The organism is Aeromicrobium sp. WCS2018Hpa-31 (assembly GCF_031843905.1).
GTDB lineage: Bacteria > Actinomycetota > Actinomycetes > Propionibacteriales > Nocardioidaceae > Aeromicrobium.
This window is the reverse complement of record NZ_JAVTJF010000005.1, coordinates 170283-283757: the sequence shown is the minus strand read 5'-3', so window position 1 is coordinate 283757 and position 113475 is coordinate 170283. Positions and strand designations below refer to the sequence as shown.

109 protein-coding genes, 1 tRNA gene and 1 pseudogene (2 of these 111 running past the window's edge) are annotated in these 113475 nt (G+C 72.3%); 50 read left to right on the top strand and 61 right to left on the bottom strand.

Features of this window, described 5'->3' with window-relative positions:
- The 5 genes in view from galK to purU are tightly spaced (at most 54 nt apart) and all read left to right on the top strand, a layout consistent with a single transcriptional unit that may run on beyond the window.
- Positions 1–548, top strand: partial view of a galactokinase gene (gene galK / locus RQG84_RS08610; protein WP_311209701.1) — the 3' portion only. The gene continues 574 nt to the left of window position 1, outside the view; 548 of the gene's 1122 nt are visible here — the last part of the coding sequence; its start codon lies off the left edge, out of view; it ends in the stop codon at positions 546–548.
- Between the two features lie 48 nt (positions 549–596).
- Positions 597–1442, top strand: coding sequence for a prephenate dehydratase (locus RQG84_RS08605; RefSeq protein ID WP_311209700.1), 846 nt, complete (start codon positions 597–599; stop codon positions 1440–1442).
- Between the two features lie 18 nt (positions 1443–1460).
- Complete coding sequence (locus tag RQG84_RS08600; protein ID WP_311209699.1) at positions 1461–2588, top strand: GNAT family N-acetyltransferase; 1128 nt, start codon at positions 1461–1463, stop codon at positions 2586–2588.
- Between the two features lie 54 nt (positions 2589–2642).
- Positions 2643–4196: a DHA2 family efflux MFS transporter permease subunit gene (locus RQG84_RS08595; RefSeq protein ID WP_311209698.1), complete on the top strand. Its 1554-nt coding sequence runs from the start codon at positions 2643–2645 to the stop codon at positions 4194–4196.
- Between the two features lie 9 nt (positions 4197–4205).
- Positions 4206–5084 carry a formyltetrahydrofolate deformylase gene (gene purU, locus RQG84_RS08590; RefSeq protein ID WP_311209697.1) on the top strand — a complete coding sequence of 293 codons (879 nt, stop codon included), beginning with the start codon at positions 4206–4208 and terminating at the stop codon, positions 5082–5084.
- A gap of 12 nt (positions 5085–5096) precedes the next feature.
- Here purU and RQG84_RS08585 read toward each other — a convergent pair whose 3' ends face one another.
- A complete protein-coding gene (locus RQG84_RS08585; protein WP_311209696.1) occupies positions 5097–5984 on the bottom strand; it encodes a hypothetical protein in 888 nt (295 codons plus the stop codon).
- A gap of 351 nt (positions 5985–6335) precedes the next feature.
- Between RQG84_RS08585 and RQG84_RS08580 the strand changes: the two genes are divergently transcribed.
- The 4 genes from RQG84_RS08580 to RQG84_RS08565 are packed head-to-tail and all read left to right on the top strand — an operon-like array spanning position 6336 to position 10116.
- The gene (locus RQG84_RS08580; RefSeq protein WP_311209695.1) at positions 6336–7418 is read left to right on the top strand and encodes a sulfate ABC transporter substrate-binding protein; all 1083 of its coding nucleotides are present in this window, start codon (positions 6336–6338) and stop codon (positions 7416–7418) included.
- Between the two features lie 27 nt (positions 7419–7445).
- The gene (cysT, locus tag RQG84_RS08575; protein ID WP_311209694.1) at positions 7446–8300 is read left to right on the top strand and encodes a sulfate ABC transporter permease subunit CysT; all 855 of its coding nucleotides are present in this window, start codon (positions 7446–7448) and stop codon (positions 8298–8300) included.
- Positions 8293–9123: a sulfate ABC transporter permease gene (locus RQG84_RS08570; RefSeq protein WP_311209693.1), complete on the top strand. Its 831-nt coding sequence runs from the start codon at positions 8293–8295 to the stop codon at positions 9121–9123. The genes cysT and RQG84_RS08570 overlap by 8 nt, the downstream gene beginning before the upstream one ends.
- 36 nt (positions 9124–9159) lie before the next feature.
- Positions 9160–10116, top strand: a complete 957-nt coding sequence (locus tag RQG84_RS08565; RefSeq protein WP_311209692.1) for a sulfate/molybdate ABC transporter ATP-binding protein — start codon at positions 9160–9162, stop codon at positions 10114–10116.
- Here RQG84_RS08565 and RQG84_RS08560 read toward each other — a convergent pair.
- Complete coding sequence (locus tag RQG84_RS08560; protein WP_311209691.1) at positions 10113–11294, bottom strand: MFS transporter; 1182 nt, start codon at positions 11292–11294, stop codon at positions 10113–10115. The two genes, RQG84_RS08565 and RQG84_RS08560, sit on opposite strands and share 4 nt — an antisense overlap.
- Before the next feature lie 23 nt (positions 11295–11317).
- On the opposite strand from RQG84_RS08560, the gene RQG84_RS08555 reads away from it, so the two are divergent.
- Positions 11318–11875 carry a helix-turn-helix domain-containing protein gene (locus RQG84_RS08555; protein WP_311209690.1) on the top strand — a complete coding sequence of 186 codons (558 nt, stop codon included), beginning with the start codon at positions 11318–11320 and terminating at the stop codon, positions 11873–11875.
- On the opposite strand, the gene RQG84_RS08550 is transcribed toward RQG84_RS08555, so the two are convergent.
- The 3 genes from RQG84_RS08550 to RQG84_RS08540 form a co-directional block, all read right to left on the bottom strand.
- Positions 11872–13113 carry an MFS transporter gene (locus RQG84_RS08550; protein ID WP_311209689.1) on the bottom strand — a complete coding sequence of 414 codons (1242 nt, stop codon included), beginning with the start codon at positions 13111–13113 and terminating at the stop codon, positions 11872–11874. The two genes, RQG84_RS08555 and RQG84_RS08550, sit on opposite strands and share 4 nt — an antisense overlap.
- A gap of 303 nt (positions 13114–13416) precedes the next feature.
- Entirely contained in the window at positions 13417–15633 is a 2217-nt protein-coding gene (locus RQG84_RS08545; protein ID WP_311209688.1) for an NADP-dependent isocitrate dehydrogenase, read from the bottom strand.
- 114 nt (positions 15634–15747) lie between these two features.
- Positions 15748–16308, bottom strand: a complete 561-nt coding sequence (locus RQG84_RS08540) for a hypothetical protein (RefSeq protein WP_311209687.1) — start codon at positions 16306–16308, stop codon at positions 15748–15750.
- 122 nt (positions 16309–16430) lie between these two features.
- On the opposite strand from RQG84_RS08540, the gene RQG84_RS08535 reads away from it, so the two are divergent.
- The 3 genes from RQG84_RS08535 (at position 16431) to RQG84_RS08525 (ending at position 20877) form a co-directional block, all read left to right on the top strand.
- Positions 16431–18077 (top strand): LuxR C-terminal-related transcriptional regulator, encoded by a 1647-nt coding sequence (locus RQG84_RS08535; RefSeq protein WP_311209686.1) that lies wholly within the window; start codon positions 16431–16433, stop codon positions 18075–18077.
- A 66-nt stretch (positions 18078–18143) separates the two neighbouring features.
- Positions 18144–19742: a catalase gene (locus RQG84_RS08530; RefSeq protein ID WP_311209685.1), complete on the top strand. Its 1599-nt coding sequence runs from the start codon at positions 18144–18146 to the stop codon at positions 19740–19742.
- Positions 19743–19890: 148 nt separating this feature from the next.
- Positions 19891–20877, top strand: a complete 987-nt coding sequence (locus tag RQG84_RS08525) for a malate dehydrogenase (RefSeq protein ID WP_257729894.1) — start codon at positions 19891–19893, stop codon at positions 20875–20877.
- Between the two features lie 140 nt (positions 20878–21017).
- Here the strand turns inward: RQG84_RS08525 and RQG84_RS08520 are convergent, their stop codons facing one another.
- Complete coding sequence (locus RQG84_RS08520; protein WP_311209684.1) at positions 21018–21302, bottom strand: DUF3017 domain-containing protein; 285 nt, start codon at positions 21300–21302, stop codon at positions 21018–21020.
- A gap of 7 nt (positions 21303–21309) precedes the next feature.
- A complete protein-coding gene (locus RQG84_RS08515) occupies positions 21310–22173 on the bottom strand; it encodes a bifunctional methylenetetrahydrofolate dehydrogenase/methenyltetrahydrofolate cyclohydrolase (protein ID WP_311209683.1) in 864 nt (287 codons plus the stop codon).
- A 159-nt stretch (positions 22174–22332) separates the two neighbouring features.
- Here RQG84_RS08515 and RQG84_RS08510 point away from each other — a divergent pair, with 159 nt between their 5' ends.
- On the top strand, positions 22333–22986 hold the full coding sequence (locus RQG84_RS08510) for a TetR family transcriptional regulator (protein WP_311209682.1): 654 nt from the start codon (positions 22333–22335) through the stop codon (positions 22984–22986).
- 91 nt (positions 22987–23077) lie between these two features.
- Positions 23078–23698 (top strand): TetR family transcriptional regulator, encoded by a 621-nt coding sequence (locus RQG84_RS08505; RefSeq protein WP_311209681.1) that lies wholly within the window; start codon positions 23078–23080, stop codon positions 23696–23698.
- A gap of 18 nt (positions 23699–23716) precedes the next feature.
- Here RQG84_RS08505 and purH read toward each other — a convergent pair whose 3' ends face one another.
- The 3 genes from purH to RQG84_RS08490 are packed head-to-tail and all read right to left on the bottom strand — an operon-like array spanning position 23717 to position 27055.
- Positions 23717–25291, bottom strand: coding sequence for a bifunctional phosphoribosylaminoimidazolecarboxamide formyltransferase/IMP cyclohydrolase (gene purH, locus RQG84_RS08500; RefSeq protein ID WP_311209680.1), 1575 nt, complete (start codon positions 25289–25291; stop codon positions 23717–23719).
- Positions 25288–25923, bottom strand: a complete 636-nt coding sequence (purN, locus tag RQG84_RS08495; protein ID WP_311209679.1) for a phosphoribosylglycinamide formyltransferase — start codon at positions 25921–25923, stop codon at positions 25288–25290. The genes purH and purN overlap by 4 nt, the downstream gene beginning before the upstream one ends.
- Complete coding sequence (locus RQG84_RS08490; protein WP_311209678.1) at positions 25829–27055, bottom strand: DUF6350 family protein; 1227 nt, start codon at positions 27053–27055, stop codon at positions 25829–25831. The genes purN and RQG84_RS08490 overlap by 95 nt, the downstream gene beginning before the upstream one ends.
- A 70-nt stretch (positions 27056–27125) precedes the next feature.
- On the opposite strand from RQG84_RS08490, the gene RQG84_RS08485 reads away from it, so the two are divergent.
- Positions 27126–28946 (top strand): hypothetical protein, encoded by a 1821-nt coding sequence (locus RQG84_RS08485; RefSeq protein WP_311209677.1) that lies wholly within the window; start codon positions 27126–27128, stop codon positions 28944–28946.
- Positions 28947–29164: 218 nt separating this feature from the next.
- Here RQG84_RS08485 and sucD read toward each other — a convergent pair whose 3' ends face one another.
- From sucD to RQG84_RS08470, 3 genes are all read right to left on the bottom strand, one after another.
- Positions 29165–30058 carry a succinate--CoA ligase subunit alpha gene (sucD, locus tag RQG84_RS08480; RefSeq protein ID WP_055969374.1) on the bottom strand — a complete coding sequence of 298 codons (894 nt, stop codon included), beginning with the start codon at positions 30056–30058 and terminating at the stop codon, positions 29165–29167.
- A gap of 10 nt (positions 30059–30068) precedes the next feature.
- Positions 30069–31235 carry an ADP-forming succinate--CoA ligase subunit beta gene (gene sucC / locus RQG84_RS08475; RefSeq protein ID WP_055969377.1) on the bottom strand — a complete coding sequence of 389 codons (1167 nt, stop codon included), beginning with the start codon at positions 31233–31235 and terminating at the stop codon, positions 30069–30071.
- A 142-nt stretch (positions 31236–31377) separates the two neighbouring features.
- Complete coding sequence (locus RQG84_RS08470) at positions 31378–31689, bottom strand: hypothetical protein (RefSeq protein ID WP_311209676.1); 312 nt, start codon at positions 31687–31689, stop codon at positions 31378–31380.
- Positions 31690–31831: 142 nt separating this feature from the next.
- Between RQG84_RS08470 and RQG84_RS08465 the strand changes: the two genes are divergently transcribed.
- Positions 31832–32614 carry a M23 family metallopeptidase gene (locus RQG84_RS08465; protein ID WP_311209675.1) on the top strand — a complete coding sequence of 261 codons (783 nt, stop codon included), beginning with the start codon at positions 31832–31834 and terminating at the stop codon, positions 32612–32614.
- A gap of 350 nt (positions 32615–32964) precedes the next feature.
- Here RQG84_RS08465 and pcrA read toward each other — a convergent pair whose 3' ends face one another.
- The gene (gene pcrA, locus RQG84_RS08460; RefSeq protein ID WP_311209674.1) at positions 32965–35340 is read right to left on the bottom strand and encodes a DNA helicase PcrA; all 2376 of its coding nucleotides are present in this window, start codon (positions 35338–35340) and stop codon (positions 32965–32967) included.
- 165 nt (positions 35341–35505) lie between these two features.
- On the opposite strand from pcrA, the gene RQG84_RS08455 reads away from it, so the two are divergent.
- The 3 genes from RQG84_RS08455 to RQG84_RS08445 are packed head-to-tail and all read left to right on the top strand — an operon-like array spanning position 35506 to position 37120.
- Positions 35506–36327, top strand: a complete 822-nt coding sequence (locus tag RQG84_RS08455; RefSeq protein WP_311209673.1) for a hypothetical protein — start codon at positions 35506–35508, stop codon at positions 36325–36327.
- Entirely contained in the window at positions 36324–36680 is a 357-nt protein-coding gene (locus tag RQG84_RS08450) for a GntR family transcriptional regulator (protein ID WP_311209672.1), read from the top strand. The genes RQG84_RS08455 and RQG84_RS08450 overlap by 4 nt, the downstream gene beginning before the upstream one ends.
- Complete coding sequence (locus RQG84_RS08445; protein WP_311209671.1) at positions 36677–37120, top strand: GNAT family N-acetyltransferase; 444 nt, start codon at positions 36677–36679, stop codon at positions 37118–37120. Before RQG84_RS08450 ends, RQG84_RS08445 begins: the two co-directional genes overlap by 4 nt.
- Positions 37121–37163: 43 nt before the next feature.
- On the opposite strand, the gene zwf is transcribed toward RQG84_RS08445, so the two are convergent.
- Positions 37164–38597 (bottom strand): glucose-6-phosphate dehydrogenase, encoded by a 1434-nt coding sequence (gene zwf / locus RQG84_RS08440; protein WP_311209670.1) that lies wholly within the window; start codon positions 38595–38597, stop codon positions 37164–37166.
- 161 nt (positions 38598–38758) lie between these two features.
- On the opposite strand from zwf, the gene RQG84_RS08435 reads away from it, so the two are divergent.
- A complete protein-coding gene (locus tag RQG84_RS08435; protein ID WP_311209669.1) occupies positions 38759–39688 on the top strand; it encodes an ATP-binding cassette domain-containing protein in 930 nt (309 codons plus the stop codon).
- Complete coding sequence (locus tag RQG84_RS08430) at positions 39685–40494, top strand: ABC transporter permease (RefSeq protein WP_311209668.1); 810 nt, start codon at positions 39685–39687, stop codon at positions 40492–40494. The genes RQG84_RS08435 and RQG84_RS08430 overlap by 4 nt, the downstream gene beginning before the upstream one ends.
- Positions 40495–40500: 6 nt before the next feature.
- Here RQG84_RS08430 and RQG84_RS08425 read toward each other — a convergent pair whose 3' ends face one another.
- From RQG84_RS08425 to RQG84_RS08415, 3 genes are all read right to left on the bottom strand, one after another.
- Positions 40501–40632: a hypothetical protein gene (locus tag RQG84_RS08425; RefSeq protein WP_311209667.1), complete on the bottom strand. Its 132-nt coding sequence runs from the start codon at positions 40630–40632 to the stop codon at positions 40501–40503.
- Between the two features lie 671 nt (positions 40633–41303).
- The gene (locus RQG84_RS08420; RefSeq protein WP_311209666.1) at positions 41304–41990 is read right to left on the bottom strand and encodes a response regulator transcription factor; all 687 of its coding nucleotides are present in this window, start codon (positions 41988–41990) and stop codon (positions 41304–41306) included.
- Positions 41987–43324 (bottom strand): PspC domain-containing protein, encoded by a 1338-nt coding sequence (locus RQG84_RS08415; protein ID WP_311209665.1) that lies wholly within the window; start codon positions 43322–43324, stop codon positions 41987–41989. The genes RQG84_RS08420 and RQG84_RS08415 overlap by 4 nt, the downstream gene beginning before the upstream one ends.
- Before the next feature lie 145 nt (positions 43325–43469).
- On the opposite strand from RQG84_RS08415, the gene RQG84_RS08410 reads away from it, so the two are divergent.
- A complete protein-coding gene (locus RQG84_RS08410) occupies positions 43470–44741 on the top strand; it encodes a PspC domain-containing protein (RefSeq protein ID WP_311209664.1) in 1272 nt (423 codons plus the stop codon).
- Between the two features lie 41 nt (positions 44742–44782).
- A complete protein-coding gene (locus tag RQG84_RS08405) occupies positions 44783–45079 on the top strand; it encodes a hypothetical protein (RefSeq protein ID WP_311209663.1) in 297 nt (98 codons plus the stop codon).
- On the opposite strand, the gene RQG84_RS08400 is transcribed toward RQG84_RS08405, so the two are convergent.
- Positions 45037–46104 (bottom strand): glycerophosphodiester phosphodiesterase, encoded by a 1068-nt coding sequence (locus RQG84_RS08400; RefSeq protein ID WP_311209662.1) that lies wholly within the window; start codon positions 46102–46104, stop codon positions 45037–45039. The genes RQG84_RS08405 and RQG84_RS08400 overlap by 43 nt on opposite strands.
- A gap of 50 nt (positions 46105–46154) precedes the next feature.
- Entirely contained in the window at positions 46155–46796 is a 642-nt protein-coding gene (locus RQG84_RS08395; protein ID WP_311209661.1) for a hypothetical protein, read from the bottom strand.
- A gap of 89 nt (positions 46797–46885) precedes the next feature.
- Between RQG84_RS08395 and RQG84_RS08390 the strand changes: the two genes are divergently transcribed.
- Complete coding sequence (locus RQG84_RS08390; RefSeq protein WP_311209660.1) at positions 46886–47725, top strand: DMT family transporter; 840 nt, start codon at positions 46886–46888, stop codon at positions 47723–47725.
- 867 nt (positions 47726–48592) lie between these two features.
- Here the strand turns inward: RQG84_RS08390 and RQG84_RS08385 are convergent.
- The 3 genes from RQG84_RS08385 to RQG84_RS08375 all read right to left on the bottom strand — a co-directional run bounded on the left by RQG84_RS08385 (position 48593) and on the right by RQG84_RS08375 (position 51872).
- Complete coding sequence (locus RQG84_RS08385; protein WP_311209659.1) at positions 48593–49456, bottom strand: DNA-formamidopyrimidine glycosylase family protein; 864 nt, start codon at positions 49454–49456, stop codon at positions 48593–48595.
- A gap of 52 nt (positions 49457–49508) precedes the next feature.
- Entirely contained in the window at positions 49509–50588 is a 1080-nt protein-coding gene (locus RQG84_RS08380) for an alpha/beta hydrolase (protein ID WP_311209658.1), read from the bottom strand.
- Between the two features lie 66 nt (positions 50589–50654).
- Positions 50655–51872, bottom strand: a complete 1218-nt coding sequence (locus tag RQG84_RS08375; protein ID WP_311209657.1) for an Nramp family divalent metal transporter — start codon at positions 51870–51872, stop codon at positions 50655–50657.
- A gap of 82 nt (positions 51873–51954) precedes the next feature.
- On the opposite strand from RQG84_RS08375, the gene RQG84_RS08370 reads away from it, so the two are divergent.
- Together RQG84_RS08370 and RQG84_RS08365 are read left to right on the top strand one after the other, a co-directional pair.
- The gene (locus tag RQG84_RS08370; protein WP_311209656.1) at positions 51955–52746 is read left to right on the top strand and encodes a M15 family metallopeptidase; all 792 of its coding nucleotides are present in this window, start codon (positions 51955–51957) and stop codon (positions 52744–52746) included.
- An 86-nt stretch (positions 52747–52832) separates the two neighbouring features.
- Positions 52833–53903, top strand: a complete 1071-nt coding sequence (locus tag RQG84_RS08365) for a carboxypeptidase-like regulatory domain-containing protein (RefSeq protein ID WP_311209655.1) — start codon at positions 52833–52835, stop codon at positions 53901–53903.
- A gap of 18 nt (positions 53904–53921) precedes the next feature.
- Here RQG84_RS08365 and RQG84_RS08360 read toward each other — a convergent pair whose 3' ends face one another.
- The 5 genes from RQG84_RS08360 to purS form a co-directional block, all read right to left on the bottom strand.
- Entirely contained in the window at positions 53922–55328 is a 1407-nt protein-coding gene (locus tag RQG84_RS08360; protein WP_311209654.1) for a DEAD/DEAH box helicase, read from the bottom strand.
- Positions 55329–56413: 1085 nt separating this feature from the next.
- The gene (locus RQG84_RS08355; protein WP_055969442.1) at positions 56414–56965 is read right to left on the bottom strand and encodes an NYN domain-containing protein; all 552 of its coding nucleotides are present in this window, start codon (positions 56963–56965) and stop codon (positions 56414–56416) included.
- 36 nt (positions 56966–57001) lie between these two features.
- Entirely contained in the window at positions 57002–57220 is a 219-nt protein-coding gene (locus RQG84_RS08350) for an SCO4848 family membrane protein (protein WP_311209653.1), read from the bottom strand.
- Positions 57217–57888 (bottom strand): phosphoribosylformylglycinamidine synthase subunit PurQ, encoded by a 672-nt coding sequence (gene purQ / locus RQG84_RS08345; protein ID WP_311209652.1) that lies wholly within the window; start codon positions 57886–57888, stop codon positions 57217–57219. Before purQ ends, RQG84_RS08350 begins: the two co-directional genes overlap by 4 nt.
- A 25-nt stretch (positions 57889–57913) precedes the next feature.
- A complete protein-coding gene (gene purS, locus RQG84_RS08340) occupies positions 57914–58156 on the bottom strand; it encodes a phosphoribosylformylglycinamidine synthase subunit PurS (RefSeq protein ID WP_055969451.1) in 243 nt (80 codons plus the stop codon).
- Positions 58157–58230: 74 nt separating this feature from the next.
- Here purS and RQG84_RS08335 point away from each other — a divergent pair, with 74 nt between their 5' ends.
- Together RQG84_RS08335 and RQG84_RS08330 are read left to right on the top strand one after the other, a co-directional pair.
- Positions 58231–59088 (top strand): NAD(P)-dependent oxidoreductase, encoded by an 858-nt coding sequence (locus RQG84_RS08335; protein WP_311209651.1) that lies wholly within the window; start codon positions 58231–58233, stop codon positions 59086–59088.
- 10 nt (positions 59089–59098) lie between these two features.
- Positions 59099–59821, top strand: coding sequence for a CPBP family intramembrane glutamic endopeptidase (locus RQG84_RS08330; protein ID WP_311209650.1), 723 nt, complete (start codon positions 59099–59101; stop codon positions 59819–59821).
- A 72-nt stretch (positions 59822–59893) separates the two neighbouring features.
- Here RQG84_RS08330 and RQG84_RS08325 read toward each other — a convergent pair whose 3' ends face one another.
- From RQG84_RS08325 to RQG84_RS08305, 5 genes and pseudogenes are all read right to left on the bottom strand, one after another.
- Entirely contained in the window at positions 59894–61462 is a 1569-nt protein-coding gene (locus RQG84_RS08325) for a long-chain fatty acid--CoA ligase (RefSeq protein ID WP_311209649.1), read from the bottom strand.
- 116 nt (positions 61463–61578) lie between these two features.
- Positions 61579–62427, bottom strand: a pseudogene (locus tag RQG84_RS08320) (phosphoribosylaminoimidazolesuccinocarboxamide synthase); the annotation flags it as partial.
- 693 nt (positions 62428–63120) lie between these two features.
- On the bottom strand, positions 63121–64551 hold the full coding sequence (purB, locus tag RQG84_RS08315; RefSeq protein WP_311209648.1) for an adenylosuccinate lyase: 1431 nt from the start codon (positions 64549–64551) through the stop codon (positions 63121–63123).
- 66 nt (positions 64552–64617) lie between these two features.
- Positions 64618–65877 carry a phosphoribosylamine--glycine ligase gene (gene purD / locus RQG84_RS08310; protein WP_311209647.1) on the bottom strand — a complete coding sequence of 420 codons (1260 nt, stop codon included), beginning with the start codon at positions 65875–65877 and terminating at the stop codon, positions 64618–64620.
- Positions 65874–67169, bottom strand: coding sequence for an adenylosuccinate synthase (locus RQG84_RS08305; RefSeq protein ID WP_056552695.1), 1296 nt, complete (start codon positions 67167–67169; stop codon positions 65874–65876). Before RQG84_RS08305 ends, purD begins: the two co-directional genes overlap by 4 nt.
- Positions 67170–67378: 209 nt before the next feature.
- On the opposite strand from RQG84_RS08305, the gene RQG84_RS08300 reads away from it, so the two are divergent.
- Positions 67379–68293: a YegS/Rv2252/BmrU family lipid kinase gene (locus RQG84_RS08300; protein ID WP_311209646.1), complete on the top strand. Its 915-nt coding sequence runs from the start codon at positions 67379–67381 to the stop codon at positions 68291–68293.
- A 31-nt stretch (positions 68294–68324) separates the two neighbouring features.
- Here the strand turns inward: RQG84_RS08300 and RQG84_RS08295 are convergent, their stop codons facing one another.
- From RQG84_RS08295 to RQG84_RS08270, 6 genes are all read right to left on the bottom strand, one after another.
- Positions 68325–68729 carry a DUF3151 domain-containing protein gene (locus RQG84_RS08295; RefSeq protein WP_311209645.1) on the bottom strand — a complete coding sequence of 135 codons (405 nt, stop codon included), beginning with the start codon at positions 68727–68729 and terminating at the stop codon, positions 68325–68327.
- Positions 68730–69210: 481 nt separating this feature from the next.
- Entirely contained in the window at positions 69211–70230 is a 1020-nt protein-coding gene (gene fbaA / locus RQG84_RS08290) for a class II fructose-bisphosphate aldolase (RefSeq protein WP_311209644.1), read from the bottom strand.
- A gap of 51 nt (positions 70231–70281) precedes the next feature.
- Positions 70282–71658: an FAD-dependent oxidoreductase gene (locus RQG84_RS08285; RefSeq protein ID WP_311209643.1), complete on the bottom strand. Its 1377-nt coding sequence runs from the start codon at positions 71656–71658 to the stop codon at positions 70282–70284.
- Positions 71659–71713: 55 nt separating this feature from the next.
- Positions 71714–72364, bottom strand: a complete 651-nt coding sequence (locus RQG84_RS08280; RefSeq protein WP_311209719.1) for a TrmH family RNA methyltransferase — start codon at positions 72362–72364, stop codon at positions 71714–71716.
- Between the two features lie 8 nt (positions 72365–72372).
- Positions 72373–73014, bottom strand: a complete 642-nt coding sequence (gene pyrE / locus RQG84_RS08275) for an orotate phosphoribosyltransferase (protein ID WP_311209642.1) — start codon at positions 73012–73014, stop codon at positions 72373–72375.
- 14 nt (positions 73015–73028) lie between these two features.
- Positions 73029–73736, bottom strand: a complete 708-nt coding sequence (locus tag RQG84_RS08270; protein WP_311209641.1) for a class E sortase — start codon at positions 73734–73736, stop codon at positions 73029–73031.
- Between the two features lie 244 nt (positions 73737–73980).
- On the opposite strand from RQG84_RS08270, the gene RQG84_RS08265 reads away from it, so the two are divergent.
- From RQG84_RS08265 to RQG84_RS08255, 3 genes are all read left to right on the top strand, one after another.
- Complete coding sequence (locus RQG84_RS08265) at positions 73981–75144, top strand: pyridoxal phosphate-dependent aminotransferase (protein ID WP_311209640.1); 1164 nt, start codon at positions 73981–73983, stop codon at positions 75142–75144.
- Between the two features lie 126 nt (positions 75145–75270).
- Positions 75271–76464, top strand: a complete 1194-nt coding sequence (locus RQG84_RS08260) for a molybdopterin-dependent oxidoreductase (RefSeq protein ID WP_311209639.1) — start codon at positions 75271–75273, stop codon at positions 76462–76464.
- Entirely contained in the window at positions 76461–76886 is a 426-nt protein-coding gene (locus tag RQG84_RS08255) for a hypothetical protein (RefSeq protein ID WP_311209638.1), read from the top strand. The genes RQG84_RS08260 and RQG84_RS08255 overlap by 4 nt, the downstream gene beginning before the upstream one ends.
- A 13-nt stretch (positions 76887–76899) precedes the next feature.
- On the opposite strand, the gene RQG84_RS08250 is transcribed toward RQG84_RS08255, so the two are convergent.
- Positions 76900–77385, bottom strand: coding sequence for an Lrp/AsnC family transcriptional regulator (locus RQG84_RS08250; protein WP_055969508.1), 486 nt, complete (start codon positions 77383–77385; stop codon positions 76900–76902).
- A gap of 119 nt (positions 77386–77504) precedes the next feature.
- Between RQG84_RS08250 and hppD the strand changes: the two genes are divergently transcribed.
- From hppD to RQG84_RS08210, 8 genes are all read left to right on the top strand, one after another.
- Positions 77505–78737 carry a 4-hydroxyphenylpyruvate dioxygenase gene (gene hppD, locus RQG84_RS08245; protein WP_311209637.1) on the top strand — a complete coding sequence of 411 codons (1233 nt, stop codon included), beginning with the start codon at positions 77505–77507 and terminating at the stop codon, positions 78735–78737.
- Complete coding sequence (locus RQG84_RS08240; RefSeq protein WP_311209636.1) at positions 78737–79945, top strand: cupin domain-containing protein; 1209 nt, start codon at positions 78737–78739, stop codon at positions 79943–79945. The genes hppD and RQG84_RS08240 overlap by 1 nt, the downstream gene beginning before the upstream one ends.
- Complete coding sequence (locus RQG84_RS08235; RefSeq protein ID WP_311209635.1) at positions 79933–80715, top strand: hypothetical protein; 783 nt, start codon at positions 79933–79935, stop codon at positions 80713–80715. The genes RQG84_RS08240 and RQG84_RS08235 overlap by 13 nt, the downstream gene beginning before the upstream one ends.
- Positions 80712–81875: a fumarylacetoacetase gene (fahA, locus tag RQG84_RS08230; protein WP_311209634.1), complete on the top strand. Its 1164-nt coding sequence runs from the start codon at positions 80712–80714 to the stop codon at positions 81873–81875. Before RQG84_RS08235 ends, fahA begins: the two co-directional genes overlap by 4 nt.
- Positions 81876–81969: 94 nt before the next feature.
- Positions 81970–82878 (top strand): acyl-CoA dehydrogenase, encoded by a 909-nt coding sequence (locus tag RQG84_RS08225; RefSeq protein WP_311209633.1) that lies wholly within the window; start codon positions 81970–81972, stop codon positions 82876–82878.
- Positions 82875–83585: a PIG-L family deacetylase gene (locus tag RQG84_RS08220; RefSeq protein WP_311209632.1), complete on the top strand. Its 711-nt coding sequence runs from the start codon at positions 82875–82877 to the stop codon at positions 83583–83585. The genes RQG84_RS08225 and RQG84_RS08220 overlap by 4 nt, the downstream gene beginning before the upstream one ends.
- Positions 83582–84136, top strand: coding sequence for a class I SAM-dependent methyltransferase (locus RQG84_RS08215; RefSeq protein ID WP_311209631.1), 555 nt, complete (start codon positions 83582–83584; stop codon positions 84134–84136). The genes RQG84_RS08220 and RQG84_RS08215 overlap by 4 nt, the downstream gene beginning before the upstream one ends.
- On the top strand, positions 84129–84812 hold the full coding sequence (locus tag RQG84_RS08210; protein ID WP_311209630.1) for a glycosyltransferase: 684 nt from the start codon (positions 84129–84131) through the stop codon (positions 84810–84812). The genes RQG84_RS08215 and RQG84_RS08210 overlap by 8 nt, the downstream gene beginning before the upstream one ends.
- 782 nt (positions 84813–85594) lie before the next feature.
- Here the strand turns inward: RQG84_RS08210 and RQG84_RS08205 are convergent.
- Genes RQG84_RS08205 through RQG84_RS08175 form a run of 7 tightly spaced genes read right to left on the bottom strand, consistent with a single transcriptional unit; the run spans position 85595 to position 88588 of the window.
- Positions 85595–86176: a hypothetical protein gene (locus RQG84_RS08205; protein ID WP_311209629.1), complete on the bottom strand. Its 582-nt coding sequence runs from the start codon at positions 86174–86176 to the stop codon at positions 85595–85597.
- Positions 86177–86181: 5 nt separating this feature from the next.
- The gene (locus RQG84_RS08200) at positions 86182–86820 is read right to left on the bottom strand and encodes a DUF6286 domain-containing protein (protein WP_311209628.1); all 639 of its coding nucleotides are present in this window, start codon (positions 86818–86820) and stop codon (positions 86182–86184) included.
- 32 nt (positions 86821–86852) lie between these two features.
- On the bottom strand, positions 86853–87239 hold the full coding sequence (locus RQG84_RS08195) for an Asp23/Gls24 family envelope stress response protein (protein WP_311209627.1): 387 nt from the start codon (positions 87237–87239) through the stop codon (positions 86853–86855).
- On the bottom strand, positions 87232–87411 hold the full coding sequence (locus RQG84_RS08190) for a hypothetical protein (RefSeq protein WP_055969542.1): 180 nt from the start codon (positions 87409–87411) through the stop codon (positions 87232–87234). Before RQG84_RS08190 ends, RQG84_RS08195 begins: the two co-directional genes overlap by 8 nt.
- Before the next feature lie 54 nt (positions 87412–87465).
- Positions 87466–87792, bottom strand: coding sequence for a hypothetical protein (locus RQG84_RS08185; RefSeq protein ID WP_311209626.1), 327 nt, complete (start codon positions 87790–87792; stop codon positions 87466–87468).
- Positions 87789–88145 carry a hypothetical protein gene (locus RQG84_RS08180; protein ID WP_311209625.1) on the bottom strand — a complete coding sequence of 119 codons (357 nt, stop codon included), beginning with the start codon at positions 88143–88145 and terminating at the stop codon, positions 87789–87791. Before RQG84_RS08180 ends, RQG84_RS08185 begins: the two co-directional genes overlap by 4 nt.
- Entirely contained in the window at positions 88142–88588 is a 447-nt protein-coding gene (locus RQG84_RS08175; protein ID WP_235492876.1) for an Asp23/Gls24 family envelope stress response protein, read from the bottom strand. The genes RQG84_RS08180 and RQG84_RS08175 overlap by 4 nt, the downstream gene beginning before the upstream one ends.
- A 188-nt stretch (positions 88589–88776) precedes the next feature.
- On the opposite strand from RQG84_RS08175, the gene RQG84_RS08170 reads away from it, so the two are divergent.
- From RQG84_RS08170 to RQG84_RS08160, 3 genes are read left to right on the top strand one after another with little or no spacing between them, the layout of a single operon-like run.
- Entirely contained in the window at positions 88777–89430 is a 654-nt protein-coding gene (locus tag RQG84_RS08170; RefSeq protein ID WP_311209624.1) for a sigma-70 family RNA polymerase sigma factor, read from the top strand.
- A 5-nt stretch (positions 89431–89435) separates the two neighbouring features.
- Complete coding sequence (locus tag RQG84_RS08165; RefSeq protein ID WP_311209623.1) at positions 89436–89948, top strand: hypothetical protein; 513 nt, start codon at positions 89436–89438, stop codon at positions 89946–89948.
- A complete protein-coding gene (locus RQG84_RS08160) occupies positions 89945–90319 on the top strand; it encodes an SRPBCC family protein (RefSeq protein ID WP_311209622.1) in 375 nt (124 codons plus the stop codon). The genes RQG84_RS08165 and RQG84_RS08160 overlap by 4 nt, the downstream gene beginning before the upstream one ends.
- Positions 90320–90329: 10 nt before the next feature.
- On the opposite strand, the gene RQG84_RS08155 is transcribed toward RQG84_RS08160, so the two are convergent.
- Positions 90330–90932: an NAD(P)H-dependent oxidoreductase gene (locus RQG84_RS08155; protein WP_311209621.1), complete on the bottom strand. Its 603-nt coding sequence runs from the start codon at positions 90930–90932 to the stop codon at positions 90330–90332.
- Positions 90933–91107: 175 nt separating this feature from the next.
- Between RQG84_RS08155 and RQG84_RS08150 the strand changes: the two genes are divergently transcribed.
- Positions 91108–91923, top strand: a complete 816-nt coding sequence (locus RQG84_RS08150) for a DUF1295 domain-containing protein (protein WP_311209620.1) — start codon at positions 91108–91110, stop codon at positions 91921–91923.
- Here the strand turns inward: RQG84_RS08150 and RQG84_RS08145 are convergent.
- Positions 91904–93205 (bottom strand): hemolysin III family protein, encoded by a 1302-nt coding sequence (locus RQG84_RS08145; protein WP_311209619.1) that lies wholly within the window; start codon positions 93203–93205, stop codon positions 91904–91906. The genes RQG84_RS08150 and RQG84_RS08145 overlap by 20 nt on opposite strands.
- Entirely contained in the window at positions 93135–93773 is a 639-nt protein-coding gene (locus RQG84_RS08140) for a hypothetical protein (RefSeq protein WP_311209618.1), read from the bottom strand. The genes RQG84_RS08145 and RQG84_RS08140 overlap by 71 nt, the downstream gene beginning before the upstream one ends.
- 137 nt (positions 93774–93910) lie before the next feature.
- Here RQG84_RS08140 and RQG84_RS08135 point away from each other — a divergent pair, with 137 nt between their 5' ends.
- The gene (locus RQG84_RS08135; protein ID WP_311209617.1) at positions 93911–96355 is read left to right on the top strand and encodes an excinuclease ABC subunit UvrA; all 2445 of its coding nucleotides are present in this window, start codon (positions 93911–93913) and stop codon (positions 96353–96355) included.
- A 19-nt stretch (positions 96356–96374) separates the two neighbouring features.
- On the opposite strand, the gene RQG84_RS08130 is transcribed toward RQG84_RS08135, so the two are convergent.
- The 4 genes from RQG84_RS08130 to RQG84_RS08115 all read right to left on the bottom strand — a co-directional run bounded on the left by RQG84_RS08130 (position 96375) and on the right by RQG84_RS08115 (position 98484).
- A complete protein-coding gene (locus RQG84_RS08130) occupies positions 96375–97091 on the bottom strand; it encodes a GAF and ANTAR domain-containing protein (RefSeq protein WP_311209616.1) in 717 nt (238 codons plus the stop codon).
- Between the two features lie 93 nt (positions 97092–97184).
- Entirely contained in the window at positions 97185–97949 is a 765-nt protein-coding gene (locus RQG84_RS08125; RefSeq protein ID WP_257728967.1) for a sulfite exporter TauE/SafE family protein, read from the bottom strand.
- 91 nt (positions 97950–98040) lie between these two features.
- Positions 98041–98223: a hypothetical protein gene (locus tag RQG84_RS08120; RefSeq protein WP_311209615.1), complete on the bottom strand. Its 183-nt coding sequence runs from the start codon at positions 98221–98223 to the stop codon at positions 98041–98043.
- Between the two features lie 185 nt (positions 98224–98408).
- Positions 98409–98484 (bottom strand) — tRNA-Thr (locus RQG84_RS08115).
- An 87-nt stretch (positions 98485–98571) separates the two neighbouring features.
- Here RQG84_RS08115 and RQG84_RS08110 point away from each other — a divergent pair.
- On the top strand, positions 98572–98868 hold the full coding sequence (locus tag RQG84_RS08110; RefSeq protein ID WP_055969595.1) for a chorismate mutase: 297 nt from the start codon (positions 98572–98574) through the stop codon (positions 98866–98868).
- 199 nt (positions 98869–99067) lie between these two features.
- Here RQG84_RS08110 and RQG84_RS08105 read toward each other — a convergent pair whose 3' ends face one another.
- The 7 genes from RQG84_RS08105 to RQG84_RS08075 all read right to left on the bottom strand — a co-directional run bounded on the left by RQG84_RS08105 (position 99068) and on the right by RQG84_RS08075 (position 110342).
- On the bottom strand, positions 99068–100606 hold the full coding sequence (locus tag RQG84_RS08105) for an alpha/beta hydrolase (protein WP_055969598.1): 1539 nt from the start codon (positions 100604–100606) through the stop codon (positions 99068–99070).
- Positions 100603–101751, bottom strand: a complete 1149-nt coding sequence (locus RQG84_RS08100; RefSeq protein WP_311209614.1) for a DNA polymerase III subunit delta' — start codon at positions 101749–101751, stop codon at positions 100603–100605. Before RQG84_RS08100 ends, RQG84_RS08105 begins: the two co-directional genes overlap by 4 nt.
- A complete protein-coding gene (tmk, locus tag RQG84_RS08095) occupies positions 101748–102404 on the bottom strand; it encodes a dTMP kinase (RefSeq protein ID WP_311209613.1) in 657 nt (218 codons plus the stop codon). The genes RQG84_RS08100 and tmk overlap by 4 nt, the downstream gene beginning before the upstream one ends.
- 497 nt (positions 102405–102901) lie before the next feature.
- Positions 102902–105661 carry a type I DNA topoisomerase gene (gene topA, locus RQG84_RS08090; RefSeq protein ID WP_311209612.1) on the bottom strand — a complete coding sequence of 920 codons (2760 nt, stop codon included), beginning with the start codon at positions 105659–105661 and terminating at the stop codon, positions 102902–102904.
- Positions 105662–105794: 133 nt separating this feature from the next.
- Positions 105795–107240, bottom strand: a complete 1446-nt coding sequence (locus RQG84_RS08085) for a methyltransferase (protein WP_311209611.1) — start codon at positions 107238–107240, stop codon at positions 105795–105797.
- Positions 107241–107457: 217 nt separating this feature from the next.
- The gene (locus tag RQG84_RS08080; protein WP_311209610.1) at positions 107458–109875 is read right to left on the bottom strand and encodes a sodium-translocating pyrophosphatase; all 2418 of its coding nucleotides are present in this window, start codon (positions 109873–109875) and stop codon (positions 107458–107460) included.
- 110 nt (positions 109876–109985) lie between these two features.
- A complete protein-coding gene (locus tag RQG84_RS08075) occupies positions 109986–110342 on the bottom strand; it encodes an STAS domain-containing protein (RefSeq protein ID WP_055969612.1) in 357 nt (118 codons plus the stop codon).
- A gap of 97 nt (positions 110343–110439) precedes the next feature.
- Here RQG84_RS08075 and RQG84_RS08070 point away from each other — a divergent pair, with 97 nt between their 5' ends.
- From RQG84_RS08070 to RQG84_RS08060, 3 genes are all read left to right on the top strand, one after another.
- Positions 110440–112743 (top strand): DEAD/DEAH box helicase, encoded by a 2304-nt coding sequence (locus RQG84_RS08070; RefSeq protein WP_311209609.1) that lies wholly within the window; start codon positions 110440–110442, stop codon positions 112741–112743.
- A 368-nt stretch (positions 112744–113111) separates the two neighbouring features.
- Positions 113112–113276 (top strand): hypothetical protein, encoded by a 165-nt coding sequence (locus RQG84_RS08065; RefSeq protein ID WP_311209608.1) that lies wholly within the window; start codon positions 113112–113114, stop codon positions 113274–113276.
- 1 nt (position 113277) lies between these two features.
- Positions 113278–113475, top strand: the 5' portion of a protein-coding gene (locus RQG84_RS08060; protein ID WP_311209607.1) for a sigma factor-like helix-turn-helix DNA-binding protein. Its footprint extends 195 nt past the window's final position; 198 of the gene's 393 nt are visible here — the first part of the coding sequence; the start codon lies at positions 113278–113280; the stop codon falls past the right edge of the window.

The window sequence follows — 113475 nt, the reverse complement described above, 5'->3', positions numbered from 1 at the left end:
CCGCGGCCGACCTCTCGCTGCTGGTCGTCTCCACGGGCGTGGACCACTCGCACGTGGCCGCCTCCGGAGGCGGCGGGTACGCCGAGCGGCGCGCCCAGTGCGAGGAGGCCGCGTCGGCCCTGGGTCTCGACCACCTCGCGAAGGCCGGGCTCGACGCGCTCGTCCGGCTCGACGACCCCGTGCTGCGTCGTCGCACGCAGCACGTCTTCACCGAGACGGCTCGCGTCAAGGCCGCCCTGCGCACGCTGCGCGAGCAGGACTGGGAGCAGCTCGGGACCGTCCTCACCGCCTCGCACGCCTCCCTGCGCGACGACTTCGAGGTCAGCTGCGCCGAGCTCGACGTCGCGGTCGAGTCCGCCCTCGAGGCCGGCGCCCTCGGCGCCCGCATGACCGGCGGCGGGTTCGGCGGCTCGGCCATCGCCCTGGTCCCGCAGGCCAAGGCGGGACCGGTGCGCGAGCTCGTGGAGCAGCGCTACGACGCCCTGGGCTGGAAGACGCCCGAGGTGTTCGCGGTCCGCGCCGCCGACGGGGTCCACCGCACCGCCTGAGGTCCCTCCTGGCCGCGTCGTGCGCGCACGTGGTGGAAGACTGTCGGGGTGACCGTCCGCCGCATCGCGTACCAGGGGGAACCCGGCGCGAACTCCCACATCGTCTGCCAGCAGCACCACCCCGACGCCGAGGCCGTGGCCTGCGCGTCGTTCGAGGACGTGTTCGCGGCCGTCACCGGTGGTGACGCCGACCTCGCGATGATCCCGATCGACAACTCGATCGCGGGCCGGGTGGCCGACATCCACCACTTCCTGCCCACGTCGGGCCTGCACATCGTCGGCGAGCACTTCCTGCGGATCCAGTTCATGGTCATGGGCGTCCCGGGCACCACCCTCGACACCGTGCGCACGGTCCACAGCCACGTGCACGCCCTCGGGCAGTGCCGCAAGATCATCCAGCAGCACGGCTGGACGCCTCTCGTCTCCGGCGACACGGCCGGTGCCGCGCGCGAGATCGCCGAGGCCCGCGACGTCACCCAGGCAGCGATCGCCCCGCCGCTCGCCGCGCAGATCTACGGACTCGAGATCCTGGCGCGCGACGTCGAGGACGAGGACCACAACACGACCCGCTTCGTGGAGCTCTCGCGCGAGCCCGCGGTCCCGGCCGCCGGCCAGGACCCGGTCGTCACGACCTTCATCTTCAACGTGCGCAACCTGCCCGCGGCCCTCTACAAGGCCCTGGGCGGCTTCGCCACGAACGGCGTCAACATGACCAAGCTGGAGAGCTACATGGTGGGGGGCGAGTTCACCGCCACCCAGTTCCTCGCCGAGGTCGACGGGCACCCCGACGACCCGCACGTGGCGCGCGCACTCGAGGAGCTCACGTTCTTCACCACCGAGACCCGCGTGCTCGGTGTCTACCCGGCCGACCCGTTCCGGGCCGAGTCCGTCTGAGCGGAGCCGAGCCGACCGATGGACTCCCTGAGCTGGCCGCTGTCCGTGCCCGTCCTCTCCGACGGCGTGGTGACCCTGCGCGCCGCCACGCCGGCCGACGTCGAGCCGATGCACGAGATGACGCAGGACCCCGACATGCAGCGCTGGACCGCGGTCCCGGTGCCCAACACGCCCGAGATGAGCGAGGCGTTCGCCCTGCAGATCGGCGCCGAGGCGTGGGACCAGGGCACGGCGCGGATGTGGGTGGTCGAGGCCGCCGACGACTCCGGACGGGCCCGGTTCGCCGGCAACGTCGACGTCCGGGGCGGGCCGGTCGCCGACCTCGGCTTCTCCCTGCATCCGTGGGCGCGCGGCCGCGGACTGATGGCCCGAGCCGTGCGCCTCGCCGTCGACCACGTGTTCACCGAGTGCGGGGTGGAGTCGGTCCACTGGCGGGCCCACGTCGGCAACGAGGCCTCGCTGCGGGTGGCGCACGCCTGCGGCTTCCAGCTCGTGGGCTCGTCGCCCGCCCTGCTGCACGAGCGGGGACGCACCCTCGACGCCTGGACGGCGGTGCTGCGCTTCGGCGACGCCCCCGTGCCCAGGGGGCGCTGGCTCGACGCTCCCGTGATCGAGACGGACCGGTTGCGGCTGCGACCCTTCGCCGAGTCCGACGCCGCCCGGGTGGCCGAGGCGTGCGGCGACGAGACCACGGGCCACTGGTTGAACACCCTGCCCCGCCCGTACACGCTCGAGGTGGCTCGCGCGTACCTGGCCGACTGCACCTGGCAGGCGGCCGTCGGGTCCAAGCTCACCTGGGCCGTGGCCGACCGCGAGACCGACGCGCTCGTCGCGAACCTCGCCCTCATGCACCTCGACGGCCCGAACCCCGGGACGGCCGAGGTCGGCTACTGGGCCCACCCCGACGTGCGGGGCCGTGGGCTGATGACCGAGGCGGTCCGCGCCGCCGTGCGGCACGCCTTCGCCGCCGACGGACCCGACCTCCACCGACTCAGCCTGAGGGCCGCGGCCGGCAACGGGGCCAGCAACCGGGTGGCCGAGCGGACGGGCTTCCGGCGCATCGGCGTCGAGCGCGAGGCCGAGCTGCTCGGCGACGGCTCGGTCGACGACCTCGTCTCCTACGACCTCCTGCGCGACGAGGTCTGAGACCTTCGCCACGAGGCGGCGGTCTCGTCGGCGTCGACCTGCACACTTGGTTGCGTGACCCAACCGCCCCGTTCCTCCGTCGACGCCGCCTCCCCCGCCGACGCCGCGACCTCCCCCTGGCCGGCACTGTGGGCCATGGTCATCGGGTTCTTCATGATCCTCGTCGACAACACGATCGTCTCGGTCGCGACGCCGGCGATCATCGAGGACCTGCAGACCGACTACAACAGCGGCATCTGGGTCACGAGCGCGTACCTGCTGGCCTACGCCGTGCCCCTGCTCGTCACCGGACGGCTCGGTGACCGGTTCGGGCCCAAGCGGGTCTACCTCGTCGGACTCGCGATCTTCACGCTCGCCTCGCTCTGGTGCGGCCTCACCGACTCGATCGGCGGGCTCATCGCCGCGCGTGTGGTGCAGGGCGTCGGCGCGTCGCTCATCACGCCGCAGACCATGTCGGTCATCACCCGCACCTTCCCCGCCGCCAAGCGCGGCAGCGCCATGGCGCTGTGGGGAGCGACCGCGGGCGTCGCGACGCTGGTCGGCCCGATCCTGGGTGGCGTGCTCGTCGACGCGGCCGGCTGGGAGTGGATCTTCTTCGTCAACGTGCCGGTCGGGATCGTGGGATTCGTGCTCGCGAAGCGGCTCGTGCCCACCCTCGAGACGCACGCGCACAGCTTCGACTGGCTGGGCGTGGGCCTGAGCGCGGCGGGCATGTTCCTGCTCGTGTTCGGCATCCAGGAGGGCGAGCGGTACGACTGGGGCACGATCGCCGGTCCGCTCAGCGTGCCGCTGCTCATCGGCGTCGGCGCCCTCGTGCTCGGGCTCTTCGTGTTCTGGCAGAGCCGGGTGCGCACCGAGCCGCTCGTGCCGCTCTCGCTCTTCCACGACCGCAACTTCTCCGTGGGCAACGTCGGCATCGCCATGGTCTCGCTCGCGATCACCGCGATGAGCCTGCCGTTCATGTTCTACGCCCAGGGCGCGCGCGGCTGGAGCCCCACGGAGGCCGCGCTGTTCATGGCGCCCATGGCCGTGGTGCTGCTCGCGCTCTCGCCCGTCGTGGGCAAGCTGTCCGACCGCGTCCACCCGCGCATCCTCACCCTCGTGGGGTTCGGCACGGCCGCGGTCGCCATGCGCTGGCTCGGCTCGCTCGTCGACCCGTCCACACCGGGTTGGCAGCTGCTGCTGCCGATGGCCCTGTTCGGCGTCTCCAACGCCTTCCTCTGGGCTCCGCTCAGCGCCACCGCGACCCGCAACCTCCCCCTGACCTCCGCCGGCGCGGGCGCGGGCGTCTACAACACGACCCGACAGGTGGCCGCCGCGCTCGGCAGCGCGGCGGTGGCCGCACTGATCGGTGCGCGGCTCTCGGCCAACGGTCTCGACGGCGACGCCGCGGCGTTCCAGTCGGCGGGCGGCGCTGCGATCCCGGCGCAGGTCGCCGACGCGTTCTCGCGCGCCATGTCCGAGGCGTTCTGGCTGCCCACCACCGCGTTCGTCGTCGGGCTGGTGGTCGTGCTCTACTTCGAACGGCCGCGCCACCAGGGCGCCGCTCCGGCCCCCGCTGCCGACGTTCCGGCGACCGTGCAGCCGGCGGCGCCGCCCGCTGCCTAGACTTCGCGGGTGACCAGCACCCACGTCCTGACGCTGTCGTGCCCGGACCGCCCCGGCCTCGTCTTCGCCGTCACCCGGTGGATCCACGAGACCGGCGGCAACATCCTGGACTCCCAGCAGTACACCGACCCCAGTGATGACCCCGCTGACGGCACCCGAGCGAGCGGAGAGTTCTTCCTGCGCCTCCACGTCGACTTCGGCCCCGGTCGCGACGCCGGCGTGCTCACGGAGGGCTTCGCCCCCGTCGCGGCCGAGCTGGCGATGGACTTTCGCCTGGTCGAGGCCGAGCGCCCCGCCCGCACCCTGGTGCTCGTGTCCAAGGAGGGGCACTGCCTCAACGACCTGCTCTACCGGCAGAGCTCGGGCGGCCTGAACATCGAGGTGCCGGCCGTGGTGTCCAACCACCGCGACCTCGAGCGGCTCGCCTCGTCCTACGACGTGCCGTTCCACCACCTGCCCGTCACCCGCGAGACCAAGCCCGACGTCGAGGCCCGCGTGCTGGAGCTGGTCGACGAGCTCGACATCGACCTCGTGGTGCTCGCGCGCTACATGCAGATCCTCAGCGACGACCTCTGCCGCGCGCTCGCCGGTCGGGCGATCAACATCCACCACAGCTTCCTGCCGAGCTTCAAGGGTGCCCGGCCCTACCACCAGGCCCACGACCGCGGGGTCAAGCTCATCGGCGCCACCGCGCACTACGTGACGGCCGACCTCGACGAGGGGCCGATCATCGAGCAGGGCGTGCAGCGGGTGGACCACCGGATGAGCCCAGCCGACCTCGCCCGCGTGGGACGCGACGTCGAGGCCCAGACCCTCTCGCGGGCCGTGCGCCTGCACGCCGAGTCGCGGGTGCTCATGAACGGTCCGCGCACCGTCGTCTTCGCCTGACGGCCGAGCGGGTCACCACTCCCATCGAGCGGTGCACAGCCCGGGACCGAAGTCCGTCTGGCGGTGCAGGAGCCCGGTGCCGCCGTCCAGCGCGACCGGCCACTCGTGCTCGAGGCCGGCCTCCTGGAACCCGACCCAGGCCGCACGCGGCAGCTGGTCGGGGTGGAAGCGCACCCAGACCGTGCAGTGCTCGAGCCGCTGCTCCGCCACGGCACCCCACTCCGCGTCGGTCGCGGCCTCGTCGGTGAGCGGCACCATCACGACCTCGGTGGCCACCGACTCCCCGAGCGCGAGCGGCCGGTCGAAGCTCAGACGTGCGGCACTGATCCCGTCGATGATGTCGACCACGCCGTCGACCGAGCAGCCCGCGACGGCTCGCATGACCGTGTCGGCGGCGAAGTCCGTCAGGCCCTCGAACTCCGTGGTGCCCGTGCCGACGCCCGGTGCCACGAACATCGTGACGCCCGCAGCACCGTCGACGGCGGCCACGAAGACCTGCGTCACCCGCACCTGGCTGACCCGGCGGTCCGCGCCGACGTCCACGACGAGGTCGAACGCGATCCGGTCCACCTCGTCCTCACCGACGAGGCCACGGTCCCGGCCGACCTGGCGCGCCAGGCCCACCAGGTCGTCGAACGGGGCCGGCCCGGTCCGCCCGCGTCGACGCAGGTGGGACGACAGCGCACCCTCGTGGAGCCCGAGCAGCTCCTCGATCACCACGAGCGCCTCCAGGGAGATCTGCCGCTGGGGCTCCCGCTGACCGGAGCGCCAGTAGGAGAGGGAGGCCAGCGACACCGCGTGCCCTCGGTCGGCCAGGTGCGACCGCAGCCACGACAGGCCGACCCCGCGCGCCTCGAGCGCATCGGTGAAGGCGTCGGCGAACCGCCGGCTCTCGGTCATGCAGGGATCGTGGCACGCGCAGCGCGGGGTGTCCGACGGACGGTCAGATGGCGCCGGCTCGCGCATGAGGCGTGATTCACATGGAATCTTCACACCGTTGGGAGCGCCATGTGAAGCGCGGAGTCCTAGGGTTGGTTCCAAGAGCCGCGGCTCCGTCGCATCCAGGGGGTGACGGGCCGCGGTTCTTGTCCGTCTCCGCGCCGCTCCTCCGGCCGCACACTCCACGTGGCACGACGTCTCACCCATCGGCTGCCAAGTCCGGATGCTGAGACCACGAATCCCGGCCCGGACATGTCCGTACGGTCGTCCCGACGCACGCCACCGAGAGACGTGCCCGACCCGAGGACGACCATGACGACCACTTCCCGCCGACGACTCACCGCCACCGCGCTCGCCGCGGCCGCCGCCCTGGCGCTGTCGGCGTGCGGCTCCGGCGGAGGTGGGAGCGAGGAGACGGTCCGCATCGTCGGCTTCGCCGTGCCCGAGGCCGCCAACAAGGCGATCGCCGAGAAGTTCGAGGAGACCCCCGAGGGCAAGGACGTGCGCTTCACGACCTCCTACGGCGCCTCGGGCGATCAGAGCCGCGCGGTCGTCGACGGACTGAAGGCCGACTACGTCCACCTGTCCGTCGCCACCGACGTCGACCGGCTCGTGGACGCCGGTCTGGTCGACGACAGCTGGGACGACGGCCCCAACAAGGGCATCGTGTCGACCTCGGTCGTGGTGCTGGGCGTCCGCGAGGGCAACCCGAAGAACATCCAGGGCTGGGACGACCTCGTGAAGCCCGGCGTCGAGATCGTGACCGCCAACCCGGCCTCGTCCGGTGCCGCCCGCTGGAACGCCCTCGCGGCCTGGGGCAGCGTCACCGAGAACGGCGGGAGCAAGGCCGAGGCCACCGAGTACGTCGACCAGCTGTTCAAGAACGTCGTGTCGCTCACCAACAGCGGCCGCGACGCGACGCAGAGCTTCCTCGGCGGCACGGGCGACGTGCTGCTCGCGTACGAGAACGAGGCCATCCTGGCCGCGCAGCAGGGTCAAGGCTTCGACTACGTCATCCCCGACACCACGCTGCTGATCGAGAACCCGGGCGCGATCCTCACCGAGCACACGCCGGCCGCCGAGCCGTGGCTCGACTTCGTGCTGGGCGAGACCGGCCAGCGCGAGCTCGCCCTCAAGGGCTTCCGCCCGCTCAACCTGGAGGAGCCCGGCACCGCCGACCTCGCGTCGGTCGGGCTGGAGGCCTCCGACATCAAGGGAGCCCCCGACTCCGCCGATCCGTTCCCGGCCGTGAAGAACCTGCTCACGCTCACCGACAACTTCGGCGGCCCCGGTTGGGGCGGCGTGAAGGACGAGCTGTTCGGCGACGGGAAGGACGGCGCGCCCGTCGGCATCGTCACCGAGGCGATCACGAAGTCCGGCAAGGCCTCCCAGTAACCGACGAAGGACACGGACCACTCCCCCATGACCAGCACCACCAGCCCTGCGCCCCCCACGGGCCGGCCGGATCGCTTCCGGCCGGCCCTGCCGGGCACCCTCACACGCACGTCGGGCCTCGGCCTCGGCATCGCGATGCTGTGGTTCAGCCTGCTCGTGCTCATCCCGCTGTGTGCCGTGGTGGTCACGGCCTCCGAGGGTGGCTGGTCGAACTTCTGGCGGGCCATCTCGAACGAGCAGACCCGGGCCGCGATCGCGATCACGTTGCAGGCCGCCGCGGCCGTCACGCTCGTGAACGTGGTCGTCGGCACGATCATCGCCTGGGTGCTGGTGCGTGACCGGTTCCCCGGCAAGGCCGCCCTCGAGGTGGTCATCGACATCCCGTTCGCGCTGCCGACCATCGTCGCCGGCCTGGTGCTGCTCTCGCTGTACGGCAACGACGAGAGCCCCCTGGGCATCAACGTCGCCAACAGCGGCGCCTCGGTGTACCTGGCGTTCCTCTTCGTCACCCTGCCGTTCGTGGTCCGCATGGTCCAGCCCGTGCTCGAGGAGCTCGACCCCGAGGTCGAGGAGGCCGCCGCCTCGCTGGGCGCGAGCCGGTTCACCACCTTCCGGCGGGTGATCCTGCCGGGACTGGCCCCGGCCATCGCGGCCGGCGCCGCCCTGTCCTTCGCCCGCGGCGTCGGCGAGTACGGCTCCCTCGTGCTGCTCTCGGGCAACCTGCCCTTCACGTCGGAGGTGGCGTCGGTGCGGATCCTGGGAGCCGTCGAGAACGACAACCCGGCAGCCGCTGCTTCCATCGCCACGCTGCTCCTGCTCGTCTCGCTGCTGACGATCGTCGCGCTCGACCTGCTGCAGAGGAGGATCAGCGACCGTGGCTGACGCACGCCTCACCCGACACCCGCGCGGCCCGGTCACCTACCTGCTGCGCGTCGTCGCCATCGTCTACCTGGGTCTGCTCGTGGTGTGGCCCGTCGCCCTCGTGGTGACCAACACGTTCGCCAACGGCCTCGACTCGCTGCGCAGCCTGTTCGAGGACCCCGACATGGTGGCCGCCCTGCAGCTGACCGCCGTGGCAGCCCTGTGCGCCACGGCCCTCAACCTCGTCTTCGGCGTCGGGATCTCGATGCTTCTCGTGCGCACCGAGTTCCCCGGCAAGCGCCTGCTGAGCGCGGCACTCGACCTGCCGCTGTCGGTCTCGCCCATCGTCGTCGGCCTCGCGCTCGTGCTCGTGTACGGCGGGCGCGACGGCTGGTTCGGGCCCACCCTCGAGGGCTGGGGCATCCAGATCATCTTCTCCACCCCCGGCATCGTGCTGGCGACCGCGTTCGTGGCGCTGCCGCTGGTGATCCGCGAGGTCGTGCCGGTGCTCCGCGAGATCGGCACCGAGCAGGAGCAGGCCGCCAGGAGCCTCGGCGCCAACGCCTGGCAGACGTTCTGGCGGATCACCCTGCCAGGCATCCGCTGGGCCGTCGTCTACGGCGTGGTGCTCACCCTCGCCCGCTCGCTCGGCGAGTTCGGGGCCGTCAAGGTCGTCTCCGGCAACATCCTCGGCGAGACGCGCACGGCGACGCTCGCGGTCGAGGAGAAGTACCTCAACTTCGACGCCGAGGGCGCCTACGCGATCGCGTTCCTGCTCGCCAGCGTGTCCGTCGTGTGCATCGTCGTCGTCCAGATCCTGCGCTCGCGTGCCGAGCGCCACTAGTCCTCCGTCCAGTCCCCAGACCCGGGAGAAGCACCCATGAGCATCGACGTCGCAGGCGTCAGCAAGAGGTTCGGCGACTTCGTCGCGCTCGACGACGTCGACCTCGCCATCCCCACGGGACAGCTGACCGCGCTGCTCGGTCCGAGCGGCGGGGGCAAGACCACGCTGCTGCGCATCATCGCCGGCCTGGAGTCCGCCGACTCCGGGTCGGTCGAGATCGAGGGCGTGAACGCCACGGCGCTGCCGGTGCAGAAGCGCAACGTCGGCTTCGTGTTCCAGCACTACGCGGCCTTCAAGCACCTCAGCGTCCGTCGCAACGTGGCGTTCGGCCTCGAGATCCGCAAGCGGCCGAAGGACGAGATCGAGGCGAAGGTCGACGAGCTGCTGCAGCTCGTGCACCTGGAGCAGTTCGCCGACCGACGCCCGGCCCAGCTGTCGGGAGGCCAGCGCCAGCGCATGGCCCTGGCCCGCGCCCTGGCCATCCAGCCGTCGGTGCTGCTGCTCGACGAGCCGTTCGGCGCGCTCGACGCCAAGGTGCGCAAGGAGCTGCGCGACTGGCTCCGACGCCTGCACGACGAGATGCACGTGACCACGGTCTTCGTGACCCACGACCAGGAGGAGGCGCTCGAGGTCGCCGACTCCATCGTCGTCATCAACGAGGGACGCATCGAGCAGATCGGCACGCCCGACGACCTCTACGACAAGCCCGCCAGCGACTTCGTGCTGTCGTTCCTCGGTCCGGTCACCACCCTGGGCGACCACCTCGTACGTCCGCACGACATCGAGATCTCGCGGTACGAGCAGGCCGCGACCGCGGTCGGCACGATCACCCGGTGGACGCGCATCGGCTTCGAGGTGCGCCTCGAGGTCACGCCGGAGGACGCGCGCCACCCCGCGCCGATCCTGGTCACCCTCACCCGGTCCGACGCGAACGCCCTGGGTCTGCACCAGGGCGACCGCGTGTGGCTGCGCCCCCGGCCCGGTTCCTTCTAGCGGGCCGGGGCCACGGTCCGGGACCGCTGCCCGCGCGGGGACCGGCGGACGTGGACCGCCACCAGACCGCCCACCGCGCTGACCCCCGCGGCGGCGAGGAACGCCGCGGCGTACCCCGCGGCCGGGACGAGCACCCCGATCACCGAGGAGCCGACGGCCTGCCCCAGGACGAGCACCACGAACAGCAGGGCCGTGCCCGACGCTCCGCGGGCCTCGTCGATCTCGATCGTCCAGACGATGAGCGCTCCCGACGCGGCGACGAAGCCCCACCCGAAGGCGGCACAGGCCGCCAGCGCGACCGGCGTGACCGCGGGCAGCAGCGCGAGCGTGGCCGTGGCGATCGCGACGACTCCCGCCGTGAGGGCCCACGACGCCCGCGGTCCGATCCGCTCCATCCTCCGGCTCGAGGCCGCCACGAGCGTCCCACCGACACCCACGGCGATCCAGGCGACCACGGACGCCGTCCGACCCGTCCCCGCATCGACGAGCATGGCCCGCCCGTAGCTCCAGACGGCCGCCGAGCCGGTTCCCAGCAGCAGGGCCGCCGCGACGACCCGGGCGTGGGCGACCCACCACGTCGCCGGCAGCACACCGCGTGCCGAGTCCCCTGCGGACCCGGCGCCGTTCCTGGACGAGGCCAGCACGAGGCCGGCCACGAGCACCGTGAACAGTCCGGACCACGCCCATGCGGCACGCCAGTCCGGCAGGAGCAGCAGGGCCAGCGCCCCGGCCGCGACGAGTCCGGGGCCCGTGCCGGAGTTCACCGCGGCCTGGGCGGCAGGACGCTCGCGCGTGGACGGGTCCTGCTGGAGGAGGGCGACCATGGCCGGCGAGGTGAGCCCCGCACCCGCCGACGCCAGGACGGCGAGGAGCGCGAACGTCGGCACGTCGGGCGCGAGTGCCATGCCGACGGCGCCGCCGCCGGCGGTGGCCGCCGCCCCGACGACGAGCGCGCGGGCGTGCCTCGCGGCGAGGAGCAGCCCGGCGAGCGCCCCGAGGCAGTAGACGACCGAGGCCCCGCTGGAGACGAGACCGGCGGTGGCGACCCCGAGGCCGAGATCGGCCTGGACGTCGGGCAGGTACAGCCCGGACGCCAGGCGGACCAGCCCGTAGGTGGCCGCCACCAGGCCGAGACCGGAGGGGACGAGGAGGACGGATAACGAAAACGTACGTTTCACTTTGCCGAGTCTAGGCTGACCCCATGCCCCTGCGCACCTCCACGGAGACCCGGCTGCTCGACGCCGCCGACGAGCTGTTCTTCCGGCACGGCGTCGCAGCCACCCCGATCGATGCCGTCATCGAGCGCGCCGGCGTCTCGGCGGCCACCCTCTACCGGGGCTTCGCCAGCAAGGAGGCGCTGCTCGCCGCGGCGCTGGAGCGTCGGCACCGCGCCTGGCTGGAGACGTGGGACGACGCGATCGCCGCGCAGGAGACACCCGAGGGCAGGCTCCTGGCCGTGTTCGACGCGCTCGACGCCTTCCGGGCCGGCCCCCTCGGCTCGCGCTGGTGCGCCTTCCTCGGCTCGGCCGCCGAGCACGCCGACCCGCCCGCGGAGCTCGCGGAGGCACTGCGCCGTGAGACCGACGACCTGCGCGGCCGCCTCGTCGAGCTGGCGCGCGATGTCGATCCCCGGCGCGGCGACCAGCTGGGCGAGCAGCTGCTGCTGGTCGTGACCGGCGACCTCGCGATGCGGCTCCGGTCGCGCGGGTGGACCACCGACGTGGCCCGCGCCACCGCCACGACGCTGCTCCGGAGCTAGGCCGCGGCGGGCGACGTCTCGGCCACTGCGGCCTGGCTGCGGCGTTGGGCGCCCAGACCCACCACGAAGATCACCAGACCGGTGATCGCCAGCGCCGCGCCGACCAGGCTCGGGGCCCGGTAGCCGTACCCCGCGGCGATGACGACGCCACCGAGCCATGCTCCCAAGCCGTTGGCGATGTTCAGCGCGGAGTGGTTCAGGGCGGCGCCGAGCATCTGCGCGTCGCCCGCGGCGTCCATGAGCCGGATCTGCAGGCCGATCGCCACGAGGCTGCCGAGCGCACCGATCGCGAAGATCCCGAGCGCCGCCCAGACGGCCATGCCGGCGGTCTGGTGGAAGACCACGAGCACGACGATCGTCGCGATGAAGCCGCCGATCACGAGCCGGGGCACGTCCCAGTCGGCAAGCGGCCCGGCGAGCCAGGAGCCGAGCACCGAGCCGACGCCGAACGCCAGCAGGAACCACGGGATCGTCGCGTCGGCGAGCCCCGTGACGTCGGTGACGATCGGGGCGACGTAGCTGTACATGGCGAACAGGCCACCGAAGCCGACCATGCCGGCCGTGACGGCGAACAGCACCTGGGGCCGCTTGAGGGCCGACAGCTCGCCCCTCATGCTGGCCGTGCGGTCGCCCGGCTGGTGCGGCACGAACAGCAGCATCATCGCGGCCGCGAGGACGGCGAGGACGACGACCGCCCAGTAGGCGGCCCGCCACCCGAGCTGCTGCCCGAGCCAGGTGGCCGCCGGGACGCCCGCGACCGTCGCGACGGACAGGCCGAGCATGACCCGGCTGACCGCACGCCCGCGTCGGTGCGCCGGCACGAGCGAGGCGGCGAGCAGCGAGGCCACGCCGAAGTAGGCACCGTGCGGGAGCCCCGCGAGGAACCGGGCCGCGAGCACGGGCACGTAGCCGCTCGCGAGCGCCGTGACGGCGTTGCCCACGCCGAGCGCCAGGATGAGCCCCACGGCGAGCTCGCGGCGCGGGAGCCGCGCACCGAGTGCCACGATGATCGGAGCCCCCACGACCACGCCGAAGGCGTAGGCCGTGATCACGTGCCCCGTGGTCGGGATCGACTCGTCGATGCCGACGGCGATCTCCTTGAGCAGCCCCATCGTCACGAACTCGGTCGTGCCGATCGCGAACCCGCCGAGCGCGAGCGCGACGATCGCCGCCCCGACGTGCGTGGCACGGGGCGACGGGGTGGCGGTCTCGGCTGCGAGGTCGACGGAGGAGGTCACGTGAAGAGCCAAGCACCTGCCGTCGGCGTGTTGTTCCCGGTGTGCGCGACATCATGCCCGCCGGCGGGCCGAGGCCAGGGGCGAGCATCCCACTCATCGGTGCCTCAGCAACCGCAGAGACACTCCTGACGTTGCGGATCCACCGATGAACCGCTCACTCGACCACCATCGGTGCTTCAGCAACCGCAGGAGCGGTTCTGACGTTGCGAATCCACCGATGGGGGGCGAGGGCGGAGGGCTGCACCGCCGGAACGCACGACGCCCCACGACCGGTGGCCGTGGGGCGTCGAGAAGCGTCTGCGGTCAGAGCGACAGCGAGCCCAGCACCTCGGTGAAGGTGGTGGACGGACGCATCACGGCCGTGGCCTTCTCGTCCGACGGCCGGAAGTAGCCACCGATGTCGGCCGGGGAGCCCTGCACCGCGAGCAGCTCGTCGACGATCGTCTGCTCGTTGCTGCGCAGCGCACCGGCGACGTCGGCGAAGGCGGACGCCAGCTCGGCGTCCTCGGTCTGCTTGGCCAGCTCCTCGGCCCAGTAGAGCGCGAGGTAGAAGTGGCTGCCGCGGTTGTCGATCGTGCCGAGCTTGCGGCCGGGCGAGCGGTTCTCGTCGAGGAACGTCCCCGTGGCGCGGTCGAGCGTGTCGGCCAGGATCTGGGCACGGGCGTTGCCGGCCGTGGTGGCCAGGTGCTCGAAGCTGGCCGCCAGCGCGAAGAACTCACCGAGGCTGTCCCAGCGCAGGTAGTTCTCCTTGACGAGCTGCTGCACGTGCTTGGGTGCCGAGCCGCCGGCACCGGTCTCGAACAGTCCACCGCCGTTGATGAGCGGCACGACCGACAGCATCTTGGCGCTCGTGCCGAGCTCCAGGATCGGGAACAGGTCGGTGTTGTAGTCGCGCAGCACGTTGCCGGTGACGCTGATCGTGTCCTCGCCGCGACGGATGCGCTCGACCGAGTAGGTGGTCGCCTCCGTCGGCGCCATGATCTCGATCGTCAGGCCGTCGGTGTCGAGCGACGGCAGGTAGTCGTTGACCTTGGCGATGAGGTTGGCGTCGTGGGCGCGGGTCTCGTCGAGCCAGAACACCGCCGGGGCGCCCGTGGCGCGGGCGCGGGTGACGGCGAGCTCGATCCAGTTGCGGATCGGCACGTCCTTCGTCTGGCAGGCGCGCCAGATGTCGTGCGGCTCCACGTCGTGCTCGATGAGCACGGTGCCCGCGGCGTCGACGACCTGGACGGTGCCCGCGGTCTCGATCTCGAACGTCTTGTCGTGGCTGCCGTACTCCTCGGCCGCCTGGGCCATGAGGCCGACGTTCGGCACCGAGCCCATCGTGGTCGGGTCGTACGCGCCGTGGGCCTTGCAGTCCTCGACGACGGCCTGGTAGATGCCGGCGTAGCTGGAGTCGGGGATGACCGCGAGGGTGTCGTGCTCCTGGCCGTCGGCGCCCCACATGTGGCCCGACGTGCGGATCATGGCCGGCATCGACGCATCGACGATGACGTCGCTGGGCACGTGCAGGTTCGTGATGCCCTTGTCGGAGTCGACGTAGGCCAAGCGCGGACCCTCGGCCAGGCGCTGCTCGAAGGCCGCCTTGATCTCGGCGCCGTTCGAGACGGCGTCCAGCCCGGAGAGGATGCCGCCCAGTCCGTCGTTGGCGCTGAGTCCCGCCGCGGCGAGGTCGTCGCCGTAGCGCGCGAACACGTCGGCGAAGTAGGCCCGCACCACGTGGCCGAAGATGATGGGGTCGGAGACCTTCATCATCGTGGCCTTCAGGTGCACCGAGAACAGCACGTCGAGGTCCTGGGCGCGCTGGACCTGCTCGGCGAGGAACGCGTCGAGCGCCGCGGCCCGCATGACCGTGGCGTCGACGACCTCACCGGCCAGCACGGGCAGGGAGTCCTTGAGCACGGTCACGGTGCCGTCGGTGGCGACGTGCTGGATCGTCAGGGTGTCGTCGGACCCGAGGACCACGGACTTCTCGTTCGAGCGGAAGTCGTCGGCGCCCATCGTGGCCACCTCGGTCTTGGAGTCGCTGCTCCAGGCGCCCATCGAGTGCGGGTTCTTGCGGGCGTAGGCCTTGACCGACGCGGGGGCGCGGCGGTCGGAGTTGCCCTCGCGCAGGACCGGGTTGACGGCACTGCCCTTGACCTTGTCGTAGCGGGCCTTGGCGTCCTTCTCGGCGTCGCTCGACGGGTTGTCGGGGTAGGCCGGCAGGTCGAAGCCCTGCTCCTGCAGCTCCTTGATCGCGGCCTTGAGCTGCGGGATCGAGGCGCTGATGTTGGGCAGCTTGATGATGTTCGCCTCGGGCGTCTTGGCGAGCGCTCCGAGCTCGGCGAGCGCGTCGTCGACCTGCTGGTCGGCGGGCAGCAGGTCCGCGAAGACCGCCAGGATGCGCCCGGACAGGGAGATGTCGCGCGTCTCCACGTCGACGCCGGCCGTCGAGGCGTAGGCCTCGATGACGGGCAGGAACGAGTAGGTCGCCAGCAGCGGGGCCTCGTCGGTGTGCGTGTAGATGATCTTGGCCATCGCGGGCCACTCCTCGGGGTCGGCCGAAAGTCTCTCGACCTCAAGATATCCCTTCGGCGTCGGCGCGCGCCGCCCCGTCCCCCGCCCGGCCCCAGGACCGCTCCGTCCGGTCCCTCACTCGACGGCGGCCACCGCCAGGCGCAGCACGGCCTCGGCCCGCTCGGTGAGCCGGTCCTGGTCGCCGCCGAGCACGTTCGTCGTGACGACCACGCTGCCGAGGTCGGCGGCACCGGCCGCCTGCGTGCCGTATCCGCCGGCGAGGCTGCCGAACGCGATCTCCGCCGCCGCCCCGAGTCCGTCGACAGCGGTGACCTCGGGATCCTCCATCACCGACGTCATGCCCGAGCGGTAGGCCGCGTACCCGCCGTTGTCCTCGGCGGGCACCACCCCGTAGGAGCCGCTGACGCCGCGCGGGTCCTCCTCGCCGAAGTCGCAGGTGTCGACCGGGCCCGGTTCCGTCGTCACGGTGACGCCGAGCGCGTCGCCCAGCTCCTCGGCCGAGACGAGCGAGCACAGGTCGTCCGGCACGTCGGCACCCTCCTCGGGCGCCGCCCCGGCGGTGGCCCCGGACGAGGAGCCGGCCGCGGAGTCGTCGCCGGCAGGGGCGTCGCCTCCTCCGCAGGCTGCGAGGCCGAGCAGGGCGAGAGTGGCGAGGCCGACGAGGCACGTGCGCATGGGGGTTCCTCCAGGGTCGTGGGCGGCGGCCGGGAGCCGTGGCCCCAGGCTCGGCCCCCGGGCTGTCGACGGCGATGGGGAAACGGCCTAATCCACGGGCCCGACGGCGGTACCGTCTGACGGTGGGTCGAGTCGACGACGTCTCCCGAGTGGTGGGGGCCCTTCTGTGCGGCGGCCACGCAGAGGCCCGCAGCGAGGCGGCCGAGGCCCAGGACCGCGACGCCTGGCTCGCGCTCGTCGCGTTCTGGTTCGGTGGCACCGACGAGACGCTCGAGCACTCCGGACGCGCCCTCGCGGCGGCCGAGGACCCGCTCGGCCGGGCCCTCGCCCTCGCGACCGTCGGGCTGGCTCGGGCGCGGAACCGTGACGAGGTCCTGACCGACCCGTTCGACGAGCTCGAGCAGGTGCTGCGCGGTCGCGACCAGCGCGATCCCGCCTGGTGGTTCGCCCGGACCCTCGCCGCGGAGGCCGCCCTCACCTGCGCGCAGGTCGACCGCGCCCTCGCCCTGCTCCCCGACTCACAGGTCCCGTCACCGTGGGAGGGCACGGCGGTCGAGGTCCTCCAGCGTCAGCTGCGGGTCCGCGCGCTCGCCTTCGGCGGCCGGATCGACCACGCGCGGCACGAGGTCGATGCCCTCGCGTCGGTCGCCACGACACACGACCTCGCACGTCTCGCAGCCGGACTGCGCGCGCTCGTGCTGGGCAACGCCGAGCCCGCCGGCGCCGACGCCACCCACGCCCTCGTGGCCGACGTCGCCGCCAGCCCGGTCCGCGACGACCACGTCGGTCGGGGGTCGCTCCTGCTGGCCGCGTTCGGGGCGGTGGCCACCGGCGACGTGCGCAGCGCAGCCACCTTGGTGCTCCGTGCAGGCGGCGACGCCAGCCTCTCGGCGCTCACCGTGGTGGACCAGGCCCTCGGGCTCGAGCTGCTCGTGGCCGTCGGCGAGCTCGACGGCGACCAGGAGGCCGTCCGCGCCTGGGCCGGCCTCGCCGCCCCGCTGGCAGCACATCCGGCGGCGGCGTCCACGGTGCTCAGGATCCGCGCTCGCGAGGCCGCGCTGCTCGGGGACGCCCGTGCGGCGATCCTGCTCGCCGAGCAGGCCGTCGAGGCAGCCGAGGCAGCAGGTCGGGCCGTCGAGGCAGCCGAGGGTCGCGTGGTGCTGGCGAGGTCCCACCTGCTCGCCCGGCAGGTCAAGGAGGCCACCCGGACGCTGCGTGAGGCGGTCTCCGTCGCCGACCCCGGCGGCCACGCCGCGGTGCGTCGTTCGGCGTCCCAGGTCCTGAGCACGGCAGGTCGGCGCCTGCCCCCCGTCAGCGCCGGCGGCTGGTCCGTGCTCTCGCCCCGTGAGCGCGACGTGGCCGACCTCGTGCTGCGCGGCCTCGACCAGCAGGCCATCGCGCAGTCGCTGTTCCTCTCCCCCGGCACCGTGCGCTCCCACGTCTCGCGCATCCTCTGCGCCTTCGGCGTCGGCACCCGCGTCGGTCTGTTGTCCGCGCTCGGCCCACGCGGTGACGACCCCGGTCGCGACCCCGACGACCTCACGCCCCGTCAGCGCGACGTGGTCGGGCTGCTCGCGCAGGGGCGCAGCAACGTCGAGGTCGCCGCCGCGCTGGAGATCAGCGTCAAGGCCGTCGAGAAGCACGTCAGCGACGCCCTGGTCCGGTGGGACGCCGCCAGCCGGTTCGAGCTGGCCCGGCAGTGGTTGAGGGCCGAGGCGGCAGTACAAGCCCTGCCCGCGGCGACGGAACCCTCCCCGGTCGTCAGCTGACCTCGAGTCGCGCCCAGCGGGTTCCGGGGTCACGGTGGGGGGACACAGACTTCGAAGGAGCGGACCATGACGCACCACGTCCCCCAGCCCGACGACGGCACGTCCGTCGCGACCGCACCCACCCCCGAGGCCCAGAAGGGCTCGACCACCGAGACCGGCGCACCCGCCGGCTCGGACCGCAACAGCCTGACCCTCGGCGCCGACGGCCCGATCCTGCTGCACGACCGGCACCTGCTGGAGCAGATGGCCCACTTCAACCGTGAGCGCGTGCCCGAGCGCAACGTGCACGCCAAGGGCTCCGGCGCCTTCGGCACCTTCACGACGACCGAGGACGTGAGCGCGTACACCAAGGCCGCGCTCTTCCAGCCCGGCGTCGAGACCGAGATGCTGGCGCGGTTCTCCACCGTCGCGGGCGAGCAGGGCTCCCCCGACACCTGGCGCGACCCCCGCGGCTTCGCGCTGAAGTTCTACACGACCGAGGGCAACTACAACCTCGTCGGCAACAACACCCCGGTCTTCTTCGTCCGCGACACGATGAAGTTCCAGCACTTCATCCGCAGCCAGAAGCGACGCGGCGCCAGCGGGCTGCGCGACAACCACATGCAGTGGGACTTCTGGTCGCTCAACCCCGAGTCCGCGCACCAGGTGACCTACCTGATGGGTGATCGTGGCATCCCGCGGTCGTGGCGGCACATGAACGGCTACGGCTCGCACACCTTCCTGTGGATCAACGAGGCCGGTGACAAGCACTGGGTCAAGTACCACTTCCACAGCCAGCAGGGCGTGCAGGGACTCACCGGCGAGGACGCCGACACGATCGCCGGCCACGACGCCGACTTCCACCGTCGCGACCTGTTCGAGTCCATCGACGCCGGAGAGTTCCCGTCGTGGCGCCTGTCGGTGCAGCTCATGCCGTACGAGGACGCGAAGACCTACCGGCTCAACCCGTTCGACCTCACCAAGGTGTGGCCGCACGAGGACTACCCGCTGGTCGAGGTCGGGACCATGACCCTGAACCGGAACCCGGAGAACTTCTTCGCCGAGATCGAGCAGGCGGCCTTCGAGCCGTCGGCGATCGTGCCGGGCATCGGCTTCAGCCCCGACAAGATGCTGCTGGGCCGGGTGTTCTCCTACTCCGACACCCAGCGCTACCGCATCGGGCCGAACTACCACCAGCTGCCGGTGAACCGGCCGAAGAACGTGGCGCACCACAACACCTACACGTTCGACGGACCGATGGCCTACGACCACAGCGGCGACGAGGCGAAGTACGCGCCCAACAGCGAGGGCCGCGGCTACAGCGACGAGACCGGACCCGTCGACGACGGCTGGGAGGCCGACGGCGCGATGGTGCGCCAGGCCTACACCCTCCGCCCGGACGACGACGACTTCAGCCAGGCCGGTGCCCTCGTGCGCGACGTCTGGGACGACGCCCAGCGCGAGCGGTTCGTCGAGACCGTGGCCGGCCACCTGCTCGGCGGGGTGAAGGGCGATGTCCTGGAGCGGGCGTTCGACTACTGGAAGAACGTCGACGCCGACACCGGCAAGCAGATCGAGGAGCTCACGCGCGCCGGCCTCGGGGGCGACAACCCCGGCGGTGAGGACGACCAGGCCAAGGACCTGACCGCCAACGCCCTCGTCGAGACCCGCACCCACGCCGGCTGACCGTCCGTGACGTGACGGCCCCCCTGCACGCGCAGGGGGGCCTGCGTTACGTTCGTCACAGTGCCCTGGTCCGGGCGCCCCTCAGCTCATCCGCACCTCAGCTCATCCGTACAGACCTCCCTCGCCCCACCACCTCAAGGAGCTTCGAGTGACCACTCCCGTCAAGGTCGCCGTCACCGGCGCCGCCGGCCAGATCGGCTACAGCCTCCTCTTCCGGATCGCCTCCGGAGCCCTCCTCGGACCCGACACCCCGGTCCAGCTGCGGCTGCTCGAGATCACCCCGGCCCTCAAGGCGCTCGAGGGCGTCGTGATGGAGCTCGACGACTGCGCCTTCACCACCCTTGACTCGGTCGAGATCGGCGACGACGCCGAGCACATCTTCGACGGCGTCAACCTGGCCCTGCTCGTGGGCGCACGCCCCCGCACCAAGGGCATGGAGCGCGGCGACCTGCTCGAGGCCAACGGCGCGATCTTCACCGCTCAGGGCAAGGCCCTCAACGCGGTCGCGGCCGACGACGTGCGCATCGGCGTCACCGGCAACCCGGCGAACACCAACGCGCTCATCGCCATGAGCAACGCGCCCGACATCCCGCGCGAGCGCTTCAGCGCCCTGACGCGGCTCGACCACAACCGCGCGCTCAGCCAGCTGGCCGCCAAGACCGGCTCGAAGGTCGGCGACATCACGAAGCTGACCATCTGGGGCAACCACTCCGCCACGCAGTACCCGGACGTCTTCCACGCCGAGATCGGTGGCCGCCCGGCCGCCGAGGTCGTGGACGACCAGCCGTGGATCGAGAACGACTTCATCCCCACCGTCGCCAAGCGCGGCGCGGCCATCATCGAGGCGCGCGGCGCCTCGTCGGCCGCCTCCGCCGCGTCGGCCACCATCGACGCCGCCCGCGACTGGCTGCACGGCACGCCCGAGGGCGACTGGGCCTCCATGGCCGTCGTCTCCGACGGCTCCTACGGCGTCCCCGAGGGCCTGATCTACTCCTACCCCGTCACCACGAGCAACGGTGACTGGGAGATCGTCCAGGGCCTGGAGATCGACGACTTCAGCCGGGCGCGCATGGACGCCACCGCGGCCGAGCTGGTCGAGGAGCGCGACGCGGTCAAGGAGCTCGGCCTGATCTGAGGCCCCGCCGAGGCAGGATCCACCGACCGACGCCGCTGCTCCCAACGGAGCGGCGGCGTCGGTGCGTCCGGCCGGCGGGCTCTCCCCTGCCTCAGGCCGGCGGGCTCTCCCCTGCCTCAGGCCGGCGGACGTGCCTTGCCTCAGGCCGGCGGGCCGGGCGGGACCAGCAGGGCGAGCAGCGCGAGGCTGCCGCCCAGCACCGTCATCCAGACGATGTCGAACGTGCGGCCGCGCACGCGGAGCATCCCCACGTGGTCCGGTGGCACCACCACACGGGCGATCGCGCCCAGCACGAACGTCACGCCCACGACCATCAGACCGGCCCGCCAGGCGCTGAACGCCACGAGGACGAGCCCGACCGCCACCCCCACGAGGAGGAGCAGGTAGATCTGCGATCCGCGGCTGCGCGGCAGAGGCACCTTCACCGCGCCGTCATCCCCGGCTCGCGACGATCTTCTCGGCCTCGTCGACCACGTTGCTCAGGAGCATCGCCCGCGTCATCGGACCCACGCCGCCGGGGTTGGGGGCCACCCATCCGGCCACGTCCAGCACGCCGGGGTGCAGGTCGCCGACGATCTTGCCGGCCTCGTCGCGGCTGACCCCGACGTCGAGCAGGGCGGCACCGGGCTTGACCATGTCGGCCGTGATGATGCCCGGCACGCCGGCCGCGGCGATGACGATGTCGGCGCACCGCACCTCGGCGGCGAGGTCACGCGTGCCCGTGTGGCACAGCGTGACGGTGGCGTTCTCCGAGCGTCGCGTGAGCAGCAGTCCCATGGGACGGCCGACGGTGATGCCGCGACCGACGACCACGACGTTCGCCCCCGCGATCGGCACGTCGTGGCGGCGCAGCAGCTCCACGATCCCGCGGGGCGTGCACGGCAGCGGGGCGGGCTCGCCCAGCACGAGCCAGCCGAGGTTGGTGGGGTGCAGTCCGTCGGCGTCCTTCGCGGGGTCGATCCGGCCGATCACGGCGTTCTCGTCGATCCCGCGCGGCAGCGGCAGCTGCACGATGTAGAGGGTGCAGTCGGGGTCGGCGTTCAAGCCGTCGACCGCCGCCTCGATCTCGGCCTGCGTCGCCGACGCCGGGAGGTCGACGCGGATCGACTCGATCCCGATCTGGGCGCAGTCGCGGTGCTTGGCGTCCACGTACCAGCGGCTGCCCGGGTCGTCGCCGACCAGGATGGTGCCCAGACCCGGCACCAGCCCACGCTCCCGCAGGTCTGCCACCCTGCCGGTGAGCTCCGTCTTGATGGCCGCGGCCACCGCCTTGCCGTCGAGGATCTGCGCCGTCACGCGCACGAGTCTGTCACGGCTCGGCGTCCGCGAGGAACATGACCCGATGGACACTCCCCCTACACTCAGGTCCGGGAGAGTGACCCGCCTCGGTGGTCACGCTGCAGACCGGCAGGACGGTCCCGGTGCCGCAGGGCACCGCACGGGAGAGGGTGACGGATGACGACGCGGGCACAGCTGTCCCAGGAGCGCAGTCGGCTGCGACGCGACGAGCTCGTCGCCGCCGCCATCGAGCTGTTCGCCGAAGGCGGCGCACGCGCCGTCACGCACCGCGCGGTCGCACGACGGGCCGGGCTCCCCCCGGCCACCACCACCTACTACTTCGCCTCGATCGAGGAGCTGCTCCGCGAGGCCCTGCGCGACCACATCGGACGGTGGCGGGCCTCGCTCGACACGCTCGCCGGCTTCGACTCCGGGCCCCGGACGCTGCGGGTCTCCGACGTGACCCCCACCATCGTGGGCGTGTTCTCGGCCCGTGGTCCCGAGGTCGCCGCCCTCGAGCTCTCGATCTACCTCGCCGCGACCCGCGACGAGGCCCTGCGCGACGAGGCCGCCGGCGCCCTGCGCAGCTTCGAGCAGCTCACCATCGGCTGGCTCACGGCCCTCGGCGTCCCCACTCCCGAGCGACTCGCCGGCGCCCTCCTGACCGCGGTGGCCGGCACCGCCCTGCGCCGTCAGTCCGGCCTCTACTCCGAGACCGAGGAGGCCGAGCGCATGAGCGAGACGCTGCGCGACCTGGTCGGTGCCCACCTCCTGGGACGAGACGTGATCGACGGGGCCCTCGCCAAAGCGACCGGTGCGTCATTAGACTGACGTCCAACAGTCTCGGGGTACACGAAGTGAAGGACGACGCGACCATGCTCGTTGGTGCCCTGTACGTCAGCTCCCCCGGACGCGGCCACGCATGACAGACAGCACCCCTCCTGGGGGACGTGCTCGACTCAGCCAGGAACGCAGCCGGGTCCGCCGTGACCAGCTCATCACCGCTGCGGCCACCCTCTTCGCCGAGGGCGGCACGAAGGCCGTGACCCACCGGTCCGTGAGCGAGGCCGCCGACGTGCCCCTCGCCACGGTGTCGTACTACTTCGCCTCGATCGAGCAGCTCGTCGACGTGGTGTTCAGCCAGACCCTCACGTCCTGGAACGAGACCTGGAGCGCACTGCAGCCCGAACCCGGCACCGTCCTCACCCCCGACGACGTCGGCGCCATCTTCGAGCGGCTCGTCGCCGAGCACACCTCGACCACGGCAGCGCAGCGGATGCAGGTCTACCTGGCGACGTTCGCCCGCCCCCACCTCATGGACGACCTGCACGCCATGCGGGCCACCGTCGGGGCGTCGATGGTCTCGCTCGTCCAGGCCGCCGGCGTGAAGGACAGCATCGAGTGCGTCCGCGCACTCTCGGTGCTCTACACCGGAGCCCTCGTCTCGATCACCGACCCGTCGGACGACATCGCCTCCGTGGCTGCGCTGCTGCGCCGCCAGGTCGTGCGCGTCCTCGAGGACGGTCTGGACACGAGCTCCTGACGCGGCGCCGACCGCGCGTCAGTGGAAGAAGTGACGCGTGCCGGTCACGTACATCGTCACGCCTGCGGCCTGTGCGGCGGCGATCGTCTCGTCGTCACGCACCGACCCGCCCGGCTGGACGATGGCGCGCACGCCCGCGTCGATGAGGATCTGCGGACCGTCGGCGAACGGGAAGAACGCGTCCGACGCGGCCACGGCACCCCGGGCCCGGTCCTCGCCCGCCCGCTCGACGGCCAGACGGCACGAGTCGACCCGGTTGACCTGTCCCATGCCGATGCCCACCGACCCGCCGTCCTTGGCCAGGAGGATGGCGTTCGACTTGACCGCTCGGACGGCCGTCCAGGCGAAGACCAGGTCGGCGAGGAGCGCGTCGTCGGCAGGATCGCCCGACACGAGCGTCCACGAGGCGGGATCGTCGCCCGCGGCGTCGACGTGGTCGACCTGCTGGACCAGCCGCCCACCCGAGATCGGGCGCACCTCGGTGTCGGTCGCGGCGCCGTCGGACTGCGCCGTCGGCGCGGGTGACCGCAGGATCCTGATGTTCTTCTTGCCCTGCAGCACCTCCACGGCGCCCGGCTCGTAGTCGGGGGCCACAATGACCTCGGTGAAGACCTCCGCCACCTGCTCGGCCATCGCCACGCTGACCGGCCGGTTGGCGGCGATGACGCCACCGAACGCGGACACCGGGTCGCACGCGTGGGCGCGGGCGTGCGCCTGGGCCACGTCGGCGCCGACGGCGATCCCGCACGGGTTGGCGTGCTTGATGATCGCCACGGCGGGCTCGTCGTGGTCGAACGCCGCGCGTCGCGCAGCATCGGTGTCGACGTAGTTGTTGTAGCTCATCTCCTTGCCGTGCAGCTGCTCGGCCGAGGCGAGGCCACCGGTGCCGTCGGCGTAGAGGGCCGCCTGCTGGTGCGGGTTCTCGCCGTACCGCAGCACCGACGTCAGCGTGCCGGCGGACCCTGCGAAGGCCGGCCAGCCCCCGTCGACCGTCTCGTTACGCGTGTACTCGCCGGCGAACCACTCGGCGACGGCCACGTCGTAGGCGGCGGTGTGGGCGAAGGCCTGGGCCGCGAGCCGCTTGCGCTGCTCGAGCGTGAAGCCGCCGCCGGCCAACGCCCGCGTGACGTCGGGATAGGCGTCGGGCGAGGTCACGATCGCGACGCTCGGGTGGTTCTTCGCCGCGGCGCGCACCATCGACGGACCGCCGATGTCGATCTGCTCGACGCACTCGTCCGGCGTGGCGCCCGAGGCCACCGTCTCGCGGAAGGGGTAGAGGTTGACGACGACGAGGTCGAACGGCTCCACGCCCAGCTCGGCCAGCTGGGCCGTGTGGGACTCCAGACGGGTGTCGGCCAGGATGCCGGCGTGCACGCGCGGGTGCAGGGTCTTGACCCGGCCGTCGAGGCACTCGGGGAAGCCGGTCAGCTCCTCGACCGGTGTCACGGGCACGCCCGCGGCCTCGATGGTGCGGGCCGTCGACCCGGTCGAGACGATGGCGACGTCGGCGGCGTGCAGCGCCTGGGCCAGCTGCTCGAGCCCGGTCTTGTCGTACACCGAGACGAGGGCGCGCTTGATCTGTCGTGTGCTCATGCAGGGTCTCCGAGCTCGATGGTGCGGTCGTTGAGGGTGAAGCCGCGGCGAGCCAGCTCGCCGACGGAGTCGACGAGCATGCGACGCTCGCTGTTCTTGATGCGTTCGTGCAGCGTGGTCTCGTCGTCGTCGGGGAGCACCGGCACGGCCACCTGGGCCACGATCGGCCCGGTGTCGACCCCGGCGTCGACGACGAACAGCGTGGCCCCGGTGATCTTGACGCCGTACGCGAGCGCGTCGCGGGGGCCGTGCATGCCGGGGAACGACGGCGAGAGCGCCGGGTGCGTGTTGAGCGTGCGACCGCCGAACCGGGCCAGGAAGTGGGGTCCGGCGAGCTTCATGAATCCGGCGAGGACGACGAGGTCGGGTTCGTGGGCGGCGACCTGCTCGGTCAGGGCAGCGTCCCAGGAGTCGCGGTCGGGGTGGTCACCGAGCCGCTCGACGAACGTGGGGACGCCTGCACGCTCCGCGCGGGCGAGTCCCTCGATGGCGTCGCGGTCGGCACCGACCGCGACGATCGTGGCGCCGTAGGCCGGGTCAGTCGTCGCGTCGATCAGGGCCTGGAGGTTGGTGCCGGAGCCGGAGACGAGGACGACGAGGCGAACGCTCTGACGTCGCGGACTCTGGGGCACGGGCGCCACGATAGTGCGACGCCAACGCGCCGAGCGCACCGCCCAGGGCCATGACGGGCACCGCGACGAGCAGCGGCGTGAGTGCGGGCGGACCGGCCTCCGCGAGGCGTCCGGGGCCCACCGCGCCGCCGGAGATGCCGACCAGCACCCCCACGAGCAGCCCGGCGACACCACCGGCCGCCGCACCCTGGGCGCACCGGGCGAGCACGGGCCGGTCGCGGATGCCGAGCAGCGGGCCGGACGAGCGCGGCAGTCGCCACCCGGCCACGAAGCCGGCGAGCACGGGCAGCAGACCGAGCGCGACCACGAGGTCGCCGAAGGCGCCTGGCGCGGGCAGGGCCGCCAGCACCGGCAGCCCCGGGACGGCGCCGAGCTGGGAACCCGTGAGGTCGACCGACGTCTGGGACCCGAGGACGAAGCCGGGGCCGAGCAGCGCCGACGTCGCCCACGCGACCATGGTCGGCACGGCGAGCAGGCAGAGCAGCGCGAGGGCGGGAGCACCCGCGAGACCCGGGTCGAGCAGGGCCCACAGCTGCGACGCCCGGTCGACGTGCAGCACCAGCAGCGCGAGCACCACGACCGCGGCCGCGGCGAGCAGGACGAGCGCGCCCAGGGCACCGGCGCGCACGGCCTGGCGGACGTCGCTACGACGCCACGCGTCGGGCCAGAGGTCACGGCCGCGTCCGTGCGGGAGCGTGGCCCCGAGCGCGGCGCCGACCCCGGTGACCACGAAGGCCGCCGCTGCCGCGCGCACGGGATGCACGACGATCGAGGGAGTGCTGGCCACGCTGGCCAGGACGGCGGCGAGCACGCCGCAGGTCCCCGCGACGGTGGCGGCGAACGCGCCCGGCGAGTCCACCGGGTCCGGCGTCATGGCGTGCGCCACCCGAGCGGTCAGCGCCACGCACAGGAGCACCCCGCCGAGCGGCACCAGACCGAGCGTGGCGCCCTGGAGCTCGATGCCGGAGCCCTGGAGGACGAGCCAGGCGCGGGCGCCCGTGCGCAGCGACGGGACGAGGTCGGCCCCGCTCAGCAGCGCCACCCCCGAGCCCAGCACCAAGGCCGTGATCACGGTCAGGATCGCGGTGAGGAAGCCCGGACGCAGCGGTGCGGTCGCGACGGTCGGGTTCACCCCACCATCCTCCCGGTAAGGTCGTGGCGTTCCGACCAGCCACGCCGAGACCCCCGAGGAGGCGAGCTCGATGACCCGCGTCGACGAGTTCACCAGCTTCTACGAGGCGACCTCGGCGACCTGTCTGCGTGCGGTCTACGCCATGTGCGGCGACCGCCAGGTGGCCCAGGAGGCCACGGTCGACGCCTACCGTCGGGCCTGGCGCGACTGGTCGAAGATCCGCCAGCGCGACCCGCTCGCCTACGTCCGCACCGAGGCGTGGAAGCTCACGGCGCTCAGCCGCGGCACCCATCCCCTGCGACGTCGCCACGAGGAGGACGCCGACACCGCACTCCTCGAGGCGCTGCACGACCTGTCGGCCGACGATCGCCGTCTCATCGTCCTGCTGACCCTGGGCGACACGGACCTCGACCAGGCCTCGCGCGAGGTCGGGGTGAGCGCCGAGGAGGGCATCGAGGCGGTCACCACGGCGCTCGACGGCCTCGAGAAGCGACTCGACCTCTCGCTCGCCGACCTCGAGGACCGTCTCAAGGGCCTCGGCGCCGTCACCGGCCAGCTCAGCATGCCCGGGGCCGACGAGGTGCGGACCGCAGCGCGGCGAGGTCGACGCCGCAACACCGTCGCGCTCGTCGCGGCGAGCGTCGTGGCCGTGCTCGCCGGCGGGCTGGTGGCCACCGACGGCGACGCCCTGGCCACGCAGGGCGACCTGCCGTACCGCGAGAAGCTCGGCGCGGAGCGCCCCGACCTGGTGCTCGAGGCACGCAAGATCACCGCCGAGAACCTGCTGTCACCGGCCCAGGTGGCCCGGCTCGACCCCGACCAGCGGTGGGAGTCGTCGGGCACCGACGAGGACCCGAAGAACGAGACCCCGTACGCCACGTGCCCGCCGCAGCGCTTCGCCGACTCCGATCCCCTGCGGGTCTTCGTGCGCACGTTCACCGGCAGCGGCGACGCCGACGACCGGGTCGCCGAGTCGATCGAGGTCTCGCGCGACACCGCCGCCGCCGAGAAGGCCTACGACACGACGCTGGGCTGGTACGCCGACTGCAGCCACCCACGCGTCCAGCTGGTCGGCTCCTACGTGGTCAAGCGCCCGTTCGGCGACTTCCAGATCCTGCGCCTGCGGTCCCACCGGTCGCCGCAGAAGGTCTTCACCGTCGGCCTCGCGCACTCCGGCCGCGTGACCAGCACGCTGGTCCACGAGCGCACCGGAGCCTCGGGCCCGGACATCCAGGCGTTCGCGACGGCACTCAACGCCTCCGTCGAGAAGGTCTGCCGTGACAGCGGCGGACGCTGCACCGACGACTTCGAGGTGGTCCGGACCATCCCGCCGCGCACGTCGAGCTCGGTGGCCTTCCTGGGTACCGTCGACCTGCCGCCGATCGCCGACATCGACAAGGTGTGGTCGGGCACGCGACCGCTGCGACCGGAGACCAACCCCGCGGCCACCCAGTGCGACGAGGCCGACTTCCGCCGCAAGGGCCTGGAGTCCACCGCCTCGCGCGTGTTCGTCATCCCCGACGCCGTCGGCGTCCCCGCCGAGTTCGGCATCACCGAGACGGTCGGGCGGTACTCCAGCGACGACGCGGCGAAGAAGCTCGTCGACAAGGTGCGCGACGACATCGACGACTGCCCCGACGCGAACCTCTCCGCGGAGGTGACCCAGGAGAAGAAGATCGAGGGCTCCGGCTTCAGCGGCCGGTCCTGGAAGATCAGCCTCGAGGTCTCCGAGGGTGACCGCGTCGTCATCCGCACCGGCATCGTGCGGCGCGGCAAGGCCGTCGCCCAGGTGACCATGACGCCCGTGGGCGACTACGACGTGGACCGCAAGACGTGGGAGGCCCTCGTGAAGCGGGCCGGTGAGCGCCTCACGTACGCGCCGACCTCCTGAGCCGGGCCTCCTGAGCGGGGCCTCCGGAGCCGGGCGTTCCGCTCGGCCCACCTGTCCCGGGGCGGGCCTCCCGGGGCCGACCGTGTGGGCCGACCACGTGGGCCGACCGCGTGGGCCGACCTCGTGCTCCTGACGAGCCGCTCGGCGCGAAGCTCCGGGGGCACGCAGAACGGGCCCCGACCTGTCGGTCGGGGCCCGTTCGTGCAGCAGACGTGAGGTCAGCCGTTGAGGATCTCGCGCATGAGCTCGGCGGTCTCGGACGGCGTCTTGCCGACCTTGACCCCGGCGGCCTCGAGGGCCTCCTTCTTGCCCTGCGCCGTGCCCGCGCCGTCGGACACGATGGCGCCGGCGTGGCCCATCGTCTTGCCCTCGGGAGCGGTGAAGCCGGCCACGTAGCCGACGACGGGCTTGGTGACGTTGGCCTTGATGTAGGCCGCCGCCTTCTCCTCCGCGTCGCCACCGATCTCGCCGATCATGACGATCGCCTTCGTCTCGGGGTCGGCCTCGAACGCCTCGAGGGCGTCGATGTGGGTGGTGCCGATGATCGGGTCGCCACCGATGCCGATGGCGGTCGAGAAGCCGAAGTCGCGCAGCTCGAACATCATCTGGTAGGTCAGCGTGCCCGACTTCGACACCAGGCCGATGGGGCCCTTGCCCGCGATGTTGGCGGGCGTGATCCCGGCGAGCGCCTCGCCCGGCGTGATGATGCCGGGGCAGTTCGGGCCGATGATGCGCGTCTTCTTGCCCTGGGCGTAGGCCCAGAACTCCGCGGAGTCCTGGACGGGGACGCCCTCGGTGATGATGACGAGCAGCCCGATCTCGGCGTCGATGGCCTCGATCACGGCGTCCTTGGTGAACGCGGGCGGGACGAACGCGACGCTGACGTCGGCGCCCGTCTTCTCGATGGCCTCGGCCACGGTGCCGAAGACCGGCAGCTCCACCTCGGCGCCGGAGGCGTCGGTGTGGGTGACGGTCGTGCCGGCCTTGCGGGCGTTGACGCCGCCCACGATGTTCGTGCCGGCCGCCAGCATGCGGGCGGTGTGCTTGGAGCCCTCGCCGCCGGTGATGCCCTGGACGATGACCTTGGAGTCCTTGGTCAGGAAGATCGACATGTCAGCCCCTTCAGCCGTTCGCCAGCTCGGCGGCCTTGTCGGCCGCACCGTCCATGGTGTCCACCTGCGTCACGAGCGGGTGGTTCAGCTCGTCCAGGATCGCGCGGCCCTCGTCGACGTTGTTGCCGTCGAGACGGACCACGAGCGGCTTGGTGGCGCCGTCGCCGAGCAGCTCGAGCGCGCCCTTGATGCCGTTCGCGACGGCGTCGCACGACGTGATGCCGCCGAAGACGTTCACGAAGACGCTCTTGACCTGCGGGTCACCGAGGATGACGTCGAGACCGTCGGCCATGACCTGCGCCGACGCTCCGCCACCGATGTCGAGGAAGTTGGCCGGCTTCACGTCACCGTGCTTCTCGCCGGCGTAGGCGACCACGTCGAGGGTGCTCATGACGAGACCCGCGCCGTTGCCGATGATGCCGACCTCGCCGTCGAGCTTGACGTAGTTGAGGCCCTTCTCCTTGGCCTTCGCCTCGAGCGGGTCGGCCTCCTCGTGGATCACGAAGTCCTCGTGCTCGGGGTGGCGCACCTCGGAGGCGTTGTCGTCGAGCGACACCTTGCCGTCGAGCGCCTCGAGCTTGTCGCCGTCAAGACGGGCGAGCGGGTTGACCTCGACGAGGGTGGCGTCCTCCTCGACGAAGACCTTCCAGAGCGACTGGACCATGGCCACGGCCTGGTCGGCGAGCTCGGCCGGGAACTTCGCGTCAGCCACGATCTCGCGGGCCTTCGCCTCGTCGACACCGGCGTCGGCGTCGATCGGGATCTGGCGCACGGCCTCGGGGTTGGTCTTGGCGACCTCCTCGATCTCCACACCACCCTCGACGCTCGCGATGCACAGGTAGCTGCGGTTGGAGCGGTCGAGCAGGAACGAGAAGTAGTACTCCTCGACCGGGGGCGTGGCCGGCGTGACCAGCACGCGGTTGACCGTGAGGCCCTTGATCTCCATGCCCAGGATGTTGGAGGCGTGCTCGTAGGCCTCGTCGGCCGTCTTGGCGAGCTTGACGCCGCCTGCCTTGCCGCGACCGCCGGCCTTCACCTGAGCCTTGACGACGGTCACGCCGCCCATCTGCTCAGCTGCTGCCTTGGCTTCGTCGGCGGTCTGCACGACCGTGCCGAGCGTCGTCGCGACGCCATGCTTGGCGAAGAGCTCCTTCGCCTGGTATTCCATCAGATCCACGGTGATGACCGTCCTTGGTTGTCCAGGTCCTCTGAGGTAGGTCAGAGCCTCTCGGGACTCTAGCCTCTGCGCGGCCGGTCCGGGCGATGGGGTGCGTCACAGGGCCACGGGCTCGAACGGCCCCCGACCCGCCGCGGGCGCCTCACCGTGGCGCGACGCGAGAGACCTGCACCTCGTGGAGCCCCATCGCGTCCAGCGCGTCGCGGAGCTGCTGCGCGGACGCCTCGTCGGCCACGACCAGCGCGGTGGCCGCGTCCTCGGCCCTGACTGCCCACGCCGTGGCCTGCGGGTCGCTCCGACCCAGGTACACGACCTCGTGCCCGTCCGCGCTCGCCTTCCGCGCGCTCCGCAGGGCGGTGTCGTGGGCGGTGTCGTGGTCGGGGTCGAGGTCGGGGTCGGGACCGAGGAGGGCGACCACGACGCGGGAGGACTGCACGTCGAGATCGTCGCCCATGCGCGTGAACCTGCTCACACGGGGCCTGCCATCCACGCGGGGAACCCGGCGTTCGGCGCTCGATCGTGGCCTTTGCTCCTTGACCAGACCCGTGCGTCCTCTAGACTCGTCGGGTCCCGCCCTGCCGCCCGGAGGTTCCTGCGTGTCTTCGTCTGCCCCCAAACGTCGTCTCGACGTACGGCAGCAGACCCCTCGCGACACCCTCCCCGGCGGACGTCGAGCCGTCAGCCGCCCGCAGCGCCGTCGTCGGAGCTTCCGGCTGACGCCCGCCGCAGCGGGTGCCTTCGCCCTCGTCGTCGCAGGCATCGGAGCCGGCGCCTTCTCGTCGCAGGCCGACCGCGGCGCGCTGCAGTCGGGCTACCAGACGATCTCGGCCAGCTACACCGGCACGCAGGACGTCGACGTCACCCCCGAGATCGACAAGGCGACGCTCCAGCGCCAGACGGAGCAGCAGGCGTCGCAGAAGCTCAAGGTCGACGAGGAGCTGCGCGACAAGGCGCAGAACGTCGCCGACGAGTACAAGTCCAACCAGTGGGTCCTGCCCGTCACCGGCTATCGCCTCACGGCGCGCTTCGGCCAGGCCAGCTCGCTGTGGTCGAGCACCCACACCGGCCTCGACTTCGCCGGACCGTCGGGCTCGACCATCGTCTCGGTCGCCGCGGGCACCGTGACGTCGGCCGGCTACGAGGGCGCCTACGGCAACCGCACCATCGTCACGCTCGATGACGGCACCGAGATCTGGTACTGCCACCAGAGCCGGATCTCCGTCAACGTCGGCGACAAGGTCGGCGCCGGCCAGACGATCGGCTACACCGGCTCCACGGGCAACGTCACCGGCCCGCACCTGCACCTCGAGGTGCGCCCGGGCGGCGGCGGACCCGTCGACCCCGACACTGCGCTCCGCGAGCACGGCGTCACCCCCTGATCCTGCCGGGTCCGAACGGCCGGTCTCGAGCCGTGCTGGGCTGATCGGCATTCCTGCACGCTCCGTCGCGCACGTGCTCACTGCTGCGCCGCCCTGGATCCGACCCCGGTCGGCCCCCGAGAAGCCTCGACGGACCAGCCCCTGCGCCGCGCCCGAGCCCGCCGTCAGAGGTAGGTCTCGCACCGAACCACGCCGTCAGAGGTAGGTGACGCACCTGACGACGCCGTCAGAGGTAGGTCTCGCACCTCAAACGACCCGGATCCGGTGCGTCACCTACCTCTGACCAGCCGATCCCGTGAGCCACCTATTTCTGACCGTGCGGAGCCGGCCAGGACGGCGGGGCCGATCGGTCAGAGCTTCTCGACGGGGGCGTAGCGCAGGAGCAGGCGCTTGACGCCCTGGGAGCCGAAGTCGACGCTCGCGACGGCGTTGTCGCCCTGGCCGTCGAGGGCCACGACGGTGCCGAGGCCGAAGCTGTCGTGGGTGACGCGGTCCCCCGGGTCGAGCGAGGGGATGTCGCGCTTGCGCTGCGACCGGGCCGCCGCGGCCTTGGCCGTGAACGCCGGGGCGCTGGACGTGGACCGACCGCTCGACGACGCGGCCCGGGTCCAGGCCGTCGGCGACTGCGCCTCTCGACGCCAGTCGAGCAGGTGGCCGGGCAGCTCGTCGAGGAAGCGCGACGCCGGGTTGTACGAGGGAGCGCCCCACGCCGCCCGGCTCATGGCGCGCGTGACGTAGAGCCGCTCGCGGGCCCGAGTGATGCCGACGTAGGCGAGACGTCGCTCCTCCTGCAGCTCGGAGGCGTCGCCGAGGGCCCGCAGGTGCGGGAAGACGCCGTCCTCGAGCCCGGTCAGGAACACCACCGGGAACTCCAGGCCCTTGGCGGTGTGCAGGGTCATCAGGGTGACCACCCCGTCACCCTCGTCGGGCACGGCGTCGGCGTCGGCCACGAGCGCGACCTGCTCGAGGAACGCCTCCAGCGACCCGCGCGTCAGGTCGCCGTCCTCGCGGCCGGTCTCCTCGTCGGTGACCGTCGAGGCGTTCACGACGAACTCGCGTGCGACGGCCACCAGCTCGGCCAGGTTCTCGACGCGGGTCTCGTCCTGCGGGTCCTTGCTCGACTCGAGCGCGGTCAGGTAGCCGGTGCGGGTGAGCGCGGCCTCGAGCACGACGTCGGCGGGTTCGCCCGACAGGGCCAGCTCGCGCAGCTCGGCCATGGTCTCGGCGAAGGTGGTGACGGCGTTGAGCGAGCGCGAGGCCAGGTCACCGGCCTCCTTCGCGCGCTGCAGACCGTCCCAGAACGAGATCTGCTCGCGTGCGGCGAACCGCTCGACCGCGGCCTGCGCGCCGTCGCCGATGCCGCGCTTGGGCTCGTTGACGATGCGTCGCAGCGAGACCGTGTCGCGGGGGTTGATCAGCGCGCGCACGTAGGCGAGCGCGTCCTTGATCTCCTTGCGCTCGTAGAACCGGACCCCGCCGACGACGCGGTACGGCAGGCCCACGCGGATGAAGACCTCCTCGAACACGCGCGACTGGGCGTTGGTGCGGTAGAAGACGGCGACGTCGGACGCCTTGGCGTCGCCGGCGTCGGTGAGCCGGTCGACCTCGTCGGCGATGAACTGAGCCTCGTCGCGCTCGTCGTCGCCGACGTAGCCGACGATGCGCTCGCCCTCGCCGGCCGCCGACCACAGGTTCTTGTCCTTGCGGCCCTCGTTGCGGCTGATGACGGCGTTGGCGGCGTTGAGGATGGTCTGGGTCGAGCGGTAGTTCTGCTCCAGCAGCACGGTGGAGGCGTTCGGGTAGTCCTCCTCGAACTCGAGGATGTTGCGGATGTTGGCACCGCGGAAGGCGTAGATGGACTGGTCGGAGTCGCCCACGACCATGAGGTCGAGGTCCGGGTCGGTCTCGGGGTCGCACAGCTCGCGCACGAGGGCGTACTGCGCGTGGTTGGTGTCCTGGTACTCGTCGACGAGCACGTGCCGGAAGCGGCGGCGGTAGGTCTCGCGGACGTCGGGGAACGCCTGGAACAGGTGGACGGTCTGCATGATCAGGTCGTCGAAGTCCATGGCGTTGGCCGCGCGCAGCCGCTGCTGGTAGAGCCCGTAGGCCTCGGCGTAGAGCTCCTCGGTGCCGTTGGTGGCGTGACCACCGGCGGACTCGTGGTCGACCAGGTCGTTCTTGAGGTTGGAGACCCAGTGCAGGACAGCGCGCGGGTTCACCCGCTTGGGGTCCAGGCCCATGTCGCGGCAGACCATGGTCATGAGGCGTCGGGAGTCGGCCGCGTCGTAGATGCTGAACGTCGACGTGTAGCCGAAGCGGTTGGCCTCGCGCCGCAGGATGCGCACGCACGAGGAGTGGAACGTGCTCACCCACATGGCTCGCGACGGCCCGCCCACCAGCTCGGCCACGCGCTCACGCATCTCGGCGGCGGCCTTGTTGGTGAAGGTGATGGCCAGGATCGAGCCCGGATGGGCGCCGCGCGCGGCGATCAGCCAGGCGATGCGTCGGGTGAGGACGCGGGTCTTGCCCGACCCGGCACCGGCCACCACGAGCACCGGACCGGGAGCGTGGGACACGGCAGCCCGCTGGGCGTCGTTCAGTCCCTCGAGCAGCGTCTCCGAGCGCGCCGCGCGTCGCCCGGACCGCTCGCTGCCGGCACCGCCTCCGGTGCCGTCGGAGGGAGACGGGGGGCGGGCACCTTGGGGCACGGGGAACGGCAGCGTCATGACCGGTCCAGCCTAGACGGGAGGCCTGACACCCCGATCCCGCCACCTCCGGCTCGCCTGCCACCGGGTCGGCCCGACCCGGCTCTCCCGCGGACTTGATTGTGTCACTACAATGCGGTACAAAGGTTGAGACAAACCGTCGTCGAACCGGATCGGGGACCGACCATGAGCACCACCACCCTCGTCATCGTCCTGCTCGCACTCGCCGTCGTGCTGTACTGCACGGCACCGCGCCAGGCGGTGGCCCACGCCGCCGTCTGGGCACGACGCACCCGGGTCGACGTCGACCGCGACGCCTTGATCGCCGAGCTGACCCACCGACTCCAGGTCGGGGCCGTGGGTGCCGGCATCGGCACGCTCCTCGGCATCGTGCCGCTCGTGGCGGGGGTCGGCGCAGGCGACACCTCCGGACCCGACGGCCTCGCCGACGTCGCGATCGTCCTGACCTCGACCGTCGTGTGCGCGGTCGTCTCCGAGGCCGTCAACGTCGTGCGCCGGACCCCGTCACCCCGCGGCCGCCGAGCCGCGTCGCTCGTGCCGCGCACGGCTCACGGCAGCACCGCTGAACGGATCGGCGAGCTGGCCCTCGTCGCCGCGGCCGTCGCCGGCTTCGCGCTCGCCGTGGCCACCCTCGTCGACGGCGTCGACGGCGGGAACGGCGCCGTGGCCGCCGCGAGCGGGGCCCTCGTCGTGATGGCCGTCTGCATCGGCGTCCGAGCCCGCATGGTGCGGCAGGCGCTCGTCGCGGAGGACGACCAGACCCTGGCCGTCGCGACCGTCGCCGGTGCCGTGAGCATCGACCGGTTCACCGAGAACCTGCTCGCCAGCGGTGGCGTCCTGACGCTCACGGCCCTGCTCGCGCCCGCGATCGCCGCCGGTCCGGGGACGCTGCGCACGACGGCCCTCGTCCTCGGCGCACTCGTGGTCGTCCTCGTCGGCGGGCTCGTCGCCGTCCGGCGGACCAGCCGTCAGGCGGTGGCCGCGTGATCGCCCTCGTGGTCGACCCGACCACGGCCGAGCCCCCGTTCGAGCAGGTGCGTCGGCAGGTGGCCGCCGGCGCGGCCGACGGCTCGCTCCCCCCGGGCCACAAGCTGCCGACCGTCCGCCAGCTGGCCGCCGACCTGGGTCTCGCGGTGAACACCGTGGCCCGCGCCTACCGCGAGCTCGAGGCCGACGGCGTGATCGAGACCCACGGCCGGCGCGGCACCTTCGTCGCCGCCGCGGTGGCCGTGGACGAGGACACCCGGGCCTCGGCCACCCGCTACGCCGCCGACGCCCGCCGGGCAGGACTCTCCCGCGACCAGGCGCTGCGGCTCGTCGAGGACGCGTGGGGCCGATGAGCGCCGACCCCGTGTCCGTCCGGCTCGCCGGGGAGCGCGACCTCGACGACCTGACCGACCTCTGGGAGCGGGCGGCGCGCACCAGCCACGGGTTCATGTCCGACGACGACTTCGCCGAGGCCCACCCCTACCTGCGCGACGCCCTGCTGCCGTCCATGGACGTCTGGGTGGCCGAGGACGACACCGGGCGCCCGCTCGGACTCGCCGGCGTGCGGGGGCCGCACCTGGAGCTCCTCTACGTCGAGCCCGCCGTGCACGGCACCGGCATCGGCACCCTGCTGCTCGACCACGTGCGCCCCACCAGCGTGGAGGTCTATGCGGGCAATACCCACGGCCTCGGCTTCTACACCGCACACGGCTTCAGGCGTCTGCGCACTCACACCACCGACGCCTTCGGCCGCCCGTTCCCGGTCGTGCACCTGGTGCGCGACGCCCCCTGACCCCGCTCGAGTGGTCCGGCGTCCGGGCTACCGGGCTGTCGGGCTACTGGGCGAACTCGTTGGGGTTGCGCCACGTCCGCTCGAACGGCAGGCGCCAGGCACGCGGGGCGATCAGCTGGTGCACCGAGTTCGGACCCCACGTTCCTGGCGGGTACGGGCGCACCGGCGGCGGGTCGTCGAGCAGCGGCTGGGAGATCTCCCACAGCCGCTCGATGCCCTCCGCGGTCGTGAACAGGGTCCGCTCCCCCTTCATCGCGTCGAGGATGAGCCGCTCGTACGCCTCGAGCACCTCGTCGGCGCGGGCCGTGTCCTGCATGGCGAACTGCATGGACAGCTTGTCCAGACGCATGCCCGGCCCGGGTCGCTTGCCGTAGAACGACAACGACATGCGCGAGGAGTCGGCGAGGTCGAAGGTCAGGTGGTCCGGACCCGACAACCCCACCCCGGAGCCGGCGGGGAACATCGACTTCGGCGGCTCCCGAAAGGCGATCGAGATGATGCGCGCCCCCTCGGCCATCTGCTTGCCGGTTCGCAGGTAGAACGGCACCCCGGCCCAGCGCCAGTTGTCGATCTGCGCGCGGAGCGCCACGAAGGTCTCCGTCTCGGAGTCGTGCTGCACCCCGGCCTCCTCGCGGTAGCCCTGGTACTGGCCCCGCACGACGTCGGAGGGCCGCAGCGGCAGCATCGACCGGAAGACCTTGTTCTTCTCCTCGCTGATGGAGTCGGAGTCCAGCGAGGTCGGCGGCTCCATCGCCATGAACGCGAGGATCTGGAACAGGTGCGTCACGACCATGTCCTTGAACGCGCCCGTGCCCTCGTAGAAGCCCGAGCGGCCCTTGAGCGACAGCGTCTCGGGGACGTCGATCTGGACGTGGTCGATGAACGTGCGGTTCCAGATCGGCTCGAACAGGCCGTTCGCGAACCGGAACGCGAGGATGTTGAGGGCCGCCTCCTTGCCCAGGAAGTGGTCGATGCGGAAGATCTGCTGCTCGTCGAAGACCTCGTGGATCCGCGCGTTGAGCGAGCGGGCCGAGGCGAGGTCGGTGCCGAACGGCTTCTCCATGATGATCCGCGAGCGGTCCACCAGGCGTGCCTGCGCCAGCGTCTGCACGACGTCGATCGCAGCCTTCGGCGGCACGCTCAGGTAGTGCAGGCGCCGCGGCTCACCACCCAGCTCCGCCTCGAGGGACGCCGCCATCTCGGCCAGCCGCTCCGGGCCCTCGGACACGTTCACGTAGTGCAGCTTGGGGGCGAAGTCGTCCCACTCCGCGTCCGGGACGGGACGTCCGAACTCCTGGCAGGCCTGCTGCGCGAACGTCCGGAAGCCGTCGTCGTCGAGGTCGTCCATGGACACCGCGATGATGCGCGAGTCCGCGACCAGCCTCGAGCGCAGCAGGTGCAGCAGCCCGGGGAGGAGCTTGCGTCGGGCCAGGTCGCCGGTGGCGCCGAACAGCACGATCAGGTGCGGGTCACTCATGGTCCGAGGCTAGACCCGGTTCGTTGCGGACGGGTGAACGTCGCGCGATCGCCGACTGTGGACCCGCGCTGAGCGCCAGGGTCGACCCGGGGTGCCCCCAGGGTCGCGACCAGCGTGCTCCCCGATGCCCCTTGGCGTCCTGCAGGACGAGGCTGACGGCCATGATCACGATCGACTCCCTCACCAAGTCGTACGGTCGGTTCACCGCCGTCGACGACGTCACCTTCACCGCCCGCCCGGGCCGCGTGACCGGCTTCCTCGGCCCGAACGGCGCCGGCAAGTCGACCACGTTGCGCGTGCTGACCGGGCTCACCCCTGCGACCTCCGGCAGAACCGAGGTGTGCGGACGTCGCTACGTCGACCTGCCGAACCCCGCCCTGGAGGTCGGGGTCCTGCTCGACGCCTCCGCCCAGCACGCCGGCCGCACCGGTCGCGAGATCCTCACCCTCGCGGCCCGCACCATGGGACTGTCGCCCCGCCGCGTCGACGAGATGCTCGACCTCGTCTCGCTGTCGGAGGCCGAGTCGGCGCGCCGGGTGCGCCACTACTCCCTCGGCATGCGCCAGCGCCTCGGGCTGGCGACGGCCCTGCTCGGTCGGCCCGAGGTCCTCGTGCTCGACGAGCCGGCCAACGGGCTGGACCCCGCCGGCATCCGATGGATGCGTGACGTGCTGCGTCGCTACGCCGACGACGGCGCCACCGTGCTGCTGTCGTCGCACCTCCTGCACGAGATCGAGGTCGTCGCCGACGACCTCGTCGTCATCGGGCAGGGCCGCATCGTGGCCCAGGGCACGAAGGCCGAGCTGCTGGCCTCGGCCGGCACCGTCGTGCGCAGCCCCGACCTCCTCGCCCTGCGAGCGGCACTCGCCGCAGCGGGCCACCGCACCACCGACGTCGGCGACGGGCTGCGCGTGGACGCCGACCCCGCAGCCGTCGGCCACGTCGCCGTCACGGCGTCGATCCACCTGACCGAGCTGCGAGCCGCCGACGGCGCCGGCCTGGAGGAGATGTTCCTCGAGCTGACCGCCGAGACGCAGCGCGAGGCCACGCCCACCCGCAGCACCACGACACCGGCAGGAGCCGCAGCATGAGCACCACCACCCACCCCGCCACCGCTCCCGCTCGACCTGCCTCGCGCGCCGTGCCCGAGCCGATCCCGTTCGGCCGCGTCGTCGGGGTCGAGATGCGCAAGACGTTCGACACCCGGGCCGGCACGTGGCTGCTCGCGAGCATCGGCATCGTCGCGGTGCTCGCCACGGCCGCCGTCATGCTGTGGGCACCCGACGACGCCCTGACCTTCGAGACGTTCGGCTCCGCCGTCGGCACGCCCATGGCGGTGCTGCTGCCCGTGGTCTCGATCCTGCTCGTGACCGGCGAGTGGTCCCAGCGCAGCGGGCTCACCACCTTCACCCTCGTCCCACGTCGGGGCCGGACCATCGCGGCGAAGGCCGTCGTCACGACGAACATCGGCGTCTGCGCCATGGCGCTGGCGCTCGTGGTGGCGCTCGGCGGGGCCTACCTCGGACCGGCGCTGCGTGGCACCGAGCCGGTCATCGACCTGACCGTCGGCCAGGTCGGCACGCTGGTGCTCGCGCAGGTGCTCGGCATGTTCGTCGGGTTCATGCTCGGCGTCGTCACCCGCAGCTCGGCCGTGGCGCTCGTGGCCTACTTCGTGTTCTGGGGTCTCCTGCCGACCCTCAGCCAGCTGCTGTACGCGACGCAGGACTGGTACCGCGACGTCGTGGGCTGGGTCGACTTCGGCTGGGCGCACGGCGCCCTCTACGAGGGAGGTCTCTCGGCCACCGAGTGGGCTCAGCTGGGGGTCACCGGGACGGTGTGGCTGCTCCTGCCGACCCTCGCGGGACTGTGGCTCGTGATGCGTGCCGAGATCTCCTGACGCCCGTCAGGGATGCGTCCGGCGGACCGCGGCGATCTCGGCGACGTCGAGCCGGGAGAGGACGCTGTCGAGCACCTGGGAGTCGTACCGGCCCTCGGCACGCAGGTCGAGCAACACCTCGCGCTGGTCGTCCAGCACCGCACGCCTCAGCTGGGCGAACGGGGCGCGGCTGGGTTCTCGCTCGCGGCTGCGTCGCTGTGGCTCCGAGTCGGGGCGGTCACCGAGAGGGCCTCGACCGGAACGGTGGGTCTCGACCCGGCTGGGTCTGCGGGGCGCGGCCACGATTCTTCATCTGAGTGAGATCCACGCACGATGCTTCCTTCTCGTGGACCGTGCCACGCGAAGGAAGCATCGTGGCGACGAAAAAGGCCCCGTTCGGGCAGTGATTCTCCCTTCCCGTGGACCGTCCCACGCAAAGGAAGAATCCCTGCCCACCCGCCGCAAGAGGCCCCCGGTGGACGCAAGATTCTGCCTTCGCGCGCAGAACCCCGAACGATGCTGCGTTTGCTACGGAATCCCGTAGCGAACGCAGCATCCTTCGCCCCCTCACGCACGAACGCAGAACCTTGCGTCCCCCGAGCCACGCTCCGAGAGCCCACCCGAGCCCGGACCCGACCGACGGTCGAGGCCCTTTCGGAGATCGACCCGCCTCGCAGCCACAGCGACGCAGCAGCGAGCGGAGACCCAGCCGAGGCGACGCATCGACGCCCGACCCCAGTCGAAGGACGACTGCCGAGCCCGGACGGCCAGGCGGCCCGGACGGCCGGGGCGGCCCAGGCGCCATGCCCTCATGCGTCGGCCGTCAGACCTCAGATCAGACGCCGGTCGCTCGCCCACTTGGTGAGCTCGTGCCGGCTCGAGAGCTGCAGCTTGCGAAGCACGCTCGAGACGTGTGTCTCGACGGTCTTGACGGAGATGAACAGCTCCTTGGCGACCTCCTTGTAGGCGTAGCCGCGCGCGATGAGCCGCATGACCTCGCGCTCGCGCTCGGTCAACCGGTCGAGGTCCTCGTCGACCTGCGCCACCTCGATCGTCCCCGCGAAGGCGTCGAGCACGAAGCCGGCGAGGCGCGGGCTGAACACGGCGTCGCCCGAGGCGACGCGGTGGAGGGCGTCGACGAGCTCGCTGCCGGAGATGTTCTTCGTGACGTAGCCGCGCGCGCCGGCGCGGATCACGCCGATGACGTCCTCGGCGGCGTCGCTGACCGAAAGCGCCAGGAACCGCACGTCCGGTGCGGTGCGGTCGACCCGACGGATCACCTCGGCTCCCCCGCCCCCGGGCATGTGCACGTCGAGCAGGACCACGTCGGGACGCAGCTCCAGGACGGCGGGGACGGCGGAGTCGACGTCCTCGGCCTCGCCCACCACCTGGAGCCGGGCGTCCTTCTCGAGCTCGGCGCGCACCCCGGTGCGGAACATGGCGTGGTCGTCGACGATGAGCACGCGCAGGGGCGCGCTGCCTCCGGGCCGGGCGGTCGGGGGACGGTCGTCGGTCATGGGGCCTCCTCGGCCTCGGGTCGAGCAGGGTCGCGGGGTACCGGATCGGGTCGCACCGGAGAGGTCTCGCCCGCAGCGAGCGCCGCGCGTCGGGTGAGGGTGAGCGCCACCTCCGTGCCCTCCCCCGGCGTGCTGCGCACCCGGGCGGTGCCGCCATGGCGCTCCATCCGACCCACGATGGAGCCGCGGACGCCCATCCGGTCGTCGGCGATCAGGTCGGGGTCGAAGCCGGTCCCGCGATCGCGCACGAACACCTCGACCTGCGTGCTGCCGACCTCGGCGTACACGTCGACGCGATCCACCTGGGCGTGCTTGGCGGCGTTCACGACGGCCTCGCGCGTGGCGCGGACGAGCGCCACCAGGTCGGCGTCGAGCGCCGTGTCGCCCACCACCACCAGCTCGACCACCAGCTGGTGCGTCTGCTCCACCTCGCTGCGGACCTCCCGCAGGGCCGCAGCCAGGGAGTCGCCCGGGGACTCCTCGTCCCCGTAGAGCCAGGACCGGAGCTCGCGCTCCTGACGTCGCGCCAAGGTGGCGACGGCGGCGGGGTCGTCGGCGTTCTTCTGCAGCAGCGCCAGCGTCTGGAGCACGGAGTCGTGCAGGTGCGCGGCCACGTCGGCGCGCTCCTGCGTGCGGATGCGCTCGCGGCGCTCGCTCCCGAGGGCCGTCACGAGCGAGATGATCCAGGGCCCGAGCAGCAGGAGCAGGCCCACGACCGCGATGGCCAGAGCCGACCCGAGGTCACGGACTGCGGACAGGCCGCGCTCCTGCGTCACGAGGTACACGGCACCGAGGGCGACCAGACCCAGCCCGACAGCGATGCGGGCCACGAAGCCCCACCCGGTCGTGCGGGTGAGCCAGGTCTGCCAGGCGGCGTCGTCGATCTGGCGCCAGACGACCGCCACCCCGACCACCACGATGAGCAGCGGGATCAGCAGAGACCCGGTGAGCCGACCTCCGCCCTGCACGAGGAAGAGGACCCCCACGCCCACGGCCAGCACGGCCACGGTCTGCACGATCTCGAGGACGCCGGGGCGGCCCGCGGCGCGCATGCCACGACGGCTCGCGGACTCCAGCCCGGGCGACAGCTCCGGTCGGCGCAGTGGCATGAACCGCCACAGCAGCAGGTAGGCCAGGACGCCCACGCCGTTGAACCAGGTGGTGACCACGAAGCCGACGCGCACCCACAGGACCGGCACGTCGAGGTGCTCGGCCAGCCCCATCGCGACCCCGCCGACGACGCGATGGTCCGCCGGACGGTAGGCGCGCCGCACCCGAGGGCGGTCGGAGGACGGACCAGGAGGGGTCCTGGCTCCGAGGGCGGTCTGGCTCACCTCGGCATCGTCACACGTGCGCGCGAACCGGCGCCACCAGGTGTCGCACCCGTGGGCCCCCGAGGTCCCCCGGGATCGGGAACCAGGGTCGGACCAGGGTCGCGCCCGATGGTGCCGCACGCCCTTCCCGGCCGACGATGGAGCCATGACCACGCAGCCCCCTCCCACCGACCAGGCGCCCGACCCGGGCGCGAGTCCCCACGCACCCGGCCCGCGTCGCGGCTTCCGTGCCTTCTCCGAGGTGCGCCGCAGCTCCGACGACCGCATGCTCGCCGGCGTCTGCGACGGCGTCGCCCGCCGCTTCGACATCGACCCGGTCGTCGTGCGGGTGCTCACGGTCGTCCTGTGCTTCGTGGGGCTCGCCGGCGTCATCCTCTACGTCGCGGGCTGGTTGCTCCTGCCCGCCGACGACGAGCCGCGCAGCCACGTCGGCGAGTGGTTCGGGCTCGACACCAGCGAGGCGCAGGTGCGCGACACCGGCCTCGTGGTGGCCGCCGTGCTGGCCGTGCTCGGCGTGCTCGGCGACGGAGGCTGGGGCTGGGGCGGGGACGGGCTCTTCTGGGCCGCGCTCGTCATCGGCGGCCCGGTCGCCCTGGTCGTCTGGCTGGTCCGACGCGGGGGCCGACGGGGCGGGCAGGACGCCCACGGTGTCGACACCGGGTCGGACCCCTCCGGCTCCACCGGCCCGACCGTGGCCGATCCCGCCACGTCGTGGTCGTCGACCCCCACCGACACGGTCGTCCTCGACACGGCCGGCGGGGAGCACCCGACCGCGGGCCTGCCGCCCACGCCTCCGTCGGAGCCCCGCCGCTCGATCCAGCCCCCGCCCCCGCGGGAGCCCCGTGAGCCGTACAGCTGGATCCCGACGCTGCTCGCCCTGTCGTCGATCGCGATCGCCCTCGCCGTGGTGCGCCTCGTGGCCGACCCGACGTGGCCGACCTACGTGGCCGTGGCCCTCGCGGTCGTCGGTCTGGGCCTCGTGCTCTGCACCTTCGTGCGAGGAGGGCTCCCGCTCGTGCTGATCGGGCTGCTCCTGCTGCCGGTGCTCGCCCTGGGCACCCTGGTCCCCACGCTCCGCGGCGGGGAGCTGGACGTCGCCCCGCAGAGCGCGGCGCAGGTCCGCGACAGCTACTCCTTCGGCTTCGGCCAGTTCGAGCTGGACCTGACCGACGTGTCCGACCCGGACGCCCTGCTCGGGCGGACGATCGAGATCGAGACCGGCATGGGCCAGACCGTGGTCGTCGTGCCCGACGGCGTGCCCGTCGTGGTCGACGCGTCGGTTCGTGCCGGTGACCTCGTGGTCCTCGGGGAGCGCGACAGCGGCGTCGACCGGCGACTGCGGGCCTCCGCCACGGGTCCGGCCCTCACGATCGACGTCGACCACTCGCTCGGCCAGGTGGAGGTACGTCGCCCATGACCGCCGCGCCCACCCCCGACCCTCTTTCCGACAGGAGCACCATGACCACCTCGCCGACCTCGACCCGACGCCCCCGCGTGCGGCCCTTCAACACGCTCTTCGGCCTGTTCTTCCTCGCCGCGGCCGGTCTGTGGGCTGCGCAGGGCCAGGACGTGCTCGACGGTGACCAGATCGGGCGCGCCGTCGCGGTCGGACTCATCGTCCTGGGCGCCCTCGGCCTGGTCGCGACGCTCGTCGTCAGCCGACGCGGCCGTGGCCCGCAGGCCGCGACGCCTGTCGCCCCGGACGTCGCGGACTACGACGAGACCGACGACATCGATCCCGCCCGCCGCGACTGACCCCCGGCGGCGAGCCAACGGTCGCGCGCCGCCACCGCGGTGGCGGCGTAGTCGCTGAACACCCCGTCCACCCCGGCATCGAAGAACGCGAGGTACTCGGCCTCGGCGTCGCCGTGGGCGGCCACGTCGGCGCTGGAACGGAAGTCGGCGGGCAGGAAGTTGTTCTCGTCGCGCATGGTCCAGATGTGCACGAGGAGGCCCGCCGCGTGCGCGCGCTCCACCAGGCCGGTCTCCCCGTCCAGCCAGTGGCCTCGTCGCCGTGCGATGACCAGCGTCTTGTTGGGACCGATGCCGTCGACGTGCCGGGCGAGCTCGGCCAGCTGGTCGCTCGTGGTCAGGTCCGCGTAGGTGCGGGGGTCGCCGGCCGCCACGAGGTCCCACGGGGCCTCCTTGCGGTCGAGCAGCTGGACGAGCGTGAGCGGTGTGCGTGGCCTCAACGCACGCAGGTTGCCGGTCTCCATCGACTGGATCACCACCGGGACGTCGGCGTCGGGGCGGTTCAGGTCGGCCGCCTCCAGGGCGTCGACCAGCCGGTCGTCCAGGTCGAGGCCGAGTCCCTGGAAGTAGGTGGGGTGCTTGGTCTCCACGTAGACCCCCACTCGACGATCGGCCCGGCGGGCGATCTCCAGGACCTCCTCGAACGTCAGCACCTGCTGCGTGCCGGCGAGGGCGAGGTTCTGCGGGCGCAGCTGCGGGAGACGCTCGCGCACACGCAGTGTCTTGACCTCCTCGAGCGTGAGGTCCTCGGTGAACCAGCCACTCAGCCACACGCCGTCGATCCGCTTCGTGGTGCGGCGGTCGGCGAACTCCGGGCGCGCGGCGATGTCGGTGGTGTGCCCGATCTCGTTCTCGTGCCGCACGACGAGGTGGCCGTCGCGCGTGGCGACCACGTCGGGCTCGATGTAGTCGGCGCCCTGCTCGATCGCCAGCTCGTAGGACGCGCGGGTGTGCTCCAGGCGAAGGCCCGGCACACCGCGATGACCGATGACGGCTGGGACGGGTGGCCAGGACGCCGGACCGCTCATGGCATCCAGTGAAGCACTCCCGACGAGCCCGTCGGGGGACCCCGCTGCGGTCAGAGCGTCCCGGCGATGGCCGCGACGAGGGCGAAGAAGGCCAGCAGCGCCGAGATCGGCACGGTCCAGAGCGTGGCGAGGACCAGGCTGACCGAGGTACCGATCTTGGGCGGCACGAAGTAGCGGGCGCGCGGGAGGTCGCCCACGCCCTCGATCCACCGCCCGGTCATGCCGACGCCCGACCACACGCCCTTCAGCCGGGACAGCACCCGCCAGCCCCCACCGCCGGCGATCGAGGTGAGTGCGCCGCGCGTCTCGTCGACCTTGTCGCTCAGGCTCACCGCGATGCCGAGCTCGGTGGCCAGCTGCTCGGGCTCCTCGACCGCACGGAGCACCCGGTGGCGACGCGCCGCGAAGGCCGCGGGCACCAGGGCCAGCAGGACCGCGGCGACCACGAGCACCGTGCCGACGGTGCTGCCGGACGCCAGGCCGAGCGCGAACGTGGCCGCCAGGAACGGCAGGGGTGCGACCGCCAGCAGGAGCGACGGGATCCGCAGCAGCCGCACGGCCGGGACGATGACGGCGACCGCGCGGTGCGCGGCGTCGGCCGTCTGCCCGTCGACGCGGGTCGTCGCCCCGTGCACGGCGCGGTTGGTGCGCGCGCTCCAGCTCTCGCGTCGTGGTCCACCGTCGTGCGTCATGGCACCAGCGTAGGTCCCGCGCCCCAGCCACCGGACGGGAGCGGTCCGGCGACAGGTGGCGCGTCACGGCGGTGCCCTAGGGTGCTCGCGTGGCCGTCGTCCTGTCCCTGATCTCCGCGCTCGCGTACGGCGTCTCGGACTTCCTCGGTGGGCTGTTCGCCAAGCGATCGGGACCGTGGCAGACCGCCGTCGTCGGGCAGCTGTCGTCGACGGTGTGCGTGGCCGCCGCCGCAGCGGTCGTGGGAGGCACCGCGGTCGGGTCGGACTGGGCCTGGGCATCGGCCGGCGGCGTCGGGGCCGGCGTGGGTGCAGCGGTGCTGTACCGCGGGCTCACCGGCGGACGGATGAGCGTGGTGGCCCCGTTGTCCGCGGTCGTCTGCGCCCTGCTGCCCGTGGCGGTCGGTCTCGTCACGGGTGACCGGCCGAGCGCGCTGGCCCTGGCCGGGATCGTGGTGGCCTTCCCCGCGATCGCCCTGGTGTCGCGCGTGGTCGAGGAGGACGCCGTCGCGGCGGCCGCGCACCGCGGGGGCGTCGTCGACGGCCTGCTGGCCGGTGTCGGCTTCGGCGTGCTGTTCGTCGCGCTCGGGCAGGTGGGCGACGACGCCGGGCTCTGGCCGCTGGCCCTCGCCAACGCCGTGGCCATGCTGGCCGTCGTGGCCGTCGCCGTGGCGGTGCGTCAGCCGTGGGTCCCCCGCGAGCCCGCAGCGTGGCGCGCACTGGCGATGGGACCCCTCGGGGCCACGGCCACCACGGCCTTCCTGCTCGCCACGCGCGAGGGACTGCTGTCGGTGGTCTCGGTCATCTCGGCGCTCTACCCGGCCGCGACCGTGCTGCTGGCCACGCTGGTGCTGAAGGAGCGCATCCAGGCCTGGCAGGGCGTCGGCCTGGCCCTGGCCGCCACCGCGGTCACCCTCGTCGCGCTGGGCTGACCGGGATCGGCCGTCGGCAGCGTCGGTGCGCGGGCCTTCGCGTGCTGCTGCGTCGCTGCCGCTGGGCTTTCGCCTGCTGCTGCGCCGCTGTGGCTGCGAGTCGACCTGCTCTCCGAAAGGGCCTCGACCGGAGCGGGGGTCTCGTCCCGGTTGGGCCTGCGGGGCGCGGCTGGGTTCTCGCTTGCTGCTGCGCCGCTGTGGCTGCGCGTCGGGGTGGTCTCCGAAAGGGCCCTCGACCGGAGCGGTGGGACTGGTCCCGGCTGGGTCTGCGGGGCGCGGCCACGATTCTCCATCTGCGCGGGATCCACGCACGGTTCTTCCTTCCCGTGGACCGTGCCTCGCGAAGGGAAGCATCGTGGCGACGAAAAGGGCCCCGTACGGGCAGTGATTCTCCCTTCTCCTGGACCGTCCCACGCAAAGGAAGAACCTCTGCCCACCCCGGCGCACGAGTCGCCCCGGCGGACGCAAGATTCTGCCTTCGCGTGCAGAAACCCGAACGATGCTGCGTTCGCTACGGGATCCCGTAGCGAACGCAGCATCCTTCGACCCATCACGCACGAACGCAGAATCTTGCGTCCCCCGGGGCCGCGCTCCGAGAGCCCGGCCGACCCCGGACCCATCCGCCGGTCGAGGCCCTTTCGGAGCGCAGGTCGACGACGAGCCACAGCGACGCAGCAGCAGGTCGAGGCCCACCCGCGGGAGCGCAGCAGCAGGTCGAGACCCACCCACAGCAACGCAGCAGCAGGTCGAGACCCACCCGCGGGAGCGCAGCAGCAGGTCGAGACCCACCCACAGCCACGTAGCCGCAGGTCGAGACCCACCCCGACCGACGCAGCCGCAGGACGGGCCCGAGCCGAGAGGGCCCGCCTACTTGAGGAACTTGCTCGTCGACCGGTCCTTGAGCGGCTTGCCCCCGGTCTGGCAGGTGGGGCAGTACTGCAGCGAGGAGTCGGCGAAGACGACCTCGGCCACCGTGTCCCCGCAGACCGGGCACACCTCGCCGGCCCGGCCGTGCACCCGCATGCGGGAGCGCTTGGAGTCCTTGAGCTCCGAGGCGGGCTTGCCGTGCGCCTCGGCCATCGCCTCGGCGAGCACCGACGTGATCGCGGCGTCGAGACGCTCGACCTCCTCGGCGTCGAGCTCGGAGGCGAGCGCGAACGGCGACATCTTGGCGGCGTGCAGGATCTCGTCGCTGTAGGCGTTGCCGATGCCTGCCACGATCTTCTGGTCGCGCAGGAACCTCTTGACCTGCATGCGTCGACCCTCGAGCAGGGGCGCCACCGAGAAGCCCTCGGCGAGGGGGTCGGGCCCCAGAGCCGCGATGCCGGGCACGTCCTGCGGGTCGCGCACCGCGTACAGCGCGAGGCCCTTGCGGGTGCCGGCCTCCGTGACGTCGAAGCCGACGTGGGGTCCGTCGCCGTGGTCGAGCCGGACCCGCGCGGCGAGAGGGCCGGCACCCATCTTGAGGCGCTTGTCGGTGAGGTTGTCGGACCAGCGAAGCCAGCCCGCCTTCGCCAGGTGGATCACGAGGTGCAAGCCGTCGACGTCGAGGTCGACGAACTTGCCGTGCCGGTGCACGCCCGTGACCTGGAGCCCGGCGAGGGCCGAGACCGGCGGGTCGAACGTCTTGAGCACGGCGAACGACGCCAGCTCGACGTCGGCCAGGACGGCACCCACGGCCCGTTCACGCAGGAAGACCACGAGCGCGTCGACCTCGGGCATCTCGGGCACGCTCCGAGCCTACGCCCCGGGACCGACCACGCGGCGCGACCCGAAGGCGGTGTCAGTCGGTGTCGTGCCGGGCGTAGAAGCCCTCCATGGCGGGCCACGACGTCCGACGTGCGGCTCGTCCGGTGAGCACGCCCAGATGACCCCCGGGCGCCTGGACGAGCTGCACGTCGGGCGATCCCGTGAGCAGGTCCACGAGGTGGCTGACGGCCCCGGTCGGCGCGAGCGTGTCGCCCAGCCCGGCCACCACGAGGACGGGGACGTCGATCCGGGCCAGCTCGATCGAGCGTCCGCCCAGCTCCACGACCCCGGTCGCGAGCGCGTTGCTGCGCACCACCACGTGGTACAGCTGCCCGAACGTGCGGCCCGGGTAGGCGTACATGTTGTCGGTGAACCGGTCCACCGCCTCGAGCTGGGCGAGGAAGTCGCGGTCGTCGGCGTGCGTGAGCATCGAGATCGGCTTCGTCAGGTACTTGTCGATCGCCGAGATCTGGAACCCCAGACGGGTCAGGGGCGCCGGGACCCCGCCGAGCGTGCGGTACGCGGCGCTCACCAGACCGCTCGCGACCGCGTTGACCGGACGCGTGATCGCGATCAGCGGCACCTGGGTCAGGTCGAAGGGCGAGGCGACCGCGGTGGCCGACGCGAGCGGCAGGGACGGGTCGGACGCGGCCGTGAAGATGGTGAAGATCCCACCCAGCGACCACCCCGCCAGGTGCACCGGCCGGTCGCCTGCGTCGGCGTGGACGTGGCGGACCGCCTGCGGGATCACGGTGTGCACCCAGTGCTCGATGCCGAGCTCGCGGTGCTCGAAGCTGACCGGTCCGTAGTCGACCAGGTACACGGGACGTCCCTGCTGCACGAAGTACTCCACCACGCTGCACCCGCGACGCAGGTCGAAGGCCAGCGCCGGCGCCGCGAGGGGCGGGACGAAAAGCAGCGGCTCGCCGTGCTGCTCGAGGCCCGGGTACGGGTCGTAGCGGAAGAGGCTGGCGTGCTCCGTCACCTTGATGAGCGTGCGCGGGGTCGGCCGCAGGTCGGCGATGCGACGTCCCTGCGCCTTGTCCCGCAGGTTCACCGCCGCCCCTGCGAGGTCACGGGGCACGCGGACGCGCGGGACGAGCGGGAGGGACATGACTCGCGATGATGCCAGAGGCCGCCCTCCCCCGCCGGGGAACGCCCCGGGGGGCCGCGGAGCGGATCACGTGAAGGTGAGCACCAGGAGGGAGAGGTTGAGCGCGATCACGACGGCCGCCACGGCGCACGCCGCCACCGTGGTGCCCACCCGGTTCACGTGCTCGCCCATCACGGCCCTGCTCGCGGTGAGGCGCACGAGGGGCACGAGCGCGAACGGGATGCCCAACGACAGCACCACCTGCGACACGACCAGGGCACGGCTGGGGTCGATGCCGAGCACGAGCACGACCAGGGCCGGGATCACCGTCACCACCCGCCGCAGCAGCAGCGGCACGCGGATCCCGAGCAGACCCTGCATGACCTCCGCGCCCGCGGCCGCCCCCACGGCCGTCGAGGCGAGGCCGGACCCGAGCAGGGCCACCGCGAACAGCAGCGCCACCCCCGCCCCGAGCTCCGACGTGACGAGCGCGTGCACCCCCGTGAGGGTGTCGGTGCCCGGCAGACCCTGCAGACCGGCCGCGGCGACGAGCAGCAGCGACAGGTTGAGGACACCGGCGAGCAGCAGCGCGAGCACGACGTCGGTCCGCGTGGCGCGCAGCAGCCCGGCCACCGACACCTCGCGGCCCCGTGCGCCGAGCCGGCCCGACGTGAGCCCCGAGTGCAGGTAGATGACGTGAGGCATCACCGTGGCGCCGATGATGCCCGACGCGAGCAGCACGCTCTCGGCGCCCGCGAACGTCGGCACGAGGCCACCGGCCACCTCCGAGGCGGCCGGTGGGTTGACGACGAGGCCGGCCACGAACCCGACGGCGATCATCGCGAGGAACCCGAGGATCGTGCGCTCGAGCGCACCCTGCCCGCGGGCGTCGCCGACCCTCAGCACGAGCAACGAGACCCCTGCCGTGAGCACGGCGCCGACCACGAGCGGCAGGTCGAACAGCAGGTTCAGCGCGATCGCGCCCCCCACCACCTCGGCGAGGTCCGTGGCGATCGCGATCGCCTCGGCCTGCACCCAGTACGCCAGGCGTGGGCCGCGTCGCAGCCGTCGCCCGACGTGGGTCGCGAGCGACGCCTGCGTCACCAGCCCCAGCTTCGCCGAGAGGTACTGCACCAGCACGGCCATGACGTTCGCGAGCACCACCACCCACACCAGCGTGTAGCCGAACTGGGCCCCCGCGGTGACGTTGGTGGCCACGTTGCCCGGGTCGACGTAGGCCACCGCGGCCACGAAGGCCGGCCCGAGCAGGACGATGCGGCCGCGCAGGGTCGACACCGTCAGCATGGCCGCAGCGTAGCCACCGCACGCGCGGCTCGCGCGCGAGGACCGACCCCGGCGGAGGCGATCCCGCACTACCGTGGGCGGGGTGTCGCGACCTTCGCACCGCTCCCCCGGCGTCCTGGCCGTCCTCGTCCTGACCGTCGTCGTGCTGGCGACGTCCGTGCTGGTCGGCTGCTCCGAGCCGGACCGAGCGGACGACGCGCCTGCCACGCGCACGCCGACGCCGACGAGCGCGCCCGCGGAGACCGAGACCGCGCCGACGCCTACCCCGACCCCTACGGCGCCGACGGTCGGCGAGGTCTCCGACGCGCGCTGGGCGGCGATGGTCCGCACCGGGGCCTGGCGGCCCGGGTGCCCCGTCGACCGTGACGACCTGCGCGAGCTGGAGGTCACCTACGTCGACTTCGAGGGCGTGGATCGCCGAGGGGTGCTGGTGGCGAACCGCGACGTCGTCGGGAGCCTCGGGCGCATCTTCGTCACGCTGCACGAGCGCGGCTTCCCGATCGAGCGCATGGACCCGGTCGAGGCCTTCGACGGTGACACGTTGAAGAGCCTGCAGGCCAACAACACGTCCGCGTACAACTGCCGCCGCCCGGACCAGATCAACGCGCCGGTGCTGCAGTCGCCGCACGCGAACGGCCGCGCGATCGACATCAACCCCGACCTCAACCCCTGGATGGACCTGCGCTGCCGCTGCTGGTCACCGCGCGCCACCCACGCCGAGCGGACACCGGCCCCCGGGAAGATCCTGGCCGACGACGCGACCGTCCGGCTCTTCGAGGACGAGGGCTGGATCTGGCAGAACATCGACGTCGCCGACTACATGCACTTCGACACCGGCTACCCGTCGAAGGCCTGGACGAGCCCCCGCGACTGACCCCGATCCCGGCCCGGCCCGGCCGGGGACAACTTTTCGGCGCCGCGCAGCATCTAGTGGACGACACCCACACCATCGGAGGAACCATGAAGCACTCCCTCAGGACAGGTCGCCGCATCGTGACGCTGGTCGTCGCCGGTCTATCCTGCACGCTGGCCACCGTCGGTGCGATCACCGTGCCGGCGTCCGACGCAGCCACCACCACCACCACCGTCAAGGGCGGCGTCTACGCCGCCGGGGAACGACAGGCAGGTGTGAAGGTCCGGCTCATGCTGCTCGACCCCGACTCCGGCGACAGCTACGACACCATCGCCACCACCACGACCGACGCCAGGGGCGCGTTCACCATGTCGCCCCGGTCGGTCGTGTCCGGAGGTCGCTACGAGCTCTGGTACGACGATCCCGACCGTGACATCGTGTCGGGCTGGCGCGCCATCGCCGTCAAGCGCGGCACCACCACCAGCAAGGCCATCACGGCCCGTGTGGGCTCGACGATCACGGGATGGCTCGCCTACCCGGACGGCACGTCGCCGAGCTCGGCACGCGTGTACCTCGAGGGACTCGTCGCCGACTCCGACTTCCCGACGCGCGGACCGCTGGCCGACGACCGAAAGGTCTACCCCGTCGAGACGGCTGTGCGGCCGGGTGGTTCGTTCCGCTTCAAGGGCCTGCCGCGCGGCGAGTACCACCTGGTGTACGAGGACGCGTCCGACCGTTTCCTGAGCCTGTGCCACGACGGCGACCTCGCGAAGGCCGGCGGGAGCCCGACGTTCGCGCGCGATACATGTCCGGAGACCGAGGGCATCTCTGTGGGAATCGGTGAGGCGGCCACGATCCCGGTCCGCACCTTCGAAGCCCGTTCGTCGCGGATCTCCGGACGGGTGACGAACTCGGCGAGGACTCCGATCGAGGCGACCGTGACGGCATACCCCGAGAACGGCAGCTCACCGAGCTTCACGACCTACACCACGAAGGGCTCCTGGGCGGTGGACGACCTGCCCCCGGGCACCTGGCAGGTGAAGGTGATCCCCACCGAGCCGCGCTACGCGGCGCGCTGGTACCTGAACGGCGTGTACCGGCCCTCGTCGACCGTCATCCCCACCACGGCAGGGCAGGAGACGACCGGCAGGAACGTCGTGCTGCCGCTGCGCCGCTGATCGACGACCGGGTGGGGGTCAGGACGCGTTGCGGGCCTGTCCACCGCCGCTGCGGCGACGGTTGCCGCCGGGGCGGCCCTGTCCGGCAGAGCGACCCTGGCCGGCGGGGCGGCCCTGGCCACCGCCGCGCGGCGACCGGTTCTGGCCACCGCCACGGTTCTGTCCGCCTCGGCCCTGGCCACCACGACCGGATCCGGAACCCGCACGGTGTCCGGCTCCGCCCGACGTGCGCTCGGGCAGGACGCCGCTGGCGGCGAGCGCCTCGGGCGTCAGCGGCTTCGGTGCCGTGGCGGCATCGTGCTGGCGAGCGGTCACGCCGGCCTTGGCCTGCAGCTGGACGACGTCGCGCAGGTCCTCACGCGTGGTCATCGTGATGACCGTGCCGGCCTCACCCGCGCGGGCGGTACGACCGGAGCGGTGCGTGTACGCCTTGTGCTCGGCCGGCACGTCGTAGTGGACGACCAGCTTCACGTCGTCGACGTGGATGCCGCGGGCGGCGATGTCGGTCGCGACGATGACGTCGGCCGCACCCTTGCTGAAGCGGGCCAGGTTGCGCTCGCGCTTGGCCTGGTTGAGGTCGCCGTGCAGGTCGACCGCCTCGATGCCGGCGGTGGTGAGCTGACGCGCGAGGCGCGTGGCTCCGCGGCGGGTACGGGCGAACACGATGGTGCGGGGGTTGTCGGCGAGCAGCCGCGCCGCGGTGGCCAGCTTCTCGGTGCGCGAGCTGACCAGCACGTGGTGGTCCATGCGCATCTCGGTCTCCTGCGCGGACTCGATCTCGTGCAGGTCGTGCTGCGGGAGGTGACGACGCACCAGACGGTCGACGTCGCCGTCGAGGGTGGCCGACAGCAGCAGCCGCTGGCTGCCCTGGCGGGTCATGGCCACGAGGGCGTCGACCGGCTTGAAGAAGCCGAGGTCACAGAGGTGGTCGGCCTCGTCGAGCACCGTGATCTCGACGTGGTCGAGGGTGCACGCGCGGCGGTCGACGAGGTCGGCGAGGCGACCCGGGGTGGCGACCACGAGGTCGACGCCGTCGCGCAGCTGGTGGATCTGCTTGTTGATCGGGGTGCCGCCGAGCACGGTCATGATGCGCAGGTGCAGCGGTGCCGCCAGCGGCGCCAGGGCGCGCTGGACCTGGGTGGCCAGCTCACGCGTGGGCACCAGGATGAGGCCACGCGGCGCCTTCGGACGGCGGGTGCCGCCGGCCAGCTGGTCGAGCACGGGCAGGCCGAAGGACAGGGTCTTGCCCGATCCGGTGCGGGCCCGGCCGAGCACGTTGCGCCCGGCGAGCGCCGACGGAAGGACGGCCTGCTGGATCGGGGTGGGCTCGACGATGCCCTCACGGGCGAGCGCCTTGACGAGCGAGGAGGGGAGGCCGAGGTCGTTGAACGACGTCAGGGCAGGGGTGGGACGGGTGGACAGCACAGGGCTGCCAGAAGGCTGGTTCACAGAACTCTCAGACGTTGGGTGGCTCGAACCGCTCTGCGTCGGATGACGCGGCCTGTTCGAGCAAGGAGGGGGAGGCCCTCCGAACGTTCCGGGGCTCCCGTGGACCTCCAGCCTAGCAGCCGGGGACCCGCGGCCGGCGGTTCCGCTCCCGTGCCCTGCGTCACCCGGCCCGCTTCTCCGCGGTCGCCGAGCGTCGCCCTGCGGCTGCGTCGCTGTGGCTTCTAGGCGGGGCTGGCCTCCGAAAGGGCCTCGTCCGGAGCGGTGGGTCTTGGCTCGTTTGGGTCTGCCGGGCGGGGCTGGGTTCTCGCTCGTTGCTGCGTCGCTGTGGCTCCGAGTCGGGGCTGGCCTCCGAAAGGGCCTCGACCGGAGCGGTGGGTCCCGGCACGGCTGGGTCTGCGGGGCGCGGCCGGGTTGCCGCTCGATGCTGCGTCGTAGTGGCTTCGAGGCGGGTCGGTTTCCGAAAGGGCCTCGACCGGAGCAGGAGGTCTCGGGTCGGCTGGGTCTGCGGGGCGCGGCCACGATTCTTCATCTGTGCGTGATCCACGCACGATGCTTCCTTCGCGTGGACCGTGCCTCGCGAAGGGAGCATCGTGGCGACGAGATGAGGCTCTTGCGGGCAGTGATTCTCCTTCTGCGTGGAACGGTCCACGAGAAGGGAGAATCCCTGCCCACCCGCCGCGTACCGAAGCCCCGCTGGACGCAGGATTCTGCCTTCGCGCGCGGAAGCCCGAACGATGCTGCGTTGGTGACGGGATCCCGTAGCGAACGCAGCATCCTTCGCCCCCTCACGCACGAACGCAGAACCTTGCGTCCCCCCGAGCCACGCTCCGAGAGCCCGACCGACCCGGGACCCATCCGCCGGTCGAGGCCCTTTCGGAGACCGACCCGCCTCGCAGCCACAGCGACGCAGCCGCAGGTCGAAGCCCCACCCGCGGAAGCGCAGCCGCAGGGGAAGACCCACCCGCGGGAGCGCAGCAGCGAGCGAAGCCCCACCCCGAGCAACGCAGCCGCAGAACAAAGCCCAGCCGAGCGACTCAGCAGCAGCGAGGACCGCCAGCTGCCTACAGGAACTGAGCCGGGTCGAACTCGTCGATCGGCACCACGCGGATGCGCGGGAGCTCCTCGTTGAAGGCGTGCACGTCGTACTCGAGGTCGTGGAACTCGAGCCCGCGCTCGATGAGCGGGACGAAGGCGCTGCTGCGCATCTCGCGGAACGCGAGCAGACCGACCTTGCGGGTGCCCACGAGTGCGCCGAGCTGCGGGACGAAGTCGCCGTCGTTGCTCGCGAGCATGACGTCGGCGTCGCGCCGGGCCAGCTCCTCGAGGGTGCGCTGGATGGCGATGTCGACGACCTTCTGGTCGGGCGTGCCCGACAGCAGGACGGGCCGGTAGTCCATGGCGGTGAGCGCCTGCACGAACGACATGGGCACGTCGCCGTTCGCGGCGATGAAGAACAGGCCCTGCGCGGGCTGGTCCCACGTGGACTCGGCGAACGCGAGCACCCGGTCCCACCGAGGCCGCTCGTGGGGGTGGGGGCGACGGCCGAAGATCGACTGACCGAGGGTCGCGTCGATGTTCTCCCCGTCGACGAGCACGTAGGTGCGGCGTTCCATGCCACCCACCCTAGTCATGACGGCGCCGCGCGCCGGTCAGAGCAGGGTCAGCAGCCCGAGCACGCCCACGGCGACGCCGAGCGCGAGCGAGACACCGATCAGCACCGCGTGCACGCGGAAGAACGCCGTGGGCCGACCCTGCTCGTCGCGGGCGCGGGCGTCCTTCGTCACCCGACGCCAGAACTGCGGCCAGATGAACAGGTTCCAGGCTGCCGTGACGAGCAGGACCACGGACCAGCCGACGGGCAGGCTCATGCGCTGGTGAGCGCCTTGACGGCCGACGTGAAGAAGCCGAGGCCGTCGGTGCCGGGGCCACAAAGGTCCTCGACGGCGTGCTCGGGGTGCGGCATGAGCCCCACGACGTTGCCGCGCTCGTTGGTGATGCCCGCGATGTCGCGCAACGACCCGTTCGGGTTGGTGCCGACGTAGCGGAAGACCACCTGGCCCTCCCCCTCGAGCCGGTCGAGCGTGGCCTGGTCGGCCACGAAGCCACCCTCACCGTTCTTGAGCGGGATGGTGATGTGCTGGCCGGCCGCGTAGTCAGTGGTCCACGCGGTGTCGGCGTTCTCGACCGACAGGACCTGGTCGCGGCAGATGAAGGTGCGGTGGTCGTTGCGGATGAGCGCGCCGGGCAGCAGGTGCGACTCGCAGAGGATCTGGAAGCCGTTGCAGATGCCGAGGACGGGCATGCCGCCCTGGGCCGCCGCCACGACCTCGGTCATCACCGGGGCGAACCGGGCGATGGCGCCGCAGCGCAGGTAGTCACCGTAGGAGAAGCCGCCGGGCAGGATGACCGCGTCGACGCCCTGGAGGTCGTGGTCGCCGTGCCACAGCGCGACCGGGTCACCGCCGGCCAGACGCACGGCGCGGCGTGCGTCGACGTCGTCGAGCGACCCGGGGAACGTGACGATGCCGATCTTCATGGCGTGCTCCTCATGGGTGGGACCCTCAGCCCTCGACGCGGACGGTGAAGTCCTCGATGACCGGGTTGGAAAGCAGCGTCCCGGCGATCTTCTCGACCTCGGCCAGCGTGGGCTCGTCGGCCGCATCGACCTCGAGCTCGAAGCGCTTGCCCTGGCGGACGTCGGTGACACCCTCGAAACCGAGCCGCGGAAGGGCGCCGTGGACGGCCTTGCCCTGCGGGTCGAGGATCTCGGGCTTGGGCATGACGTCGACGATGATGCGGGCCATGTGGGCATCCTATCGGCGTCCTGGCCCGACGCTCTCACTCGGCACCACCGCGCTGTCCGACGTACGGTCGGGACATGCGCGTGAGTGTGATCGGGCTCGGTGCCATGGGCGCCGGGATGGCCGCGTCGGTCCTGCGAGCCGGCTTCGCGACGACCGTCTGGAACCGGAGCCCGGAGAAGTCCGAGCCGTTGCGGGACCAGGGTGCCGAGGTGGCCGCGACCGCTGCCGAGGCGGTCGCCGACGCCGACGTGGTCGTGGTCTCCCTGTTCGACGAGGCATCCGTGCAGGAGGTGCTGGAGCAGGCCCTGGCGGGGTCTGCTCCCTCCGCCGTGTGGCTGCAGACCGCGACCGTGGGTCCCGAGGGCGCGCGTCGGCTGCACGACCTCGCCGAGCGGCACGACCGGGTGCTCGTCGACGCCCCGGTCCTCGGGACGAAGAAGCCCGCCGCCGACGGCGCACTGACCGTGCTCGCCTCCGGACCCGAGGAGGCGCTCGCGACGGCGCGTCCCGTGCTCGATGCCATCGGGTCGCGCACGCTCGTCGTCGGCGACTCCGCGGGGCAGGCCAGTGCCCTCAAGCTGGCCTGCAACTCCTGGGTCGCCTCGCTCACCGCCGCCGCTGCGCAGGCGCTGACGCTGGCACGGGTCCAGGGCGTCGACCCCGGCCTCTTCCTGGAGGCGATCGAGGGCACGGCCGTGGACACCCCCTACGCCCATGTGAAGGGTCGCGCGATCCTCGCCGACGACCTCACGCCGTCCTTCGCGGTCGACGGCGTCGTGAAGGACCTCTCGCTCATGCTCGACGCCGGTGCGGACGGCATGGACACGTCGCTCCTGGCGTCCGTGCGCGACCGCTTCGTCGCGGCCTCCGACGCCGGGCACGGTGCCGACGACATGGCAGCGGTCGTCGCCGGCTTCGAGCCTCGCGGCTGAGCCCGCCGTGATGCGCAGCTACCCGGGCCGACGCTGGGTCGACCGCTCCCTGCGGGAGGTCGTGTCCCGCGACCACCGCATGTCGCCCGCGGCGTTCCGGCGGCGCCAGTGGGTGACCGCCGGTGTCGTGGTGCTCGGCGCCGTCGTGCTCGGCATCTCGTTGCGCGTCGAGCCTGGCAGCCCGTGGTTCTACCCGCTCACGTTCGGGCTCGCCGCGGTCTGGACCATCGGTGCCTTCGCGTCCGGTCGGCTTCACCTGGGGCACATCGTCACCGACGACCCCGACGACGAGGACGGCCTCGTCCGCCCCGTGGTGCAGCCCATCGCCCTCGGTCTGGCGCTCGCGGGCGTGTTCGTCGTGGGCGCTCTCGTCGTGCGGGACATCCCGCTGCTGTCCGACCAGGTCGAGAAGGTGCTGGGGTTCGCGACCGAGGGCACGCTGCCGCTGCTGGTCGTCGTCACCGCCGTCAACGGCGTGGCGGAGGAGCTGTTCTTCCGCGGCGCCGCGTACGCCGCCATCCCTCGACACCCGGTCGTCTGGACGACCGTGGCCTACACCGTCGCGACCCTCGCCACGGGCAACGTGATGCTCGCGTTCGCCGCGATCCTGCTCGGCGTGGTCGTGGGGCTGCAGCGCCGCGTGTCGGGAGGCATCCTCGCGCCGGTCCTCACGCACTGCACGTGGTCGCTCACCATGCTGCTCGCCCTCCCCCCGATCTTCGGGCTGCGCTAGCGAGGGACGAGCGAACGGCCGGGCCCGGGCCTCCCCGGACCCGGCCGTCGCACATCATCGGTCGAGCTGGGCTCAGATCTCGCGCTTGAGGATCTTGCCGGTCGCGGTCATCGGCAGCTCGTCGCGGAACTCCACGATGCGCGGGTACTTGTAGGCCGCGAACTGCTCCTTGCCCCACGCCACGAGGTCGGCCTCGGAGACGTCGTCGTGATCCTTCTCCTTGACGACCACGGCCTTGATCTCCTCGCCGTGCGACTCGTGGGGAACGCCGATGACGGCGACCAGCGAGACGGCAGGGTGCGAGATCAGCACCTCCTCGAGCTCACGCGGGTACACGTTGAAGCCACCGCGGATGATCATGTCCTTGCTGCGGTCGACGATGTAGTAGAAGCCGTCGGCGTCCTTGCGCGCGAGGTCGCCCGAGCGGAACCAACCGTCGTGGATGGCCTCCTCGGTGGCCTCGGGACGGTCGTAGTAGCCCTTCATGACGTTGTGGCCCTTGATGGCGATCTCGCCCACCGCGGACTTGCCGTCCTCCTGGACGTCGTCGGACACGTCGTTCCACTCGTCGTCGATGAGCTTCATCTCCACGCCGGGGATCGGCACGCCGATGGAGCCGACGCGCGGCTCCTCGCCGTAGCGGGCGAACGACGCGACGGGCGACGTCTCCGACAGGCCGTAGCCCTCGAGGATCGTCACCCCGAAGCGCTCGGAGAACTGGCGGTGGATGTCGACCGGCAGCGCCGAGCCGCCGGCTGCGGCGACTCGCAGGTTCTTCGCGATGGTCGCCACGTCGACGCTGTCGTCGAGCGCGCCCAGCAGGCCCCAGTACATGGTGGGGACACCGGCGAAGTAGGTGACCTGCTCCTTGAGCATGAGCCCGAGCGCCGCCTGCGCCTCGAAGCGCGGGAGCATGACCACGGTGCCGCCGAACGCCACCGCACCGTTCTGGATGCAGGTCTGCCCGAAGGAGTGGAACAGCGGCAGCACGCACAGGTAGGTGTCGGGGTTGGACTCGTCGGCGCCGAACAGGTCGGTGCCGGCCAGCGCGTTGTCGCGCATGTTGCGGTGCCGCAGCTCTGCGCCCTTGGGCTGGCCCGTGGTGCCCGACGTGTAGAGGATGACCGCGGTGTCGTCGTCGTCACGCTCGACCGTCTCGAACGTGGGCGGCTGCTGCGCCACGAGCGGGGCGTAGAACTCGGGCGCCTCCATGGGCTCCGGGGCGGCGGAGTCGAGCTTGATGAGGAAGAAGTCCTTGCAGCCGTCGACCGCCTGGAAGCCCTCCCACGCGGCCTCGCCGATCGGCAGGTCCGGCGTGCCCTCGAACGCGAAGTAGGCCACCGCGTCGGAGTCGTCGAGGTGGTAGGCGACCTCACGACCGCGCAGCAGCACGTTCAGCGGCACGACGGTGGCGCCTGCCTTGAGGATGCCGAAGTAGATGATCGTGAAGTACGGAAGGTTCGGGCACGAGAGCGCCACCTTGTCGCCCGGCTGGACGCCCCGCGACACGAGCAGGTTCGCCACCTGGTTGGCCGCCCCGTTCACCTGCGCGTAGTTCAGGCGGGTGTCGCCGAAGACGATCGCCGTCCGGTCGGCGTACTTCTCGGTGGTGGTCTCCAGCAGGGCGGCGAGATTGGCCACGACGGCTCCTCGGGTCAGGGGGTGTGTGCGACGTCACCCACAGTACCCAGCGCTCGGATACCGCGAGTACGCGACTCCCACCGGGAACGCGCCTGGACCGACCGTCAGAAGCGGGAGCCGGTGAGCTGCTCGTACGCCTGCACGTAGCGCTCGCGGGTCCGCTCCACGACCTCGGCCGGCAGCGTCGGGGGCGGCGTGTCGCTCGCCCGGTCCCAGCCCGACTCGGTGGTGAGCCAGTCGCGCACGAACTGCTTGTCGAACGACGACTGGGCGCGGCCCGGCTGGTAGGTCTCGGCCGGCCAGAAGCGCGACGAGTCGGGCGTGAGGACCTCGTCGGCGAGCACGATGGTGCCGTCGGGCCGGGCCCCGAACTCGAGCTTGGTGTCGGCCAGGATGATGCCGCGGGTACGGGCCACCCGCTCGGCCCGGGCGTACACGGCGAGCGTCAGGTCGCGCAGCCGCTCGGCCACCTCCGACCCCACGAGGTCGACGACGGTCTCGAAGTCGATGTTCTCGTCGTGGTCGCCCAGCTCGGCCTTCGAGGCGGGCGTGAAGATGGGCTCCGGGAGGCGCGACCCGTCGACCAGACCGTCCGGGAGCGGCACGCCGCACACCTGGCCGGTGGCCTGGTAGTCGGCGAGGCCGGAGCCGGTCAGGTAGCCGCGGACCACGCACTCGACCGGGTACATGTCGAGCTTCTCGACGACGAGCGCGCGACCACGCACCCGCTCGGGCACCTGGGTGGAGACCACGTGGTGCGGCACGATGTCGGCCAGCTGGTCGAACCACCACAGCGACATGCGGGTGAGGATCTCGCCCTTGTCGGGGATGCCGGGGCTCAGCACGAAGTCGTACGCCGAGATCCGGTCCGACGCCACCATGAGCAGGTGGCCCGACTCGAGCTCGTAGAGGTCGCGGACCTTGCCGGAGTGCAGGTGCAGGGCACCGGGGACGTCGAGAGGCACGGCGACAGCCTAGGAGGTCCCGGCTCGCTCCCCCGGCACGGGCCGCGTGATCTCACCCAGCGGCTACGTCGGCCGGGTGGTGTCGCGTTGCTGTTGCACTGAGCTCGGGGGTCCAGCCCGCTGCTGCGCTGCCTCGGCTCGCAGTGGCGTCGGGCTCCGAAAGGCCTCGACCGCGCAGCTCGCGCCGGACGCGGCCTGGGTCATTGGGCTGTGGCGGGCGCTGGGGTGGACGCAGGATTCTGCGTTGGTGCGCTGGAGGTCGAACGCTTCTACGTTCGTGTCGGGATCCCGTCGCGAACGCAGAATCCTTGGCCCGCCGCCCTCGTCATCGGTGGATCCTCAACCTCTGCGGGGCCTCTGCGGTTGAGGATCCACCGATGGCACGCACGAACGAAGAATCCTGCGCCGCTCACGCGCAAAGGAAGAATCGTGCGTCACCCCCAGCACCAGACCGGACCCGAGACTCCGGACCAGCACCCACCCAGATCCCCGGTCGAGGCCCTCTCGGAGGCCGTACCCGGCGAGTGCCGAAGCGTCGCAGCAGCACGCTCATGCCCCCCGCAGCCAGAGCAGCAGCAAACCCACGACCTCCGCCTGCAGTGCACCAGCGAGGCGCGTCGACCCGGGGCCGACGCACCAGAACGGCGGGGCCGACCTAGCGGTCGCCGCGCAACGACGGATCCGGGCCCGCGGTCAGAGGATGGCGCCCGGCGCGTACGCAGCGGCCTCGGGGTCGGCGGCCACGAGACCGTCGACCTGCGCGACGACGGCGGCCACCTGGGCCGTGGCCGCACCGGTGAACTCCAGCGGCGCGGCGACGAGCATCGCGAGGTCGGGCTGGGTGAGCGCCAGGCGCTCGTCGGCGGCCAGGCGGTCGAAGAGCTCGTTGCGGGCCGCGCCCTTCTCGCGCATCTCGAGGGCGACGCCCACGGCGTGCTCCTTGATGACCTCGTGGGCGACCTCGCGGCCGACACCGGCCCGCACCGCCGCCATGAGCACCTTCGTCGTCGCGAGGAACGGCAGGTAGCGGTCGAGCTCGCGCTGGACGACGGCCGGGAAGACGCCGAACTCGTCGAGCACCGTCAGGAACGTCTCGAACAGGCCGTCGGCGGCGTAGAACGCGTCGGGCAGCGCCACCCGGCGGACCACCGAGCACGACACGTCGCCCTCGTTCCACTGGTCACCGGCCAGCTCGCCCACCATCGAGACGTACCCGCGGACGATGACGGCCAGGCCGTTGACGCGCTCGCAGGAGCGGGTGTTCATCTTGTGCGGCATGGCGCTCGAGCCCACCTGGCCGGGCTTGAAGCCCTCCGTGACCAGCTCGTTGCCCGCCATCAGGCGGATCGTGGTGGCCAGGTTGGAGGGGGCCGCCACGAGCTGGGCCAGCGACGTCACCACGTCGTAGTCGAGCGAGCGCGGGTACACCTGGCCGACGCTGGTGAGCACGCGGTCGAAGCCGAGGTGGGCGGCGATCCGTCCCTCGAGGTCGGCGAGCGCCTGCTGGTCCCCACCGAGGAGGTCGAGCTGGTCCTGGGCGGTGCCGACCGGGCCCTTGATGCCCCGCAGCGGGTACCGGGCCTGCAGGTCGTCGAGCCGGCCCACGCCGGTGAGCAGCTCGTCGGCCGCGGTGGCGAAGCGCTTGCCGAGCGTGGTGGCCTGCGCGGCGACGTTGTGGCTGCGCCCGGCCATGACCAGCTCTGCGTGCTCGGCCGCGAGCCGCCCCAGGCGGGCCAGGGCCGCCACGGCGCGCGAGCGCAGGACCTGCAGCGAGGCACGCACCTGGAGCTGCTCGACGTTCTCGGTGAGGTCGCGCGACGTCATGCCCTTGTGGATGTGCTCGCTGCCGGCCAGCGCGGCGAACTCCTCGATGCGGGCCTTCACGTCGTGGCGGGTGACCTTCTCGCGCTCGGCGATCGACGCGAGGTCGACCTGGTCGACCACGGCCTCGTACGCCTCGATCACGCCGTCGGGCGTCTCGACCCCTAGGTCGCGCTGCGCCTTCAGCACCGCGATCCACAGCTGCCGCTCGAGCACGATCTTGTGCTCGGGCGACCAGATGCGGGCGATCTCGGGCGAGGCGTAGCGGTGGGCCAGAACGTTGGGCGTCGTCACGGACGCCATCCTCCCACCGCGGCCTCCCGCGGCTCACCACGGTCCCGGAGCCCGGCCAGGAGGCCGGGCCGACCGTCAGACCTCGATCTCGCCCCGCTGGGCGGCGAGGGCGATGTCGGAGCGGAACTGGGCGCCCTCGAAGGAGATCGCGTCGACCCCGGCGTAGGCCCGGTCGCGGGCGTGCTCGAGGTTCTCGCCCACTCCGGTGACCGACAGCACGCGACCGCCGGCGGTGACCAACCGGCCGTCCTCGTCGAGCGCGGTTCCCGCGTGGATCACGTCGACACCATCGATGACGTCGGCCGCCCCGACGCCCAGGATCACGTCGCCCGAGCTCGAGGTGGCGGGGTAGCCGGCGGAGGCCATGACCACCGTGACGGCGGTGCCGTCGTGCCAGGACGGCAGGCCGACGGAGGCGAGCTCTCCGGTGGCGGCACCGTGCAGCAGCGACGACAGCGGCGTGCGCAGCAGCGCGAGGATGGCCTGGGTCTCGGGGTCGCCGAAGCGCGCGTTGAACTCCACGACCCGCACGCCGCGCGAGGTGAGCGCCAGCCCCGCGTAGAGCAGACCCTGGAACGGCGTGCCACGACGAGCCATCTCCTGGACCGTGGGCACGAGCACGCGGCGGGAGACCTCGGCCACGAGGTCCTCGGGCGTCCAGTCGAGCGGCGTGTAGGCGCCCATGCCGCCGGTGTTCGGGCCGGCGTCGCCCTCGAGGGCGCGCTTGAAGTCCTGGGCAGGGAGCAGCGGCAGCACCGTCTCCCCGTCGGTGATGGCGAAGAGCGAGACCTCCGGGCCGTCGAGGAACTCCTCGATGACCACGCGGTCGCACCCCGCCGCGTGGGCGATGGCGGCCTGGCGGTCCTCGGTGACGACCACGCCCTTGCCTGCCGCGAGGGCGTCGTCCTTCACGACGTAGGGCGGGCCGAACGCGTCGAGCGCGGCCACGACCTCCTCGGGCGTCTCGCAGACGTGCGCCAGGGCGGTGGGCACCTCGGCGGCGGCCATGACCTGCTTGGCGAAGGCCTTCGAGCCCTCCAGCTGCGCCGCGGCGCGCGACGGGCCGAAGCAGGCGATCCCGGCGTCGCGGACGGCGTCGGCGACCCCGGCCACCAGCGGAGCCTCGGGACCCACGACCACCAGGTCGGCACCCAGCGAGGTGGCCAGCGCCGCCACGGCCGCCCCGTCGAGCGGGTCGACGTCGTGCAGGCTCGCGACGTCGGCGATGCCCGGGTTCCCGGGGGCCGCGTGCACCTCGGTGACGCCCGGGTCACGGGACAGCGCGAGGGCGAGGGCGTGCTCGCGCCCGCCCGTGCCGATGACCAGCGTCCTCATGCCTCGTCCTCCAGGAGGTCGTGCAGCACCACGGTCTCCTCGCGGTCCGGGCCGACGCCGACGGCGGAGATGCGCGCCCCCGACATCGCCTCGACGGCGCGCACGTACCGCTGCGCCGCCTCGGGCAGGTCGTCCATGGTCCGGGCGCCGGAGATGTCCTCGGTCCAGCCGTCGAAGTACTCGTAGATCGGCTTGGCGTGGTGGAAGCCGGTCTGGGTCGTGGGCATCTCGTCCACCCGCTCGCCGTCGACGTCGTAGGCGACGCACACGGGGATGCGGTCCCACCCGGTGAGCACGTCGAGCTTCGTGAGCACGAAGTCGGTGACGCCGTTGATGCGTGCGGCGTAGCGCGCCACCGGGGCGTCGTACCAGCCGCAGCGTCGCGGACGGCCCGTCGTGGTGCCGAACTCGCCACCGTTGGTGCGCAGGCGCTCGCCGTCCTCGTCGAAGAGCTCGGTGGGGAAGGGACCCTCCCCCACGCGGGTGGCGTACGCCTTGACGATGCCGATGACGCGGGTGATCCGGGTGGGCGCGATGCCCGAGCCGGTGCACGCGCCGCCGGTGGTGGCCGACGAGGACGTGACGAAGGGGTACGTGCCGTGGTCGACGTCGAGCAGCGTGGCCTGGCCGGCCTCGAGCAGCACCGTCTCGCCGCGGTCCAGCGCCTCGTGCAGCACGAGCGCGGTGTCGGCGACCATGGGCCGCAGCCGCTCGGCGTGCACGAGCAGCTGGTCGACGATCTCGTCGACGCTCACCGCGCGACGGTTGTAGACCTTGGTGAGCATCTGGTTCTTCAGCTCGAGAGCGCCCTCGACCTTGGCGCGCAGGATCTTCTCGTCGAAGAGGTCCTGCACGCGCACGCCCAGCCGGTTCATCTTGTCGGCGTAGGTGGGGCCGATGCCACGCCCGGTGGTGCCGATCTTGCGGCTGCCGAGGAACCGCTCCGTCACCTTGTCGAGGGTGCGGTTGTAGTCGGCGATGAGGTGGGCGTTCGCGCTCACGCGCAGGGCGCTCGTGTCGATCCCACGCGCCTCGAGGGCGTCGATCTCCTCGAACAGGACGTCGAGGTCGATCACGACGCCGTTGCCGATGATCGGCGTGCACCCGGGCGACAGGATGCCGCTCGGCAGCAGGTGGAGGGCGTACTTCTCGTCGCCGATGACGACGGTGTGGCCGGCGTTGTTGCCGCCGTTGAACTTGACGACGTAGTCGACGCGGCTGCCGAGCAGGTCGGTGGCCTTGCCCTTGCCCTCGTCACCCCACTGGGCTCCGACGATGACGACTGCGGGCATGCGATGCACCCCTCGAGGTTCGTAGTGACGCTGTGACGCGAGAGAAGCCCCGACGGTGCGGGGCTCTGACTGCCGCATCGTATCGGGACGAGCGTCCCAGCCGCGAATGCCGAGGTGGTCGAGGCTGCGCCGCGCGCCGTCGGGGCATAGGCTCCGAGGGCGCCGGGAGGGGGCGTTTCGTACGACGACGCCAGCGCGGAGGGAGCGCCATGACCGGCACGGGACCCTGGGTCGCTGTGGTGAACGCCCAGGCGGGCAGCAGCGACGACCCGCGTCTCGAGGAGGCGCTCGAGACGCTGCGGGCCCACGTGACCCTCGAGGTGCGCCGCACCGAGGACTCCGACGACCTGCGGGACGCGGTGCGTGCGGCGCGCGGCGGCGTGGTCGTGGCGGTCGGAGGAGACGGCAGCATCCACGCCGTGGTCACCGCGATCGACGACCTCGACCAGTTCGACGACGTCGAGCTCGCGATCGTCCCCCTCGGGACCGGCAACGACTTCGTGCGCACGCTGGGCATCAGCGACGACCCGGTCGAGGCGGCTCGTCAGGCCCTCGACTCCGAGCCCCGGCTCGCCGACCTGATCCGCGACAACGACGACCGGCTCGTCGTGAACGCTGCGCACATCGGGCTGGGCGCGGAGGCCAACATCAAGGCGGAGCCGTGGAAGAAGGCCTTCGGGCCCGTCGGCTACGCCATGGGCGCCGTCATCACGGGCGTCGTCGGCAAGGGCATCCGCGCATCGGTGACCGTGGACGGGCAGCCCGTGCACTCGCCGCGTCGGCTCATCCAGGTGGCGGTGGGCAACGGCCGGTACGTGGGTGGCGGCGCCCCGCTGCTCCCGGAGGCCGACCCGTTCGACGGGTCGCTCGACGTCGCCGTGGTGTGGGCGCACGCCCGCTGGAAGCGCCTCGCCTACGCGTGGCGACTGCGGCGCGGTCGGCACCCGATGCGCGACGACGTCGTGTACCTGAAGGTGCACGAGGTGACGGTGACCGGCGAGTCGACGCCGGCGAACCTGGACGGCGAGATCGCCTCGCCGAGCACGCGGCACGCGTGGAGGGTCGAGCCAGGCCGCCTGCGCCTGCGCGCCCCTGCAGGCGCGCCCCCGGACCTCCCGGACTGACGCGTACCCGCCCCCTCGACGGTCCGAGGGCTCAGCGCACGAGCTCGGCGTACGCCTCCGGGCTCGACTCGTGGAGGAACTCGCGGCAGCGATGCGCCTCGGCGTCGTCGCCGAGCCGCTCGGACCCGGTGGCGAGCACCGCGAGCGAGCGGAGGAAGCCCTGGTTGGGCTCGTGCGACCACGGCACCGGTCCGTGACCCTTCCAGCCGTTGCGCCGCAGCGCATCGAGCGAGCGGTGGTAGGCCGTGCGCGCGAAGGCGTAGCCCTCCAGGTCGCGTCCGTCGTCGAGCGCGTCCTGCGCCAGCAGGGCCCAGGCGAGGACCGAGTCCGGCGTCGTCGAGGCCACGGCCTGCGGCGACGCGCCGGTCGCCAGCTCCGCGGCCCCGGGGTCGGCGGGCAGGAACGTCTCGGGCGGCTCGCCCAGCAGGTTCGTCATGGTGTCGACCCTACGCACCGGGGTGTCGTGCATCCTCTCCCCACCCGTGGTCGGGGGTGCGCTGCTGAGGCTAGGTCTCGCGGCGGCCTCCGAAAGGGCCTCGACGGAGCAGGAGCGTCGGGCTCGGCCGAGCCTCCCGGCCCCCGATCCGCGTCTTGACGCCTTGACGTCGATCTCGCGGCCCGCAATCGACGCAATGGCGTCACAACGCTGGATTCGGACACTTCCGGGGCACTCGGACACCTCCCACCGCCCCGGAAGTGTCCGAAACGCGAGCCGCGGCCCGGGAACCCCGCCGGCACGCCGGGTCCGCCCCGGTCGAGGCCCTTTCGGAGAACGACCCGCTCCGAAGGCGCAGCGACGCAGCCCCGACCCCGAGCTCGACCGCCCCCCGGGCCCCCGATCCGCGTTGTGACGCCTTCACGTCGATCCGGAGGCGGGAAACCGACGCGAAGGCGTCAAACCGCCCGAGACCGTGACCTCAGAGGGACGTGCCGGCCGACCGCAGGTTCTGGCAGGCCTCGACCACGCGGGCGGCCATGCCGGCCTCGGCGGCCTTGCCCCAGGCGCGGGGGTCGTAGGCCTTCTTGTTGCCGACCTCGCCGTCGATCTTCAGCACGCCGTCGTAGTTGCTGAACATGTGGCCGACCACCGGGCGGGTGAAGGCGTACTGGGTGTCGGTGTCGACGTTCATCTTCACGACGCCGTAGTCGACCGCCGCCGAGATCTCCTCGGCGAGCGAGCCCGAACCGCCGTGGAAGACGAAGTCGAAGGGCGCGTCCTGGCCGTACTTGGTGCTCACGGCGTCCTGCGCGGCCTTGAGCACCTCGGGCCGCAGCTTCACGTTGCCGGGCTTGTAGACGCCGTGCACGTTGCCGAACGTGAGGGCCGTCAGGTAGCGGCCCTTCTCGCCCAGGCCCAGCGCCTCGGCGGTGGCCAGGGCATCCTCGGGCGTCGTGTAGAGCTTGTCGTTGATCTCGGCCTCGACGCCGTCCTCCTCGCCACCGACGACGCCGATCTCGACCTCGAGGATGATGTGGGCGGCGGCAGCCTTCTCGAGCAGCTCCTGCGCGATCACCAGGTTCTCGTCGAGCGGCACGGCCGAGCCGTCCCACATGTGCGACTGGAAGTACGGCAGCCCGCCGCCGGCGACCCGCTCGGCCGACGCGGCCAGCAGGGGCCGGACGAAGCCGTCGAGCTTGTCCTTGGGGCAGTGGTCGGTGTGCAGCGCGACGTTGACCGGGTACTTCTTGGCCACCTCCTGCGCGAAGGCGGCGAACGCCAGCGAGCCGGACACCATGTCCTTGACGGTGGGGCCGGAGAAGTACTCCGCGCCGCCGGTGGAGACCTGGATGATGCCGTCGGACCCCGCCTCGGCGAAGCCGGCGAGCGCGGCGTTCAGCGTCTGCGACGACGAGACGTTGATCGCCGGGTACGCGAACGACTCGGCCTTGGCCTTGTCGAGCATCGCGGCGTAGATCTCGGGAGTGGCGACGGGCATGGAGGTCTCCTGGAGGTCGGCTGGTCGACCGGACGAGCGGTCACGTCAACCCTACTGGTCCAGGCGCTTCACGAGAGCCCGGGCGAGCACCTGCACCGGGCTCCACACCGACGAGAACGGCGGGGCGTACGACAGGTCGGTCATGACCAGCTCGTCGACGGACATCTGCGACCACAGCGCCATGGCCGCGACGTCGATCCTGGCGCCCGCGCCGCGCCCGCCCGCGACCTGCACGCCGAGCAGCCGCCGCGTCCCACGCTCGGCGAGCCCCCACAACGTCATGGGCTCCGCACCCGGGTAGTAGCCGGCGACGGTGGTGGACTCGATCGAGGCGCTCACGACGTCGAGCCCGGCGTCGTCGGCCTGGGCGCGGCCGAGTCCTGCCCGCGCGATCTCGAGGTCGCAGAACTTGGTGATGGCGGTCTGCACCGCGCCGGGGAAGACCCGCCCCGACCAGTCGGCGCCGAGCGAGGCCGCCAGGGACTCCCCCGCCACCATGCCCTGCTTGTTGGCGTGGGTCCCGAGCGGCAGGTGGATCGGTGTCCGCGTGAGGCGGTCGAGGGTGACCACGCAGTCACCCGCGGCCCAGACGTCGGCCAGGACCGACCCGTCCGGACGGAGCACCCGCTGCTGCTCGTCGGTGACGATGCCGTCCTTCGGGCCGGTGGCAGCGGTCGTGAGCAGGTCGCCACGCGGCGCGACCCCGAAGGCCGCGACGACCAGGTCGGCCGGGTAGTCGTCCTCGTCGGTGCGCACGGAGGTGACGGCGCCGTCCTCTCCCACGCCGAAGCCGGTGACCGCGGCACCGGTGACCACCTGGGCACCCTTCTCGCGCATGGCGTCGGCGACGAGCTCACCGATCTCGTCCTCGACGATCGGCAGCGGGGTGCTCTCGCGCTCGACCACAGTGACCTCGAGCCCCTGGGCCAGGCACGCCTCGGCCATCTCGATGCCGATGTAGCCGCTGCCGACGACCGCCACCCGGCGCGCGCCGGCGCGGATGCGGTCGAGCACCTGCTGGCCGTCGACGAGGTCCTTGACGGTCTGCACGTTGCCGGCGTCGATGCCCGGCAGGTCGGGCAGGATCGAACGCGCTCCGGTCGCGACGACGAGGCGGTCGTAGGTGACGACCTGCTCGCCGGCGAGGTCGCGGTAGGTCACGGTGTGCGCGTCGGTGTCGACCGCGGTCGCCTCGCTGCCGAGGCGCACGTCGATGCCCCGTTCGCGGTGCTCCTCGGGCGTCCTGGCCACGAGGGCGTCGGGGCCGTCGACCTCGCCCGCGACCCAGTACGGCACCCCGCAGGCGGAGTAGGAGGTGTGGTGCCCGCGCTCGAGCACCACCACCTCGACGTCGGGCACGAGACGGTTCAGGGCCGACGCGGCCGTCATGCCCGCCGCGTCACCACCGATGACGACGACGCGGCTCATGCTCCCGAGCCTAGGGCGACGCACCGACGCCCGCCCGCCCAGCCGGCCCGACCTGTCAGTCGGCGTGCTCGCGCACCCAGGCGTGCATGGCGATCGCGGCGGCGGCACCGGCGTTGATGGACCGGGTCGAGCCGAACTGGGCGATCGACAGGGTCGTCGCGCACGCCGCACGGGCCGCATGGCTCAGGCCCGGGCCCTCCTGGCCGAACAGCAGCACGCAGGAACGGGGCAGCGTGGTGGTCTCGAGCGGCACCGCGCCGGGCAGGTTGTCGATGCCGAGCAGCGGCAGGTCCTGCTCGTCGGCCCAGGCCGCCAGGGCCTCGACGTCGGCGTGGTGGTGGACGTGCAGGTAGCGGTCGGTGACCATCGCGCCGCGCCGGTTCCACCGGCGACGGCCGACGACGTGCACGGCCGCGACGTTGAACGCGTTGGCGGTGCGCACCACGGAGCCGATGTTGAAGTCGTGCTGCCAGTTCTCGACCGCCACGTGCAGCGGGTGCCGGCGCGTGTCCAGGTCGGCGACGATCGCCTCGACGCTCCAGTACCGGTAGTGATCGACGACGTTGCGCCGGTCCCCCTCGGCGAGGAGCGTCGGGTCGAGCCGGGGGTCGTCGGGCACGGGCCCCTCCCACGGGCCCACGCCCACCTCGACGCCATCACCCTCGACACCGTCACCCTCGGCCCCGCCCCTCGTGCCCGGGTCCAGCGAAGGGGTCACGCGCCGTACTGGTCGCGGTAGGCGCGTGCCGCGTCGAGGTGCTCGGCGTGGCGGGCGGACTCCTCGATGAACTCGATGACGTGGTCGAACGTCACGATCGCCTCCACCGGGACGCCGAGGTCGCGGCGGACCTCGTCGACGGCCGAGAGGTCGCCCGTGCCACGCTCCTGCCGGTCGACGGCCACGACGATGCCGGCCAGCTCGGCGCCGGCGTCCTCCACCAGCGGCACGACCTCACGGATCGCCTTGCCCGAGGTGATCACGTCGTCGACGAGCAGGACCCGCCCCTGAAGGGGTGCGCCGACGATCATCCCGCCCTCGCCGTGGCCCTTGGCCTCCTTGCGGTTGAAGCTCCACGGCACGTCGCGCCCGTGGTGCTCGGCCAGCTGCACCGCGGTGGCCGCGGCGATGGGGATGCCCTTGTAGGCGGGGCCCAGGAGCACGTCGAAGTCGGGCGCGCGCTCGGCGATCGCCGCGGCGTAGAAGCGGCCCAGCCCGGCGAGCCGTGCGCCGGTGTCGAAGCCGCCGGCGTTGAAGAAGTACGGCGACGTCCGGCCCGACTTCAGCGTGAAGGAGCCGAACCGGAGCACGTCGTGGCCGATCGCGAACTCCACGAAGGAGCGCTGGTAGTCCTGCATGGTCGCGGGGGCTCCTAGGCGCCGGGGAGCGGGATCTTCCGCTCGGGGTCGGACTTGTCGACGATCTTGACCAGGTCGCCGAAGACGACGTTGCGGTTGCGCGTGTGGAAGAGCTCCGCGCACGTGAGCATCGTGAGCACGTTGGCGGTCGGCGGCTCGCCTCGCATGTCGGGGTCCGGAACCTGCTGCAGCGGCCAGCCGACGGTGAAGTCGAGCGTGAGCGAGTCACCGTCGTTGCGCAGCTGGTAGGTGAACACCGCCGTGCGTGTCTCGACGTGGACGAGGTCGCCCTTCTTCAGCTTCAGGAAGTCGCGGAACGGCTCGCCGTGGGTGACGCGGTGGCCGGCGATCGCGAAGTTGCCGAGCTCGCCCGGCAGCGCCGCCTTCTCGTACATGCCGACGCCCTTGGACAGCGACTCCTGGTCGAAGCCCTTGACGATGGGGACCTCGTACTCCGTGCCGAAGCGCGGCACGCGCAGGAGCCCGATGTTCTTCCCGTCGGTGCCGTTCTTCCAGTCGTCGGAGATGATCTGGCGGACCTCGGCCTGCTGCTGCTTGGCCACGACGTTGGTGCCCCAGTACTGCCAGGCGACATACCCGAGCACGCCGAGACCCGACAGGATCAGCACCACGCCGAGGAGCCGGACGAGGGAGAGTCGCCGCCGCCGCGGAGCACGACGTCCGCCCCCGGCGGGCGGGGAGGGCGCGGTCGCGGTGGTCATGAGGCCGATTCTCTCACCCTCGTCCAGGCGGCCACCCCGCATCGACTGTGACCCACATCTCATCGGTCGCGCGGCGTTCCGGCGCGAATTCGCCCAGCGCTGACCCACCGGGCCACTAGAGTCAGGACCGCTGCCCCGCCGTTTCACCCCCCGAGAACGGCGGGGCAGTGCTGTGTCCGGGCTCGGGACGCCCGCGTCCAGGTCGACCACCGGGGCGGGTTCGCGGTGCGTAGAGTCGCCAGGGATGAGGACGCAGAGCAGCCGGATCGACGGACTGGGCACCACGATCTTCGCGCGAATGAGTGCCCTCGCCGCCTCGACCGGTGCCGTGAACCTCGGCCAGGGGTTCCCCGACACCGACGGCCCCGACGCGGTGGTCGACGCCGCCGTGGCCGCGCTCCGCGGGGGCGCCAACCAGTACGCACCCGGTCCTGGCGTGCCCGACCTCCGGCTCGCCGTGGCCGAGCACCAACGTCGCTGGTACGGCCTCGAGGTCGACCCCGAGACCGAGGTCGCGGTCACGACCGGCGCCACCGAGGCCATCGCGGCCGCGGTGCTCGGCATCGTCGAGGCCGGCGACGAGGTGATCGTGCTGGAGCCCTACTACGACTCCTACGTCGCGGTGCTGCAGATGGCCGGTGCCGTCCGCCGCCCCGTCACGCTGCGCGCACCGGACTTCCGTCTCCCCGTCGACGAGCTGCGCGCCGCCGTGACGCCGCGCACCACCGCGATCCTGCTCAACACCCCGCACAACCCCACCGGCACGGTGCTCACGCCCGACGAGCTGGCCGCCGTGGCCCAGGTGGCCCGCGACCACGACCTCGTGGTGATCAGCGACGAGGTGTACGAGCACCTGACCTTCGACGTGACCCACGTGCCGATCGCCACGCTGCCCGGCATGCGTGAGCGCACGCTCACCATCTCCAGCGGCGGCAAGACCTTCTCGTTCACGGGGTGGAAGGTCGGCTGGGCCACCGGCCCCGAGCCGCTGGTGCGGTCGCTCCTGGGGGCCAAGCAGTTCCTCACCTTCACGTCGGGCGCACCGCTGCAGCCGGCCATCGCCGCCGCGCTGCGCCTGGACGACGACTACTTCGCGTCCTTCACCGACGGCATGCGGGCCCGTCGCGACCAGCTGTGCGCCGGGCTGGCCGACGTCGGCTTCGACGTCGTGGTGCCCGACGGGACCTACTTCGCGACCACCGACATCCGCCCTCTCGGCTTCGAGGACGGGCTCGAGTTCTGCCTCGCGCTGCCCGAGCGGGTCGGCGTCGTGGCCGTGCCGCACCAGGTGTTCCACGACCCCGACACCCCGCTCGAGGACAACCCCGGCCGGCCGCTCGTGAGGTGGGCGTTCTGCAAGCGGCCCGACGTCATCGACGAGGCCGTCCGACGTCTCGCGGCGCTGTGACGCGCTGCGTGGCCGCGAGTACATCGGACACGGACCGGCCAGGTGCGAGAGGATCGGTCACACGAGGGTCGAGCACACGAGAGCGGGACGCATGGCAGCAGGACGCATGACGTCGCGGGACACGCGATGAGGCTGCCGACCGTCCAGGACGTCGAGCGGCTGCTCCCCCGCCCCGACGACTTCACGAGCCGCTCGCGCGGCACGGGACTGACCGCCCGCGTGGGCGTAGCGCTCGGCGTCGCGTTCGGGCTGTGCTTCGTCACCGGGATCTGGAGCCACCTGCAGCAGGACCCGCAGGACTGGGTGCCGCTCGGGCCGTCACCCGCCTGGCTCTACCGCGTGACCCAAGGGGTCCACGTCGTGGCCGGCACGGCCGCGGTGCCGCTGCTGCTGGTCAAGCTGTGGTCGGTCTTCCCGCGGCTGTTCCTGCGCCCGCCGACGGGTCGGCGCGCCCTGGTGGTCGAGGCGCTGGAGCGCGCGTCGATCGCCGCGCTGGTCGCCTCGGCGGTGTTCATGCTCGCGAGCGGGCTGCTCAACATCGCCCAGTGGTACCCCTGGGACTTCAGCTTCCGCCGCACCCACAACGCCGTGGCCTGGGTGGCGATCGGGGCGCTGCTCGTGCACGTGGCCGTGAAGCTGCCGGTGATCCGCACCGCCCTCGGCGCCCCCGTCGACGACGAGCCCGTCGACGACGACCACGAGGACGGGCCCTCCGATGCCGGCGACGGTCCCACGCGCCGTGCCGTCCTGCTCGGCGCGGTCTCGGCGTCCGGGCTCACGGTCCTGCTCACCGCCGGACAGTCGGTCCCGTGGCTGCGCGACGTCTCGGTGTTCGCGGTCCGCAACGGCGACGGCCCCCAGGGTCTGTCGATCAACCGCACCGCGAGGGCTGCCGGTGCGGTCGACGGTGCCAGCTCGCCCGACTACGTGCTCGAGGTCGTCGCGGGCGGGCGCACCGTCTCGCTCACGCGCGAGCAGCTGGCGGAGCTGCCGCAGAGGACGCACCGCCTGCCCATGGCCTGCGTGGAGGGATGGAGCAAGGACGCCGTGTGGACCGGCGTGGCCGTCCGCGACGTCCTCGCCCTGGTCGACGCACCTCCGGGGTCCGACGTGCGGGTCTCCTCGCTGCAGACCCGCGGGGCGTTCGCGAACACCGACCTGCCGGCCGCATTCACGCAGGACGAGCGCACGCTGCTCGCCCTCGAGCTCAACGGCGAGACGCTGTCGCTCGACCACGGGTACCCGTGCCGCATCATCGCGCCGAACCGGCCCGGGGTGCTGCAGACCAAGTGGGTCCGTCGGCTCGAGGTGACGGCATGAGGGCCGCCCGCGCGATCCTGCTGCTCGTCGGGGTGGGCTGCGGGCTGTGGGGGCTGTGGCTCATGCGCGACTTCACGTCGGAGCAGCTGGTCTCGCTCGTCGTCTGGCTGGTCGCCGGCGTGCTGGTGCACGACGCGGTGCTCGCGCCCGTCACGGTCGCGCTCGGGGTCGGGGCGTCCCGGCTGCTTCCTCACCACACGGCCCTCGGCATCGCGTTCCTGGTCTGGGCGACCCTCACCGTGACCTTCCTGCCCGTGCTGAGCGGGCAGGGCGGCAAGCCCGACAACGACACGATCCTCAACCAGCCGTACGGCACGAGCTGGGTCGTGATGACCGCGCTGCTCGTGGTCGGTGGGGCGCTGGCCGCCTGGGCGGGCCGACACGGGTCACCCGCCACCACGGCCGCGGATCGCGACGCGTGATCCAGGCCCTCGATCAGCGGTAGCGGGGCGCCCTGCCACCGCCCTGCACGTCGCGCGCCAGGACAGGCAGCACGCGCGGGGCCACGAGCTCGCTGAGCACGACGATGCTCGTGGACCGCACGATCGAGCCCGACGTGCTCATGTGGAGCAGCACGTCCTGCAGGTCCGCATGGGAGGACGCGGCGATCTTGCACACGACGTCGGCCGTCCCGCTCGTCACGTAGGCCTCGAGCACGTTGGGCAGCGAGTCGAGCTCGGCGCGCACGTCCTCGAGCCGGCCCTGGGCGATCTCGAGGGTGGCGAAGGCCAGGACGGGGTGGCCGGCCGCCGTGAGGTCGACGTCGGGGCCGTAGCCGGTGATGACGCCGGCGGCCTCCATCTTGGCCAGGCGCGACTGCACCGTGGCGCGCGCGACCTTGACCACACGCGAGAGCTCGAGGTCCCCGGCGCGGGGGTGCTCGCGCAGCGCGGCGACGAGGGCGAGGTCGAGAGCATCCATGGGTGATTCCTCTGCAGATTGACCAGTCCCGAGGGACTCTACTCGGCAGGAACGCCCGATCTGTCTACCTCGGACCAGGCAGGTTGCCAAGCAGGCGAGAAAGCGGTGACCTGGACCACATGACGACGACTCCAGACACGATCCTCACCGACGCCGAGCGGCTCGCCGACCTCGACCTCGAGCAGCTGCGCAGGCTCGTCGGTCTCGTCGAGCACGACGACTCGGCCGACCCCTTCCCCGTCACCGGCTGGGACGCCCTGGTGTGGGCGGTCGGCAACGCCACCCAGGCCGCCGCCTACTACGAGAACGTCTACGGGATGCAGGTCGTGGCCTACTCCGGCCCCGAGACCGGCAACCGTGACCACCACGCGTACGTGCTGCAGAGCGGCGCGGTGCGGTTCGTGCTGAAGGGCGCGGTCGACCCCGACTCGACGATCGCCGACCACCACCGCCGTCACGGCGACGGCGTCGTCGACATCGCGCTCGAGGTGCCCGACGTGGACCGCTGCATCGAGCACGCCCGCGCCCAGGGTGCGACGGTGCTGGAGGAGCCCCACGACGTGAGCGACGAGCACGGCACCGTGCGGGTCGCGGCCATCGCCACCTACGGCGACACCCGGCACTCGCTCGTGGACCGCAGCCGGTACGCCGGCCCCTACCTCCCCGGCTTCGTCGAGCGCCGCACCACCGTGCACCGCGACCCGGCGGGGGTGCCGGGCCGTGGGCGGCAGAGTGGCCTCGTCTTCCAGGCGCTGGACCACGTGGTCGGCAACGTCGAGCTGGGCCACATGGACGAGTGGGTCGACTTCTACGGCCGCGTCATGGGCTTCACCAACATGGCCGAGTTCATCGGCGACGACATCGCCACCGACTACTCCGCCCTCATGAGCAAGGTGGTGGCCAGCGGCAACCACCGGGTCAAGTTCCCGCTCAACGAGCCGGCGATCGCGAAGAAGAAGTCGCAGATCGACGAGTACCTCGAGTTCTACCGCGGTCCCGGCGCCCAGCACCTTGCCCTGGCCACCGAGGACATCCTGGCGACGGTCGACCACCTGCGTGAGCGCGGCGTGCAGTTCCTCGCCACGCCCGAGAGCTACTACACCGACCCGGCGCTGCGGGCCCGGATCGGTGAGGTGCGCGTGCCGATCGAGGAGCTGCAGAGCCGCGGCATCCTCGTGGACCGCGACGAGGACGGCTACCTGCTGCAGATCTTCACCAAGCCGATCGGCGACCGGCCGACGGTGTTCTTCGAGCTGATCGAGCGGCACGGGTCGCTCGGGTTCGGCAAGGGCAACTTCCAGGCGCTGTTCGAGGCCATCGAGCGTGAGCAGGCCAAGCGCGGGAACTTCTGATGGTGCACTACCGTCGCGCCGGATCGATCCCGCCCAAGCGGCACACCCAGCACCGCTCCCCCGAGGGGACGTTGTACCGCGAGGAGCTGATGGGCGAGGAGGGGTTCAGCTCGGACTCCTCGTTGCTCTACCACGTGGGCGTGCCGTCGGCGGTGCTCGAGGCGCGACGGTGGGAGCTGCCGGACCAGACCACGACGCCGAACGAGCCGCTGCTCCCGCGGCACCTGCGTCTGCACGACCTGTTCGGCTCCACCTCGACGAGCTCGGCGACCGGGATCGACGTGGTGACCGGCCGGCGACTCGTGCTCGGGAACGCCGACGTGCGGATCTCGTACGTCGTGGCGGACGCGACGTCGCCGCTGTACCGCAACGCCACGGGCGACGAGATCGTGTTCGTCGAGGCGGGCACGGGCGTGCTCGAGACCGTGTTCGGCCACCTCACCTACGGCCCCGGCGACTACCTGGTGGTCCCCCGCGCCACCACTCATCGCTACGTGGTCGAGACCACGACCCGCGCCTACTGCATCGAGGCGAACGGCCACGTGGCCCCGCCCAAGCGCTACCTGTCGCGCTACGGCCAGCTGCTCGAGCACGCGCCGTACTGCGAGCGTGACCTGCGCGGACCCGGCGATCCCGAGGTGCGCTCGGGAGAGGGGTCCGACGGTGCAGGGGTCGAGGTGTTCATCAAGCACCGCGGCTCCGGCCCCGGCGGCCTGGCGGGCACGGTGCACGTGGTCCCGGACCACCCGTTCGACGTCGTCGGCTGGGACGGCTGCCTCTACCCCTACGCGCTGAGCGTGCACGACTTCGAGCCGATCACGGGGCGCATCCACCAGCCGCCGCCGGTGCACCAGGTGTTCGAGGGCAGCAACTTCGTGGTGTGCAACTTCGTGCCGCGCAAGGTCGACTACCACCCGCTCGCGATCCCGGTGCCGTACTTCCACGCCAACGTCGACAGCGACGAGATCATGTTCTACGTCGACGGCGACTACGAGGCGCGGAAGGGCTCCGGCATCGCCAAGGGGTCGGTCACGGTCCACCCCGGCGGCCACTCGCACGGCCCCCAGCCGGCGGCCATCGAGGCGAGCCTGGGTGCGGAGTCCTTCGACGAGCTCGCGGTCATGGTCGACACGTTCCGTCCGTTGGAGCTGGGTGAGGGTGGTCGGGCCGTCGACGACGGCGTCTACCACCGCTCGTGGTCGCAGTGAGTGGTCACCGCGACGTGCTCGTGGGACCGTTCGACGCGTTCCTCGACGACGCGACCGTGTTCCCGCCCGGGAACCTCCCGCTCGACGAGGCGGTTGCCGCACACCTGGCTCGGCACGGTCACGACGTCGCCGCGCTCGTCGGTCAACTCGTGCTCCCGGCCTCCTCGCTCCCCCGCGCGGCCGAGCTCGCCCGTGGCGCCACCCTCCGCGTGGCCGTGGTGGCCGACGCCCCGTTCGACGTCCCGGCCGGGCTCGACGTGGCGGCGGTGGAGACGCGCGACCCGGCGTCGGTGACCGTGCCCGCCGGCGCCTGCCTCGTGGTCGAGGCGGACGCGGACCGTGTGCTCGACGTCCCGGCCGGCGCCCTCGTGAAGCTGCGCACCGGTGGCCCCGACGCCCACGCGTTCCCCACGCCCGAGCGGCTGGGACGTGCACTCTCGTCGCTCGTGCGCGCCGAGCGACCCTTCAAGCTCACCGCCGGCCTGCATCGCGCCGTCCGCTCGACCGACCCCGACGACGGCCTCGTGCACCACGGGTTCGCCAACGTGCTGCTGGCGGTCGACGCCCTGTTGTCGGGCTCCGGCGACGACGCCGCGGTGGCGGTGCTCCGTCGCGAGGACGAGCGCGTCGGCCCCGACCTGGCCGCGCTCGGCGTGGACCGTGTCCGGCAGGCACGTCGCCTCTTCACCTCGTTCGGCACGTGCTCGGTCGACGAGCCCGCAGCCGACCTGGCCCACCTCGGCCTGCTTCCCGGAAGGATGACCGCATGAGCGATCCCGTCGACTGGGGCACCACGACGCTGCCTTGGTGCTCCTTCAGCACGGCCGGAGCGGCGCCGCGCGTGGGAGTCGGCGTGGGCACGTGCGTGCTCGACGTCGCCGCGGCGCTGCCTGACCTGGCCGAGGAGCTGGCCGGCGGCACGATCGACGGCGTCCTGTCCTACCCGTCCGAACGTCGCGCCGAGCTGCGCGACCGGCTGCTGGAGCTCGTCGCGTCCGGCGTCGAGGAGCACCTGGTGCCCCAGGCCGCCGTCACGCTGCACCTGCCGTGGACGGTCCGCGACTACGTGGACTTCTACGCCTCGGAGCACCACGCGTCGAACCTCGGCCGCCTGTTCCGGCCCGACTCCGAGCCGCTCACCCCGAACTGGAAGCACCTGCCCATCGGGTACCACGGCCGGGCCGGCACGGTGGTGGTCTCCGGCACCGACGTCGTGCGCCCCAGCGGCCAGCGCCGCACGCCCGACGGCGAGATCGTCTTCGGGCCCTCGACCCGGCTCGACATCGAGGCCGAGGTGGGGTTCGTCGTCGGCGGCCCGTCGGTGCGCGGCCCGCTCACCCTGGCCGAGGCCGAGGACCGCCTGTTCGGCGTGTGCCTGGTCAACGACTGGTCCGCACGCGACCTGCAGGCCTGGGAGTACGTGCCGCTCGGACCGTTCCTCGGCAAGTCGTTCGCCACCTCGGTCTCCCCGTGGGTGGTGCCGATGGAGGCCCTGGCCGGGGCCCGCGTGGCTCCGCCGACCCGCGACGTCGCCCTGCTGCCGTACCTCGACGACGCCGACGCAACGGCCGGAGGCCTCGACCTCGCGCTCGAGGTGCGCCTCGACGGCGAGGTGGTCTCCCGCCCTCCGTACGCGGCGATGTACTGGACCCCCGCGCAGATGCTCGCCCACCTGTGCGTCAACGGCGCGTCGGTGCGGCCGGGCGACCTGTTCGCGTCGGGGACGGTCAGCGGCCCGGCTCGCGAGGAGCGCGGCGCCCTGATCGAGCTCACCTGGAACGGCACCGAGCCGATCGTGCTTCCCGACGGGACCACCCGCAGCTTCCTGGAGGACGGCGACACGGTGTCGATCAGTGCCACTGCGCCGGGGGCCGGCGGTGAGCGGGTCCCGCTGGGCGAGGTGGTCGGGCGGGTCGTGCCGGCGTCCTGAACCGCCCTTCTTCGAGCCCTCGGCGTTTGAGCCGGCGTCGGGTGGGTACGCACGGTGGGCGGTCCAGCCCCGGCCGCCCGATCGAGGACCCTCCGTGCCCCTGACCCCTTCCGTCCTGCGCGAACGCACGCGCACCCCCCTCCCCCTTCCCGGCAGCGGTGCCACGCACGACCGGCTCGACGCACTCGTCGCGCTCGGGCACGAGGACCTGTCGCTGGCCAAGGTGGCCGAGCCGCACCACGACGCCGTGGCGATCGGCGCCGAGCTGGACCACCCCATCGACACCGACGGGGTGTGGGCCGTCTGGGCGGCGGCACCGCCGTTCGCGGTCGTCCGTGCGACGCCGGCCGGGGATCGGTGGCACCTCGACGGCACGAAGGCCTTCTGCTCGGGCGCGGACCTGGTGACCCACGCGCTCGTGACCGCCGACGACGACGGCCACGACCGGTTGTTCGCCGTGGACCTCGACCAGCCAGGGGTCGCGGTCGACGAGCAGGCGCCGACGTGGGTGGGGCCGGGCATGGCCGACGCCCGCACGGTCACGCTGCGTCTCGACGCCGTCGACGCGGTGGCCGTCGGGGCGCCCAGTGCCTACGTGCAGCGGCCCGGGTTCTGGCACGGCGCGATCGGCATCGCCGCCGTGTGGACCGGCGGCGCTCGGGCCGTCGCGGACGTGCTCGAGAGATCAGCCCGGCTGGACGAGCACGGGCTGGCGCACCGCGGCGCCGTCCGCGCGGCGCTGCACACCGCCGACGCCCTGCTGGACGACGCGGCCCGCAGGATCGACACCGAGCCCGACACCGAGGTGGAGGCACTCGCACTCGCGGTGCGCGCCGGGGTGGCCGACGTGGTCGACACCGTCCTGCACCACGTCGGACGCGCCACCGGACCGGGGCCCCTCGCGTTCGACGTTGAGCACGCCCGACGGGTGGCCGACCTGCAGGTCTTCGTGCGGCAGCACCACGCGGAGCGTGACCTCGCCCGGCTCGGAGGACTCCCATGAGGCAGCACCCGGCGGCGCCCTGGTCCGAGGTCCTGCGCGGCGCGAACCTGCCCCGGGCCGCCGCGCCGTCCGGCCAGGTGGTGGTGCTCTCGGCCCATCCCGACGACGAGGTGCTGGGGGTGGGCGCCTGGCTCGCCGGACGTGCCGGACACCCGGTGCGGTTCGTCGTGGCGACGGACGGCGAGCGCTCGCACCCCGACAGCCCGACCCTCACGCCCGACCAGCTGCGCACCGTGCGCCGGGCCGAGCTCGGCGAGGCGCTCGCCGTCCTCGGGCACGAGCGGCCGGACGTGACCCACCTCGGCCTGCGCGACGCAGCCCTGCCCCAGGACGAGTCACCGCTGCGCGACCGCCTGACGACCCTGCTCGCGGACGCGGCGCTCGTCGTCGCGCCGTTCGAGGACGACGGCCACGCCGACCACGACGTGGTCGGCTGTGTGGCCCGGGAGGTCGCGCCCGCGGGAGCCACCCTCTGGCGCTACCCCGTGTGGCGATGGACGGTGACCACCCCGTCCGCGCAGGCCTCGTGGCTGCGCGGAGCGGCCCTGCTCCCCTACGACGCTGCGGCGCACGCCCGCAAGGCGACGGCGCTGCGCTGCTTCCGCAGCCAGCTCCAGCCGCTCTCGCCGCATCCCGCCGACGCGCCCGTGGTGACCGAGGCGCTGCTGGCCCACGCCCTGCACGCGCCCGAGGTGGTCTTCACGTGACCGACCCGGCGTACTTCGAGCACCTGTACCGCACCGACCCCGACCCGTGGCTCCTCGACAGCGCCCCGTACGAGGAGCGCAAGCGGGAGCTGACCCTGGCGAGCCTGCCGCGCCCGCAGTACCGGCGCGCCTTCGAGCCGGCGTGCGCGGCCGGGCAGATCACCCAGCTGCTGGCCCGACGCTGCGACGAGGTGGTGGCCATGGACCTCGTGGACCTCGCGCTCGAGCGGCTCGGGCAGCGCGCGTTGGACCGCGTCGACGCCCGCCGCGGGTCCATCCCGCAGGACTGGCCGGAGGGCGCCTTCGACCTGGTGGTGCTGTCGGAGGTGCTGTACTTCCTGTCCCCTGAGGACCGGGCCCTGACCGCGCACCGCACGGTCGAGAGCCTGACCGACGACGGCCAGGTGCTGGCCGTGCACTGGCGCCACGACTTCGACGAGGCGGCGTCGCGCCCCGACGACGCCCACGCCGACCTGCACGCGGCCGGCCTGCGCGGCGTCGTCACGCATGTGGAGCGCGACTTCCGTCTCGAGGTGCTGGAACGTGCCTGAGGTCGATCGCATCGGTGTCGTGGTGCCGGCCCGCGACGAGGCCGACCACGTCGGGGCGTGCCTCGCGGCCCTGACCGAGGCGGCCCGGCACGTGACCGTCCCGGTCGAGGTGGTGGTGGTCGTGAACGCCACCCTGGACGCCACCGCCGCGATCGCGCGACGACACGGCGCACGCGTGCTGGAGCGGGCCGAGCCCGGAGTCGGCGCCGCCCGCGCGGCAGGTGTGGCCACCCTGCTGGAGGGCCACGACCCGACCCGCACCTGGATCGCGACGACCGACGCCGACTCGCGCGTCCCCCCGGCCTGGCTGGAGCACCACCTCCACCTCGCCGCTGCGGGTGCCGATGCGGTGGTCGGCACCATCGTGCTCCCGCCCGATGCGACCCCGGGACACGCAGCGTGGTGGCGCCACTACCAACGGGGCGTCGACGGCGGGAGCCACCGACACGTGCACGGCGCCAACCTCGGGGTGCACGCCTCCGCCTACCGCTCCGTGGGTGGGTTCGCGACCCTCCCCGTCCACGAGGACGCCGACCTGGTGCACCGCGTGGTGGCCGCGGGCCACCGCGTCGTGTGGACGACGGAGCACTCCGTGGTCACCTCGCCACGCCTGGTCGGGCGCGCACCGTCGGGCGTCGCGGCCGACCTGCGCGCGTGGTCGGCGCCGGCGGGCTGAGCTCGACCGGTAAGGCGGGGTCGTGGCTGGCTCTTCCCTGCTGATGCGTCAGTCGGGTGGGACCTTCACTGCTGCTGCGCCGCTCGGGTGGGCCTTCGCTTGCTGTTGCGTCGCTGTGGTGGGCTTTCGCTTGCTGCTGCGCCGCTCGGCTGGGCCTTCGCTTGCTGCTGCGTCGCTGTGGCTGCGAGTCGGCGTGGTCTCCGAAAGGGCCTCGACCGGAGCGGTGGGTCTGGTTCCGGTTGGGTCTGCGGGGCGCGGCCACGATTCTTCATCTGCGCGGGATCCACGCAGGATTCTTCCTTCGCGTGGACCGTGCCTCGCGCAGGGAGAAGCGTGGCGCCGAAATGGCGCCCTGGAGGGGCAGTGATTCTCCTTCTGCGTGGAACGGTCCGCGGGAAGGGAGAATCTCTGCCCACCCGCCGCGCGAGTCGCCCAGGCGGACGCAAGATTCTGCGTTCGCGTGCAGAACCCCGAACGATGCTGCGTTCACGACGGGATCCCGTAGCAAACGCAGCATCCTTCGCCCCCTCACGCACGAACGCAGAATCTTGCGTCCCCCCGAGCCACGCTCCGAGAACCCGACCGAGCCCGGACCCCTCCGCCGGTCGAGGCCCTTTCGGAGAGCAGGTCGACTCGCAGCCACAGCGACGCAGCAGCCAGCGAAGACCCACCCGAGCGACGCAGCAGCAGGCGAAGGCCCACCCGAAGCCGCGCAGCAGCGCGTAGAGACCCACTCACGCCGACGGAGCCGGCCAGCCCCTCGTCGCTCAGGGAACCGTCGCTCAGTGCACCCGCGAGAGCGCGCGACCTCGCGCCGCGACCCGCAGCCGGACGGCGGCGCGCAGGTCCTCACGGCCCAGGACGTCGTTGAGCTGGGCCGAGACCTCGTCGGCGCGCCGGGCCAGGTGGGCCAGGTCCGCCTCGGGCTCGATGGTCGCGTCGACGCGGGCCACGAGCTGGCCGCGGTCCTTCACGACCGTGCCACGAGCCGACCGCACACCGTCGGTGGTGGCGTAGGCGTCGGCAGCGGCGCCGAGCGCCTTGCCGGCGAGGGCCTCGTTGCGGCCGTCGGGGCCGCTCCCGCTGAGGCGCAGTCGCGAGACCGTGTTGCGGCGCAGGTGGGCAAGGATCCAGCGCAGGCCGACGAGCGCCAGGACCACGCCGCCGACCGCGACCGCCCAGGCCACCCAGGAGGTGCCGAGGGCGTCCGACGCTGCAGAGGTGCTGCTCGTGTCGGGCAGCGTGGTGCCCGAGATCGAGCGTCCGGACCACCACCACAGGCCCGCCAGGCCGCCGGCGAGCAGCAGCAGCGAGAGCACGAGGGTGGCGATGCGGTCGAGCAGGAGGACGGTACGACTGATCATGGGACTCAGCTCTTCTCGTGACGGATGGTGACGTCGACGCGGGGCGACGGGTCGACGGCGGCGCAGACCTTCTCGACCTGCTCGCGGACGGTGGACTCGAGTGCGGCGTCGCGGTCGGTGGTGGCCACGGACCGGGCGACGACCTTGACCTTGCGACGGCCGACCGAGACGTCGGCGTCGGTGACGCCGTCCGTGCCGTCGATCGCGGCCTCCACGACGCGGGTGAGGTCCTTGCGACGCAGGTGCACCCCGCTGTCGGCCGTGAGCGCGAGTGTGCGTCGCGGCCGGGGCTTCAGGGCGATCGGCAGCAGCAGCACGCCGACCACCAACGCCACGATCGCGGCGGCGAGCACGGCGGGCGAGTCGCCGGCGACCCCGTCGGCGGCCTGCACGACGGTGTCGAGCCACGAGTCGCCCGAGACCGCACCGAGCTGCACGAGCAGGTGCTGGACCGCGACGACGCCGAGCGCCACGAGGGCGAGGGCGAGCAGCTGCGCCACGAGGGGCGTGGCGCCGGTCCCGGCCGGGGACTTCGCCGCCGGCAGGGGTGCAGCGTGCTGCGTGGTCGCGTTCCGGGCCGTGGTGGCAGCGCGGTCGCCGCCGGCGCGGTCGCTGGTCGCGGGACTGGTGGTCTCGGAAGACATGGAAGGTCCTTCTACGGGGGGATGGGGTGGGATCAGAGGACGCGGCGGGCGGGCTCGTCGAGGTGCACCACGTCGGCCACGGTCACGTCGACCCGGCTGACGGTGACGCCGACGAGGGTGTCGACCCGCTCGGTGACGTGCTCACGGACCCGGTCGGTGAGGGGCGCCAGCGGCGTCGGCCAGACGGCGGCCACCTCGACCTTGATGCGCGACGTCTCGCCGGCCACGACGGCGTCGGCGTGCGGCAGGCCCTTGCGGACCAGCTTCGTCCAGCCCTTGCGGGTGTCGACGACGGCCTCGATCTCCGAGGCCGCGATCGACGCCACACGACTGACGACGCCGTCGGCGATCGTGGTGCGGCCGCGCTCGGCCGGCGCGGGCAGGTCGGCGCGCCCGACGGGCGCCTGCACGTCAGCCACGGTCCCGGCGTCCGAGGATGCCGGACAGGTCGACCTCGCCGTCGACGTGGCCGCCGACGAGGTAGCCCGCCGTTCCGAGCACGAGCGCGAACAGGAAGCCGGCGAAGCCGCCCGCGGCGGCGGCGATGGCGAGCAGGAGGCCGGCGATGAGGCCGACGGTGGAGGTGGTCATGTCAGGTACTCCTTCGTGGGGCCCGCCGAGGCGGGCGATGGGGGGAGGTAGGGGTCAGATGTCGAAGTAGCGGCGGCGTCGGGGGGTCGGCACCCGGGCGGTGACGGCACCGGAGACCTGCCGCAGCATGCGCCGCGCGGTCGTCCAGGGCCGGTGCATCGACTCGGGGAGAAAGCCCGGGACGGCCCGCAACGCGTCCTCGCGGACGCCGAAGCGGTGGTCGAGCGCGGCGAGCCGGGCCTGGAGGACCTCGGGGTCTCCCCCGACGTCCGGGTGGTGGCGGCGCACCAGGGCGCGACGCTCGCGGCGCCACTGCTCGCGCAGGGAGGAGTCGACCGGCCCCTGGTACGGCCTCTCCTGCGCCCCGGCGCCGCCGCTCACGGTTCGGTCGTCCGTGCGGGGACGACGTCCTCGACGACGACCTGCACCGGTGTCCCGACGACTGGGGTCACGGCCGAGCGGACGGCGTCGGCCAGCTCACGCAAGGGCGAGCCCATGGCGGCCACCACGTGCACCTCGGTGAGGTCGTCGCGGATGCGGATGCCGGTCACCCGGCGGCCCGGGAGGTACGTGCCGACCTCGCCGAAGGACCCGGCGTGCAGGTCCGCGACACCGGGCACCGCGAGGGCAGCCTCGGCCGCCCGCTCCGCCGGGGTGGACGCTCCGTCGTTCGTGGAGACGTCCTCCCCGACGCGCGCGGCGTCGGCGTGACCGGTCGGGTCGGGGGCGCTCACTGGACCCGCGGCTCGCTGCTGGTGCTGTCGTCGGCGGACTCGTCGGCCTCGATGTGGATGTCCTGCACCTCGATGTTGACCTCGACGACGCTCAGGCCGACCATGCGCTCGACGGCGTTGATGACGTTCGTGCGGATGCCCTTCGCCAGGTCGGCGATGGAGACGCCGTACTCGGCGACGAGCTGGATGTCGATCGCGGCCTCCTTCTCGCCCACCTCGACGGAGATGCCCTGCGAGTGGTTGGTGGAGGAGCCGGGGATCCGCTCGCGGAGCGCGCCGACGGCGCGGGCGGTGCCGCCACCGAGCGCGTACACGCCGGTGACCTCACGGGTCGCGATGCCGGCGATCTTGGAGACGACCGTGTCGGCAATGGTCGTACGGCCCTGCGTGCTCTCGAGCTCGCTGGAGGTCGTGGTGGTCTTGGCGATGGCCTTCTCGCTCACGTCATCATTCCTGTTCTGGAGTTCGTCGTTGATCGGACACAGGTGAGACGGGGCGACCCCGCCGAACGTCACGCCGCTGTGAGGCACGTCACCCGGGACGCGACGTCTCGGCGGGCGGGACCCGCGGGCCGGTGCCACCATCGACGAGGCGACACCACCGTCGCCACGTCGAGACGCAGGAGCCAGCGGTGCACGGAAGCCAGGCGTCGACGTCGGGACCGGCCGGTCCCGACGCTCCCGACGGGTCCGCCAGGTCCGGCAGGAGCGACCTGGAGGCCGTCACCGACAACGCCCTCGCCCGCCGTGCGGGACTGGGCGACCGGGCGGCCTTCGAGGAGCTGTTCGACCGACTGTTCCCGGGCACCCTGCGCTACGCCACGCGTCTGCTCGACGGCGACGAGCGGGCCGCCGAGGACGCGGTGCAGGAGGCGTGGGTCAAGGCCTGGCGCGCCCTGCCGGACTTCCAGGGTCGCTCGAAGGTGCAGACGTGGCTGTTCACGATCGTCCAGCGCGAGGCCTACGAGCGTCGGCGCCGGACCCGGCCCCTCGCGGTGGACGACCAGATCCTCGAGCCCCTCGCCCGCGGCGGCGACGCGGCGCTGGGGGCGGCACGGCGCACCGACCCCGAGGACGAGGCGATGCTGCACGAGCTGTGGGAGACGTTGACGCTCGCTCTCGGTGAACTACCGTGGACGCAGCGGGCGGCGTGGACCCTGCGCGAGATCGAAGGATTCTCGTACGCGGAGATCGCGCACGTGCTCGACACGACCCCGACCGTGGTGCGCGGACAGCTGCACCGCGCTCGACGCACCCTGGCGATCCGGATGGAGCAGTGGCGATGAGCGGGATGGAGGCAGTACCCGACGGCATCGACCTCGCCCAGGGCGAGGCCGCCCTGGCCCTCGCCGCGGCCCAGCTGCGCACCCTCCCACCACCGACGCGGGTCGTGGCGGTCGCCGACCGCGTGCTCGAGCGGGCGCTGGCCGCACCCCGCCGTGCCGTCCTGGTGGACACCGTCCACGACGACCTGCGCGTCTCGTCGGTCGCGATCGTCGCGCTGCTGCGCGAGGCCCTCGACGCAGGTCTGACCGACGCCGCAGTGCGCCGCGTGACGCTCGACGTCGACCCCGACGCCGTGCTCACGGGCGTGCGCGTCGAGCTGGTCGTCCGCTACCTCTCGTCGGTCCCCGACATCGCGGACCGGGCCACGGCGCTGACCCGGGCCACGCTGACGGACGTGCTGGGCGACAGTCCTGCGCCCGGTGCGGCCGACGTCGTGCCGCACGTGCACGTCGGCGACGTGACGCTCGGCGACCCGCGCCTCGTGGACCCCTTCGACGAGGGGCTGGAGGCCACGTGAGGCAGCTGACCGTCCACCGACACGTCGACGCCGCCCCCGACGTGGTGTGGTCGATGCTCGTCGACCTCGACGCCTGGCCGCGCTGGGGCCCGTCGGTACGTCGCGCCGCACTGGACGGCGGTGGCGAGCTGGGTCTCGGTGCCCGAGGGCACGTGTGGACGGCGGTCGGCGTACGCCTCCCGTTCGAGGTCACGTCGTTCGACCCCGGTCGTTCCTGGGCCTGGCGGGTCGCCGGCGTCCCGGCCACCACCCACGCCGTGCGACCGGACGGCGACGGGTGCCGCGCGAGCATGGGCGCGCCCCTGTGGGGGCCGGCCTACCTCCCGGTGCTCGCCGCGGCGCTGGTCCGCATCGAACGTCTGGCGTCGTAGCGGCACGTCGTCAGGCCGGGTACGGCTCCGCGTCGAGCAGTCGTGCCAGGTGGACCCCGTTGGCAGCGGCCGTCCGGAGCGTCTGCAGCGGCGCCTCGGGCGTCTCGTCGAGGTCGTTGTAGTCCACGGTGTGCATCGCCTCGCCGTTCCAGTAGGTGCCGCCCTGGGCCGGGATCGTGCAGCCCACGTCGTCGAGGGCCTGGTAGAGGTCGGCCGTGATCTTGTGCGCGCCGTCCTCGTTGCCGACGACGCCGACGAGCGCGACCGTGCCGTAGAGGATCGGGTTGCCGTCCTCCCGCGTCTCGGACAGCTCGGCGTCCAGCCGCTCGAGGACCCGGTTCGCGACGCTCGACATCTGGCCCACCCATGTCGGGGTGACGACCACGAGGACGTCGGCGTCGAGCACCTGCTGCCGGATGGTGGGCCACTGGTCACCGTCACCCATGTCGGTCTCGACACCGGGTCGGACGTCGTGGTCCACGACGCGGACCATGCTCCCGGTCACGTCGTGCTCGGCGAGGGCGTCGAGGAACTGCTGCGCCATCAACGCGCTGCTCGAGGGCGCGTCGCCGGGCTTGAGCGTGCAGTTGAGGGCCAGGGCGGTGAGGGTCATCGGAGTTTCTCCCGTCGGGGTTCGATCGCGACGCGGTCGTGTCGACGACGTCGCCGGAGGCGTACCCCTGAGGTCGGTCGGCATGCGCGGCGCCGGAGGTGCGGGCGGTCAGGACGGACCGCAGCATGGAAGCAGGGGCCTCGACCGGACGTGTGTCTCTCACCGAGGAGGAACCGTGGACCGACAGAACTTCGCACGCGTGGCAGGCACGTCCGCCGCCGTCACGACACTGGTGCAGGCGGGCACCGCGGCCGTCGCCCTGCCCCGGGGACGTCGCGACTACGCCGACGGCGCATGGGGGCCGGGCCTCGCGGCCATCGCGCTCACGGGTGCCGTGGTCGGGAACGGCGACCGACGTCGGCGCTGGGCCCTGGCCGCCGCCACCACCGCGTGGGCGGTGCGGCTCGAGTCGCTCATGCTGCGGCGGCTGGCCGGCAGCGACGAGGAGGACCCCCGATACACCGAGTTCCTCGAGGGCGACTCCACCGCGACGGCCGGGCTCAAGGTGTTCGTGACGCAGGGGCTGGCGCAGCTGGTCGTCTCGGCACCGCTGCAGGTGGCCGCGGCGAGCACCCTCCCCCGGACGTCGCGCCGGTACCTCCTGCCGGTCGGCCTCGCCGTCATGGCGATCGGGACGGTCGTCGAGGCGCTCGCGGACCGGCAGAAGGACGCGTTCAAGCAGCGCGACGACGACGAGAGGCCCGACGTGCTCGACACCGGGCTGTGGGGCGTCTCGCGCCACCCCAACTACCTGGGTGACTCCGTGACGTGGGACGGCGCGTGGATCGCCGCGGCCGCGTCGGCGCCCGCAGGGTGGACCTGGCCCGCACCGGTCGCCATGTCCTACTTCCTCATGTACGCGACGGGCGCCAAGCGCACGGAGCAGCGCATGGAGGACCGCCCCGGCTACCGCGACTACCAGGACCGGGTGCCGTTCTTCTTCCCGGACCCATGCAGGGTGGTGCGTCGGCTCAGCGCAGGGAGTATGTGACCACCGAGACGGCCGTGTACTGCGCGACGAAGGCCAGGACCGTGCACAGGTGGAAGACCTCGTGGAAGCCGAACGTCTCCGGCGCCGGGTTCGGTCGCTTGGTCGCGTAGACCACGCCACCCACCGTGTAGACGAGCCCACCGAAGGCGATGAGGCTGATGGCCGTCACGTTGACGCCGGTGCTGAAGCGCGAGGCTCCGTCGACGAATGTGGGCAGGAACGGCACGATGATCCACCCGAGCGCGATGTAGAGGGTCGTGAAGACCCAGCGCGGCGCCTCGGTGAACAGGATCCGCAGCACCGAGCTCACGACCGCGACGGACCAGACGACGCCGAGCAGCCACGCCCGCGCCCCGCCCTCCAGGTAGAGGATCGCGAAGGGCGTGTAGGTCCCGGCGATCAGCACGTAGATGTTGGCGTGGTCGAAACGACGCCAGAACGCCCAGATGCCGACCTCCCAGGTGCCCCGGTGGTAGATCGAGGAGACCGTGAACAGCAGCAGGGCGCTCGCGACGTAGATCGCGGAGCCCCAGCGGGTCTCGGTGGTCGGTGACAGCACGATGAGCACCACGCCGGCCGCCAGCAGCGCCGGGACGAACCCGGCGTGCATCCAACCGCGCAGCGAGGGCTTGAGCTCGGCCATCTTGTCGGCCATCCCGCGCGTGCGCCGGTCCACCGGCAGCGCAGGGTCGTCGGTGCTGCTCACGGCGGATCCTCCTGGTCGGGCGAGCGTGACGCGTCGTCGCGCACCGCGAACCGCAGCGGTGCGACCACCGTAGGCCACCCGGGGCGTCAGGGCTGGTCCGCTGGAGCAGGCGCTGTCGGTCGTCACGGTCACGATGCCGTCGCGGACGTCGACCTGCAGCGCGGCGAGCGTCTCCGCGTCGAGGTAGCGCAGACCGGTGATGCTGCCGTCCTCGACCTCGACGTCGCGCTCGGCCAGGCCCGCCCGGCGCGCCGCCGCGGCGACGTCGGCTCGGTCCTGCTGCGTGTACGTCGCCCGGGGCGAGTCGTTGGTCCAGGTGAGGACGCGCTGGTAGCCGCCGTCGGCGCAGTCCCGGACGGTCGGGCCCTGCGAGGTCCAGTCGACGTCCTCGCCCAGGAGCCGCTGCACCTCGGACTGCAGCCGGTTCCGCCGGCCCCCCGCCTCGGGCGACAGGTCGGGCCGCGCCGACGGCGTGACGGTGGCGACCGGCTCGTTGCCCTCGTCGTCATCCGGTTCCGCGGTGACGAAGAAGTAGACGCCCCAGGCAACGATGACGGCGGCCGTGGCCGCGACCACGATCGCGACCGCGGACCAGTTGGGGTGCCGCGTGGTGAAGGGGCAGCAGACCGGGGAACTCGCGCTCGACCTCCGCGGCGGCGAGCGGCTCGGGCGCCGAGGCGTGGTTCGGCGGGTGGGCGACGATCGCCTCGAGATCGTCCTCCGACCACATCTCGAGGTTGAGCCGGAAGGGTCGACCCGTCCCGTCGACGACGAGGTAGGGCACCTCGATCCCGTGCTGGTACGACAGCACCAGCAACGTGCCGCGCAGGTGCTCGTCCACGGCCACGGCACGGGTGCGCCCGTAGCTCCGGAACGTGACGTGCGTGGGCGACACGCTCACCGTGTGCTGCTTCGGGAGCGTCAGCCGCCAGACCACCACCCCCACGAGCGTGACGACGGCGGTGACGCCGGCCACCCACAGCCCCACCTCCAGGCCGACGCCCCGCAGTCCGACGAGTCCCACCGGGAGCGCCACGGCCAAGGCCGCGAGGGAGCTGCGCCGACGCGCCTTCGTCATCGGTGTGCGGTGCCCACGGTCCGGCGCGTACCGGATGCTGCCGTCGGGGAGGGTCGTGCGGCTCATCGTCGTCCTCTTCCGTGCCCCTCGGGGCCCTCCCGCGTTTGGCGCAGGAATCACGTTCGCACGGCATCGACGTCGGTGCAGCACGCCTCGCCGGACCGTGGCGCGCGGTCCCGGCGCCTCGCCAGTACGTTGGCGGGATGCCCACCCGCAGCGAGCCCGACCTGCACGGCACCCCTCTGCCCACCGGCTCGTCGGGCTGGATCCGCGTGCGCGGGGCACGCGAGCACAACCTGCGCGACGTCGACGTGGACCTGCCGCGCGACTGCTTCGTGGCGTTCACCGGCGTCTCCGGGTCGGGGAAGTCCTCGCTGGCGTTCGGGACCGTCTTCGCGGAGTCGCAGCGTCGCTACTTCGAGTCCGTCGCCCCCTACGCGCGACGGCTGATGTCGCAGGTGGGCGCCCCGGAGATCGACACCATCGAGGGACTGCCGCCGGCCGTCGCCCTGCAGCAGGCACGCGGTGGCACCAGCTCCCGGTCGACGCTGGGCACGCTGAGCTCCCTGTCGGACGTGCTGCGCCTGCTCTACAGCCGGGCGGGCACCTACCCCGAGGGCGCCGAGCACCTCCCGGCGTCGGCGTTCTCGCCGAACACGGCGGTCGGCGCGTGCCCCACGTGCCAGGGAAGCGGCGTCTCGCGGCGCACCTCCGAAGCCCTGCTCGTCCCCGACCCGACGCTGTCCATCGACGAGGGCGCGATCGGCGTCTGGGCCAGCCGCGCGTGGGTCGGCCAGAACGTGCGGCGGATGGTCACCAAGCTCGGCATCGACGTCCACGCGCCGTGGCACACGCTCCCCCAGAGCGATCGTGACTGGATCCTGTTCACCGACGAGGAGCCGCGCATGCTCCTGCAGGGCAACAAGCAGGGCGGGGCCAGCGCGTACCACGGGCACTGGTCGTCGGCGGAGAAGTACCTCATGCGCAACCTCGCCAAGACGCAGTCGCCGGCGCAGCGCGAGAAGCTGGAGGCGTTCGTCGCCGACGGTCCGTGCCCCACGTGCGGCGGCAAGCGACTGCGGCCCGCTGCCCTCGCCGTCACCTTCGCCGGGATCGACATCGCGGACATGGCCGCGCTCCCACTGTCGCAGGTGTGCGCCCTGCTCGACGGCGGGCTGGCCGACCAGGCCCGCGGCACCGACCGTCACGGCGCGGCAGCGGCGTCTGCCGCGAGATCGCTGGTCAAGGACTTCGGTGCGCGCGTGGAGTCGATCATCTCCCTCGGCCTCGGCTACCTGTCCATGGACCGCTCGAGCACCGCGCTGTCCCCGGGCGAGCTGCAGCGCGTGCGGCTCGCCGGACAGCTGCGGGCCGGCCTGTTCGGCGTGCTGTACGTGCTCGACGAGCCGTCGGCCGGGTTGCACCCGGCCGACTCCGCCGCGCTCTACGACGCGCTGCGCGACCTCGTCGCCGCGGGCAACTCGCTCTTCGTGGTGGAGCACGACCTGTCGATCGCACGCCACGCCGACTGGGTGGTCGACGTGGGCCCGAGCGCCGGGGTGCTGGGCGGGCACGTCGTGCACAGCGGACCGCCCGCGGCGCTGGCCGGCGTCGAGGACTCCGCCACGGCGGACTTCATGTTCGACCGCACGGAGCCGCCGGCCCTGAGCGCGCGGACGCCAGCCGACTGGATCGACTTCGATCCCATCTCGCTGCACAACCTGCGCGACGTCGAGGTGCGCCTGCCGACGGGTGTGCTCACGGCGGTCACCGGGGTGTCGGGGTCGGGCAAGTCGTCGCTGCTCACGGCCATGGTCGAGCAGCTGGAGGCCGCCGCAGCCGATCCTTCGACAGAGGGCCCGCACCGCATCGTCGTCATCGACCAGAAGCCCATCGGTCGGTCGCCGCGCTCCAACCTGGCCACCTACACCGGTCTGTTCGACCCGGTCCGACGCCTCTTCGCGGCCACCCCCGAGGCCAGGGAACGCGGATGGACGGCGGGGCGGTTCTCCTTCAACGTCGACGCGGGCCGGTGCCCGACGTGCGAGGGCGAGGGCTTCGTGGCGATCGAGCTCGTGTTCCTGCCGACCAGCTACTCCACCTGCCCGACGTGTGGCGGGTCCCGGTACGACCCCGAGACGCTCGAGGTGCTCTACCGCGAGCGCGACATCGGGCAGGTGCTGGCCATGACCGTGCAGGAGGCGTCGGACTTCTTCGCCGACGTCCCCGCCGTGCACCGCGCGCTCACCACGCTGCTCGACGTGGGCCTGGGCTACCTGACGCTCGGCCAGCCCGCCACGGAGCTGTCCGGAGGTGAGGCGCAGCGCATCAAGCTGGCCACCGAGCTCCAGCGACCGCGTCGCGAGGGCACGGTCTTCGTGCTCGACGAGCCCACCGGCGGTCTGCACCCCGTGAACGTGCGCGACCTCGTGCGCGTGCTGAACCGCCTGGTCGAAGGCGGTGACACCGTCGTGGCGGTGGAGCACGACATGCAGGTCGTCGCCGCTGCCGACTGGGTCGTCGAGCTCGGCCCCGGCGGTGGCGACCGAGGCGGCACGGTGGTGGCCGCGACGACGCCCGCCGAGCTGCTCGACGTGGCCGACAGCGTGACGGCGCCGTACCTGCGCGCCGCCGTGGAACGAGGCTGAGCGGCTGCGCCGAGCGGGCTCACGAGTCGAGGGGGTCCTTGGGGATCAGACGGCGGGCGACGATCGTCTCGGCGACGTCGCGGAGCTTCTCGTTGCGGTGCTGGGACAGTCGGGTCAGCAGCGCGAACGCCTCCTCCTCCTGGACGCCGTGCCGCTCCATGACGATCCCCTCGGCCTGACCGATCCGGGTCCGCGAGACGAGAGCCTCTCTCAGCTGCTCGACCTGCCGGGCCGCGGCGATCGCCGCGGCGGCGTGGGCCGCGAAGAACGGGATCTGCGCGACGTCGCGCTCGGTGAAGGCGCCCACCCGCCGGGCGTAGACGTTGAGCGCGCCCACGCGCCGTTGCTGGGTGGTCATGTGTGCCGAGAGGATCGAGCGGAACCCCAGCTGCTCGGACACGGGCTTGGACCAGCGAGGCCAGCGCTGGTCGACCCGGAGGTCCTCCACGTGCACGACCTCCGTCTCGCGGAAGCTCTCCAGGCACGGCCCCTCGCCCAGCTCGTTCTGGAACCGGTCGGCCGCGTCGAGGTCGGGGTCGGTCGCGCCGACCGTGACGATGTGCCCGTCGCCGAGGTTCAGCGACACCGCGCAGCCGTCGGCACCGTCCACCGCCGATGCGACGTGCTCGGAGAGCTTCGCGATGACCTCGTGGGAGCTCCCGCTGCCGGAGGCGTCGGCAGCGATCGCCGCGAGGGTCCGGTTGAGGTCGTAGTGGTCGTTCTCGTTCTCGTTCACGTGCTGCTCCAGCGATCGTGCGGTCCGCGCCCGCCTCTGTGCCGAAGCGCGCTCGGGACACAATCTAGCGAGTCGCGTCCGGACGGGCGGTGATCAGCCTCGCAGGAACGCGACGAGGGCGACCACGCCGACCCCGACCACGAGCACGCGCAGCGCCGACGCCGGGAGGCGTCGCCCGACGGTCGACCCGACCTGCCCGCCGACGGCCGATCCGATCGCGATGAGCAGCACCACGAGCCAGTCGACGTCGGCCACGGCGATGAAGACGAGACCGGAGACCCCGTTGGCCACGGCCGCCAGCACGTTCTTCAGGGCGTTCAGCCGCTGCAGCTCGTCATCGATCCCGATGCCCATGACGGCGAGCAGGATGATGCCCTGTGCGGCGCCGAAGTAGCCGCCGTAGACGCCGGTCAGCGCCACGAGCGGGCGGGTCCACCACGCGCCGTCCTCGGACAGCCCGCCGCGCTCGGCGTGCCGTCGGGCGACGGCGGCCGAGATCCGCGGCCCGAGCACCACGAGCACGCAGCCCAGCAGGATGAGCACCGGCACGATCGCGGAGAACGCCGACGCCGGGAGCACGAGCAGCAGGACGGCACCGGCGACGGCGCCGACGGCGGACGCGGGCACGAGCCGCATGGCTCGCCGACGCTGGCCACGCAGCTCGCGCCGGTACCCGATGGCCCCCGAGACCGAGCCGGGGACGAGCCCGATGCCGTTCGACACGTTCGCGGTGACCGGTGGGACGCCGAGCGCCAGCAGCGTCGGGAAGGAGATGAGGGTGCCGGACCCGACGACGGTGTTGATCGTGCCCGCCGCCAGCCCCGCGAGCAGGATCACCGTGATCTCGACCGGACCCATCTCGACCTCCCCGAGGCGCAGGCGCGCCGTCCCGACCGTCGAGGCTACGTCAGCGTGTCGAGCGGGACGGACGGACCACCACGTCGCCTACCTACTCGGCAACGCCGATCGTCGCTGCGGCGTCCACCCCGGTGGCCTCGACCGTCACCCAGTGCGCCGGCGAGAAGTAGCGCGTCATCCCGTCGACCCGCACTCGCAGGACCCCGGACGGGAGGATCTCGACGGTCTCGGCACGGAAGGACCCCATGTTGTGCGGGAAGACTCTGAAGGCCATGCGGCACGGTCCCACGGCGGACACGTCCCGGCACCTCGACCGCGTCGTCGCTCGAAGGCGACAGGCCGGCGCGCCCCCACGCGGAACCTCGGAGTCGGAGGACAACCACCGACAACGTGCGGAGGGGGTGCGATCCGACCCCGCCCCAGTCCATAGTCGGGCGTGCCGCGAATGCAGTGCTCCTGTGGAGCCGCCTGTCGGAATCGAACCGACGACCTTTTCATTACGAGTGAAACGCTCTACCGACTGAGCTAAGGCGGCGAAGGCTCAGCGAGGATCGCCCGCCGAACCTCGACGAGTCTATCCGGGCCCTTCGAGGGTCACAAACCGGGCCCCTACACTCGACGCGTGGACGGAACAGAGGACGTGCGGGCCGAGCTGGACGACATGCGATCCAGCATCGACAACATCGACGCGGCCCTCGTGCACCTGCTCGCCGAGCGGTTCAAGTGCACGCAGCGGGTGGGGCGTCTCAAGGCCGCGCACGAGCTGCCGCCCTCGGACCCCGAGCGCGAGTCGCGCCAGATCGAGCGGCTCCGCACGCTCGCCGTGGAGTCGGACCTGGACCCCGCCTTCGCGGAGAAGTTCCTGACCTTCATCATCGACGAGGTCATCCGCCACCACGAGGCCATCCGCTCGGCCTGACCCCTCCCCGACCGGCCCACGGCGACGCTTCGCGGCCGTCGGCGGTAGGTGGCGCGCGCAACCTGGAGGGTCGGAGGTAGGCCCTCCGCGGATAGCAGGTGCGTATCCGCGGCAGACCTACCGCCGGGTGCCCCGCAGCGCGGTAGACCTACCTCGCGCGCGCCGAGGCGGCGTGGCGGTCGGGAGCCGGGGTCGTGCGTCAGCCCTCGTCCTCGCAGGTGAGGCCGTCCTTCGGAACCGTGCCGTCGACGAGGTAGGCGTCGACGGCCTTCTTGATGCACTGGTTGCCCGACCCGTAGGCGGTGTGGCCGTCGCCGTCGCGCGTGAGCAGCACACCCTCGGAGTCGCCGAGCTGGTCGGCGAGCGCCTTCGCATTCTCGTACGGGGTGGCCGGGTCGCGGGTGGTGCCGATGACGACGATCGGCGCGGAGCCCTCGGCGTCGATCTCGACCTGCGGGCGCTCGGCCGGCTCCGGCCAGTCGCTGCAGCCCAGCACGCCCCAGCCCAGTGCCTCGCCGAAGACCGGCGACGCCTTCTCGAACGTCGGCAGCTCGGCCTCCACCTCGTCGACGCTCGGGCGTTCACGGTTGTCGAGGCAGTTGACCGCGATGTTGGCCCAGCCGATGTTGCCGTCGTACTCGCCGTTGCCCTTGCGCGAGAAGTAGGCGTCGTTCAGCTGCAGCAGGACCGAGCCGTCACCGCGCAGCGCAGCCGTGAGGCCCTGCGAGAGGGCGATCCAGCTGGCCTTGTCGTACAGCGTGACCGCGATGCCGTAGAACGCACGCCCCTTGGTGAGCTCGCGATCGGTGCCGGTGGGCAGCGGCTCGTCCTCGAGCTGGCTCATCAGCGTCTCGATCGCGCGCTGCGCGGCGTCGGCGTCCTGCCCCAGCGGGCACGACTCGAGCTTCACGCACGACGCGATGTAGGCGTCGAGCGCACGCTGGAACCCGGTGGCCTGGCCCAGGGACGACCCGAACACGTCCTTGGACGGGTCGACCGCGCCGTCGAGCACCATCGCGCCGACCTTGGCGGGGAACAACGTGGCGTAGGTGGCGCCCAGCTGCGTGCCGTAGGAGGCGCCGAACCAGTCCAGCTTCTTCTGACCGAGCAGGGCCCGCGCGACGTCCATGTCGCGGGCCGCCTCCTCGGTGGAGACGTGGCCGGCGAGGTCGCCGGAGTTCTTCCGGCATGCCTCGCCGAGCTCCTTGACCGCGTCGCGGAACTCCTGGACCTCGGCGTCGCTCGAGGGGTCGGGGTCGCTCGCAGCGTACTCGTCGAACTGCTCGTCGGGCAGGCACTCCAGCGGCGAGCTCTCGCCGACGCCGCGCGGGTCGACCCCGACGATGGTGAACGCGTCGCGGACCTCGTCGCCCATGCTCCCGGCGAGCGATCCCGCGTAGTCGATCGCCGAGCCGCCCGGGCCGCCCGGGTTGACGAACAGCACGCGGGTGCCGTCGCCCTCGGCCAGGTAGCGCGCCGCCTTCAGCTTCGTGGTCTCGCCGTCGGGCTCGTCGTAGTCGACGGGCACCTCGATCGTGGCGCACTCGCGCTCGCCGCCGCAGTCCTCCCAGGTCAGCTCCTGGTCGTAGAAGCGCTGCAGCCCGTCGGGGGCCTTCTCGCCCGTGGGCTCGAGCTGGGCCGTGGGAGCGGAGTCGTCACCGCGCGTGGCGACCAGCACGCCGACCACGACGGCGGCCACGGCGGCGAGGACGATCAGGACGAGGAGAGGGCGCTTCATCGGGTCCGAAATCCCATCATCATGCGTTCGAGGGTGAGCAACGGTGCAGCGTTGGCGGTGAGCGCCTCGCGTGCCTCGACGATCGCATCGATCCTGCGGAGCGTCGAGTCGGGGGTCCACACCTCGGCGGCCGAACGGACCGCGTCGGCGACGTCGGCGTTGACGAGCGGCGCACCGGGTGCCGTCTGCGCGACCACGACGTCGCGGCAGAAGGAGAGGAGGTCGAGCAGGACGCCGTCGATCGAGTCACGCGCGAGCCGGGTGCGACGCCGCTTCTGGTCCTTCTCGAGCGAGGAGACCGCACCGGCGTAGCCGGCGGGCCTGCGGCCACGGTCCTCCACGCCCCACGACTGCTTGAGGTCGGAGGTCTCGCGCTCGTCGGCCACGTCGGCGACCGCGGCCGCACGGGCGGTGGCCTCGTCGTTGATGCGCTGGGCCGCCACCAGGCAGTCGCCGAGGGAGCGCAACGACGTGGGCAGCGACAGGATGTCGCGACGACGCTCACGCGCCTGCGGGTCGCGGGCCAGCCCGCGGGCGCGACCGATGTGCCCCTGCGACGCCGCCGCAACCGCCTGCGCGAGCTGGGGCTCCACCCCGTCGCGCTCCACCAGCAGACGCGCGATCGCGTCGGCGGGCGGGGTGCGCAGGAGCACGGCGCGGCAGCGCGACCGGATGGTGACGATGACGTCCTCAGTGGCGGGCGCGCACAGCATCCACACCGTGTACTGCGACGGCTCCTCCACCGCCTTGAGCAGGGCGTTGGCCGCCTGCTCGGTGAGCCGGTCGGCGTCCTCGACGATGAGCACCTGCCAGCGACCGAGCGCCGGCCGCAGGGCCGACTTGCGCACGTACTCGCGAGCGACGTCGGTGCCGATGGACAGCCCGTCGGTGCGGATGACGGTGATGTCGGGATGGCTGCCGGCCGCCGCCGTGGTGCACGAGTGGCACTGGCCGCAGCCACCCAGCTCGCACTGCAACGCCGCCGCGAAGGCCTTGGCCGCGTTGGAGCGCCCCGACCCGGGCGGACCGGTGAGCAGCCACGCGTGCGTCATGGAGCGACCGTCGCCGCCGGCGGACCGGACCGCCGCGGACAACGTGTCGACGACCGGTCCCTGGCCGACGAGCTCGTCCCACACGCTCGTCACAGGTCACCACCGTCGTGGCGGGCCTGCCCGAGCCACGGCTCGACCGCGGCCCGGATGGCGGCGTGCACGACCTCGGGCGGCTGGTCGGCGTCGAGGACGAGGTAGTGGGCGGGGTCGGCGGCCGCGAGGGTCAGGAAGTGCTCACGCACGCGCTGGTGGAAGTCGAGCGGCTCGGCCTCGATGCGGTCGGGCTCTCCGGCGCGCGACAGCCCGACCGTGGGGTCGAGGTCGAGCACCACGGTCAGGTGGGGCCGCAGGTCGGCCGTGGCCCACCGTGCCACGTGCTCCAGCTCGCCGGCGTCGATGGCGCGGCCCGCCCCCTGGTACGCGAGCGTGGAGTCGACGTAGCGGTCGGTGACCACGACCTCGCCGCGCTCCAGCGCCGGGAGCACCACGGCATCGACGTGCTCGGCCTTGTCGGCGGCGTAGACGAGGGCCTCGGTGCGCGGCGACAGGTCGCCGGTGGCCGGGTCGAGCACGATGCTGCGCAGCCGGGCGCCGACCTCGGTGCCACCGGGCTCGCGCGTGAGCAGCACGGGCGTTCCCTGGGCCGTGAGCCAGTCGTGCAGCAGGCGGGACTGGGTGGACTTGCCGCCCCCCTCACCACCCTCGAGGGCGATGAAGACGCCCGAGTCGGTGTAGCGAGGCTGCATGTCGCCGATCCTAGGGGGCGGGTGCGACGGGGCGGGGTGGTGCGTCGTCGGGACCTGCTGCTGCGCCGGTTGCGGCCGTGCCGTCGTGCTGCAGCGCTGGCTGCGGTCGTCTCGTCCCGCTGCTGCGCTGCCCGCGGTCGTCACGACTCACTGGTGCGCTGCCCGCGGTCGTCACGACTCACCGGTGCGCTGCCTCGGCCCTCGCTGGAGGCGGCCTCCGAAAGGCCTCGACCGGGGACCTGGGCAGGCACTGGGCCGGGATCGCGGGGTCAGGCCCGGCGCCGGGTCGACCCACGATTCTTCCTTCACGCGTGATCGGCGCAGGACTCTTCGTTCGTGCGTGCCATAGGGTCAAGGATTCTTCCTTCTCGTGGAACGGTCCACGAGAAGGAAGAACCGCTGCCCACCCCGGACGCACAGCAGCACGTCGAGTCCCTCTCAGGCAACGCAGCAGGAGGCCGCGACCCCGGCGGGCAGCGCACCCCCGGGGCGAGGACTCAGCTCTTCTTGGCCGTCGTCTTCTTCGCGGTGGTCTTCTTGGCCGCCGACTTCTTCGCGGTGGTCTTCTTCGCCGCCGTCTTCTTGGCCGCCGTCTTCTTCGCCGGGGCCTTCTTGGTCGCCTTCTTCGCGCCCTTCTTGGCCGTCTTCTTGGCCGGGCCGCGGGCCCGACGCTCGGCGAGCAGCTCCTGCGCACGCTCGGCGGTGAGGGTCTCCAGGGAGTCGTCCTTGCGCAGCGTGGCGTTGTACTCACCGTCGGTGACGTACACGCCGAAGCGCCCCTCCTTCACGACGATCGGGCTGCCGCTGACCGGGTCGTCGCCCAGCTCCTTGAGCGGCGGCTTGGCCGCACCGCGGCGGCCGTACGTCTTCGGCTGGGCGTAGATCGCCAGCGCCTGCTCCTCGGTGAGGGTGAACAGCTGCTCCTCGGACTCCAGCGAGCGCGAGTCGGTGCCCTTCTTCAGGTAGGGCCCGTAGCGGCCGTTCTGCGCGGTGATCTCGACACCCTCGGCGTCCTTGCCGACCACGCGCGGCAGCGTGAGCAGCTTGACGGCGTCGTCGATCCCAATCGAGTCCATGCTCATGGACTGGAACAGGCTGGCCGTGCGCGGCTTCTCGCTCTTCTTGGCGCCCTCGGGCAGCAGCTCGGTGACGTAGGGGCCGAACCGACCGTTCTTGACCACCAGGTCGAGGCCGGTGTCGGGGTGCGTGCCGAGCATCTTCTCGGCGCCGGCCGGGTTGGCCAGCAGCTCCTTGGCCTTCTCGAGGGTCAGCTCGTCCGGCGGCAGGTCCTCGGGCACGTTGGCCCGAGTGGGGACGTCGGCACCGTCCTTGCCGGGCACCATCGGCGGGCCCTCGACGTACGGGCCGTACCGACCGACGCGGACCGCGATGTCGTCGCCCAGCTCGAACGTGGCCAGTCCGCGCGCGTCGATGTCGGGCAGGTTCTCGATCAGCCACTTGAGGCCGGTGTCCTTCTCGCCGCTGCCCGCCCAGAAGCTCTCGAGCACGCGCTGGCGGGCGTCGCGGCCGTGCGAGACCTCGTCGAGCACGTCCTCCAGCTCGGCCGTGAACGAGTAGTCGACCAGACGCGGGAAGTGCTGCTCCATCAGCCGCACGACGCTGAACGCGATCCAGGCCGGCACCAGCGCCGTGCCCTTCTTGAACACGTAGCCGCGGTTCTGGATGGTGCCGATGATCGACGCGTACGTGGACGGCCGGCCGATCTCGCGCTCCTCCAGCTCCTTGATGAGCGAGGCCTCGGTGTAGCGGGCCGGCGGCTTGGTCTCGTGGCCGGCCGGGGTCAGCTCGTGCGCCGCGACCGTGTCGCCCTGCGCCAGGGCCGGCAGCTTGGTCTGCTGGTCGTCGCCCTGGCCGTTGTCCTCACGGGACTCGACGTAGGCCTTGAGGAAGCCGTGGAAGGTGATGGTGCGACCGGAGGCCGTGAACTCGACCGGGGCGCCCGCGTCGGCACCCGCGGCGTCCGAGGCCGTGGCGGCCAGCCGGATCGAGACCTGCTCGCCCCGGGCGTCCTTCATCTGCGAGGCGAGCGTGCGCTTCCAGATGAGCTCGTACAGCTTGTACTCGTCGCCGCGCAGACCCGTGGCCTGCGGCGTGCGGAACTTCTCGCCCGCCGGCCGGATGGCCTCGTGCGCCTCCTGCGCGTTCTTGACCTTGCCCGTGTAGGTGCGCGGCTTCTCGGGCAGGTACTCGGCACCGTAGAGCTCGCGGACCTGCGACCGGGCCGCGTTCAGCGCCGTCTGGGACAAGGTGATCGAGTCGGTGCGCATGTAGGTGATGTGCCCGCCCTCGTACAGACGCTGCGCCACCTGCATGGTGCGGGCCGCGCCGAACCCGAACTTGCGCGACGCCTCCTGCTGCATCGTCGTGGTCCGGAACGGGGCGTAGGGCTTGCGGGTGTAGGGCTTGGCGTCGACCGCGGCGACCGCGAAGGACTCGTCGCGCAGGCCAGCGGCCAGCGCCGTCACCCGGGCCTCGTCGAGGTGCGCGACCTCGGCGTTCTTGAGGGTGCCGTCGTCGGCGAAGGCCGAGCCGTTGGCCACCTTCTTGCCACCCACGCTCACCAGCCGCGCCGGGAACAGGCGGGCGTCCTCGTGCTTCTCGCCCGCGTCGAAAGTGGCGTCGAGGTCCCAGTACGACGCGGACCGGAACGCCATCCGCTCCCGCTCGCGCTCCACGACCAGACGAGTGGCCACCGACTGCACACGGCCGGCGGACAGGCCCGACATGACCTTCTTCCACAGGACGGGGCTGACCTCGTAGCCGTAGAGACGGTCGAGGATGCGCCGGGTCTCCTGCGCGTCGACGAGGTCCATGTCGATGTCGCGCGGGTTCTCGACCGCGCGGGTGATCGCTTCCTTGGTGATCTCGTTGAAGACGATCCGCTTGACCGGCACCTTCGGCTTCAGCTCGTCGTAGAGGTGCCACGCGATGGCCTCGCCCTCGCGGTCCTCATCGGTCGCGAGCACGAGCTCGTCGGACTCCTTGAGCAGCTTCTTGAGCTTGGTGATCTGCGACTTCTTGTCGGCGGCGACCACGTAGACCGGCTCGAAGCCGTTGTCGATGTCGACGCCGAGGCGCGCCCACGGCAGCCCCTTGTACTTGGCCGGCACCTGGTCGGCGCCCTTCGGGAGGTCCCGGATGTGGCCCACGCTGGAGTCGACGACGTACCCGTCACCCAGGTACGACTGGATGCTGCGCACCTTGTTCGGCGACTCGACGATGACGAGCGTGGTCACGGTGATACTCCCTGCTGGACGGCGTCGGCCCCACTGGTCGGGGGCCGGACGGGGCAAACGCTAACGCGTCCTGTCAACAAACATCGTGCCCCGGGGGCCGACGTGGCGCGCGCCACGCCCTGGGCCGACGCTCTCAGGGCACCAGGAACCCGTCGGCCACGAGGTCGTGCACGACGGGTCGGTACGACTCACGCAGCTCGGTCGGGTCGCGGTCGAGCAGGTGGGCGAGCGCGTCGATCACCTGGCCGGCCGTGAGGTCGCCGTCGAGGGCGCCGAGCAGCCCCGCCTCCACGGTGTCGACCTGCCTCGCGCGACGCAGCCCCTCGCTCAGCCGCACCACGATCGCCTCCGGGTCGGCCGCGCCCGCCGGACCGTACGTCTCCTGCGCCAGGCCGGTGGCCTGGGTCCAGCGGACGTCGAGCACGTCGTCGGCGTCGGCCAGGGCGTCGACCCGCTCCGCCCAGTCGAGCACGGCGGCGCCGACCGGCGGCGCGACCTCGTGGCGCCACTGCTCCATCCGCAGCACCGGGACGTCGCGGTGGGCCGCCCGCAGGTTGATCCACCCGAAGGCCATCGCCTCCACGCCCTGCTCGTCGAACCAGCCGAGCCACGCGTCGTAGCGCTCGGCGTAGTCGGGTCGGTGGCGTGCGCCCGCGTCGGCCAGCCACATCTCCACGTACGCCGGCAGGTCGACGACCTCGCGCTGCACCACCCAGGCGTCGAGCCCGGTGGGTGCGATCCAACCGTGCAGACGTTCCTCCCACGGCTCGTCGGTGTGCACCCAGCTGCCCAGCACCTGGCACCAGCCGCCGGGACGCAGGTGGTCGGCGGCACCCGAGACGACGGTGCGCACCACGCCGTCGGCCTCGAGCGACCCCTCGCGGTACACGAGCCGCTCCCCCGTGGGCGGCGAGACGACGAATGGCGGGTTCGTGGCGATCACGTCGAACTGCTCGCCGGCCACCGGCTCCCAGAACGAGCCGTCGCGCACGTCGACGTCGGCACCGTTCAGCTCGGCCGTGAGCCGCGCCGCCCACAGCGCGCGCGGGTTCACGTCGGTGGCGACCACCCGGTCGTGACGCTGCGCCAGGTGCAGTGCCTGCACCCCGCAGCCCGTGCCGAGGTCGAGCACGCGGCCAGCCGACGTGGGCACCGTGAGCTGCGCGAGCGACGACGACGCCTCGCTGATGCCGAGCACGTGCTCCGGTCCGACCTCGATCGCGCCGGTGTCGAGACCGGGAGTGAGGTCGCAGACCACCCACCAGTCGTGGTCCTCGTCGCCGTAGGGCCGGACGTCGACGAGCGCACGCACGTCGGACCCGTCGCGTCCGAGCAGCCCCCGCTCGAGCAGGTCGTCGACGAGCCCCGGGAGGGCGGCCTCGACGGCACGGGCCGGCTCGGCGCGCTGGAGGGAGAAGAGCCGCACGAGCGTGGAGAGCGCGGAGCCGTCGCGCGTGGCGCGCTCGGCCGGCGTCGTTTCGTTGCGCAGCAGGGCGGCGTGGGCGGCGGGGCCGAGGAGCTCCTGGACCCGGTCCACCGTGAACCCGACGTCGGCCAGCCGTGCGCGCACCTGTTCCATGCGGCCAGCGTGTCACGCCACCACGTCGATGCCACCCACTCACCCTGGTTCTCCCACACTCACCTGAGCGGACATCCCAAGGTGAGTGACGGATTCCCGTGGTGGGTTCACGATTCCCATCACCTGATGGGAATCGTGGGGACGGAGGGACGCGACGGTGCGCGAGACGCACGTGACCCCCGCGGCGGGGCCGCGGGGGTCACGTGGGGTGGTGCGGTCAGGCGGGGCTGGTCGCCTCGTCCATGGCGCCGTCCTCCTGGACGTCGCCGATGGCGATCGGACGACGCTTGGAGATGTACACGGCCACCACGATGATGAGCACCGAGACACCGGCGATGGTGTACCGGACCCATTCCTTGGCGTCCTCGCCGTAGGTCACCTGCACGACGACCGGGACGATGAGCAGGGCGACGAGGTTCATCACCTTGAGCAGCGGGTTGATCGCCGGGCCGGCGGTGTCCTTGAACGGGTCACCGACCGTGTCGCCGATGATCGTCGCCTCGTGGGCGGGCGATCCCTTGCCACCGTGGTTGCCGTCCTCGACCAGCTTCTTGGCGTTGTCCCACGCGCCGCCGGAGTTCGCGAGGAACACCGCCATGAGCGTGCCGGCACCGATGGAGCCGGCCAGGTAGGCGCCGAGCGGGCCGACGCCGAGGCCGAAGCCGACGGCGATCGGGGCGAAGATCGCCAGGATGCCCGGCGTCGCCAGCTCGCGCAGCGAGTCGCGCGTGCAGATGTCGACGACCTTGCCGTACTCCGGACGGCCCGTGCCCTCCATGATCCCGGGGATCTCGCGGAACTGGCGGCGCACCTCGTACACGACCGCGCCCGCGGCACGCCCGACGGCGCTGATCGCGAGCCCGGAGAAGAGGAACACGACCGAGACGCCGATGATGAGGCCCACGAGGTTGCTCGGGTCGGCCACGTTGAGGATGCCGGAGATGACCTGCCCGTCGGAGGAGCTGAGCCCACCGAGGAAGGCCTGCAGCGGCTCCGGGTCCTGGACGTCGAAGCCGGAGAGCACCTCGCCGAAGCCGTCGCGGATCGCGTCCGTGAACGACCCGAACAGCGCGGTCGCGGCCAGCACGGCCGTGGCGATCGCGATGCCCTTGGTGATCGCCTTGGTGGTGTTGCCCACCGCGTCGAGCTCGGTGAGGATCTGTGCGCCCTCCTCGCCGACGTCGCCGGACATCTCCGCGATGCCCTGGGCGTTGTCGCTCACCGGGCCGAAGGTGTCCATGGCCACGATGACGCCCACCGTGGTGAGCAGGCCGCAGCCCGCCAGGGCCACGGCGAACAGGGCCACGACGAGCGACCCCGACCCGAGCAGGAAGGCGCCGAACACCGCTGCGCCGATCACGAGGGCGGTGTAGACGGCCGACTCGAAGCCGACCGAGAGGCCGGACAGGATGACCGTGGCCGGCCCCGTGAGCGACGTCTTGCCGACGTCCTTGACCGGGCGCGTCTCGGTGCCGGTGAAGTAGCCGGTGAGCGCGAGGATCACGGCGGCCAGGACGATGCCGATGAGCACGGCGACCATGGCGATGACGCGCGGGTCACCGTCCAGGCCGGCCACGCTCTCCACGGGCAGCACCTGCGACAGGATCGACGACTCGTCGGCCGTCGGCAGCGACAGGTCCGCGAAGGACGACGGCAGGTAGAACCAGGCGAAGGCCGACGACCCCACCGCACCCAGGAACGCCGAGATGTAGAACGACCGGTTGATCGTGCTCAGCCCGCTCACGCCGGGCTGGGCGCGAGTGATGAAGACGCCGAGGATGGCGGTCAGCGCGCCGATGGCCGGGATGACCAGCGGCAGGACCAGGCCCTGCTCGCCGAACGCCACCGAGCCGAGGATGAGCGCGGCGACGAGCGTGACGGCGTAGGACTCGAAGAGGTCGGCCGCCATGCCGGCGCAGTCACCGACGTTGTCGCCCACGTTGTCGGCGATGGTCGCCGCGTTGCGCGGGTCGTCCTCGGGGATGTTGTTCTCGACCTTGCCGACGAGGTCGGCGCCGACGTCGGCGGCCTTCGTGAAGATGCCGCCGCCGACACGCATGAACATGGCCAGCAACGCGGCACCGAAGCCGAAGCCCTCGAGCACCGTGGGCGCGTCACCCTGGTAGATCAGCACGACGACCGAGGCACCGATGAGGCCGAGGCCCACCGTGGACATGCCGACGGTGCCACCGGTGCGGAAGGCGATACGCATGGCCACCTCGCGCCCCTCGTTCTCGGCAGCCGCCGCCACGCGCACGTTCGCCCGCACCGCGAGCCACATGCCGAAGTACCCGATGAGGGCCGAGAACAGCGCGCCGGCCAGGAACGCGACCGAGCGACCGATGCGGACGTCGGTGGCACCGGGGAGCGCGAACAGCAGGGCGAACGCAGCCACCGCGAACACGGCGAGCGTCTTGAACTGGCGGGTCAGGTACGCCGAGGCGCCCTCCTGCACCGCCAGTCCGATCTCCTGCATCTTCTCGGTGCCGTCGTCGGCAGCGAGGACCTGGGAGCGGAACAGTGCAGCGAAGAGGAGCGAGACGACTCCGATCCCGGCGACCACAGCGACGAACGTCGTGTTGCCTCCCGAGAGCTCGAGATCACTCGCCGCCGCAACGAACGTCGCGTCGACCATGTATTCCTCCGTGGTGTGGGACAGGGGTGTCGGCCCCAGCCAACCAGGAAAATGTGACGCGGGCTACACCCGGGTAACAATCCTGCGCGTGTCGTCCACGGCGGGCGCGGTCAGGCCAGCGACGCGGGTCCGTGGGCGGCGCGCGCCGCCTCCACGGAGTCGTGCAGGCCGAACACCTTGTCGAGGCCGGTGATCTCGAAGATCTTGAGCAGCCGCGGGTGGGTGCACACGATGTCGAGGGACCCGCCACCGGCGCGCACCTTCTTGAGGGCGCCCACGAGGACGCCGAGCCCCGTGGAGTCGAGGAACTCGACCCGCTCGACGTCGACGATGAGGCGCAGGTGCCCGGCCTCGACGGCCTCGACGATGGCCTCACGCAGGCGTGGCGCGGTGTACACGTCGATCTCGCCGCCGACCTCGATGATCTCGAACGGGTCGTCGGTGCGCGTGGTGAGGAGCAGGTCCATCAACGTCCTTCCGAAGGTGTGACCAGTCAACCACGAAGGAACCGAGCCCGCCCCCGTCTCGGGGGAGCCGTCGCGTGCCGCCTGGGAGACTGTGGGGGTGGACATCGGACGCCTGCTCTCGCGCCACGGCGACCGCATCCTCCACCTGCACGACGTGCCCGCCCGGGAGGCCGTGGTGGAGCCGTGGCCGGAGTGGGTCGAGCCTCGCGTGCGGACGGCGTTCGCGGCCCAGGGCGTGACCCACCTGTGGGGGCACCAGGCCGAGGCGCTCGCGCACGTGCACGCCGGGCGACACGTGGTGGTCTCGACCGGGACCGCGTCGGGCAAGTCGCTGACCTACCAGGTGCCGGCACTCGACGCGCTGGTCCGCGGCAGGTCGGGCGACGCGCTCCAGGGCCACCGCGCTCCCACGGCGCTCTACCTCGCCCCCACCAAGGCGCTGGCGGCCGACCAGCTGCGTCGGCTCCCCCTCGGGCCCGACGGGGCGGCCCTCGTGCGCGCGACCACGGTCGACGGCGACAGCTCGCTCGACGACCGGGCGTGGGCCCGCGACCACGCCCAGCTCGTGCTCACGAACCCCGACACGATCCACCACACCCTGCTGCCCGGGCACGAGCGCTGGTCGCGCCTGTTCGCCGGCCTGCGCATCGTCGTCGTGGACGAGTGCCACCACTACCGGGGGGTCTTCGGCGCCCACGTCGCGCACGTGCTGCGTCGCCTGCTGCGGGTGTGCGCCCACCACGGGTCGCACCCCGTGGTGGTCCTGTCGTCGGCCACGGTCAGCGAGCCCGAGGCGTCGGCGCGACGGCTCACCGGGCTCGACGTGGTGGCCGTGACCGACGACGCGTCGCCTCACGGACCGCGGACGATCGCGCTGTGGGAGCCGCCCCTGGTGGGTGCGGCGCACCCGTCGCAGCCCCCCACCCGTCGCTCGGCCGGGCGCGAGGCGGCCGAGCTGCTCACCGACCTCGTCCTCGACCGCACCCGCACGCTCGTCTTCTCCCGGTCGCGCCGCGGGGCCGAGTCCATCGCCCGCGGCGCCCAGCAGCGACTGGGCGAGGTCGCGCCCGAGCTGCCCGGACGGGTCGCGACCTACCGTGGCGGCTACCTGCCGGAGGAGCGGCGCGAGCTGGAGGACCGGCTCCGCTCGGGTGACCTGCTGGGCCTGGCCGCCACGAACGCGCTCGAGCTCGGGGTCGACGTGAGCGGTCTCGACGCGGTCGTGAGCGTGGGGTTCCCCGGAACCCGAGCGGCCTTCTGGCAGCAGGTGGGACGAGCCGGCCGCGACGGGCAGCCTTCGCTCGGGGTGCTCGTGGCCCGCGACGAGCCCATCGACACGTTCCTGGTGCACCACCCCGAGGCCTGGCTGGGCGCTCCGGTCGAGGCCACGGTGTTCGACCCCGACAACCCCTACGTGCTCGGACCCCACCTGGCGGCCGCGGCACAAGAGCTTCCGCTCACCGAGGACGACCTGCCCCTGTTCGGTCCTCGGGCGCGCGAGGGCGTCGACGCGCTGGAGGCGGCGGGGTGGCTGCGCCGGCGACCCGGCGGGTGGTTCTGGACCCGGCGCGACCGGGCCGCCGCCCTGGCGGACCTGCGCGGCAGCGGCGGTGCACCCGTGCAGATCGTCGACGGTCCCACCGGACGGCTGATCGGCACCGTCGACGCGGGGTCCGCCGACGGCGAGGTGCACGAGGGCGCCGTGTACGTGCACCAGGGGGTGGCCCACGTGGTCGACGAGTACGACGTGGAGGACGGCGTGGCGGTCGTGCACACCGAGGACCCGGGCTGGTCCACCTCGGCCCGGACCACGACGGAGGTCTCGGTGGTGTCGATGCAGCGCAGCCGCACGTGGGGAGCCACCACGGTCCACGTCGGAGAGGTCGACGTGACCAGCCAGGTGGTCTCGTTCTCGCGCCGGCGACACGACGGCAGCCTGGTGGGCGAGGAGCCGCTCGACCTGCCCGCACGCACGCTGCGCACCGTGGCCACCTGGTGGACGCTGCACCCCGACGCGGTGCCGCAGGTCCTGGAGCACACGGACGTGCCGGGAGCAGCGCACGCGGCCGAGCACGCCGCCATCGGCCTGCTCCCCCTGCTCGCCACGTGCGACCGCTGGGACCTCGGAGGACTGTCGACCGCGGTGCACGCCGACACGGGCACGCTGACGATCTTCGTGCACGACGGGCACCCGGGCGGGGCGGGCTTCGCAGAGCGGGGGTACGAGGTGGTGGAGCGCTGGCTCCGGGTCACCCGGGCCACCATCGCGGGCTGCGAGTGCCCCACGGGCTGCCCGTCGTGCGTCGTCTCCCCCAAGTGCGGCAACTTCAACGAGCCGCTCGACAAGGCCGGCGCGGTGCGGCTGCTCGACGCCCTGCTGGACGGCGCGCCGGAGGACTGACGGGGGCACGGGATCATCTCGCTGGCACCGGGGCATCGCTCGTGCCAGGGCGGGGCGGCGCGAGCCTCGATGTGCGTGGTCCACGTCCCGCCCCACCACGGACGGGCCGCGCAGCCGTCGGCACCCTCGGTGCCCGGGGTGACCCAGGTCCGGCTGTCCGTAGGTGAGCGCTCGCAAGGGTTCGATGTCGGAGATCCTGACGGCAGCTCGTCTGGGGTGGGATGGTGCTGGTGGGGAGTCCGACACCGGGGTCGGCGATGAGCTGCGGGGCGATGTGGTGCCTGTGGCCGACGTGCACCGTCCACGAACCAGCAAGGGAATCGTCGAACCAACGCGACACACTCGTTCACCTTCAGACAAGAGGAAGCATGAACTCCGAAGACGTGGTGCGACGTCGCGAAGAGCGCTTCCTCGCGATCTACGACGCGGCGTACGCCGATCTTCTACGCTTCGTGCGCCGACGTGTCCGCGAAGGCGCAGAAGACATCGTCAACGACGTGATGCTCACGGCGTGGCGACGTCTCGACGACTGACATGGCTGACGCTCGCGCGTGGCTGTTCGGGGTTGCGCGCAAGGTGATGCTGAACGCGGGACGGCGTGAACGCAAGCAGGAAGCACTTCCTGCCCTCATCGTGAACGTGTCACCCGGCACGGCGCAGACGGAGAGTGCCGACGATGTCGTGGCCGCCAGGATCGATGTTGCGGCAGCCTGGCAACGATTGAGTCTCATT

What these genes read in the sequence shown, in the direction of transcription:
- purS (WP_055969451.1), bottom strand. Translation starts at nt 58,156, where the DNA reads ATGGCCCGCATCATCGTCGACGTCATGCCCAAGCCCGAGATCCTCGAC.
- RQG84_RS08365 (WP_311209655.1), top strand. Translation starts at nt 52,833, where the DNA reads ATGAAGCACTCCCTCAGGACAGGTCGCCGCATCGTGACGCTGGTCGTC.
- RQG84_RS08220 (WP_311209632.1), top strand. Translation starts at nt 82,875, where the DNA reads ATGAGGCAGCACCCGGCGGCGCCCTGGTCCGAGGTCCTGCGCGGCGCG.
- RQG84_RS08545 (WP_311209688.1), bottom strand. Translation starts at nt 15,633, where the DNA reads ATGGCCAAGATCATCTACACGCACACCGACGAGGCCCCGCTGCTGGCG.
- RQG84_RS08155 (WP_311209621.1), bottom strand. Translation starts at nt 90,932, where the DNA reads ATGACCCTCACCGCCCTGGCCCTCAACTGCACGCTCAAGCCCGGCGAC.
- RQG84_RS08540 (WP_311209687.1), bottom strand. Translation starts at nt 16,308, where the DNA reads ATGCGCACGTGCCTCGTCGGCCTCGCCACTCTCGCCCTGCTCGGCCTC.
- RQG84_RS08505 (WP_311209681.1), top strand. Translation starts at nt 23,078, where the DNA reads ATGACAGACAGCACCCCTCCTGGGGGACGTGCTCGACTCAGCCAGGAA.
- RQG84_RS08400 (WP_311209662.1), bottom strand. Translation starts at nt 46,104, where the DNA reads ATGAGCGGTCCGGCGTCCTGGCCACCCGTCCCAGCCGTCATCGGTCAT.
- RQG84_RS08075 (WP_055969612.1), bottom strand. Translation starts at nt 110,342, where the DNA reads ATGGACCTGCTCCTCACCACGCGCACCGACGACCCGTTCGAGATCATC.
- RQG84_RS08190 (WP_055969542.1), bottom strand. Translation starts at nt 87,411, where the DNA reads ATGACCACCTCCACCGTCGGCCTCATCGCCGGCCTCCTGCTCGCCATC.
- RQG84_RS08530 (WP_311209685.1), top strand. Translation starts at nt 18,144, where the DNA reads ATGACGCACCACGTCCCCCAGCCCGACGACGGCACGTCCGTCGCGACC.
- RQG84_RS08355 (WP_055969442.1), bottom strand. Translation starts at nt 56,965, where the DNA reads ATGGAACGCCGCACCTACGTGCTCGTCGACGGGGAGAACATCGACGCG.
- RQG84_RS08585 (WP_311209696.1), bottom strand. Translation starts at nt 5,984, where the DNA reads ATGACCGAGAGCCGGCGGTTCGCCGACGCCTTCACCGATGCGCTCGAG.
- RQG84_RS08125 (WP_257728967.1), bottom strand. Translation starts at nt 97,949, where the DNA reads ATGGGTCCGGTCGAGATCACGGTGATCCTGCTCGCGGGGCTGGCGGCG.
- sucD (WP_055969374.1), bottom strand. Translation starts at nt 30,058, where the DNA reads ATGTCGATCTTCCTGACCAAGGACTCCAAGGTCATCGTCCAGGGCATC.
- purQ (WP_311209652.1), bottom strand. Translation starts at nt 57,888, where the DNA reads ATGAAGATCGGCATCGTCACGTTCCCCGGGTCGCTCGACGACGTCGAC.
- purH (WP_311209680.1), bottom strand. Translation starts at nt 25,291, where the DNA reads ATGAGCACACGACAGATCAAGCGCGCCCTCGTCTCGGTGTACGACAAG.
- RQG84_RS08395 (WP_311209661.1), bottom strand. Translation starts at nt 46,796, where the DNA reads ATGACGCACGACGGTGGACCACGACGCGAGAGCTGGAGCGCGCGCACC.
- RQG84_RS08565 (WP_311209692.1), top strand. Translation starts at nt 9,160, where the DNA reads ATGAGCATCGACGTCGCAGGCGTCAGCAAGAGGTTCGGCGACTTCGTC.
- RQG84_RS08265 (WP_311209640.1), top strand. Translation starts at nt 73,981, where the DNA reads ATGAGGACGCAGAGCAGCCGGATCGACGGACTGGGCACCACGATCTTC.
- purB (WP_311209648.1), bottom strand. Translation starts at nt 64,551, where the DNA reads ATGGCGTCCGTGACGACGCCCAACGTTCTGGCCCACCGCTACGCCTCG.
- RQG84_RS08350 (WP_311209653.1), bottom strand. Translation starts at nt 57,220, where the DNA reads ATGAGCCTGCCCGTCGGCTGGTCCGTGGTCCTGCTCGTCACGGCAGCC.
- RQG84_RS08405 (WP_311209663.1), top strand. Translation starts at nt 44,783, where the DNA reads ATGACCACCTCGCCGACCTCGACCCGACGCCCCCGCGTGCGGCCCTTC.
- RQG84_RS08375 (WP_311209657.1), bottom strand. Translation starts at nt 51,872, where the DNA reads ATGCTGACGGTGTCGACCCTGCGCGGCCGCATCGTCCTGCTCGGGCCG.
- RQG84_RS08080 (WP_311209610.1), bottom strand. Translation starts at nt 109,875, where the DNA reads ATGGTCGACGCGACGTTCGTTGCGGCGGCGAGTGATCTCGAGCTCTCG.
- RQG84_RS08485 (WP_311209677.1), top strand. Translation starts at nt 27,126, where the DNA reads ATGACCCGCGTCGACGAGTTCACCAGCTTCTACGAGGCGACCTCGGCG.
- RQG84_RS08410 (WP_311209664.1), top strand. Translation starts at nt 43,470, where the DNA reads ATGACCACGCAGCCCCCTCCCACCGACCAGGCGCCCGACCCGGGCGCG.
- pcrA (WP_311209674.1), bottom strand. Translation starts at nt 35,340, where the DNA reads ATGACGCTGCCGTTCCCCGTGCCCCAAGGTGCCCGCCCCCCGTCTCCC.
- RQG84_RS08285 (WP_311209643.1), bottom strand. Translation starts at nt 71,658, where the DNA reads ATGAGCCGCGTCGTCGTCATCGGTGGTGACGCGGCGGGCATGACGGCC.
- RQG84_RS08445 (WP_311209671.1), top strand. Translation starts at nt 36,677, where the DNA reads ATGAGCGCCGACCCCGTGTCCGTCCGGCTCGCCGGGGAGCGCGACCTC.
- RQG84_RS08430 (WP_311209668.1), top strand. Translation starts at nt 39,685, where the DNA reads ATGAGCACCACCACCCACCCCGCCACCGCTCCCGCTCGACCTGCCTCG.
- RQG84_RS08455 (WP_311209673.1), top strand. Translation starts at nt 35,506, where the DNA reads ATGAGCACCACCACCCTCGTCATCGTCCTGCTCGCACTCGCCGTCGTG.
- fbaA (WP_311209644.1), bottom strand. Translation starts at nt 70,230, where the DNA reads ATGCCCGTCGCCACTCCCGAGATCTACGCCGCGATGCTCGACAAGGCC.
- RQG84_RS08600 (WP_311209699.1), top strand. Translation starts at nt 1,461, where the DNA reads ATGGACTCCCTGAGCTGGCCGCTGTCCGTGCCCGTCCTCTCCGACGGC.
- tmk (WP_311209613.1), bottom strand. Translation starts at nt 102,404, where the DNA reads ATGCAGCCTCGCTACACCGACTCGGGCGTCTTCATCGCCCTCGAGGGT.
- RQG84_RS08250 (WP_055969508.1), bottom strand. Translation starts at nt 77,385, where the DNA reads ATGGATGCTCTCGACCTCGCCCTCGTCGCCGCGCTGCGCGAGCACCCC.
- RQG84_RS08140 (WP_311209618.1), bottom strand. Translation starts at nt 93,773, where the DNA reads ATGAGCCGCACGACCCTCCCCGACGGCAGCATCCGGTACGCGCCGGAC.
- RQG84_RS08240 (WP_311209636.1), top strand. Translation starts at nt 78,737, where the DNA reads ATGGTGCACTACCGTCGCGCCGGATCGATCCCGCCCAAGCGGCACACC.
- RQG84_RS08200 (WP_311209628.1), bottom strand. Translation starts at nt 86,820, where the DNA reads ATGTCTTCCGAGACCACCAGTCCCGCGACCAGCGACCGCGCCGGCGGC.
- RQG84_RS08510 (WP_311209682.1), top strand. Translation starts at nt 22,333, where the DNA reads ATGACGACGCGGGCACAGCTGTCCCAGGAGCGCAGTCGGCTGCGACGC.
- RQG84_RS08380 (WP_311209658.1), bottom strand. Translation starts at nt 50,588, where the DNA reads ATGTCCCTCCCGCTCGTCCCGCGCGTCCGCGTGCCCCGTGACCTCGCA.
- purD (WP_311209647.1), bottom strand. Translation starts at nt 65,877, where the DNA reads ATGAGGACGCTGGTCATCGGCACGGGCGGGCGCGAGCACGCCCTCGCC.
- fahA (WP_311209634.1), top strand. Translation starts at nt 80,712, where the DNA reads ATGAGCGATCCCGTCGACTGGGGCACCACGACGCTGCCTTGGTGCTCC.
- RQG84_RS08555 (WP_311209690.1), top strand. Translation starts at nt 11,318, where the DNA reads ATGCCCCTGCGCACCTCCACGGAGACCCGGCTGCTCGACGCCGCCGAC.
- zwf (WP_311209670.1), bottom strand. Translation starts at nt 38,597, where the DNA reads ATGAGTGACCCGCACCTGATCGTGCTGTTCGGCGCCACCGGCGACCTG.
- pyrE (WP_311209642.1), bottom strand. Translation starts at nt 73,014, where the DNA reads ATGCAGGACTACCAGCGCTCCTTCGTGGAGTTCGCGATCGGCCACGAC.
- RQG84_RS08085 (WP_311209611.1), bottom strand. Translation starts at nt 107,240, where the DNA reads ATGGAACAGGTGCGCGCACGGCTGGCCGACGTCGGGTTCACGGTGGAC.
- RQG84_RS08435 (WP_311209669.1), top strand. Translation starts at nt 38,759, where the DNA reads ATGATCACGATCGACTCCCTCACCAAGTCGTACGGTCGGTTCACCGCC.
- RQG84_RS08205 (WP_311209629.1), bottom strand. Translation starts at nt 86,176, where the DNA reads ATGATCAGTCGTACCGTCCTCCTGCTCGACCGCATCGCCACCCTCGTG.
- RQG84_RS08300 (WP_311209646.1), top strand. Translation starts at nt 67,379, where the DNA reads ATGACCGGCACGGGACCCTGGGTCGCTGTGGTGAACGCCCAGGCGGGC.
- RQG84_RS08120 (WP_311209615.1), bottom strand. Translation starts at nt 98,223, where the DNA reads ATGGCCTTCAGAGTCTTCCCGCACAACATGGGGTCCTTCCGTGCCGAG.
- RQG84_RS08105 (WP_055969598.1), bottom strand. Translation starts at nt 100,606, where the DNA reads ATGAAGCGCCCTCTCCTCGTCCTGATCGTCCTCGCCGCCGTGGCCGCC.
- cysT (WP_311209694.1), top strand. Translation starts at nt 7,446, where the DNA reads ATGACCAGCACCACCAGCCCTGCGCCCCCCACGGGCCGGCCGGATCGC.
- RQG84_RS08305 (WP_056552695.1), bottom strand. Translation starts at nt 67,169, where the DNA reads ATGCCCGCAGTCGTCATCGTCGGAGCCCAGTGGGGTGACGAGGGCAAG.
- RQG84_RS08065 (WP_311209608.1), top strand. Translation starts at nt 113,112, where the DNA reads ATGAACTCCGAAGACGTGGTGCGACGTCGCGAAGAGCGCTTCCTCGCG.
- hppD (WP_311209637.1), top strand. Translation starts at nt 77,505, where the DNA reads ATGACGACGACTCCAGACACGATCCTCACCGACGCCGAGCGGCTCGCC.
- RQG84_RS08470 (WP_311209676.1), bottom strand. Translation starts at nt 31,689, where the DNA reads ATGGGCGACGATCTCGACGTGCAGTCCTCCCGCGTCGTGGTCGCCCTC.
- RQG84_RS08270 (WP_311209641.1), bottom strand. Translation starts at nt 73,736, where the DNA reads ATGACCACCGCGACCGCGCCCTCCCCGCCCGCCGGGGGCGGACGTCGT.
- RQG84_RS08330 (WP_311209650.1), top strand. Translation starts at nt 59,099, where the DNA reads ATGCGCAGCTACCCGGGCCGACGCTGGGTCGACCGCTCCCTGCGGGAG.
- RQG84_RS08255 (WP_311209638.1), top strand. Translation starts at nt 76,461, where the DNA reads ATGAGGGCCGCCCGCGCGATCCTGCTGCTCGTCGGGGTGGGCTGCGGG.
- RQG84_RS08420 (WP_311209666.1), bottom strand. Translation starts at nt 41,990, where the DNA reads ATGACCGACGACCGTCCCCCGACCGCCCGGCCCGGAGGCAGCGCGCCC.
- RQG84_RS08165 (WP_311209623.1), top strand. Translation starts at nt 89,436, where the DNA reads ATGGAGGCAGTACCCGACGGCATCGACCTCGCCCAGGGCGAGGCCGCC.
- RQG84_RS08295 (WP_311209645.1), bottom strand. Translation starts at nt 68,729, where the DNA reads ATGACGAACCTGCTGGGCGAGCCGCCCGAGACGTTCCTGCCCGCCGAC.
- RQG84_RS08260 (WP_311209639.1), top strand. Translation starts at nt 75,271, where the DNA reads ATGAGGCTGCCGACCGTCCAGGACGTCGAGCGGCTGCTCCCCCGCCCC.
- RQG84_RS08335 (WP_311209651.1), top strand. Translation starts at nt 58,231, where the DNA reads ATGCGCGTGAGTGTGATCGGGCTCGGTGCCATGGGCGCCGGGATGGCC.
- RQG84_RS08135 (WP_311209617.1), top strand. Translation starts at nt 93,911, where the DNA reads ATGCCCACCCGCAGCGAGCCCGACCTGCACGGCACCCCTCTGCCCACC.
- RQG84_RS08580 (WP_311209695.1), top strand. Translation starts at nt 6,336, where the DNA reads ATGACGACCACTTCCCGCCGACGACTCACCGCCACCGCGCTCGCCGCG.